At 51.3% G+C, this 115343-nt stretch carries 111 protein-coding genes, 6 tRNA genes, 1 pseudogene and 1 riboswitch (1 of these 119 running past the window's edge); of the genes and pseudogenes, 54 read left to right on the top strand and 64 right to left on the bottom strand.

What is annotated here, in order from left to right; all coding sequences use genetic code 11:
- From potG to ACJHX7_RS00565, 6 genes are all read right to left on the bottom strand, one after another.
- Window positions 1-164, bottom strand: partial view of a putrescine ABC transporter ATP-binding subunit PotG gene (potG, locus tag ACJHX7_RS00590; protein ID WP_000996010.1) — the beginning only. It extends 970 nt beyond the left edge of the window; 164 of the gene's 1134 nt are visible here — the first part of the coding sequence; it begins with the start codon at window positions 162-164; the stop codon falls past the left edge of the window.
- A 94-nt stretch (window positions 165-258) separates the two neighbouring features.
- Window positions 259-1371, bottom strand: coding sequence for a spermidine/putrescine ABC transporter substrate-binding protein PotF (potF, locus tag ACJHX7_RS00585; RefSeq protein ID WP_000126098.1), 1113 nt, complete (start codon window positions 1369-1371; stop codon window positions 259-261).
- A gap of 349 nt (window positions 1372-1720) precedes the next feature.
- On the bottom strand, window positions 1721-2197 hold the full coding sequence (locus ACJHX7_RS00580; protein WP_000203025.1) for a YbjN domain-containing protein: 477 nt from the start codon (window positions 2195-2197) through the stop codon (window positions 1721-1723).
- 87 nt (window positions 2198-2284) lie between these two features.
- Window positions 2285-3187: a 30S ribosomal protein S6--L-glutamate ligase gene (gene rimK, locus ACJHX7_RS00575; RefSeq protein ID WP_000684321.1), complete on the bottom strand. Its 903-nt coding sequence runs from the start codon at window positions 3185-3187 to the stop codon at window positions 2285-2287.
- Window positions 3188-3247: 60 nt separating this feature from the next.
- The gene (gene nfsA, locus ACJHX7_RS00570; protein ID WP_000189139.1) at window positions 3248-3970 is read right to left on the bottom strand and encodes a nitroreductase NfsA; all 723 of its coding nucleotides are present in this window, start codon (window positions 3968-3970) and stop codon (window positions 3248-3250) included.
- On the bottom strand, window positions 3954-4241 hold the full coding sequence (locus ACJHX7_RS00565) for a DUF1418 family protein (RefSeq protein ID WP_001201585.1): 288 nt from the start codon (window positions 4239-4241) through the stop codon (window positions 3954-3956). Before ACJHX7_RS00565 ends, nfsA begins: the two co-directional genes overlap by 17 nt.
- Window positions 4242-4400: 159 nt before the next feature.
- On the opposite strand from ACJHX7_RS00565, the gene grxA reads away from it, so the two are divergent.
- Window positions 4401-4658 (top strand): glutaredoxin 1, encoded by a 258-nt coding sequence (grxA, locus tag ACJHX7_RS00560; RefSeq protein ID WP_001195231.1) that lies wholly within the window; start codon window positions 4401-4403, stop codon window positions 4656-4658.
- Between the two features lie 29 nt (window positions 4659-4687).
- Here grxA and ACJHX7_RS00555 read toward each other — a convergent pair whose 3' ends face one another.
- The gene (locus tag ACJHX7_RS00555; RefSeq protein WP_000681108.1) at window positions 4688-5065 is read right to left on the bottom strand and encodes an inner membrane protein YbjM; all 378 of its coding nucleotides are present in this window, start codon (window positions 5063-5065) and stop codon (window positions 4688-4690) included.
- Window positions 5066-5334: 269 nt separating this feature from the next.
- Here ACJHX7_RS00555 and ACJHX7_RS00550 point away from each other — a divergent pair, with 269 nt between their 5' ends.
- Window positions 5335-7020 carry an aspartate:alanine antiporter gene (locus ACJHX7_RS00550; RefSeq protein WP_001024876.1) on the top strand — a complete coding sequence of 562 codons (1686 nt, stop codon included), beginning with the start codon at window positions 5335-5337 and terminating at the stop codon, window positions 7018-7020.
- A 174-nt stretch (window positions 7021-7194) separates the two neighbouring features.
- Here ACJHX7_RS00550 and rcdA read toward each other — a convergent pair whose 3' ends face one another.
- Window positions 7195-7731: a DNA-binding transcriptional regulator RcdA gene (gene rcdA, locus ACJHX7_RS00545; RefSeq protein WP_001361715.1), complete on the bottom strand. Its 537-nt coding sequence runs from the start codon at window positions 7729-7731 to the stop codon at window positions 7195-7197.
- Between the two features lie 83 nt (window positions 7732-7814).
- Here rcdA and ACJHX7_RS00540 point away from each other — a divergent pair, with 83 nt between their 5' ends.
- The 3 genes from ACJHX7_RS00540 to ybjH all read left to right on the top strand — a co-directional run bounded on the left by ACJHX7_RS00540 (window position 7815) and on the right by ybjH (window position 10207).
- A complete protein-coding gene (locus ACJHX7_RS00540) occupies window positions 7815-9023 on the top strand; it encodes an MFS transporter (RefSeq protein ID WP_000217862.1) in 1209 nt (402 codons plus the stop codon).
- Window positions 9023-9838, top strand: a complete 816-nt coding sequence (ybjI, locus tag ACJHX7_RS00535; RefSeq protein WP_016235937.1) for a 5-amino-6-(5-phospho-D-ribitylamino)uracil phosphatase — start codon at window positions 9023-9025, stop codon at window positions 9836-9838. Before ACJHX7_RS00540 ends, ybjI begins: the two co-directional genes overlap by 1 nt.
- Before the next feature lie 84 nt (window positions 9839-9922).
- On the top strand, window positions 9923-10207 hold the full coding sequence (gene ybjH / locus ACJHX7_RS00530) for a protein YbjH (RefSeq protein ID WP_000605480.1): 285 nt from the start codon (window positions 9923-9925) through the stop codon (window positions 10205-10207).
- A 40-nt stretch (window positions 10208-10247) separates the two neighbouring features.
- Here the strand turns inward: ybjH and mdfA are convergent, their stop codons facing one another.
- The gene (mdfA, locus tag ACJHX7_RS00525; protein ID WP_001602067.1) at window positions 10248-11480 is read right to left on the bottom strand and encodes a multidrug efflux MFS transporter MdfA; all 1233 of its coding nucleotides are present in this window, start codon (window positions 11478-11480) and stop codon (window positions 10248-10250) included.
- 284 nt (window positions 11481-11764) lie between these two features.
- On the opposite strand from mdfA, the gene ybjG reads away from it, so the two are divergent.
- Both ybjG and deoR read left to right on the top strand, forming a co-directional pair.
- Window positions 11765-12361, top strand: coding sequence for an undecaprenyl-diphosphate phosphatase (gene ybjG, locus ACJHX7_RS00520; RefSeq protein ID WP_000892317.1), 597 nt, complete (start codon window positions 11765-11767; stop codon window positions 12359-12361).
- 57 nt (window positions 12362-12418) lie between these two features.
- Window positions 12419-13177, top strand: a complete 759-nt coding sequence (deoR, locus tag ACJHX7_RS00515) for a DNA-binding transcriptional repressor DeoR (RefSeq protein ID WP_000450130.1) — start codon at window positions 12419-12421, stop codon at window positions 13175-13177.
- 46 nt (window positions 13178-13223) lie between these two features.
- Here the strand turns inward: deoR and dacC are convergent, their stop codons facing one another.
- The gene (gene dacC / locus ACJHX7_RS00510; RefSeq protein WP_000195961.1) at window positions 13224-14426 is read right to left on the bottom strand and encodes a serine-type D-Ala-D-Ala carboxypeptidase; all 1203 of its coding nucleotides are present in this window, start codon (window positions 14424-14426) and stop codon (window positions 13224-13226) included.
- Between the two features lie 246 nt (window positions 14427-14672).
- Here dacC and gstB point away from each other — a divergent pair, with 246 nt between their 5' ends.
- On the top strand, window positions 14673-15299 hold the full coding sequence (gene gstB, locus ACJHX7_RS00505; RefSeq protein ID WP_001295292.1) for a glutathione S-transferase GstB: 627 nt from the start codon (window positions 14673-14675) through the stop codon (window positions 15297-15299).
- Here gstB and yliI read toward each other — a convergent pair.
- The gene (gene yliI, locus ACJHX7_RS00500; protein WP_000555031.1) at window positions 15296-16411 is read right to left on the bottom strand and encodes an aldose sugar dehydrogenase YliI; all 1116 of its coding nucleotides are present in this window, start codon (window positions 16409-16411) and stop codon (window positions 15296-15298) included. The genes gstB and yliI overlap by 4 nt on opposite strands.
- A gap of 110 nt (window positions 16412-16521) precedes the next feature.
- Window positions 16522-16905 (bottom strand): biofilm formation regulator BssR, encoded by a 384-nt coding sequence (gene bssR, locus ACJHX7_RS00495; RefSeq protein ID WP_000497137.1) that lies wholly within the window; start codon window positions 16903-16905, stop codon window positions 16522-16524.
- A 212-nt stretch (window positions 16906-17117) separates the two neighbouring features.
- On the opposite strand from bssR, the gene rimO reads away from it, so the two are divergent.
- The 3 genes from rimO to ACJHX7_RS00480 all read left to right on the top strand — a co-directional run bounded on the left by rimO (window position 17118) and on the right by ACJHX7_RS00480 (window position 19374).
- A complete protein-coding gene (gene rimO, locus ACJHX7_RS00490; protein ID WP_000049367.1) occupies window positions 17118-18443 on the top strand; it encodes a 30S ribosomal protein S12 methylthiotransferase RimO in 1326 nt (441 codons plus the stop codon).
- A gap of 225 nt (window positions 18444-18668) precedes the next feature.
- Window positions 18669-19055, top strand: coding sequence for a type II toxin-antitoxin system RelE/ParE family toxin (locus ACJHX7_RS00485; protein WP_000539521.1), 387 nt, complete (start codon window positions 18669-18671; stop codon window positions 19053-19055).
- Complete coding sequence (locus ACJHX7_RS00480) at window positions 19045-19374, top strand: helix-turn-helix domain-containing protein (RefSeq protein WP_001280945.1); 330 nt, start codon at window positions 19045-19047, stop codon at window positions 19372-19374. Before ACJHX7_RS00485 ends, ACJHX7_RS00480 begins: the two co-directional genes overlap by 11 nt.
- 69 nt (window positions 19375-19443) lie before the next feature.
- On the opposite strand, the gene ACJHX7_RS00475 is transcribed toward ACJHX7_RS00480, so the two are convergent.
- The 7 genes and pseudogenes from ACJHX7_RS00475 to iaaA form a co-directional block, all read right to left on the bottom strand.
- Entirely contained in the window at window positions 19444-20772 is a 1329-nt protein-coding gene (locus ACJHX7_RS00475) for a GGDEF domain-containing protein (protein WP_094030290.1), read from the bottom strand.
- Between the two features lie 7 nt (window positions 20773-20779).
- Window positions 20780-23128 (bottom strand): annotated as a pseudogene (locus ACJHX7_RS00470) (EAL domain-containing protein).
- 176 nt (window positions 23129-23304) lie between these two features.
- Complete coding sequence (gene gsiD / locus ACJHX7_RS00465; RefSeq protein WP_094030291.1) at window positions 23305-24216, bottom strand: glutathione ABC transporter permease GsiD; 912 nt, start codon at window positions 24214-24216, stop codon at window positions 23305-23307.
- A gap of 2 nt (window positions 24217-24218) precedes the next feature.
- Complete coding sequence (gsiC, locus tag ACJHX7_RS00460) at window positions 24219-25139, bottom strand: glutathione ABC transporter permease GsiC (RefSeq protein ID WP_000936043.1); 921 nt, start codon at window positions 25137-25139, stop codon at window positions 24219-24221.
- 17 nt (window positions 25140-25156) lie between these two features.
- Window positions 25157-26695: a glutathione ABC transporter substrate-binding protein GsiB gene (gene gsiB, locus ACJHX7_RS00455; protein ID WP_094030292.1), complete on the bottom strand. Its 1539-nt coding sequence runs from the start codon at window positions 26693-26695 to the stop codon at window positions 25157-25159.
- A gap of 19 nt (window positions 26696-26714) precedes the next feature.
- The gene (gsiA, locus tag ACJHX7_RS00450) at window positions 26715-28586 is read right to left on the bottom strand and encodes a glutathione ABC transporter ATP-binding protein GsiA (RefSeq protein WP_015674614.1); all 1872 of its coding nucleotides are present in this window, start codon (window positions 28584-28586) and stop codon (window positions 26715-26717) included.
- Window positions 28573-29538 carry a beta-aspartyl-peptidase gene (iaaA, locus tag ACJHX7_RS00445; RefSeq protein ID WP_000513801.1) on the bottom strand — a complete coding sequence of 322 codons (966 nt, stop codon included), beginning with the start codon at window positions 29536-29538 and terminating at the stop codon, window positions 28573-28575. Before iaaA ends, gsiA begins: the two co-directional genes overlap by 14 nt.
- Before the next feature lie 203 nt (window positions 29539-29741).
- Here iaaA and moeA point away from each other — a divergent pair, with 203 nt between their 5' ends.
- Window positions 29742-30977, top strand: coding sequence for a molybdopterin molybdotransferase MoeA (moeA, locus tag ACJHX7_RS00440; RefSeq protein WP_000397358.1), 1236 nt, complete (start codon window positions 29742-29744; stop codon window positions 30975-30977).
- Window positions 30977-31726, top strand: coding sequence for a molybdopterin-synthase adenylyltransferase MoeB (gene moeB / locus ACJHX7_RS00435; protein WP_000829255.1), 750 nt, complete (start codon window positions 30977-30979; stop codon window positions 31724-31726). Before moeA ends, moeB begins: the two co-directional genes overlap by 1 nt.
- A 75-nt stretch (window positions 31727-31801) precedes the next feature.
- Here moeB and fsa read toward each other — a convergent pair whose 3' ends face one another.
- Window positions 31802-32464 (bottom strand): fructose-6-phosphate aldolase, encoded by a 663-nt coding sequence (fsa, locus tag ACJHX7_RS00430; protein WP_032171006.1) that lies wholly within the window; start codon window positions 32462-32464, stop codon window positions 31802-31804.
- Between the two features lie 130 nt (window positions 32465-32594).
- On the opposite strand from fsa, the gene ACJHX7_RS00425 reads away from it, so the two are divergent.
- The 4 genes from ACJHX7_RS00425 (at window position 32595) to ACJHX7_RS00410 (ending at window position 38304) form a co-directional block, all read left to right on the top strand.
- Window positions 32595-33494: a glycyl-radical enzyme activating protein gene (locus ACJHX7_RS00425; RefSeq protein WP_094030293.1), complete on the top strand. Its 900-nt coding sequence runs from the start codon at window positions 32595-32597 to the stop codon at window positions 33492-33494.
- A 5-nt stretch (window positions 33495-33499) separates the two neighbouring features.
- On the top strand, window positions 33500-35932 hold the full coding sequence (locus ACJHX7_RS00420) for a glycyl radical protein (protein ID WP_032171004.1): 2433 nt from the start codon (window positions 33500-33502) through the stop codon (window positions 35930-35932).
- Between the two features lie 145 nt (window positions 35933-36077).
- On the top strand, window positions 36078-36893 hold the full coding sequence (gene ybiV, locus ACJHX7_RS00415) for a sugar-phosphatase YbiV (protein WP_000114247.1): 816 nt from the start codon (window positions 36078-36080) through the stop codon (window positions 36891-36893).
- 151 nt (window positions 36894-37044) lie between these two features.
- Window positions 37045-38304 (top strand): DUF1479 domain-containing protein, encoded by a 1260-nt coding sequence (locus ACJHX7_RS00410; RefSeq protein ID WP_000144241.1) that lies wholly within the window; start codon window positions 37045-37047, stop codon window positions 38302-38304.
- 240 nt (window positions 38305-38544) lie between these two features.
- Here the strand turns inward: ACJHX7_RS00410 and ACJHX7_RS00405 are convergent, their stop codons facing one another.
- Window positions 38545-40137: an ABC-F family ATPase gene (locus ACJHX7_RS00405; RefSeq protein ID WP_000961458.1), complete on the bottom strand. Its 1593-nt coding sequence runs from the start codon at window positions 40135-40137 to the stop codon at window positions 38545-38547.
- Window positions 40138-40355: 218 nt separating this feature from the next.
- Between ACJHX7_RS00405 and ldtB the strand changes: the two genes are divergently transcribed.
- The gene (gene ldtB, locus ACJHX7_RS00400) at window positions 40356-41276 is read left to right on the top strand and encodes a L,D-transpeptidase (protein ID WP_094030294.1); all 921 of its coding nucleotides are present in this window, start codon (window positions 40356-40358) and stop codon (window positions 41274-41276) included.
- A gap of 57 nt (window positions 41277-41333) precedes the next feature.
- Here ldtB and ACJHX7_RS00395 read toward each other — a convergent pair whose 3' ends face one another.
- Window positions 41334-42452: an anion transporter gene (locus ACJHX7_RS00395; RefSeq protein WP_410231504.1), complete on the bottom strand. Its 1119-nt coding sequence runs from the start codon at window positions 42450-42452 to the stop codon at window positions 41334-41336.
- Entirely contained in the window at window positions 42449-42916 is a 468-nt protein-coding gene (gene mntR, locus ACJHX7_RS00390; RefSeq protein WP_094030296.1) for a manganese-binding transcriptional regulator MntR, read from the bottom strand. The genes ACJHX7_RS00395 and mntR overlap by 4 nt, the downstream gene beginning before the upstream one ends.
- Window positions 42917-43101: 185 nt before the next feature.
- On the opposite strand from mntR, the gene mntS reads away from it, so the two are divergent.
- Together mntS and opgE are read left to right on the top strand one after the other, a co-directional pair.
- On the top strand, window positions 43102-43230 hold the full coding sequence (gene mntS / locus ACJHX7_RS00385) for a manganase accumulation protein MntS (RefSeq protein WP_001001761.1): 129 nt from the start codon (window positions 43102-43104) through the stop codon (window positions 43228-43230).
- Between the two features lie 271 nt (window positions 43231-43501).
- Window positions 43502-45085: a phosphoethanolamine transferase gene (opgE, locus tag ACJHX7_RS00380; protein WP_001054678.1), complete on the top strand. Its 1584-nt coding sequence runs from the start codon at window positions 43502-43504 to the stop codon at window positions 45083-45085.
- A gap of 48 nt (window positions 45086-45133) precedes the next feature.
- On the opposite strand, the gene ompX is transcribed toward opgE, so the two are convergent.
- The gene (gene ompX / locus ACJHX7_RS00375) at window positions 45134-45649 is read right to left on the bottom strand and encodes an outer membrane protein OmpX (RefSeq protein ID WP_001295296.1); all 516 of its coding nucleotides are present in this window, start codon (window positions 45647-45649) and stop codon (window positions 45134-45136) included.
- A gap of 52 nt (window positions 45650-45701) precedes the next feature.
- Window positions 45702-45767, bottom strand: coding sequence for a protein YliM (locus tag ACJHX7_RS00370; protein WP_120795379.1), 66 nt, complete (start codon window positions 45765-45767; stop codon window positions 45702-45704).
- Between the two features lie 234 nt (window positions 45768-46001).
- Between ACJHX7_RS00370 and rhtA the strand changes: the two genes are divergently transcribed.
- The 6 genes from rhtA (at window position 46002) to ybiO (ending at window position 52701) form a co-directional block, all read left to right on the top strand.
- A complete protein-coding gene (gene rhtA / locus ACJHX7_RS00365) occupies window positions 46002-46889 on the top strand; it encodes a threonine/homoserine exporter RhtA (RefSeq protein ID WP_001361720.1) in 888 nt (295 codons plus the stop codon).
- A gap of 299 nt (window positions 46890-47188) precedes the next feature.
- On the top strand, window positions 47189-47692 hold the full coding sequence (dps, locus tag ACJHX7_RS00360) for a DNA starvation/stationary phase protection protein Dps (protein ID WP_000100800.1): 504 nt from the start codon (window positions 47189-47191) through the stop codon (window positions 47690-47692).
- A 403-nt stretch (window positions 47693-48095) separates the two neighbouring features.
- Entirely contained in the window at window positions 48096-48842 is a 747-nt protein-coding gene (gene glnH / locus ACJHX7_RS00355) for a glutamine ABC transporter substrate-binding protein GlnH (protein ID WP_000843866.1), read from the top strand.
- A gap of 138 nt (window positions 48843-48980) precedes the next feature.
- A complete protein-coding gene (gene glnP / locus ACJHX7_RS00350) occupies window positions 48981-49640 on the top strand; it encodes a glutamine ABC transporter permease GlnP (RefSeq protein ID WP_001159065.1) in 660 nt (219 codons plus the stop codon).
- On the top strand, window positions 49637-50359 hold the full coding sequence (gene glnQ / locus ACJHX7_RS00345; RefSeq protein ID WP_000569080.1) for a glutamine ABC transporter ATP-binding protein GlnQ: 723 nt from the start codon (window positions 49637-49639) through the stop codon (window positions 50357-50359). The genes glnP and glnQ overlap by 4 nt, the downstream gene beginning before the upstream one ends.
- Before the next feature lie 116 nt (window positions 50360-50475).
- A complete protein-coding gene (gene ybiO / locus ACJHX7_RS00340) occupies window positions 50476-52701 on the top strand; it encodes a mechanosensitive channel protein (protein WP_094030297.1) in 2226 nt (741 codons plus the stop codon).
- Here ybiO and rlmF read toward each other — a convergent pair.
- Window positions 52698-53624: a 23S rRNA (adenine(1618)-N(6))-methyltransferase RlmF gene (gene rlmF, locus ACJHX7_RS00335; protein WP_032170994.1), complete on the bottom strand. Its 927-nt coding sequence runs from the start codon at window positions 53622-53624 to the stop codon at window positions 52698-52700. The two genes, ybiO and rlmF, sit on opposite strands and share 4 nt — an antisense overlap.
- Window positions 53625-53899: 275 nt before the next feature.
- On the opposite strand from rlmF, the gene mcbA reads away from it, so the two are divergent.
- The 5 genes from mcbA (at window position 53900) to ybiJ (ending at window position 58291) form a co-directional block, all read left to right on the top strand.
- Window positions 53900-54160: a DUF1471 family periplasmic protein McbA gene (mcbA, locus tag ACJHX7_RS00330; RefSeq protein WP_000710618.1), complete on the top strand. Its 261-nt coding sequence runs from the start codon at window positions 53900-53902 to the stop codon at window positions 54158-54160.
- Window positions 54161-54424: 264 nt separating this feature from the next.
- Window positions 54425-56707: a catecholate siderophore receptor Fiu gene (locus ACJHX7_RS00325; RefSeq protein ID WP_097465950.1), complete on the top strand. Its 2283-nt coding sequence runs from the start codon at window positions 54425-54427 to the stop codon at window positions 56705-56707.
- A gap of 41 nt (window positions 56708-56748) precedes the next feature.
- Complete coding sequence (gene ybiX, locus ACJHX7_RS00320) at window positions 56749-57426, top strand: PKHD-type hydroxylase YbiX (RefSeq protein WP_094030356.1); 678 nt, start codon at window positions 56749-56751, stop codon at window positions 57424-57426.
- A gap of 73 nt (window positions 57427-57499) precedes the next feature.
- A complete protein-coding gene (ybiI, locus tag ACJHX7_RS00315; protein WP_000146357.1) occupies window positions 57500-57766 on the top strand; it encodes a C4-type zinc finger protein YbiI in 267 nt (88 codons plus the stop codon).
- Window positions 57767-58030: 264 nt separating this feature from the next.
- Window positions 58031-58291: a DUF1471 family protein YbiJ gene (gene ybiJ, locus ACJHX7_RS00310; protein ID WP_000849301.1), complete on the top strand. Its 261-nt coding sequence runs from the start codon at window positions 58031-58033 to the stop codon at window positions 58289-58291.
- Window positions 58292-58304: 13 nt separating this feature from the next.
- On the opposite strand, the gene ybiE is transcribed toward ybiJ, so the two are convergent.
- The 7 genes from ybiE to rhlE form a co-directional block, all read right to left on the bottom strand.
- Entirely contained in the window at window positions 58305-58364 is a 60-nt protein-coding gene (gene ybiE / locus ACJHX7_RS00305; protein ID WP_211180490.1) for a protein YbiE, read from the bottom strand.
- Window positions 58365-58431: 67 nt separating this feature from the next.
- Window positions 58432-59517 carry a hydroxycarboxylate dehydrogenase HcXB gene (hcxB, locus tag ACJHX7_RS00300; protein ID WP_001571150.1) on the bottom strand — a complete coding sequence of 362 codons (1086 nt, stop codon included), beginning with the start codon at window positions 59515-59517 and terminating at the stop codon, window positions 58432-58434.
- 140 nt (window positions 59518-59657) lie between these two features.
- The gene (gene ybiB / locus ACJHX7_RS00295; RefSeq protein WP_000386516.1) at window positions 59658-60620 is read right to left on the bottom strand and encodes a DNA-binding protein YbiB; all 963 of its coding nucleotides are present in this window, start codon (window positions 60618-60620) and stop codon (window positions 59658-59660) included.
- A gap of 27 nt (window positions 60621-60647) precedes the next feature.
- Entirely contained in the window at window positions 60648-62798 is a 2151-nt protein-coding gene (gene dinG, locus ACJHX7_RS00290) for an ATP-dependent DNA helicase DinG (RefSeq protein ID WP_001218654.1), read from the bottom strand.
- A gap of 170 nt (window positions 62799-62968) precedes the next feature.
- Window positions 62969-63250, bottom strand: a complete 282-nt coding sequence (locus ACJHX7_RS00285; protein ID WP_001235510.1) for a type II toxin-antitoxin system mRNA interferase toxin, RelE/StbE family — start codon at window positions 63248-63250, stop codon at window positions 62969-62971.
- Window positions 63250-63690, bottom strand: coding sequence for a hypothetical protein (locus ACJHX7_RS00280; RefSeq protein WP_000035214.1), 441 nt, complete (start codon window positions 63688-63690; stop codon window positions 63250-63252). Before ACJHX7_RS00280 ends, ACJHX7_RS00285 begins: the two co-directional genes overlap by 1 nt.
- 156 nt (window positions 63691-63846) lie before the next feature.
- A complete protein-coding gene (rhlE, locus tag ACJHX7_RS00275) occupies window positions 63847-65211 on the bottom strand; it encodes an ATP-dependent RNA helicase RhlE (protein WP_075862266.1) in 1365 nt (454 codons plus the stop codon).
- Window positions 65212-65439: 228 nt separating this feature from the next.
- Between rhlE and cecR the strand changes: the two genes are divergently transcribed.
- Genes cecR through ACJHX7_RS00250 form a run of 5 tightly spaced genes read left to right on the top strand, consistent with a single transcriptional unit; the run spans window position 65440 to window position 71081 of the window.
- Window positions 65440-66111: a DNA-binding transcriptional regulator CecR gene (gene cecR / locus ACJHX7_RS00270; RefSeq protein WP_001526782.1), complete on the top strand. Its 672-nt coding sequence runs from the start codon at window positions 65440-65442 to the stop codon at window positions 66109-66111.
- 2 nt (window positions 66112-66113) lie between these two features.
- Window positions 66114-67109: a secretion protein HlyD gene (gene hlyD / locus ACJHX7_RS00265; protein WP_001361294.1), complete on the top strand. Its 996-nt coding sequence runs from the start codon at window positions 66114-66116 to the stop codon at window positions 67107-67109.
- Window positions 67102-68838: an ATP-binding cassette domain-containing protein gene (locus ACJHX7_RS00260; RefSeq protein ID WP_001361293.1), complete on the top strand. Its 1737-nt coding sequence runs from the start codon at window positions 67102-67104 to the stop codon at window positions 68836-68838. Before hlyD ends, ACJHX7_RS00260 begins: the two co-directional genes overlap by 8 nt.
- Complete coding sequence (locus ACJHX7_RS00255; RefSeq protein WP_000070117.1) at window positions 68831-69964, top strand: ABC transporter permease; 1134 nt, start codon at window positions 68831-68833, stop codon at window positions 69962-69964. The genes ACJHX7_RS00260 and ACJHX7_RS00255 overlap by 8 nt, the downstream gene beginning before the upstream one ends.
- 10 nt (window positions 69965-69974) lie before the next feature.
- Window positions 69975-71081 carry an ABC transporter permease gene (locus tag ACJHX7_RS00250; protein ID WP_000469026.1) on the top strand — a complete coding sequence of 369 codons (1107 nt, stop codon included), beginning with the start codon at window positions 69975-69977 and terminating at the stop codon, window positions 71079-71081.
- On the opposite strand, the gene ACJHX7_RS00245 is transcribed toward ACJHX7_RS00250, so the two are convergent.
- On the bottom strand, window positions 71043-71453 hold the full coding sequence (locus ACJHX7_RS00245; protein WP_000871982.1) for a YbhQ family protein: 411 nt from the start codon (window positions 71451-71453) through the stop codon (window positions 71043-71045). The genes ACJHX7_RS00250 and ACJHX7_RS00245 overlap by 39 nt on opposite strands.
- Before the next feature lie 132 nt (window positions 71454-71585).
- Between ACJHX7_RS00245 and ACJHX7_RS00240 the strand changes: the two genes are divergently transcribed.
- The 3 genes from ACJHX7_RS00240 to ACJHX7_RS00230 are packed head-to-tail and all read left to right on the top strand — an operon-like array spanning window position 71586 to window position 74541.
- Window positions 71586-72347, top strand: coding sequence for an endonuclease/exonuclease/phosphatase family protein (locus tag ACJHX7_RS00240; RefSeq protein ID WP_094030355.1), 762 nt, complete (start codon window positions 71586-71588; stop codon window positions 72345-72347).
- Window positions 72344-73585, top strand: a complete 1242-nt coding sequence (gene clsB / locus ACJHX7_RS00235) for a cardiolipin synthase ClsB (protein ID WP_000650324.1) — start codon at window positions 72344-72346, stop codon at window positions 73583-73585. Before ACJHX7_RS00240 ends, clsB begins: the two co-directional genes overlap by 4 nt.
- Complete coding sequence (locus ACJHX7_RS00230; RefSeq protein WP_094030354.1) at window positions 73585-74541, top strand: YbhN family protein; 957 nt, start codon at window positions 73585-73587, stop codon at window positions 74539-74541. The genes clsB and ACJHX7_RS00230 overlap by 1 nt, the downstream gene beginning before the upstream one ends.
- A gap of 35 nt (window positions 74542-74576) precedes the next feature.
- Here the strand turns inward: ACJHX7_RS00230 and ACJHX7_RS00225 are convergent, their stop codons facing one another.
- The 8 genes from ACJHX7_RS00225 to moaA all read right to left on the bottom strand — a co-directional run bounded on the left by ACJHX7_RS00225 (window position 74577) and on the right by moaA (window position 79752).
- On the bottom strand, window positions 74577-75290 hold the full coding sequence (locus ACJHX7_RS00225; RefSeq protein WP_094030353.1) for a Bax inhibitor-1/YccA family protein: 714 nt from the start codon (window positions 75288-75290) through the stop codon (window positions 74577-74579).
- 68 nt (window positions 75291-75358) lie between these two features.
- Entirely contained in the window at window positions 75359-76063 is a 705-nt protein-coding gene (locus ACJHX7_RS00220; RefSeq protein WP_240090919.1) for a Bax inhibitor-1 family protein, read from the bottom strand.
- 144 nt (window positions 76064-76207) lie between these two features.
- On the bottom strand, window positions 76208-76912 hold the full coding sequence (locus ACJHX7_RS00215; RefSeq protein WP_001361291.1) for a Bax inhibitor-1/YccA family protein: 705 nt from the start codon (window positions 76910-76912) through the stop codon (window positions 76208-76210).
- 136 nt (window positions 76913-77048) lie between these two features.
- Window positions 77049-77501, bottom strand: a complete 453-nt coding sequence (moaE, locus tag ACJHX7_RS00210) for a molybdopterin synthase catalytic subunit MoaE (RefSeq protein ID WP_000852273.1) — start codon at window positions 77499-77501, stop codon at window positions 77049-77051.
- Window position 77502: 1 nt separating this feature from the next.
- The gene (moaD, locus tag ACJHX7_RS00205; RefSeq protein ID WP_000598612.1) at window positions 77503-77748 is read right to left on the bottom strand and encodes a molybdopterin synthase sulfur carrier subunit; all 246 of its coding nucleotides are present in this window, start codon (window positions 77746-77748) and stop codon (window positions 77503-77505) included.
- The gene (gene moaC / locus ACJHX7_RS00200) at window positions 77741-78226 is read right to left on the bottom strand and encodes a cyclic pyranopterin monophosphate synthase MoaC (protein ID WP_000080885.1); all 486 of its coding nucleotides are present in this window, start codon (window positions 78224-78226) and stop codon (window positions 77741-77743) included. Before moaC ends, moaD begins: the two co-directional genes overlap by 8 nt.
- Before the next feature lie 2 nt (window positions 78227-78228).
- Entirely contained in the window at window positions 78229-78741 is a 513-nt protein-coding gene (gene moaB / locus ACJHX7_RS00195) for a molybdenum cofactor biosynthesis protein B (protein WP_094030351.1), read from the bottom strand.
- 21 nt (window positions 78742-78762) lie between these two features.
- Window positions 78763-79752 (bottom strand): GTP 3',8-cyclase MoaA, encoded by a 990-nt coding sequence (gene moaA, locus ACJHX7_RS00190; protein ID WP_001295301.1) that lies wholly within the window; start codon window positions 79750-79752, stop codon window positions 78763-78765.
- Window positions 79740-79884, bottom strand: a riboswitch (molybdenum cofactor riboswitch). Its footprint overlaps the gene before it by 13 nt.
- A gap of 264 nt (window positions 79885-80148) precedes the next feature.
- Between moaA and yvcK the strand changes: the two genes are divergently transcribed.
- A complete protein-coding gene (yvcK, locus tag ACJHX7_RS00185) occupies window positions 80149-81057 on the top strand; it encodes a uridine diphosphate-N-acetylglucosamine-binding protein YvcK (protein ID WP_032170980.1) in 909 nt (302 codons plus the stop codon).
- 37 nt (window positions 81058-81094) lie between these two features.
- Here the strand turns inward: yvcK and uvrB are convergent, their stop codons facing one another.
- The 5 genes from uvrB to bioB all read right to left on the bottom strand — a co-directional run bounded on the left by uvrB (window position 81095) and on the right by bioB (window position 87298).
- Window positions 81095-83116, bottom strand: coding sequence for an excinuclease ABC subunit UvrB (gene uvrB, locus ACJHX7_RS00180; protein WP_000042533.1), 2022 nt, complete (start codon window positions 83114-83116; stop codon window positions 81095-81097).
- 578 nt (window positions 83117-83694) lie between these two features.
- A complete protein-coding gene (bioD, locus tag ACJHX7_RS00175) occupies window positions 83695-84372 on the bottom strand; it encodes a dethiobiotin synthase (RefSeq protein WP_000030920.1) in 678 nt (225 codons plus the stop codon).
- The gene (gene bioC, locus ACJHX7_RS00170; protein ID WP_094030350.1) at window positions 84365-85120 is read right to left on the bottom strand and encodes a malonyl-ACP O-methyltransferase BioC; all 756 of its coding nucleotides are present in this window, start codon (window positions 85118-85120) and stop codon (window positions 84365-84367) included. The genes bioD and bioC overlap by 8 nt, the downstream gene beginning before the upstream one ends.
- Window positions 85104-86261 carry an 8-amino-7-oxononanoate synthase gene (gene bioF, locus ACJHX7_RS00165; RefSeq protein WP_094030349.1) on the bottom strand — a complete coding sequence of 386 codons (1158 nt, stop codon included), beginning with the start codon at window positions 86259-86261 and terminating at the stop codon, window positions 85104-85106. Before bioF ends, bioC begins: the two co-directional genes overlap by 17 nt.
- Entirely contained in the window at window positions 86258-87298 is a 1041-nt protein-coding gene (bioB, locus tag ACJHX7_RS00160) for a biotin synthase BioB (RefSeq protein WP_000951213.1), read from the bottom strand. Before bioB ends, bioF begins: the two co-directional genes overlap by 4 nt.
- Before the next feature lie 85 nt (window positions 87299-87383).
- Here bioB and bioA point away from each other — a divergent pair, with 85 nt between their 5' ends.
- The 3 genes from bioA to ACJHX7_RS00145 all read left to right on the top strand — a co-directional run bounded on the left by bioA (window position 87384) and on the right by ACJHX7_RS00145 (window position 90643).
- Window positions 87384-88673, top strand: a complete 1290-nt coding sequence (bioA, locus tag ACJHX7_RS00155) for an adenosylmethionine--8-amino-7-oxononanoate transaminase (protein ID WP_094030348.1) — start codon at window positions 87384-87386, stop codon at window positions 88671-88673.
- Between the two features lie 58 nt (window positions 88674-88731).
- Window positions 88732-89208: a kinase inhibitor gene (locus ACJHX7_RS00150; RefSeq protein WP_000767411.1), complete on the top strand. Its 477-nt coding sequence runs from the start codon at window positions 88732-88734 to the stop codon at window positions 89206-89208.
- Window positions 89209-89359: 151 nt separating this feature from the next.
- A complete protein-coding gene (locus ACJHX7_RS00145; protein WP_001091559.1) occupies window positions 89360-90643 on the top strand; it encodes a putative acyl-CoA thioester hydrolase in 1284 nt (427 codons plus the stop codon).
- Between the two features lie 69 nt (window positions 90644-90712).
- Here the strand turns inward: ACJHX7_RS00145 and ACJHX7_RS00140 are convergent, their stop codons facing one another.
- The 3 genes from ACJHX7_RS00140 to ACJHX7_RS00130 all read right to left on the bottom strand — a co-directional run bounded on the left by ACJHX7_RS00140 (window position 90713) and on the right by ACJHX7_RS00130 (window position 95718).
- The gene (locus ACJHX7_RS00140; protein WP_000593905.1) at window positions 90713-92974 is read right to left on the bottom strand and encodes a hydratase; all 2262 of its coding nucleotides are present in this window, start codon (window positions 92972-92974) and stop codon (window positions 90713-90715) included.
- Between the two features lie 182 nt (window positions 92975-93156).
- Window positions 93157-94590 (bottom strand): anion permease, encoded by a 1434-nt coding sequence (locus ACJHX7_RS00135; RefSeq protein WP_001036475.1) that lies wholly within the window; start codon window positions 94588-94590, stop codon window positions 93157-93159.
- A gap of 75 nt (window positions 94591-94665) precedes the next feature.
- Entirely contained in the window at window positions 94666-95718 is a 1053-nt protein-coding gene (locus ACJHX7_RS00130) for a 4-oxalomesaconate tautomerase (RefSeq protein WP_088170177.1), read from the bottom strand.
- 183 nt (window positions 95719-95901) lie between these two features.
- Here ACJHX7_RS00130 and ACJHX7_RS00125 point away from each other — a divergent pair, with 183 nt between their 5' ends.
- Complete coding sequence (locus ACJHX7_RS00125; RefSeq protein WP_047672665.1) at window positions 95902-96855, top strand: LysR family transcriptional regulator; 954 nt, start codon at window positions 95902-95904, stop codon at window positions 96853-96855.
- Between the two features lie 40 nt (window positions 96856-96895).
- Here ACJHX7_RS00125 and pgl read toward each other — a convergent pair whose 3' ends face one another.
- Entirely contained in the window at window positions 96896-97891 is a 996-nt protein-coding gene (gene pgl, locus ACJHX7_RS00120) for a 6-phosphogluconolactonase (protein ID WP_000815435.1), read from the bottom strand.
- 154 nt (window positions 97892-98045) lie between these two features.
- On the opposite strand from pgl, the gene ybhA reads away from it, so the two are divergent.
- On the top strand, window positions 98046-98864 hold the full coding sequence (ybhA, locus tag ACJHX7_RS00115; protein ID WP_000213425.1) for a bifunctional pyridoxal phosphate/fructose-1,6-bisphosphate phosphatase: 819 nt from the start codon (window positions 98046-98048) through the stop codon (window positions 98862-98864).
- Here ybhA and modC read toward each other — a convergent pair whose 3' ends face one another.
- From modC to acrZ, 4 genes are all read right to left on the bottom strand, one after another.
- A complete protein-coding gene (gene modC / locus ACJHX7_RS00110; RefSeq protein ID WP_000891664.1) occupies window positions 98865-99923 on the bottom strand; it encodes a molybdenum ABC transporter ATP-binding protein ModC in 1059 nt (352 codons plus the stop codon). It abuts the gene before it with no gap.
- A 2-nt stretch (window positions 99924-99925) separates the two neighbouring features.
- Entirely contained in the window at window positions 99926-100615 is a 690-nt protein-coding gene (gene modB, locus ACJHX7_RS00105) for a molybdate ABC transporter permease subunit (protein ID WP_000604037.1), read from the bottom strand.
- Complete coding sequence (gene modA / locus ACJHX7_RS00100) at window positions 100615-101388, bottom strand: molybdate ABC transporter substrate-binding protein (protein ID WP_000113014.1); 774 nt, start codon at window positions 101386-101388, stop codon at window positions 100615-100617. The genes modB and modA overlap by 1 nt, the downstream gene beginning before the upstream one ends.
- Window positions 101389-101554: 166 nt before the next feature.
- Window positions 101555-101704: a multidrug efflux pump accessory protein AcrZ gene (acrZ, locus tag ACJHX7_RS00095; protein ID WP_000891515.1), complete on the bottom strand. Its 150-nt coding sequence runs from the start codon at window positions 101702-101704 to the stop codon at window positions 101555-101557.
- 128 nt (window positions 101705-101832) lie between these two features.
- Between acrZ and modE the strand changes: the two genes are divergently transcribed.
- The 7 genes from modE to gpmA all read left to right on the top strand — a co-directional run bounded on the left by modE (window position 101833) and on the right by gpmA (window position 109636).
- Window positions 101833-102621, top strand: coding sequence for a molybdenum-dependent transcriptional regulator (gene modE / locus ACJHX7_RS00090; RefSeq protein ID WP_001147439.1), 789 nt, complete (start codon window positions 101833-101835; stop codon window positions 102619-102621).
- Window positions 102622-102688: 67 nt separating this feature from the next.
- Window positions 102689-104161 carry a molybdate ABC transporter ATP-binding protein ModF gene (modF, locus tag ACJHX7_RS00085; RefSeq protein WP_094030538.1) on the top strand — a complete coding sequence of 491 codons (1473 nt, stop codon included), beginning with the start codon at window positions 102689-102691 and terminating at the stop codon, window positions 104159-104161.
- 261 nt (window positions 104162-104422) lie between these two features.
- The gene (gene galE, locus ACJHX7_RS00080; protein WP_001265443.1) at window positions 104423-105439 is read left to right on the top strand and encodes a UDP-glucose 4-epimerase GalE; all 1017 of its coding nucleotides are present in this window, start codon (window positions 104423-104425) and stop codon (window positions 105437-105439) included.
- Window positions 105440-105448: 9 nt separating this feature from the next.
- Window positions 105449-106495: a galactose-1-phosphate uridylyltransferase gene (gene galT / locus ACJHX7_RS00075; protein ID WP_000191499.1), complete on the top strand. Its 1047-nt coding sequence runs from the start codon at window positions 105449-105451 to the stop codon at window positions 106493-106495.
- Window positions 106496-106498: 3 nt separating this feature from the next.
- Window positions 106499-107647 carry a galactokinase gene (gene galK / locus ACJHX7_RS00070; RefSeq protein ID WP_410231499.1) on the top strand — a complete coding sequence of 383 codons (1149 nt, stop codon included), beginning with the start codon at window positions 106499-106501 and terminating at the stop codon, window positions 107645-107647.
- Window positions 107641-108681, top strand: a complete 1041-nt coding sequence (galM, locus tag ACJHX7_RS00065) for a galactose-1-epimerase (protein WP_032170966.1) — start codon at window positions 107641-107643, stop codon at window positions 108679-108681. Before galK ends, galM begins: the two co-directional genes overlap by 7 nt.
- A 202-nt stretch (window positions 108682-108883) precedes the next feature.
- Window positions 108884-109636: a 2,3-diphosphoglycerate-dependent phosphoglycerate mutase gene (gpmA, locus tag ACJHX7_RS00060; RefSeq protein ID WP_001295305.1), complete on the top strand. Its 753-nt coding sequence runs from the start codon at window positions 108884-108886 to the stop codon at window positions 109634-109636.
- 147 nt (window positions 109637-109783) lie between these two features.
- On the opposite strand, the gene aroG is transcribed toward gpmA, so the two are convergent.
- On the bottom strand, window positions 109784-110836 hold the full coding sequence (gene aroG, locus ACJHX7_RS00055; RefSeq protein WP_021540843.1) for a 3-deoxy-7-phosphoheptulonate synthase AroG: 1053 nt from the start codon (window positions 110834-110836) through the stop codon (window positions 109784-109786).
- Window positions 110837-111151: 315 nt separating this feature from the next.
- Here aroG and ACJHX7_RS00050 point away from each other — a divergent pair, with 315 nt between their 5' ends.
- Window positions 111152-111532, top strand: coding sequence for a YbgS-like family protein (locus ACJHX7_RS00050; protein ID WP_000784351.1), 381 nt, complete (start codon window positions 111152-111154; stop codon window positions 111530-111532).
- Between the two features lie 113 nt (window positions 111533-111645).
- Window positions 111646-112587 (top strand): CDF family zinc transporter ZitB, encoded by a 942-nt coding sequence (gene zitB, locus ACJHX7_RS00045; RefSeq protein WP_000951276.1) that lies wholly within the window; start codon window positions 111646-111648, stop codon window positions 112585-112587.
- On the opposite strand, the gene pnuC is transcribed toward zitB, so the two are convergent.
- From pnuC to ACJHX7_RS00005, 8 genes are all read right to left on the bottom strand, one after another.
- Window positions 112584-113303 carry a nicotinamide riboside transporter PnuC gene (pnuC, locus tag ACJHX7_RS00040; protein ID WP_000345392.1) on the bottom strand — a complete coding sequence of 240 codons (720 nt, stop codon included), beginning with the start codon at window positions 113301-113303 and terminating at the stop codon, window positions 112584-112586. The two genes, zitB and pnuC, sit on opposite strands and share 4 nt — an antisense overlap.
- A 37-nt stretch (window positions 113304-113340) precedes the next feature.
- On the bottom strand, window positions 113341-114384 hold the full coding sequence (gene nadA / locus ACJHX7_RS00035) for a quinolinate synthase NadA (protein WP_094030539.1): 1044 nt from the start codon (window positions 114382-114384) through the stop codon (window positions 113341-113343).
- Window positions 114385-114632: 248 nt separating this feature from the next.
- Window positions 114633-114708: transfer RNA gene (locus tag ACJHX7_RS00030), tRNA-Lys, on the bottom strand.
- 33 nt (window positions 114709-114741) lie between these two features.
- Window positions 114742-114817: transfer RNA gene (locus ACJHX7_RS00025), tRNA-Lys, on the bottom strand.
- Window positions 114818-114865: 48 nt separating this feature from the next.
- A tRNA-Lys gene (locus ACJHX7_RS00020) sits at window positions 114866-114941 on the bottom strand.
- Between the two features lie 3 nt (window positions 114942-114944).
- Window positions 114945-115020: transfer RNA gene (locus tag ACJHX7_RS00015), tRNA-Val, on the bottom strand.
- Window positions 115021-115071: 51 nt separating this feature from the next.
- Window positions 115072-115147, bottom strand: a tRNA-Lys gene (locus tag ACJHX7_RS00010).
- 2 nt (window positions 115148-115149) lie between these two features.
- Window positions 115150-115225, bottom strand: a tRNA-Val gene (locus tag ACJHX7_RS00005).
- Window positions 115226-115343 lie beyond the last annotated feature (118 nt).

Here is a 115343-nt window from a genome sequence, read left to right as displayed (position 1 = left end):
CCGGATGCGCCCAGCAGCGCGAAGATTTCGCCTTTATAGATGGTCAGGCTGACATCATCGACCGCATGCTGACCATCGTAAGATTTAGTCAGATTACGGATTTCTAATAGCGGCGTCAGCGCCTTACGGGTTTTCGCCTGCGGGCGAGGGATAGCGTCATTCACGGCTGCTCTCCGGCATTGAATGTGTGCAAGCGCACCATAATGGTGCGAATTGCCGGCGGGTGTGGTGCTCCCGTCCGGCATCTACGACTGCGGATTATTTTCCGCTCTTCACTTTGGTCCACGCGCGGGTGCGCACACGGTCTATTTTTGGATCCTGCACTTTCAGAGTGAACAACTTCGCACGAACGTCCGCCGGAGGATAAATCCCTGGATTATCACGCACTTCCGCGCTTACCAGCGGCGTAGCTTCTTTGTTCGCGTTGGCATAGAACACATGGTCGGAAATATGCGCCACCACATCCGGGCGCAGCAGGTAATTCAGGAACTGATAGGCTTCGTCTTTATTTTTGGCATCCGCAGGCATGGCGAAGACATCAAAGAACGCCATCGCCCCTTCTTTCGGAATCGAGAACGAGACATTAACGCCATTCTTCGCTTCCTTCGCGCGGTTTGACGCCTGCCAGACATCGCCCGCCCAGCCAATAGCGACGCAGATATCGCCGTTTGCCAGGTCGTTAATGTATTGAGATGAATGGAAATAACGAATGTTCGGGCGCAGCTTTAACAGCAGATCGGTTGCCGGTCCGGTGTAATCATCTGCTTTAGTGCTGTTGGGATCTTTACCGAGATAATTCAGCACGGTAGCAAACACTTCTTCCGGTGCATCAAGGAAAGAGACGCCGCAGCTTTTCAGTTTTTCCAGATTTTCAGGTTTGAGGATCAAGTCCCAGCTATCGACGGGCGCGTTTTCGCCCAGCACCGCTTTAACTTTATCGACGTTATAACCAATCCCGGTCGTCGCCCACATATAGGGCATAGCAAATTTATTGTCGGGATCGTGTTTGGCGACCAGCTTCAGCAGTTCCGGGTCGAGATTCTTCCACTCCGGCAATTTGCTTTTATCCAGCGGCTGGAAAACTCCCGCAGTCAACTGGCGTTCAAGAAAGCTTGCTGACGGCACCACCAGGTCAAAGCCGGTGCTACCCGCCATTAATTTGCCTTCCAGTACTTCGTTAGAGTCGAAAACATCGTAGACGACTTTAATACCGGTTTCTTTTTCAAAATTGGCCACCGTGTCCGGGGCGATATAATCAGACCAGTTATAAATGTGGAGTGTTTTTTGTTCAGCCGCGAGCGTGCTGACAGAGACGGCCATCAGAGCACCCGCAACCAGACCCGATAGCCATTTTTTATTTAAGGCGGTCATATCTCTTTCCTTCTGAAAGTTCGTTAACAAACGAACAAAAGTTGTCACACTGAAAGATATGCAATAAACGTGCATATTTTTATCGGCGCGGTGTAAGAAAAGAGAACTCTCTCCCGGCCAGCACTGCTCGCTATATAAAAGCATCGCAAGAATAACTTTAGCCAGGGTTTGAGACTATAGCTCGGATTAAAAAACGGTATTTAACAAATTTTTATGCGTATTTGCTCTATGTGATAAAGCCAAATCGACACAAGAGAAGTGAAACAATCTTTAAGAAAAGGTTAAAAACAGCAGATAATTTTGCAGCGCGCAGTCACTGCACCAGCGACTGCGTGCTCGAAAGGAGTTATCAGTGGAGGAAATAGTTTTCAGTAACGTTGTTTTGCCCTTCATCGTCAGTCGGTAACAGCAGTTGATGGGCATTAGCTTCAAGAATGACCATCGAAATCTGCTCTTCGCTCTGACGCACGAACCATGCAAACTGCTCATAGGTTACGCCCTGCATAACGGATAAAGACTGGCAAACCACCAGCTTTGGCAGATTATCATCCTGCATATCAAGAAATGCTTTCACGGTCAGCGAACTGGCATTGATGGCAGATAAATCCGCCGCCAGCGGCAATACGGCTGAAGGTCGGACTTCCGCCATGGCAGAAAACAGGATCGTGTTATCGATCAGATCGATTTTAGCATCAAAGACACCGTCGAAATTCTGCATATGGGGCAGATGCAGAGCCTGACAGTTATCACATTCAAAAAAACTCATCCCCAGGTCATCGAGCCATTGACGCAACGTATCCAGACCAGGAACGACCAGCGATGTCATAATTTTGTACAACCTCTTCCGATAAAAAGACCGGCACAGCTTACGCAAAAAGCGCAGGCAAAACCATGATCAGTAATGTGATTGCGACTAACCACCCGTTTTCAGGCAATATTCCGTCGTAGCGTGGCGTTCGATCCAGCGGATCATTTTACCCGCGATGTCGATACCGGTGGTTTTTTCTATTCCTTCCAGCCCCGGCGACGCATTCACTTCCATCACCAATGGCCCGCGATTAGCACGCAAAATATCTACACCAGCAACATCCAGCGCCATCGTTCGCGCGGCTTTTATCGCGATTTCACGCTCCTGTGGTGTGATACTGGCGACGCTTGCCGCGCCGCCACGATGCAAATTGGAACGAAAATCGCCCTCTTTCGCCCGCCGTTCAATCGCAGCGACCACTTCATCGCCAACAACCAGACAGCGGATATCGCACCCTTGCGCCTCTTTGATATATTCCTGCACCAGAATATGCGCGTTCAGACCGCGGAAAGCGTCAATCACGCTTTCGGCCGCCTGACGCGTCTCCGCCAGCACGACGCCAATTCCCTGCGTACCTTCAACCAGCTTAACCACCAGCGGCGCACCACCGACCATGTCGATTAAATCGCTGGTATCATCCGGCGAATGCGCAATGCCCGTGACAGGCAGGTCGATGCCCTGACGCGCCAGCAGTTGCATGGAACGCAATTTGTCACGCGCCCGGGCAATGGCGACCGACTCATTGAGCGGATAGCTCCCCAGCATCTCGAACTGGCGCAGTGCCGCCGTCCCATAAAAGGTAATGGCGGTACCAATACGCGGGATCACAGCGTCAAAATGGGGTAACTTGCGGCCTTTGTAGTGAATAGAAGACGCCGCAGGATTTATGTTCATGTAGCAAGAAAGCGGATCAAGAATTTCAACCAGGTGACCACGCTGTATAGCGGCTTCACGCAGCCGCTTACACGAATAGAGCGTTCCATCCCGGGACAATATGGCAATTTTCACCCTGCACCTCTCTTTCAGACCTGGTCAAAAGCCCGCGTATCATACATCGGCGTGGCGGTTTTAGCGCGTCGCCCAACCCTGTTTGTGCAAATAATCCAGTATAAATGGGCGGCTTTCTTTAATGATTGTTCGGCGGATATGATCGCTCCAGGTATCCCGGCGATTATTGCTGCCACGGGTGAGGTAATATTCCGCCAGTTGTTCGTCATACTGCGCCAGTGCGTCTTTATCCAGCGGTTGATAGTTGTTTTCATGCACCAAAATGGAGGCCGGTAAACGCGGCTTAAGATCCGGATTATCCGCAGGCCAGCCAAGGCACAGCCCAAACAGCGGCAGAACATGCTGCGGTAATTTCAGCAGCTCCGTCACCGCTTCAATATTATTGCGCAGGCCGCCGATATATACCCCGCCCAATCCCAGCGATTCCGCTGCGGTTAATGCATTCTGCGCCATCATTGCCGTATCAACGACACCGAGCAACAGTTGTTCCGCCAGGCCGAGCTGAGCATCCGGACAGATCTGTAAATGGCGGTTAAAGTCGGCACAGAACACCCAGAACTCCGCCGCTTGCGCTACGTGTTTTTGCCCGCCGGTCAGCGTCACCAGTTCATCACGTAACGCTTTGTCGGTAATGCGAATAATGCTACTGCACTGCAAAAAACTGGAACTGGACGTCGCACGGGCGCTGTTAATAATCGCCTCACGCTGCGCTTCGGAAATGGGTTCATCAGTGAAATGGCGAATGGAGCGATGGCCACAAATAAGTTCAATGGTTGGCGTCATTATCTTTTTCTCTTTCTGAACGTGAATATTGCGGTGGACGGTTCATCAGCTGTGGGGCAAGACGTTTTGCCACCTGAAGAATAACCACCACCGCAGCGGGAAGCATGAGCAAAACACCGAGAAAAATCATCAGAATCTGCACTTCTGGCCGAGAAAATGGCTCAGGCAGCGACAGGGAGCCGCTTACCGACAGCAGCGCCACCGCCAGCACCATCATTCCGATAAATTCCAGTATCAACACGCTTTTAGGCAATTTACCGATCGCGCGCATACGCTTCCCTCTGCAAAGTGAGCCTTCAGTCTAAAACTTTTCACTGTATTGTGTTTAACAGTTATAGCTTTTAGCAATTAATGCAACAGGTTAAACCTACTTTCAGCGAATACATTTTAGCGTGATCATTACAGGCATAAATCTTTGAGGAGAGAAATAATGCAAACCGTTATTTTTGGTCGTCCGGGTTGCCCTTACTGTGTGCGTGCAAAAGATCTGGCTGAGAAATTGAGCAATGAACGCGATGATTTTCAGTATCAGTATGTAGATATTCGTGCGGAAGGGATCACTAAAGAAGATCTACAACAAAAGGCAGGTAAACCCGTAGAAACCGTGCCGCAGATTTTTGTCGATCAGCAACATATCGGCGGCTATACCGATTTTGCTGCATGGGTGAAAGAGAATCTGGACGCCTGATCGTCTGACAAGCCCTCGCGTTGAGGGCTTTATTGATTTTTTCTGTGCTGTGGTTTAAACAAACTACTGATAAATAAGAAACACAGTGCCCCCAGCGCACACCAGAACACCGCACTTAATAACCATGCCAGCTCTTGCCAGAATGAGCGCGTCGGTGAAAAAAACAGCCGCATAATAAGCATTGAACAGGGTGCCGCCAGCATTGCGCCAAACAGAGGTTTCAGGACTTCTCTACGCTGTGAAAAGAAGCTGGCAACTGCTCCAGGAAGAATGAAAAACAGCAAGCCGATTTCAGGATGCCCGGCAGCCCGAAAAGCGCCTTTCATGTGCGTCGCCAGAAAAAGGCACACCACAATGAAGAGGACAAAACAGCAGATTGCCCCCGCCCAACGTTGTTTATGTTTCACTCGTTCCTCCTGACACTGCGTCTATCGAACACATTTTTCGCCAGTGTGGCGTTCAGTAAGATAAAGCCGCTTCGCATTCCATGCTAATATAGGCCAACGCAATTCATATAGCCGTTGATACCTAATGTGATTACACTAGTAAAATATATTGTTACTTTACTATCGTTTAGGTGCGCTGAATGAATCTGCGCCCTGAATTCTGGTAAAAAACATTATCGTAAATTACCATTTCTTTCAACAGCTTACTAGTAAACAAGAAGTTAGCCTCCGTGAATATAAACGTCGCCGAATTGTTAAATGGGAATTACATTCTGTTATTATTTGTGGTCCTCGCGCTTGGGCTATGTCTCGGGAAATTACGACTTGGTTCGATCCAACTGGGTAATTCCATTGGCGTTTTAGTCGTATCGCTGTTATTAGGCCAACAACATTTCAGCATTAACACCGACGCGCTTAATCTTGGCTTTATGCTGTTTATTTTCTGCGTCGGGGTCGAAGCCGGACCGAACTTTTTTTCCATTTTTTTTCGCGATGGGAAAAATTACCTAATGTTAGCACTGGTGATGGTTGGCAGTGCGCTGGTCATCGCCTTAGGGTTAGGTAAGCTGTTTGGCTGGGATATTGGCCTGACGGCCGGTATGTTAGCAGGCTCTATGACGTCAACACCGGTTTTGGTCGGTGCTGGCGATACACTGCGTCATTCCGGCATGGAAAGCAGGCAGCTCTCACTGGCACTGGATAATCTGAGCCTCGGGTATGCCTTAACCTATTTAATCGGTCTGGTGAGTTTGATTGTTGGTGCGCGTTACTTGCCGAAATTGCAGCATCAGGACTTACAGACCAGCGCCCAGCAAATCGCCCGCGAACGTGGCCTGGACACAGATGCCAACCGTAAGGTTTATTTGCCGGTGATCCGCGCCTACCGCGTCGGCCCGGAGCTGGTGGCCTGGACCGACGGCAAAAATCTGCGTGAACTGGGTATTTATCGACAAACCGGCTGCTACATTGAACGTATTCGACGTAACGGGATTCTGGCAAATCCAGACGGTGATGCCGTGCTACAAATGGGCGATGAAATAGCGTTGGTAGGCTATCCCGACGCCCACGCCCGACTCGATCCCAGTTTCCGTAATGGCAAAGAAGTTTTCGATCGTGACCTTCTCGACATGCGTATCGTCACTGAAGAAGTGGTCGTTAAAAACCATAACGCTGTAGGCAAACGTCTCGCACAACTGAAGTTGACCGATCACGGTTGCTTCCTTAACCGCGTCATTCGTAGCCAGATTGAGATGCCGATTGATGACAACGTCGTGCTTAACAAAGGTGACGTTTTACAAGTCAGCGGCGATGCCCGTCGCGTAAAAACCATCGCCGATCGCATCGGCTTTATCTCGATTCACAGCCAGGTCACTGACTTGCTGGCATTCTGCGCCTTCTTTGTTATTGGGCTGATGATCGGGATGATCACCTTCCAGTTCAGCACATTCAGTTTCGGCATGGGGAACGCTGCCGGGTTGTTATTCGCCGGAATTATGCTGGGCTTTATGCGTGCTAACCACCCGACCTTCGGTTACATTCCGCAAGGTGCATTAAGCATGGTGAAAGAGTTCGGCTTGATGGTGTTTATGGCAGGCGTTGGTCTGAGCGCCGGTAGCGGTATTAATAACGGCCTGGGCGCGATTGGCGGTCAAATGTTGATTGCCGGATTGATTGTCAGTCTGGTGCCAGTGGTTATCTGCTTCTTGTTCGGTGCTTATGTATTGCGAATGAACCGCGCACTGTTGTTCGGCGCAATGATGGGCGCACGCACCTGCGCGCCGGCAATGGAGATCATCAGTGATACAGCTCGCAGTAATATCCCGGCGCTGGGCTATGCGGGCACTTACGCAATCGCCAACGTCCTGCTGACGCTGGCAGGGACAATCATCGTCATGGTATGGCCAGGATTAGGATAAAACTGAAGTTGCCCTGAAAATGAAATTTTTTTGCACAACCGCAGAACTTTTCCGCAGGGCATCAGTCTTAATTAGTGCCACTGCTTTTCTTTGATGTCCCCATTTTGTGGAGCCCATCAACCCCGCCATTTTGGTTCAAGGTTGGTGGGTTTTTTGTTATCTAAAATTTATCTACTATCCTGCAACCCTCTCAACCATCCTCAAAATCTCCTCGCGCGATAGCGGCTTACGGTCGGTGACAAAATGCAGCGTCATCCCCTCAATAAACGCATCAAGCGCGCGGGCGGTTCCGGGTTCAAACCATTGTTCGAGCGTTTGCTGACTGCGCTGCATCCAGTTTTGCATTACCGTTTTTAATAGCGGTTTTCGGCTAGCCAGCGCGTAGAGCTGGTACATCAGCTCCATGTTATCCGGCGTTGCAACCTGTGAGCTGTAAATCATATCGGTGATAGCCTGGCATGCGCCCGGAGCATCACTAACATCGCTAAAAAATGCCTGATATTGCCGGGACATGATCTCAGTAAAACGGCTGAACGCCTCCAGCAACAACTCATCAATTCCTGAAAAATAGTAAGTCATCGATCCCAACGGTACCCCGGCAAGGGTAGCGATTTTGCGGTGCGTAACAGCATGTATTCCATAAAGTTTCACCGCCTCCAGCGTGGCCTGGATAATTTTTTCTCGCCGTTGCGGATCGTTAGCGCGACGCATGTCATTTCCTCTCTCTGCAATTGTGTACAAATGTACACAACCTTGCTAATGTTGTCTTCCCTCTTCTTATTTTGACGTGGTCTATGACCGTAAATTCTTCACGTAATGCATTGAAACGCCGAACCTGGGCGCTGTTTATGTTCTTCTTTTTGCCAGGCCTGTTAATGGCGTCCTGGGCAACCCGTACGCCTGCTATCCGCGATATTCTCTCTGTCTCGATCGCTGAAATGGGCGGTGTTCTCTTTGGTCTGTCGATCGGTTCGATGAGCGGTATTCTCTGCTCGGCGTGGTTAGTGAAACGCTTTGGGACGCGTAATGTCATCCTTGTGACGATGTCCTGCGCATTGATTGGGATGATGATATTAAGTCTGGCACTCTGGCTGACATCGCCCCTGCTCTTCGCGGTTGGTCTCGGCGTCTTTGGGGCAAGTTTTGGTTCTGCGGAAGTGGCGATAAACGTTGAAGGTGCTGCCGTTGAGCGAGAAATGAATAAGACGGTTTTGCCGATGATGCACGGTTTTTATAGCCTGGGCACGCTGGCAGGCGCTGGTGTCGGGATGGCACTGACGGCCTTTGGCGTTCCGGCAACGGTGCACATTTTATTGGCGGCGCTGGTAGGCATCGCGCCTATTTATATCGCCATTCAGGCAATCCCTGATGGTACGGGCAAAAATGCTGCCGATGGCACCCAGCATGGCGAAAAAGGCGTTCCTTTTTATCGCGATATCCAGTTGCTGTTGATTGGTGTTGTAGTGCTGGCGATGGCCTTTGCCGAAGGTTCTGCCAACGACTGGTTACCCTTATTAATGGTTGATGGTCACGGTTTTAGCCCTACTTCCGGCTCGCTGATTTATGCCGGTTTTACCCTGGGGATGACCGTTGGACGCTTTACCGGCGGTTGGTTCATTGACCGTTACAGTCGCGTTGCCGTGGTTCGGGCCAGTGCACTAATGGGGGCGTTGGGTATTGGGCTGATTATTTTTGTCGATAGCGCCTGGGTCGCTGGGGTGTCTGTTGTACTTTGGGGACTGGGTGCCTCGTTGGGCTTCCCGCTGACCATTTCTGCCGCCAGCGATACCGGCCCCGATGCACCAACCCGCGTCAGCGTGGTAGCTACGACCGGTTATCTGGCTTTCCTCGTCGGGCCGCCGCTGCTGGGCTATCTCGGCGAACATTATGGATTACGTAGTGCAATGATGGTTGTACTGGCGCTGGTTATTCTCGCGGCTATTGTCGCGAAAGCCGTCGCCAAACCCGATACCAAAACGCAGACGGCGATGGAGAATAGTTGATGAGCATTAAATTAATTGCGGTAGACATGGATGGTACTTTCTTAAGCGATCAAAAAACCTATAACCGTGAGCGGTTTATGGCTCAGTATCAGCAAATGAAAGCACAAGGCATTCGCTTTGTGGTCGCCAGCGGGAATCAATATTATCAGTTGATCTCTTTCTTTCCGGAAATTGCTAATGAAATTGCCTTTGTGGCTGAAAACGGCGGCTGGGTAGTGAGCGAAGGCAAAGATGTTTTTAATGGCGAGCTGTCGAAGGATGCGTTTGCTACTGTCGTGGAACATTTGCTGACGCGCCCGGAAGTGGAAATTATTGCCTGCGGAAAAAATAGCGCCTATACCCTCAAAAAATATGACGATGCCATGAAAACGGTGGCGGAAATGTATTATCACCGTCTGGAATACGTCGATAACTTTGACAACTTAGAAGATATCTTCTTTAAGTTTGGTCTGAATCTTTCCGATGAACTGATTCCACAAGTACAAAAAGCATTACATGAGGCCATCGGCGATATTATGGTGCCGGTCCACACCGGCAACGGCAGCATCGATCTGATTATCCCCGGCATACATAAAGCCAATGGCCTTCGCCAACTGCAGAAATTATGGGGAATAGACGACAGCGAAGTGGTGGTCTTTGGCGATGGCGGTAACGATATTGAGATGCTGCGTCAGGCAGGCTTTAGTTTTGCAATGGAAAATGCCGGCAGCGCGGTCGTCGCAGCGGCAAAATACCGGGCAGGCTCCAATAACCGTGAAGGCGTACTGGATGTGATCGATAAAGTGCTTAAACACGAAGCGCCATTTAACCAATAAAACGGCAGCACGCCCGGCAACACAATGCCTGAATGAAGATTGCATAATTCGCGGAAATTAACCCGCTGCATTATTTCAGGCGAAATGATTATGAAAAATTGTCTACTGTTGGGCGCGCTTTTAATGGGCTTTACTGGTGTGGCGATGGCGCAAAGTGTCACCGTCGATGTGCCGAGTGGATACAAAGTGGTTGTGGTTCCTGATTCAGTCAGCGTTCCACAAGCGGTCAGCGTCGCGACTGTGCCGCAAACCGTCTATGTGGCTCCTGCGCCAGCTCCGGCTTACCGCCCGCATCCTTATGTTCGCCATCTTGCCAGCGTAGGTGAAGGGATGGTTATCGAACACCAGATTGACGACCATCACCATTAATTTGAGAATGCCTGATCGCACAAAGCAATCAGGCATTTTTTTACCCTTCGTGCGAATTTCCCATCTGTTTATCTTTTAAAAAGATAACCATCAGCAACAGCCACAAAATGCCGTTGACAAGGTTGAAGAGATTAAACAGTCCGTTGCCCCCGTTCAGCCAGGCATGTTTGCTGATTTCAATACCGACGGTAAAGATCAGCATTTGCAGCATCCCCATCGCCGCAGAAACCGTACCTTTACTCATATCGCTGGCAAACAGGGTTAATCGCACCAGTCCCGCATTCGCCAGACCAATACCGAAAGCATAAATACTTAACCCGGCGGTCATCCATAAATACGCGTGCGATGAGATAACCGTTGCCGCAGCAGCGACCAACAGACCAATCATAATCGGCCAGCCGCCCATAATAATCAGCGAACGTACGGTGCGGCGCGAGGTCAGACGCGCTAACAGCAAGTTACCCGCAATTAACGCCCCAAAAATAGGCACTTGCAGCAAGCCATATTCATAGCTGCTCAACTGCTCACCGGTAATAATGATAATCGGCGACTGGGCGATCCACGCCAACAACGGCAGGCTAACGAATCCCAGCGCCAGCGCCCCCGCCACAAAGCGACCGTTCTTCAGCACCAGCTTATAGTCACGACCGAGTTCTTTCAGCGACAGTTTCTCGCCTATACGCGTGGCGGTTTCAGGCATGGCTCGTTGCAGACCGAAAAAGGAGATCGCTGCCAATGCGGCAAACAAGACAAACATCCCCTCCCAGGGCAGCACATGGATCCACGCCGCGCCCACCAGCGGACCAAGTAGCGGAGCAATCAGCGCCACGTTCGCCATCAGCGCGGTGATCTTGATACAAACCGCCTCTTCGAAGGATTCCTGAATTGCGGCGTATCCCACAGCGCCAATGAAACAGAGGCTTATGCCCTGCAAGAAGCGCAACAGGGTGAATTGTTCAATGTTTTGCGCCAGTAATATTGCCAGACAGGTGACGATAAACCACACCACTCCCGCCAGCATCACCGGACGGCGACCAATACGATCCGACAGCGGCCCCAGGAGCCATTGTAAAAACATCCCGCCCGCCAGATACGCGGTCATCGAAGTAGGAACCCAATCAATGCCCGCCTGATATTGCTCCACCACGGCCAACATACCGGGTTGAATCATATCGTTGCCGATATAGGTTGAAAATTCGTAAAGCACCAGACAGAGAGGGAAAAGTAACGCCTGACGTCCAAGCCTGGCACCGGAAGCTAATTTATTTTGCATGCAATTTCTTCGCCAATAATAATCGCGCAAAGTTTAATAAAAGCGCAGCTAACGAGAAAGCGAATTTTGTAGCTGAAACCACGGTTAAGCACATTCTTACATTATTGCGAGTATAGCTACGCTTTCTTTAAGTTTTATTTAACCTATGCCCGTTACAATCACCCACCGTAAACAGGCCGCTTGAGGGAAATAAGACGATGCCGCTTTACCCAGTTTAACCTGCACTTTATTCTCAACGACTTGCCTGTATTGGCTCCCTTTTAATCACTTTGCGTCGGGAAGTTATGCTGGAAAATTTGAATCTCTCTCTATTCTCTCTTATTAACGCGACGCCAGACTCTGCGCCGTGGATGATCTCGTTGGCGATTTTTATTGCTAAAGATTTGATTACCGTGGTGCCGCTGCTGGCCGCAGTACTTTGGTTGTGGGGGCTTACAGCACAACGGCAACTAGTGATAAAAATCGCTATCGCGCTGGCGGTCAGCCTGTTTGTGTCCTGGACGATGGGGCATCTTTTTCCGCACGACCGACCCTTTGTCGAAAATATCGGCTATAACTTCCTGCATCATGCGGCGGATGACTCATTCCCGAGCGATCACGGTACGGTGATTTTCACCTTTGCACTGGCATTTTTATGCTGGCATCGCCTGTGGTCCGGCTCACTTTTAATGGTGCTGGCCGTCGTCATTGCCTGGTCGCGCGTTTATCTTGGCGTCCACTGGCCGCTGGATATGCTCGGTGGATTGCTGGCAGGTATGATTGGCTGCCTTAGCGCCCAGATTATCTGGCAAGCGATGGGGCATAAACTCTATCAACGTCTGCAATCGTGGTATCGTTTCTGTTTTGCATTACCGATCCGCAAAGGCTGGGTGCGTGACTGATCTCTGCTAAAAAGTGTAGTATTGAGCGGCTCGCTTCAATAACTATTCAGAGGGATTATGGAAACACGTCGCGAAGAGCGTATCGGGCAGCTGCTGCAAGAATTAAAACGCAGCGATAAGTTACATCTTAAAGACGCCGCCGCCCTGCTTGGGGTTTCGGAGATGACGATTCGTCGCGATCTGAACAACCACAGTGCGCCCGTCGTTTTGCTCGGCGGCTATATTGTTCTGGAACCGCGCAGTGCCAGCCATTACCTGTTAAGCGATCAAAAATCCCGCCTGGTGGAAGAAAAACGCCGGGCGGCAAAACTGGCTGCGACGATGGTAGAACCCGATCAGACCCTCTTTTTTGACTGTGGCACCACCACACCGTGGATTATTGAAGCGATTGATAATGAAATCCCTTTTACCGCCGTTTGTTATTCGCTAAATACCTTTCTGGCGCTGAAAGAGAAACCTCATTGCCGCGCGTTTCTGTGTGGTGGTGAATTTCACGCCAGCAACGCCATTTTCAAACCCATCGATTTTCAGCAAACGCTGAATAATTTTTGCCCGGATATCGCTTTTTATTCTGCGGCGGGCGTGCATGTCAGTAAAGGCGCTACCTGTTTTAATCTTGAAGAGTTGCCGGTAAAACACTGGGCCATGTCGATGGCGCAAAAGCATGTGCTGGTTGTCGACCACAGTAAATTTGGCAAGGTGCGTCCGGCGCGCATGGGTGACCTGAAACGCTTTGATATTATGGTGAGTGATTGTTGCCCGGAAGATGAGTATGTGAAGTACGCGCAGACGCAGCGTATTAAGTTGATGTATTAATGAAGTATAACCGGATGACGTTTCGCGCCATCCGGTTATCAGAAGATTAAGAGAACCAGCTGCCGAACCACTGATGGAATTTCATCATCACGAAATCCCACATCCGACCAAAGAATCCGCCCTCTTCCACATTTTCCATCACGATCAGCGGACGCTGCTCAATGGATTTACCGTTAAGCTGGAAATCAATGGTCCCGACAACCTGACCTTTTTTCAGCGGTGCGGTAAGCTGCGGTTCCGTTAACGTATAACTCGCTTTCAGGTTTTTCAGCTGCCCACGCGGTATGGTCACTGAGCCCGCTTCACCTGCCCCGAGATTCACTTCGCTCTTATCACCAAACCAGACGCGCTGAGTCACAAAGGTGGCATCAGGTTTAATTGGCGTCACGGTTTCAAAGAAGCGGAAACCCCAGGTCAATAATTTCTCAGACTCATTAAAACGGATACGGTCAGTTTTCGCCCCCAGCACTACGGAGATTAAACGCATATCACCCTGGGTAGCCGAAGCAACCAGATTATATCCCGCGCCTGCCGTGGTTCCTGTCTTCATGCCATCAACATTCAGATTGCTGCTCCACAGCAGACGGTTACGGTTAGGCTGACGAATTTTGTTGAAGGTGAACTCTTTCTCTTTATGAATGGCGTACTCTTCCGGCACATCGTGGATTAATGCTTTACCCAGCAATGCCATATCGCGCGCGGTACTGAACTGCCCCGGCGCATCCAGACCGTGCACCGTCTGGAAGGTAGTGTTGGTCAGACCCAGTTTTTTGGCATAACCATTCATCAAACCAATAAATGACTCCTGGCTCCCGGCAACGTAATCAGCCAGCGCAATACAGGCGTCATTACCGGACTGGATAATCACACCTTTGTTCAAGTCTGCCACCGAAACCTGATCGCCCGGTTTGAGGAACATTACCGATGAACCACGCAGTGCCGGATTTCCCGTCGCCCAGGCATCTTTACCGACCGTCACCATATCGGTGAGTTTAATCTTATCGGCCTTAAGCGCCTGCCCAACCACATAGCTGGTCATGATTTTAGTCAGGCTCGCGGGATCCAGTTTCTCATCCGCGTTGCCTTCTGCCAGCACTTTACCGCTGGCGTAATCCATTAAAATCCATGCACGCGCATCCACGCTCGGCGCTTCAACGGTTTGTTCCGCCGCGAATGCCGTTGGGGCAAAAAGGAATAAAAATGCAGAACCCGCTGCAAGACCACGAAGGAGAGAGGAGTATTGCGTCATAAATGCCACCCGAGTATCCATTCAAAAAAAATACGTTATATCGCCGTATGATAAGTTCGGTGATTAATAACGCACACACAAACTTAAAGAAACCGTAAGTTGGTAAAGTTTTTAAAGTTTATGCAATATCCTGCCGCTTCGCTGCTTCTGATGTCATTTTTTTGCCAGCTGTTGCTTAAAAGTTAACTTTACTTCACCATCGGAGTCCTGTTCAGCCTGTGGCTGCCTGTCGGAAAAGGGGTGAGTATGATTACGCTGTGGGGTCGGAATAATTCAACCAACGTAAAAAAAGTATTGCTGACGCTCGAAGAACTGGAACTACCTTATGAGCAAATTCTCGCGGGCCGTGAGTTTGGGATAAATCACGATGCTGATTTTCTGGCGATGAACCCTAACGGGCTGGTGCCGTTGTTGCGTGACGACGAAAGTGATCTCATTCTTTGGGAATCAAACGCCATTGTCCGCTATCTGGCGGCACAGTACGGGCAAAAACGCCTGTGGATCGACTCACCGGCACGTCGTGCGGAAGCAGAAAAATGGATGGACTGGGCAAACCAGACGCTCAGTAATGCCCATCGCGGGATCCTGATGGGATTAGTCAGAACACCACCGGAAGAGCGCGATCAGGCCGCCATTGATGCCAGTTGTAAAGAGTGCGACGCCCTGTTTGCCCTGCTCGATGCGGAACTGGCAAAAGTAAAATGGTTCTCCGGCGACGAGTTTGGTGTGGGCGATATCGCTATCGCACCGTTCATCTACAATTTGTTTAACGTTGGCCTGACCTGGACACCGCGTCCAAATCTGCAACGCTGGTATCAGCAACTCACTGAACGCCCCGCAGTGCGCAAAGTGGTGATGATTCCCGTTAGCTAATTGCGTGGGCTAACTTTAAGTAATTCCCCACTGGACTCGTCGGTGAGAACGTATAAATAACCGTCGGGTCCAGTGCGAACATCACGAATTCGCTGCCCTCTGTCCGTTAAAATACGGCCATCTTCTGTCACTTTGTCGCCGTTGACGCTCATCACAATGACATCTTTATCTTTCAGCGCGCCAATAAATAATTTTTGCTGCCACTGGGGGAATTTATCGCTGTTATAGAAGGCCATGCCGCTCACGGCGGGCGAATCTTTCCAGTAAAAAACAGGTTGCTCGGTCCCGGCGACGATCTCCCCTTTCGCTTCCGGTATTTTAAAGCCCGAATAGTTGATTCCCCAGGTTGCCAGCGGCCAGCCGTAGTTTTTGCCTTTTTGCGGGATATTAATTTCATCGCCACCGCGCGGGCCATGTTCATTCAGCCATAGTGCATTACTCCACGGATTCATCGCCATTCCTTGCGGATTACGAATGCCATAAGACCAGATCTCGGCGCGTGCACCGGATTCCTTTATAAAAGGATTATCATCCGGGATTTCGCCCTGGTCGGTCAGACGCACCAGTTTGCCCTGTAATTTATCCAGATCCTGCGCCGTCGGGCGCTGATTGTTTTCGCCCAGAGCAATAAAAAGATAACCTTTACCGTCGAATACCAGCCGCCCGCCAAAATGGTTGCCGGTAGACAGTTTTGGCATCTGGCGAAAGACGGTGCGGAAGTCGGTCACCTTTGAGAGATCATCACTTAAGCGGCCATAACCCACAGCAGTTCCGGCTTTGCCATCATCGCCAACTTCGGAATAACTTAACCAGATGCGGCGAGACTGAGCAAAATCAGGCGCTAAAACCACATCCAGCAGGCCACCCTGCCCGTGCGCCCAAACGTCCGGCACTCCGGAAAGCGGCGCAGATAATCCTTTTCCTGCTTGCCAGTGACGCAACTCGCCGCCGCGCAGAGTGATTAACATACCGTGATTGTCGGGTAAAAAGGCCAGCGCCCAGGGATGGTCGAGTTTGTCTTGCAGTACTTCGACATTTACCGTTGCAGGAGCCGCCCAGAGAGCGGAAGAAAGACAAATAAGGGGCACAAGGAAAAAGGATTGTCGATGCATAACGCCTCCGGATTGACTCTGGCTTAAAGCGTAGTCAGTGGAGGAGATAACAAATTCATTTTTACAAAAACTTAAACATGAAGGGGGAGACGCTTTCTCCCCCTTAGTTTTCAGGCCTTCTCAAGCATGGCGTGCTTCTGCAGGCTCTGGATACTCAGCGTTAAGCTCATCAGACAATTTTCAAGCTTATCGGCGTTGACGGTAATAACAGTCGGGCAATCATGGTGCCCACTCATCAAACATACTGCGGCTGTCGCTAATGCTTCTTCAGCATGATGAAGAGCACTCCACTCTTCCTGATCCAGATGAAGATTCAACCGCAGCGATTTATCGTGCAGTTCGCGATTCAGTTTAAAAAAGTTATCTCGTAGATGATTGCTTTCGCTGACGGACATGTATCCTTTTGCCTTCCTCAGTTGCACGTATGCGGCGAGGTCAACGCGTGCGTCGATCAACCGGTTCAGCAGATCGATTCGCTGTCTGTCAACGAACATACTTCGATCCTCCTCTTTCCAGCCTTGTTGCAATTAAATAGTATGGCTATTTTTTGAGCAAAATGCTGTCCAGGATCAATTCTTCACGCCGAATTAACAAAATTTACATTTCCTTCGCCTCCGCCAGCGTATGAGATTGCGATACAAATTTTATCCAGAACTCTGTAGAATCCCTGCCCTGACCTTTCCTGTAACTGAATATTTTTTAAGCTATGAGCAAAGTAACTCCCCAGCCGAAAATCGGCTTTGTTTCCCTTGGCTGTCCGAAAAACCTTGTCGATTCAGAGCGTATTCTCACCGAACTACGCACTGAAGGTTATGACGTGGTACCGAGCTATGACGATGCGGACATGGTGATCGTCAACACCTGCGGCTTTATTGACAGCGCGGTACAAGAATCACTGGAAGCCATTGGTGAAGCGTTGAATGAAAACGGCAAGGTAATTGTGACCGGTTGTCTGGGGGCAAAAGAAGATCAGATCCGCGAAGTCCACCCGAAAGTGCTGGAAATCACCGGGCCTCATAGCTATGAGCAGGTTCTGGAGCACGTTCATCACTACGTGCCAAAACCGAAACACAACCCATTCCTGAGCCTGGTGCCAGAACAAGGCGTGAAACTGACGCCGCGTCATTATGCCTATCTGAAAATTTCTGAAGGCTGTAATCACCGCTGCACCTTCTGCATTATTCCGTCTATGCGCGGCGACCTGGTGAGCCGTCCGATTGGCGAAGTGTTAAGTGAAGCGAAACGTCTGGTTGATGCGGGCGTTAAAGAGATTCTGGTGATCTCGCAGGATACTTCCGCCTATGGCGTTGATGTTAAACATCGTACTGGCTTCCACAACGGCGAGCCGGTAAAAACCAGCATGGTCAGCCTGTGCGAACAGTTATCGAAACTGGGGATCTGGACACGTCTGCACTACGTTTACCCTTATCCGCATGTGGACGACGTCATCCCACTGATGGCAGAAGGCAAAATCCTGCCCTATCTGGACATTCCGTTGCAGCACGCCAGCCCGCGCATTCTCAAACTGATGAAGCGTCCGGGTTCTGTAGATCGCCAACTGGCGCGCATCAAACAGTGGCGCGAAATCTGCCCGGAACTGACCCTACGCTCAACCTTTATTGTCGGCTTCCCTGGCGAGACGGAAGAAGATTTCCAGATGCTACTCGACTTCCTGAAAGAAGCACGTCTGGATCGCGTTGGCTGCTTTAAATACAGCCCGGTTGAAGGTGCAGACGCCAATGCCCTGCCTGACCAGGTTCCGGAAGAAGTGAAAGAAGAACGCTGGAACCGTTTCATGCAGTTGCAGCAGCAAATTTCCGCCGAGCGCCTGCAAGAGAAAGTGGGCCGTGAAATTCTGGTGATTATCGACGAAGTGGACGAAGAAGGCGCGATTGGTCGCAGCATGGCAGATGCACCGGAAATCGACGGCGCGGTTTATCTCAATGGTGAAACCAACGTTAAGCCGGGTGATATCCTGCGTGTGAAAGTCGAGCACGCCGATGAGTACGATTTGTGGGGTAGCCGGGTTTAATTAATTTAAAGGCAGATCTAACAAGGATATTGTTCTTCGATCTGCCTCTGCTACCCTTCCCGATGTCCTACCCTTACGCACAAAATCCCCTGACGCATAAATCGAGAAAAATGTATCGTACTCGAGGCAACTCTCACTTTTTCACACCAAATTAAAGTTTTGATCGCAATTACTTGAAATAAGCGTAATGGTTACTATAGTAAACATTACCACAAGGATGGATGTATGGGTGTGTATAAGGCAAGACGATTCAGCCAAAGCACGAAAAAACTTGGTATTCACGATAAAGTTCTCATGGCTGCCGCTGAAGAAGTGATGCAGGGCATATGGGAGGCTGATTTAGGTAGCGGTGTCATCAAAAAACGTTTACCCCTCCAACAAGGAAAGAGTGGTGGAGCCAGAACAATTATCTTTTTTAAATCAGCAAATCATGTGTTTTTTTATGATGGTTGGTCCAAGAGTGGTCTAAGCAGTAAAGGAACCAAAGAAATCGAAGATGATGAACTGGCGGCCTACAAAAAAATGGCAAATGCATTTCTGGCCTTTAGCAATAAGCAAATAGAGGATTTGATCGAAACTGGCTTTTTGATTGAGGTGAAAAATGAGCGATAAATTACAAATGATGCTGGAAGATGCAAAGGAACTGAATGCACTGGGCCTGATGTCTGATAGTGAAGTTGATGCCATTGCCGTCATGGTCAAAGCTCGTGAAGTCAGCGCCCGTATAGCCAAAGTCAAATCAATGACGGGTGAAGAGATCAAAGCCATCCGCACCCGATACGGCATGTCACAATCCGTGCTGGCACATACAATGGGAATGTCAAAAGAAAGTGTCTCGAAATGGGAACGTAATGAAATAAAACCGAGCGGCCCGGCATTACGTATTTTGAATACATTGGCAATAAAAGGGCCGGAAGTTTTTGCAAAGTAAAATGTTTGCAAATGATTTACCACATTCATTAGTACCCCTTGATTAAGGGGTACTAACACTATTCTAATTCTACTGCCAGCTAATCTGTGCCCTGCCGTTTTTCTTACTCTTATACAGCCGCTCATCCGCCAGCATTTTCAAGCGTTCGACGGTAGGACATTCATTTGAATGCGCTACACCGATACTGGTACTTAAATTAATGCTTCCCACCTGGAAATGAACGATTTCTTTTAGAATCGATAGCAACTCTTCCAGCGTGCCGCCAGTATAAATCACCGCAAATTCGTCACCGCCGAAGCGGTAGACTTTACCTTTATCTACCGGGATCTGTGATTTAAGGATTTTCACCACTTTCATCAACACTTCATCGCCCAGCAAATGACCGAAGGTGTCGTTAATGTTTTTGAATTTATCGACGTCAAACAGGCACAAATAGCCGCCTTTTTCCGGCAGGGCTTTTAAATCTTCATCAAAGGATTTTCTGCCCATTGCTTTGGTCAGATCGTCCAGGAATGCCGAGTTATACATACTGTAGAGTTTTTTGACATCGGCAGCCGAAAAGAAAAGCCCGCCATCCAGGACGCGTTCAAAATGGTTATTAATAATGGCTTCTTTCTCCACAATACCACGATTAATCACTCTGCGTACCAGATAGAGGCAACTGGCACCCGATATCACTGCCACCAATGCGGCAAAGAAAATAATCAATGTACATACCTGAAAATAAACGTCTTTTTTATACGCAAATACGTACAATCCGGTCGGCAAATAGGCGAAGTGCTCCATCGCTTCCGAAACGGTGAAGATGGCGTTTTTAGCATTATATTCATCACCGGTCACCGGTTTACCGTTCTTAAACAGAGAGAACATCAGGTTCTCGCTGTCCATCGCCAGCGATTTTGACAGTAAAGAAAAACGTTCCAGACCAAGCAAAAATATCAGACTGCGATTGTGAGTTACCGGATAGAGGTAATAGACGAAGGTTTTACCGTCAAAAGAGATAAACCCTGTATTTTTGACATGTCGATACTTCACAACCTGCATAATATCTGCACAATAATTTTTCTCGAACTCCTTTACCTGAATACATTCGTCACTGGAAATCAGATAAGGACCGACATCGTACAAATAAGAGGGTGAAAGCGAGTCGGCGTAAGCTGTGCGTAAGCCAACCAACAGCTGTTCCTCCGTAGGATTTAGCGTGTTGATCAGATCAATTGCCACACTACGCCGATATTCAGCAATATTTGCCACCGCAAAAGCAGTATCAATAACGGACTGTTTCAGGCCATACACCCGTTCCTTTACCATTTGAGTGTAGATCCCGCAGGCAACTGCTGAAATCATGATAAAAATCAGCAGACTGACTGTAAGTACGAATTTATTGATTCTGGACATACGTAAACTACTCTTTTACTAATTTTCCACTTTTATCCCAGGCGGAGAACGGCATGGGTTTCTGGTACAGATACCCCTGAGCCTGAACACATCCTAATTTGATTAATTCGCGCGCAACGTCTTCGCTCTCTACGCCTTCCGCAATCACCGGGATCCGGTTATAGCGTGCCAGATCGAAAATAATGCGCACAATTTTTCCCGCAGTACCGAAAATATCGCCGGTAAATTGTGAGTCCACTTTTATGCTATCTGGATTAATTTCATAAAAACGTTTCAGGTTTGACAAACCGGTGCCAAAGTCATCAATCGATATCCGTACCCCTTGTTTACGCAGTTGTTCAATATTGAGATAAAAATGTTCATTAATTCGCTCAATCACGGTTTCAGTGATCTCAACACAGAGGCTGTTCGCCTTCAGGCCATTTTCTTCCATGATGGTGGTAAAACGCTCATGAAAGTGTGGTTCGTTTAACTGCCAGGGCGAAACATTAATATGCAGTAAGAAACCGTCCTTCAGGACCGCACGCTGACTAAAATGTCTGAATTCACCCATCGCGGTTTTAATAATCTGATAACCCAGCTCATTGATAAACCCGATATCTTCAGCAATGGTAATGAACTTTAGCGGTGAAATGATCCCCCGCTCCGCAGACACCCAACGGCACAACGCCTCCGCGCCCAGAATGGCGCGGGTGTTAATATCAACGATCGGTTGATAGACGAGGAATAGTTCGCCAATTTCCATTGCATGGCGAATATTACGCGCAATCCAGATATTCTCTTCTATTTCGTTGAGTTTCGCATCATCACAGAAAATAAACTCTGAGAACATATGGTTGCGGATACTGGAAATCGCCAGTTTCAGCTTTTCTGCGTAACTCCAGGCGTTTTACCCCCGCAAAGGTTCACAAATAGCAGACTTATGGATGCGCAGATTGCGGTAGCCAAAACTGCTGTCAAAATCGTTTACCGTCGCTATCTTACGGGTAAACGTCTGTACATTTTCCCGGCACAGGAGTAAATAGAGATCGGCATTAAATGTCACGATATCGCAGCATTGCGCATATTTCTCGGCAATTCGCTGACACAATTTCCTGACGATTTTATTGCGTTCATCAACACCAAACACCGCTTCCACAGCTTCCAGACCACACAGTTTGATGATCCCCACAGCCAGATACTGATTATTGTTGGACTCAATAATCGCCATATTTTTAATAAAACCGCTTTCCTGATCGTAAGAGATCAGCGAGAGCAATTTATTTGCCCGTTCAATTTCAGCATCTTTCATTTCCGCGATCGAATTTTTGATACTGATAATCTCTTTCGCATCGCCTTCGCGAATTTTCAGAGCCTCGATCTGATCCGTTGAGTCGGGCAAAAACGCCAGCGTATTAACCAGCTCGGTCATTTCAGAAAATTGCCGACGGAACACACGAGTGGTCATTAAATAAACCACCAACAATACGATAATAATGAACGCAAACGGCAGATAAAAAAGTTTATCTGATGCGTTCAATAAATTACCGCCAGGATAATAAAAATAGATTTCGAATAATGCGTTGTTTGGCACCACTGATGTTTTTTCGATATATTCAGTATCGACAGAATCAATAATATTATAATTACCTTCGCTATTATAAATAATCAGTTTTTCACGCGCGAGTTGATTCTTGGCAATGATCTCATGGCCTTGTTTCAAAAATAGAACTTCATCATTAGCGCTGATGTGATCAAGATACTCGTTCAGATATCGCCAGTTTAAATCGACATGTATTTTATCCACCGCTAACAAATCGTGATCTTTGCCGTTGATGCGTAGCGTAAAAGAGATACATTTTTTACCCGGACGATCAAAGCAATTGTATGCCGGATTCCAGCTGTTGTTAGAGTCATCTGAAGCCACCGACCACGGTCGTTTCGATGGGTTAAAATCGGCAAAAATAACCCGCCCTGACTCGTCGACAAGCGGTCCATTTACTTGTTCCTGATGATAAACAACGATTTTATCATTCGTCCTCCGCGAAAAGAGATAATATTTATTATCATCAAGTACCAGTCCCACCGAGTCTAAAAATGGCATCATTTCCATTTTCAGAATTACGGCGCGTTGAATCTCCTCTGTATTTTTTAATAAATATAGTGAGTCCTTTAATGTCAGGGCCGAACGTTCAATATCTTTAAAGAAATAGCCAACGTTTTTCTGAATAAGTTCAAAGCGGCTATCGGCACGTTTTACCGCGCGTTCCGATACCAGTTGATAGTTAATGATGAAAAAAAGACCAATAAATGACAGTGCTGCCAATAAAAATAAAATTATCAGCCTTATCTTTATCTTTTCGTATAAACTCAGCATGTTAATACATTTAACAAAATAACTGTCTGAACGCTGTGCCGCTGCAAAATAGTCCCTTGCTGCGGCTTTTTAACCAAATTACCCGATTCTACAAAATCAGCAGAAAGTTACAACACTTGCTTAGGGCAATAATTTCCTGTGAGGTGATAACCCTTTCAAGCAATATTCAAACGTAACTATCCTTTAATTTTCGGATCCAGCGCATCGCGTAAACCATCGCCCAACAAATTGAACGCCAGCACGGTCAGAAAAATAGCCAGGGCCGGAAAAACAGCGACATGCGGCGCGATAACCATATCCGCTCGTGCCTCATTGAGCATTGCTCCCCACTCTGGTGTCGGCGGCTGCGCACCGAGGCCGAGAAATGACAGGCTGGCGGCAGAGATAATCGAGGTACCAATGCGCATGGTGAAAAACACCACGATAGAAGAGACGGTCCCAGGCAGGATATGACGCAATAAAATGGTCATATCGCTGGCACCAATACTGCGTGCTGACTCAATAAAGGTTTGCTGTTTCAACACCAGCGTGTTGCCGCGCACCAGTCGGGCAAACGCGGGGATGGAAAAAATGGCGACTGCGATAATCACGTTAGCAATGCCGCTTCCCAACACCGCAACAACAGCGATCGCCAGTAAAATACCCGGGAAGGCAAACAGCACATCGCAAATGCGCATGATCAGCCGATCCCACCAGCCTTCATAATATCCAGCCAGCAAGCCCAGCAACGTCCCGATCGCCGCACCGATAAACACGGCAAACACGCCCGCCGCCAGCGAGATTTGCGCACCAACCAGGACACGGCTGAAAATGTCGCGTCCCAGTGAATCGACGCCAAACCAGTGCTGCAAAGAAGGTCCGTTATTCAGATTGTCATAATCGAAAAAATTTTCGGCGTCATAGGGAGCGATCCAGCGTGCAAAAATGGCCACCACAATCAATAAAATAACGAACAATGCGGCGGTCATCGCCATATGCTGACGGCGAAATCGTCGCCAGAATTCATGCCACGGTGTACGTACCTGGTCAGGTTTGACCAGTGGCATGACGTTTAACACCGCCTGACGTCGCCAGTTAAATAGTCGCATCCTTACTTGTACCTGATAGCCGGGTTAATGGCGGCGTAAAGCACATCCACCACTAAGTTGATAAGAATAAATTCCAGCGAGAAAAGCAGAATTTCCGCCTGAATCACCGGGTAATCGCGCATTTCTACGGAGTCAACGAGTAAGCGTCCAAGTCCGGGCCAGTTGAAAACTTTCTCCACCACGATGGAACCACCGAGCAAAAAGCCAAACTGTAAGCCCATCATGGTCACTACCGGGATCATCGCGTTGCGTAGCCCGTGTTTGAGGACAACCCAGGTTTCGCTCACCCCTTTCGCCCTCGCGGTACGCATATAATCTTCGCTTAAAACGTCGACAAACGACGCGCGGGTAAAGCGCGCCATCACGGCTGCCACTGCCGCGCCGAGCGTCAGGGAGGGTAAAATGTAGTGCTGCCAACTGTCTGCTCCCACGGTAGGCAGCCAGCCCAGTTCAACGGAGAACACCTGAATTAAAAGCATCCCCAGAGCAAATGCCGGAAACGAGATCCCCGACACCGCAATGGTCATACTCAATCGATCCGGCCAACGATTACGCCAGACGGCGGCGATAATTCCCGCCGCCATACCAAATATCACTGCCCAGACCATACTGGTTATGGTCAGCCACAGCGTTGGCATAAAGCGGCTGGCAATCTCATCGGCAACCGGACGACGCGACACCATCGACAGGCCAAAATCCCCCTGCACAGCATTGCTGATATAGTGCCAGAACTGGTGATACAGCGGCTGATCCAACCCCAGCTGCTGACGCACCAGTTCTATAACCTGCGCATCAGCTTCGGGCCCGGCAATCAATCGCGCCGGATCGCCGGGCAGCATATGGACAAATAAAAACACCAGCACCGAGACGATAAACAGCGTCGGAATCAACCCCAGCAAGCGTTTGATAACGTAATTAAGCATTCCACTCCCTGCGTTGCTTATTGCAAATCCGCGTCTTCAAAGCTGAAGCCGGTGTCTGGCATGATCCAAAAACCGGTCAGGTTTTTACTGTGTGCCGACACCAGTTTTTCTACCACCAGCGGGATCCACGGCGACTCTTGCCAGATGATATCCTGCGCCGCCTTATATAAACGGATCTTTTCCGCCGGATCATTAGTTTTCAGTGCCTGAGCCAGGAAGTCATCCACCTGTTTATTGCTGTAAAACGCGGTATTAAACAGCGTCGGTGGCCAGTTTTGCGAGGCAAACAGCGGCGATAGTGCCCAGTCAGCTTCGCCGGTTGAAGCCGACCAGCCAGTGTAGAACATCCGCACGCCGCTCTCTTTTTGCCCTTTACCTTCGACTTCTGCCGCCCGCTGTCCGGCATCCATCGCAGTCACCTGGGCTTTAATCCCGACCTGCGCTAACTGCTGCTGGGTAAATTGCAGCACTTTCTGCGCAGTGCTGTGGTTATGTGACGACCACAGCGTGGTACTGAAACCGTTGGGATATCCCGCCTCTTTCAGTAATTCGCGCGCTTTCGCCGGATCGTAAGGCCACGGTTTATAACTTTGCGCGTAGGCGATACTCGGCGGTACCACACCAGTAGCTGGCGTTGCATAACCCGCGAAGGCCACTTTCACCAGCGCCGGGCGGTTAATGGCGTAATTCAGCGCCTCACGGACCTTCGGGTTATCGAACGGCTTTTGCGTCACGTTCATACTGATATAACGCTGCATAATTGACGGACTGGCCATCAACTCGATATTTTTGTTTTTCTCCAGCAATGCGGCCTGCTCGTAAGGAATGGGGAAAGCAAACTGCGCTTCACCGGTTTGTAGCATGGCCGCGCGGGTGTTGTTATCCGCCACCGGACGCCAGGTTATGCTGTCCAGTTTGGGCAATCCTGGCTGCCAGTAACCCGCGAATTTTTTCACCTTCACAAAATCGGTCTGATTCCAGGTATCCAGTTCATACGGCCCGGTTCCCACCGGATGAAAACCAATCTCCTTGCCATATTTTTCCAGCGCTGCCGGTGAAATCATCGCGGTCGCCGGATGGGCAAGAATATTAATAAACGCTGAGAACGGCTGTTTGAGGGTAATCTTTACCGTTGTCGGATCGATCGCTTCCGTTTTGGCAATATTCTTATACAGGTTGTAGCGTTTAAGATGATTCGCCGGATCGCTGGCCCGGTCCAGATTCGCTTTTACCGCCGCTGCGTTGAAATCGGTGCCATCCTGGAATTTAATGCCTTCCCGCAATTTCACGGTGTAAGTAAGGCCGTCATCGGAAACGGTGTAACTCTCCGCCAGCACGTTTTTCAGTTTCATCTCTTTATCGAGACCGAACAGCCCCTGGTAAAACGATTTCGCTACGGCCTGAGATAACGTGTCATTCGCGTCATATGGATCGAGCGTGGTGAAGTTCGATCCTACCGCCACCACCACATCTTTGGCAGCGAATGCACAAGATGCCATCAACGCTGTCGCAATGCCCAGCGCCACTAACCCACTACGGTGTACAGCTCTTGCCATTTTATTCTCCGCCTGAATGTTATCTACGCATGAATGCGTATTCTGATTGTGGTTGTGCGACGTAATGCCCCGGCCCGACGCATTGCAACGAGACGGCTACAACCTCTTCACCACGCAGATGAATATTGCTGGGAAGATCGTCCGACAGCAGTACACGCTGCGGTCGTTGTCGGGACGGTTCAGCGACCGGAACTGCCGCCAGTAATTTACGCGTATAAGGATGCTGCGGGTTTTCGAAGACCGCGCGCCGTGGACCAATTTCAACAATTTGTCCGAGATACATCACCGCCACACGATGACTAATCCGCTCTACCACGGCCATATCGTGGGAGATAAACAGATACGCAATGCCGAAATCACGCTGGAGATCGAGCAACAAGTTGATAATCTGCCCGCGAATAGAAACATCCAGCGCCGAGACGGCTTCGTCGGCAATGATCACTTTTGGATTCAATGCCAACGCGCGAGCAATGCAGATGCGCTGGCGCTGACCGCCGGAAAACTCATGCGGGTAACGCCAGGCATGTTCCGGTAACAGGCCTACGCGCTCCAGCAACCACGCAACGCGTGCAGCCGCTTCTTTACCTGGCAATAAACCGTGTACGCGCAGCGGTTCGATAATCGAATCACCGATGGTCTGACGTGGGTCCAGCGAAGCGTAAGGGTCCTGAAAAATAAACTGAATATCGCGGCGCAATGCCTGAAGTTTACCGGATGACAAGGTATCGATTCGCTGACCGTTAAAGATAATTTCGCCGCCCTGCGATTCGACCAGGCGCAGCAACGCCCGCCCGGTAGTGGATTTACCGCTGCCAGACTCGCCCACCAGCGATAGCGTTTCGCCAGGCCAGAGATCAAAACTCACTTTCTCAACGGCATGCACTTCCCGCGTTACGCGATTCAACAAACCGCTGCGCAAAGGGAAACGGGTGACCAGATTACGCACCCGTAAAACAGGTTCGCCATCCACCACCGTTTTCTGCTCGATGGGTGGTTCCTGTTTCGCTGGATGTTCAAGCGATATCAATGGGAAACGTCGGGGATAATCTAACCCTTTCATCGCACCAAGTTGCGGAACAGCAGCTAACAGCGCACGGGTATAAGGATGTTGCGGTGCATGAAAAATCTGTTCGACGCTACCCGTTTCCACCGCCTCGCCCTGATACATCACCAGAACCCGATCGGCAATCTCTGCCACCACGCCCATATCGTGCGTGATAAAGATAACGCCCATCGACATCTCTTTTTGCAATACTTTGATTAATTGCAGGATCTGCGCCTGAATAGTGACATCCAGCGCGGTGGTTGGCTCATCGGCAATCAGCACCGCCGGGCGGCATGACAGCGCCATCGCAATCATCACTCGCTGGCGCATCCCGCCAGAGAGTTGATGCGGATAACGTGAAAGAATGGTTTGTGCCTCCGGAATGCGTACCTGATCCAGCATCCGCTTCGCCTCGACCATTGCTTCTTCACGACTGGCGTTTTGATGCAGACGAATAGATTCAGCAATCTGTTCACCCACAGTAAATACCGGGTTCAGCGATGTCATCGGTTCCTGAAATATCATCGCCATATCCGCACCGCGCACATGGCGCATTTGTGCAGCGCTCTGCTCGCTAAGTTCAATCACTTCGCGACTGCGCCGCCGCAACAGCATTTTATCGCACTGTACTAAACCGCCCGCCTGTTCCAACAGACGCATCAATGCCAGCGCAGTCACTGACTTACCGGAGCCGGATTCGCCAACAATTGCCAGCGTCTCACCGCGTTGCAGGCTAAAAGAGAGATTGCGGACCGCAGCTATTTTCTGCTGGTCCTGCATAAAGGCAATATTCAGATTTTCAACCGCCAGCACATCACCGGCATCAAGTTCATCACTGTGTGGCAACGGTGTCCCCTTTTTCACGGTAGATACCGGTGGTTGGCGTATCGCCTGCGTAGCCCCAGGCGCGATACATTCCTTCGGTGTTAAACGGTAGCGCGACATTCCCTTCATGGTCGATAGCGATTAAGCCACCGCTACCGCCAAGCGCAGGGAGTTTTTCCATTACTACCCGCTCGCAGGCTTCCGCGAGACTTAATCCGCCGTAATCCATTAACGCGGCGATGTCATATGCCGCCAGCGCGCGGATGAAGACTTCGCCCGTGCCGGTACAAGAAACTGCCACACTGGCGTTATTGGCGTAGCATCCGGCACCCACTAAGGGACTATCGCCAACTCGTCCGGGTAATTTATTGGTCATTCCGCCCGTGGACGTGGCTGCCGCCAGATTGCCGTCTAAATCCAACGCCACGGCCCCCACGGTGCCCATTTTCTGTTTTTCATCCAGTGGCGCACCGCTATGGTCGAGGACTGTTGCCCCTTCCTCGCGCGCTGCCAGTAGTTGTTCATAACGCAAAGGCGTGGAGAAAATCTCCGGCGAGACGCGCTCCATGCCATGAGCAAATGCAAAATTTTCTGCCCCTTCGCCAATCATCATCACATGCGGGCTTTGCTCCATCACCAGCCGGGCGGCAAGAACCGGATTACGCAGATGACTAACGCCCGCCACCGCACCGGCTTTCAGGGTGTTACCATCCATCACACAGGCGTCCAGTTCATGGGTTTCATCACGCGTAAAGACAGCGCCAATTCCGGCGTTAAACAGTGGACACTCTTCCAGCAGACGCACCGCTTCCGTCACCACATCCAGCGCACTTTCGCCCGCTACCAGCATTTTCTGCCCGGTTTCAACAATGGCAGACAACGCCTCGATGTAGCGTAATTCCTGTTGCAGACTCATCTGCGCGCGGCTAATTGCACCTGCGCCACCATGAATTGCAATGACTGCTTTGCCCATAGTATTCGTCCATTAAGGGTGGCTCGCCACTTTTGCTATAAATATCAGAATTTTTATGAATTACTCATTCAATTTTTGAATATAGAAAGATGGATATGGCATGTAAAGGCAGGACCCAGCGCTACGCCCGAGGTGGCATACAGTCTGTGGCGTTTTTCTGACATAATAGGCAAATTCGATTTTGCCTCCGCAGGAGTGTTTTCATGGAATTTACCACCGGATTGATGTCGCTCGACACCGCGCTTAATGAGATGCTTTCTCGCGTTACCCCACTGACCGCCCAGGAAACGCTGCCACTGGTTCAGTGTTTTGGTCGTATTCTGGCGAGCGATGTCGTTTCGCCACTGGATGTCCCGGGGTTTGATAACTCCGCTATGGACGGCTACGCGGTGCGTTTAGCCGATATTGCCTCCGGGCAACCGCTGCCCGTTGCCGGTAAATCCTTTGCCGGTCAGCCGTACCATGGTGAATGGCCTGCGGGTACCTGCATTCGTATTATGACCGGTGCGCCGGTGCCGGAAGGCTGCGAAGCGGTGGTGATGCAGGAGCAGACTGAACAAACGGACAATGGCGTGCGTTTTACTGCTGAAGTGCGTAGCGGGCAAAATATTCGCCGTCGCGGTGAAGATATCTCTGCAGGTGCGGTTGTTTTCCCGGCGGGGACTCGCCTGACTACCGCTGAACTGCCAGTGATTGCTTCGCTAGGGATTGCCGAAGTTCCGGTGATCCGTAAAGTGCGTGTAGCGCTTTTTTCTACCGGTGATGAACTCCAGTTGCCCGGTCAGCCGCTGGGCGATGGCCAAATCTACGATACCAACCGTCTCGCCGTACACCTGATGTTAGAACAGCTGGGTTGCGAGGTAATTAACTTAGGGATTATCCGCGACGATCCCCATGCCCTGCGCGCCGCATTTATTGAAGCCGACAGCCAGGCGGATGTGGTGATCAGTTCCGGCGGTGTTTCAGTGGGTGAAGCGGATTACACCAAAACGATTCTTGAAGAGCTGGGGGAGATCGCCTTCTGGAAGCTGGCGATTAAACCAGGTAAACCGTTCGCGTTCGGTAAACTCAGCAATAGCTGGTTCTGCGGCCTGCCGGGCAACCCGGTTTCAGCAACGCTGACCTTCTATCAACTGGTACAGCCTTTGCTGGCAAAACTAAGCGGCAATACCGCCAGCGGCCTGCCCGCGCGCCAGCGTGTGCGCACGGCATCGCCTCTGAAGAAATCGCCAGGACGCCTTGATTTCCAGCGCGGCGTGCTGCAACGCAACGCCGATGGCGAACTGGAAGTGACGACCACCGGACATCAGGGTTCACATATATTTAGCTCCTTTAGCCTCGGCAACTGCTTTATCGTGCTGGAACGCGATCGCGGCAATGTGGAAGTGGGCGAATGGGTGGAAGTAGAACCGTTTAACGCGTTGTTCGGAGGCCTGTAATGGCGGAACTCAGCGATCAGGAGATGCTGCGCTACAACCGGCAAATCATTCTGCGCGGTTTTGATTTTGACGGTCAGGAAGCATTGAAAGATTCCCGCGTGCTGGTCGTCGGCCTTGGTGGACTCGGCTGCGCAGCTTCGCAGTATCTGGCAAGCGCCGGTGTCGGCAACCTGACGCTGCTCGACTTCGACACGGTTTCGCTCTCCAATCTGCAACGCCAGACGCTGCACAGTGATGCCACGGTCGGGCAACCGAAGGTGGAATCCGCCCGTGACGCCCTGACGCGGATCAACCCACATATCGCGATTACGCCAGTCAATGCGCTGCTTGATGACGCTGAACTTGCTGCGATGATTGCAAAACACGATCTGGTGCTCGACTGTACGGATAACGTTGCAGTACGTAATCAACTGAACGCAGGCTGTTTTGCCGCGAAGGTGCCGCTGGTTTCCGGCGCGGCAATTCGTATGGAAGGGCAAATCACGGTCTTCACTTATCAGGACGGCGAACCGTGCTATCGCTGCCTTAGCCGTTTGTTTGGCGAGAACGCGTTAACCTGCGTAGAAGCAGGCGTGATGGCACCGTTAATCGGCGTAATTGGTTCGTTGCAGGCAATGGAAGCAATCAAACTGCTGGCAGGTTATGGCAAACCAGCCAGCGGGAAAATCGTGATGTACGATGCGATGACCTGTCAGTTTCGCGAAATGAAACTGATGCGCAATCCGGGGTGTGAGGTGTGCGGGCAGTAACTGCCACCTCCAGGCCAGATAAGACGCGGCACTCCGCCACGTCATCAGCAATTTATGAGGATGCAGAACGTCCGGTTAAATCGACGTTCTGCCAAACGCTCCCTGCCAGTCCTGCTCAAACTTCGCCACAGCGGCATCAACCGCCGGATAGCTAATCATCTGTTGTGCCACATCCAGTGGCAGAGTAATTGATTCACACCCTGCCAGTAAGCAGTCCAGCGCCTGACGCGGGGTTTTGAAACTCGCGGCTAACACTTTCGCCTGCGGCGCATGCATTTTCAATAACTGGTGTAAGTCGGTCACAGTCTGAATACCGCTACCGCCCTGAGCATCAATACGATTAACGTAAGGCGCAACATATTCCGCACCTGCCAGCGCCGACAGTAGCCCTTGTGCTGAGCCATATACCGCGGTTCCCAGCGTCGGAATCCCTTCCGCTTTTAACATCTTAATCGCTGCCAGCCCCTCGGCGGTCACCGGAACTTTCACCACGATATCCGCAATAATAGAACGCAGCTTAAGCGCGTCATTCACCATCCCTTCGGCAGTGGTAGCCATTACCTGGGCAAACAGACGCCCCTGACCGCCCATCGCCTCGTGAAGTTGCGGAAGCACAACCTCCAGCGGTTTTTTACCCGCGGCGATAATGCTTGGGTTAGTGGTCACACCCGCCAGCGGAAAAATACGTGACAACGCTTTCACCGCAACAACGTCTGAAGTATCCAGATACAGTTCCATAACCATCCTCAAAATGTACTTTTTGTCTGAATGTAGACTATCACGGGAAAACTCTCTGAACAGTTGACGCACATCAATCTAACTTTCATTCGAAAGTATTTTAATGTTTGAACGAAAAAGAGAGGCAACTATGATTTTCAATATTCAGCGCTACTCGACCCATGATGGCCCCGGTATCCGCACGGTCGTATTTCTTAAAGGCTGTTCGCTGGGCTGCCGCTGGTGTCAGAACCCGGAAAGCCGCGCCCGCACGCAGGATCTGTTGTATGACGCACGACTGTGTCTGGAAGGCTGCGAGCTGTGCGCTAAGGCCGCGCCGGACGTGATTGAGCGCGCGCTGAATGGTTTGCTTATTCATCGGGAAAAGTTAACCCCGGAGCATTTTACGGCGCTAACCGACTGCTGCCCGACACAGGCGTTAACCGTGTGTGGTGAAGTGAAAAGCGTTGAGGAGATCATGGCGACCGTTCTGCGCGATAAACCGTTTTACGATCGCAGCGGCGGCGGCTTAACACTTTCTGGCGGTGAACCGTTTATGCAGCCGGAAATGGCGACGGCGCTACTGCAAGCCAGCCACGAGGCCGGCATTCATACTGCGGTAGAAACCTGTCTGCATGTGCCGTGGAAATATATCTCCCCTTCTCTGCCCTATATCGATCTGTTTCTTGCCGATTTAAAACACGTCGCCGACGCGCCGTTTAAACAGTGGACCGACGGTAACGCCGCCAGGGTGCTGGATAATCTGAAAAAACTCGCTGCGGCGGGGAAAAAAATCATCATCCGCGTACCGCTGATTCAGGGCTTTAATGCCGACGAAACCGCTGTAAAAGCCATTACCGATTTTGCCGCCGACGAGCTGCACGTTGGCGAAATCCATTTCCTGCCCTACCACACGCTGGGCATCAACAAATATCACTTACTTAATCTGCCCTATGACGCCCCGGAAAAACCGCTTGATGCGCCAGAACTGCTCGACTTTGCCCAGCAGTATGCCTGCCAGAAAGGGTTAACCGCGACCTTACGAGGATAACAACCATGACCACACTGAAACTGGACACGCTCAGCGACCGCATTAAAGCGCACAAAAATGCGCTGGTGCATATTGTGAAACCACCAGTCTGTACCGAGCGCGCGCAGCACTATACCGGGATGTATCAACAACATCTCGACAAGCCCATTCCGGTACGTCGCGCGCTGGCACTGGCGCATCACCTGGCGAATCGCACCATCTGGATCAAGCACGATGAGTTGATCATTGGCAACCAGGCAAGCGAAGTTCGCGCCGCGCCGATCTTCCCGGAATATACCGTCTCCTGGATCGAAAAAGAGATTGATGATCTGGCGGATCGTCCGGGGGCTGGTTTTGCGGTGAGCGAAGAGAACAAACGCATTCTGCATGAAGTGTGTCCGTGGTGGCGCGGTCAGACGGTACAGGATCGCTGCTACGGCATGTTTACCGATGAGCAAAAAGGTCTGCTGGCGACCGGAATCATTAAAGCGGAAGGCAATATGACCTCCGGCGATGCGCACCTGGCGGTGAATTTCCCGCTACTGCTGGAAAAAGGTCTTGATGGTCTGCGCGAGAAAGTAGCGGAACGTCGCTCGCGCATCAACCTGACGGTGCTGGAAGATTTGCACGGCGAGCAGTTCCTGAAAGCGATTGATATCGTGCTGGTGGCAGTCAGTGAACACATTGAGCGTTTCGCTGCCCTGGCGCGTGAAATGGCAGCCACTGAAACCCGCGAAAGCCGTCGCGATGAACTGCTGGCGATAGCAGAAAACTGCGATCTTATCGCCCACCAGCCGCCGCAGACTTTCTGGCAGGCGCTGCAACTGTGTTACTTCATCCAGTTGATATTGCAGATCGAATCTAACGGCCACTCAGTATCGTTTGGTCGTATGGACCAGTATCTCTATCCATACTATCGCCGTGACGTTGAACTGAACCAGACACTGGATCGCGAACACGCCATCGAGATGCTGCATAGCTGCTGGTTGAAATTGCTGGAAGTGAACAAAATCCGCTCCGGCTCACACTCAAAAGCCTCTGCGGGAAGTCCGCTGTATCAGAACGTCACCATTGGCGGGCAAAATCTGGTTGATGGTCAACCGATGGACGCGGTAAATCCACTCTCTTATGCGATCCTCGAATCTTGCGGTCGCCTGCGTTCGACTCAGCCTAACCTCAGCGTGCGTTACCATGCGGGTATGAGTAACGATTTCCTCGACGCCTGTGTTCAGGTGATCCGCTGCGGCTTCGGGATGCCGGCGTTCAACAACGACGAAATCGTCATCCCGGAATTTATTAAACTCGGTATTGAACCGCAGGACGCTTACGACTACGCAGCGATTGGTTGTATCGAAACCGCCGTCGGTGGCAAATGGGGCTATCGCTGTACCGGCATGAGCTTTATCAACTTCGCCCGCGTGATGCTGGCGGCGCTGGAAGGCGGTCGTGATGCCACCAGCGGCAAAGTGTTCCTGCCACAAGAAAAAGCGTTGTCAGCGGGTAACTTCAACAACTTCGATGAAGTAATGGACGCGTGGGATACGCAAATCCGTTACTACACGCGTAAATCAATCGAAATCGAATATGTCGTCGACACCATGCTGGAAGAGAACGTACACGATATTCTCTGCTCGGCGCTGGTAGATGACTGTATTGAGCGAGCGAAAAGTATCAAGCAAGGCGGCGCGAAATATGACTGGGTTTCTGGCCTGCAGGTCGGCATTGCTAACCTCGGCAACAGCCTGGCGGCAGTGAAGAAACTGGTATTTGAACAGGGCGCGATTGGTCAGCAACAGCTGGCTGCCGCACTGGCGGATGACTTCGACGGCCTGACTCACGAGCAGCTGCGTCAGCGGCTGATTAACGGTGCGCCTAAGTACGGCAACGACGATGATACTGTCGATACGCTGCTGGCTCGCGCTTATCAGACCTATATCGACGAACTGAAGCAGTATCATAATCCGCGCTACGGTCGTGGTCCGGTTGGCGGCAACTATTACGCGGGTACGTCGTCTATCTCCGCTAACGTACCGTTTGGCGCGCAAACTATGGCAACGCCGGACGGGCGTAAAGCCCACACCCCGCTGGCAGAAGGCGCAAGCCCGGCTTCCGGTACTGATCATCTTGGCCCTACTGCGGTCATTGGCTCGGTGGGTAAACTGCCTACGGCAGCGATTCTCGGCGGCGTGTTGCTCAACCAGAAACTGAATCCGGCAACGCTGGAGAACGAATCTGACAAGCAGAAACTGATGATCCTGCTACGTACCTTCTTTGAGGTGCATAAAGGCTGGCATATTCAGTACAACATCGTTTCCCGCGAAACGCTGCTGGAAGCGAAAAAACATCCGGATCAGTACCGCGATCTGGTGGTGCGCGTAGCGGGTTATTCCGCCTTCTTCACCGCGCTCTCTCCAGACGCACAGGACGATATCATCGCCCGTACCGAACACATGCTGTAATCCCCTCAGCCCGGCGGCGTCGTCGCCGGGCCAAATCATTCACATCATCAATTCCGCTCTCACTTTCATTCGAAATATAATTTGTGCTCTGCGTCACATTGTTATTACACTGTTACGGTTTCATTTTCGAGCCAGGAGCACACCTATGAGCGTAAAAGTTATCGTCACAGACATGGACGGTACTTTTCTTAACGACGCCAAAACGTACAACCAACCACGTTTTATGGCGCAATATCAGGAACTGAAAAAGCGCGGCATTGAGTTCGTTGTCGCTAGCGGTAATCAGTATTACCAGCTTATTTCGTTCTTTCCTGAGCTAAAGGATGAGATCTCTTTTGTCGCGGAAAACGGCGCACTGGTTTACGAACATGGCAAGCAGTTGTTCCACGGCGAACTGACCCGACATGAATCGCGGATTGTGATTGGCGAGTTGCTAAAAGATAAGCAACTCAATTTTGTCGCCTGCGGTCTGCAAAGTGCATATGTCAGCGAAAACGCCCCCGAAGCATTCGTCGCACTGATGGCAAAACACTACCATCGCCTGAAACCTGTAAAAGATTATCAGGAGATTGACGACGTACTGTTCAAGTTTTCGCTCAACCTGCCGGATGAACAAATCCCGTTAGTGATCGACAAACTGCACATAGCGCTCGATGGCATTATGAAACCCGTCACCAGTGGTTTTGGCTTTATCGACCTGATTATTCCCGGTCTACATAAAGCAAACGGTATTTCGCGGTTACTGAAACGCTGGGATCTGTCACCGCAAAATGTGGTAGCGATTGGCGACAGCGGTAACGATGCGGAGATGCTGAAAATGGCGCGTTATTCCTTTGCGATGGGCAATGCTGCGGAAAACATTAAACAAATCGCCCGTTACGCTACCGATGATAATAATCATGAAGGCGCGCTGAATGTGATTCAGGCGGTGCTGGATAATATCGCTCCTTTCAATAGTTGATCTTCCCCCTGGCCGAAGTGACCACTTCGGCCTCTCTCCTTTTTGCTCGCTTTGTGCACTGACTCAAGATTTTTATCTTGCGTTAACTTATTTTTAACTTAATGTATCAATCGTAATCATTTTACTTTCGAATGAAAGAAGCGAGGTTGATATGACTTTTTCCTGTGAGACGCTGCCCACAGATGCGAAAGCGGCTATCCGAGAGATGAAAGCTGCGCTGCGAGGACAGCTCGGTGATGTGCAACAGGTTTTCGATACACTCTCTGCAAAAATCGAAACGCGTGTTGCTGAAATCGATGCCCTAAAAGCGCAAGGGCTGCCGGTTTGGCCGGAAGTTTCTTATAGTGATATTGCCGCAGGTACAGTAAGCGATGCCACTCGCAATGAAATTAAACGTCGCGGCTGTGCAGTCATAAAAGGCCATTTCCCTCGCGAGCAGGCGATGGCGTGGGATCGTGCCATGCTCGATTATCTTGATATCAATCATTTTGATGATGTTTATAAAGGCCCTGGCGACAGTTTTTTCGGCTCGCTGGAGGCTTCTCGTCCCGAAATCTATCCCATTTACTGGTCGCAAGCACAGATGCAGGCGCGGCAGAGCGAAAACATGGCTGCTGTGCAATCTTTTCTAAACCGACTGTGGACGTCTGAAAGCAACGGCAAACAGTGGTTTAATCCTGATATCAGTGTGATTTATCCAGACAGGATCCGCCGCCGCCCTCCAGGTACTACATCTAAAGGCCTGGGCGCGCATACCGATTCTGGTGCGCTGGAACGGTGGTTATTACCCGCTTATCAGCGCGTTTTTGCCAATGTGTTTAATGGTAATTTCGATGATTACGATCCCTGGGATGCAGCACACCGGACCGATGTCGAAGAGTACACGGTAGATAACACTACAAAATGTTCGGTGTTCCGCACGTTTCAAGGCTGGACGGCGCTCTCTGATATGTTATCGGGTCAGGGATTGTTACATGTGGTGCCTATCCCGGAAGCGATGGCGTATGTTTTATTGCGCCCGCTGCTGGATGACGTACCGGACGATGAACTGTGCGGGGTTGCACCTGGCAAAGTTCTGCCCATTTCAGAGAAATGGCATCCACTACTGCTTAAAGCGCTGACTTCCATTCCCGCGATAACAGCAGGGGATTCCGTCTGGTGGCACTGCGATGTGATTCACTCCGTCGCGCCAGTAGACAATCAACAGGGTTGGGGCAACGTGATGTATATCCCTGCTGCGCCAATGTGCGAGAAAAATCGGGCTTATGCACACAAAGTCAAAATGGCGCTGGAAAAAGGCGCATCACCTGGCGACTTCCCGCGGGAAGATTATGAAGCAAACTGGGAAGGCCGCTTTACGCTGGAGGATCTGAACATTCACGGTAAGCGCGCACTGGGCATGGATGTTTGAGAGTTAATGGAAGTGAATTGATGTGGGATTAAGAAAATCGATTCGACGTTACTCAGATTGCTGACAAATGCGCTTTGTTAATGCCTGATGCGGCGTTAACGCCTTATCCGGCCTACAAAGTCCTGCAGATTCAATATATTGCAGGTACTGCGTAGGCCTGATAAGCATAGCGCATCAGGCAATCTTGCGTTTGTCATCAGCCGCCGTCACCCCGACAGTATCGGGCTGACGGATAATAACTTACTCGATCCCTTTACTACGCAGGTAATCTTCGTAATTACCGCTAAAGTCGATCACGCGTTCCGGGGTGATTTCCAGAATACGGGTCGCCAGGGAGCTTACGAACTCACGGTCGTGTGAAACAAAGATCAGCGTGCCCTGATACAGTTCCAGCGCCATGTTCAGCGACTCAATGGATTCCATATCCAGGTGGTTGGTCGGTTCGTCCATGATCAGAATGTTCGGCTTCTGCATCATTAACTTACCAAACAGCATCCGCCCTTTTTCCCCACCGGAAAGCACTTTAGCTGGCTTTTTGATGTCGTCCTGGCTGAACAGCAAACGACCGAGAATGCTGCGTACCGCCTGCTCGTCATCGCCTTCCTGCTTCCACTGGCTCATCCATTCGAACACGGTCAGATCATTTTCAAACTCATATTCGTGGTCCTGAGCATAGTAACCAATGCGCGCGTTTTCAGACCATTTTACGGTGCCGCTGTCCGGTTGCAGATCGCCCACCAGCGTTTTCAACAGCGTTGATTTACCGACGCCGTTGGTACCCAGTACCGCCAGTTTTTCACCGACCTCCAGCAGCAGGTTGAGATTTTTAAACAGCGGACCGTTATCAAACCCTTTGGTCAGACCTTCCACTTCCAGCGCATTACGGAACAGTTTCTTATCCTGTTCAAAACGGATGAACGGGTTCTGACGGCTGGAGGCTTTCACCTCTTCCAGTTTGATTTTATCAATCTGGCGCGCGCGCGAAGTTGCCTGGCGAGATTTCGAGGCGTTGGCGCTAAAGCGGCTAACGAAAGATTGCAGCTCAGCAATCTGCGCCTTCTTCTTGGCGTTATCAGCCAGCAGACGTTCACGCGCCTGGGTCGCCGCCGTCATGTACTCATCGTAGTTGCCCGGATAAACGCGCAGCTCGCCGTAATCCAGATCCGCCATGTGGGTACAAACCATGTTAAGGAAGTGACGGTCGTGCGAGATGATGATCATGGTGCTGTCACGCTCGTTCAGCACCTGTTCCAGCCAACGAATGGTGTCGATGTCGAGGTTGTTGGTCGGTTCGTCGAGCAGGAGAATGTCCGGATCAGCAAACAGCGCCTGCGCCAGCAGCACACGCAGCTTCCAGCCAGGAGCAACTTCACTCATCGGGCCGTAGTGTTGTTCCACTGGAATTCCCACGCCAAGCAACAGTTCACCGGCGCGAGCTTCCGCAGAGTAACCGTCCATTTCGCCGTATTTCACTTCCAGATCGGCCACTTTATAACCGTCTTCTTCGCTCATTTCCGGCAAAGCATAGATACGGTCGCGCTCCTGCTTCACTTCCCACAACTCTTTATGCCCCATGATCACCGTATCCAGCACGGTGAACTCTTCAAAGGCAAACTGATCCTGACGCAATTTACCAATGCGCTCGTTGGGATCGAGGGAAACGTTACCCAGCGTCGGCTCTAAGTCGCCGCCGAGGATCTTCATAAAGGTGGATTTACCACTACCGTTCGCGCCAATCAGGCCGTAACGGTTGCCGCCGCCAAACTTGACGGAAATGTTTTCAAACAACGGCTTACTGCCGAACTGCATGGTGACGTTACTGGAAACTAACACAGGCGTATCCTGAAAAGAGATATGACAAACCGCGCATTATGCCATAAGTCTGAAAGAAGATCCCGTCCCCCGCTTAAGGTCTACACTCTTCCCAAAGGCAAAAAATGTGATTTCGTACACATCTGATTTCACTGTGAGCTGGAATGAACTTATAATGCGCTTCCAATACTCTAATATTCTCAACCCAATGGCCTGCCAGGCACAAAATCTCGCTTAACATGAATATGAAATTGAAAACATTATTCGCAGCGGCCTTCGCTGTTGTCGGCTTTTGCAGTACCGCCTCTGCGGTAACTTATCCTCTGCCAACCGACGGGAGTCGCCTGGTTGGTCAGAATCAGGTGATCACCATTCCTGAAGGTAACACTCAGCCGCTGGAGTATTTTGCCGCCGAGTACCAGATGGGTCTTTCCAACATGATGGAAGCTAACCCGGGTGTGGATACCTTCCTGCCGAAAGGCGGTACTGTACTGAACATTCCGCAGCAGCTGATCCTGCCGGATACCGTTCATGAAGGCATTGTCATTAACAGCGCAGAGATGCGTCTCTATTACTATCCGAAAGGCAGCAACACCGTTATCGTGCTGCCCATCGGCATTGGTCAGTTAGGCAAAGACACGCCTATCAACTGGACCACCAAAGTTGAGCGTAAAAAAGCAGGCCCTACCTGGACGCCGACCGCCAAAATGCACGCAGAGTACCGCGCTGCGGGCGAACCGCTTCCGGCTGTCGTTCCGGCAGGTCCGGATAACCCGATGGGTCTGTATGCACTCTACATCGGTCGCCTGTACGCTATCCATGGCACCAACGCCAACTTCGGTATCGGCCTGCGTGTAAGTCATGGTTGTGTGCGTCTGCGTAACGAAGACATCAAATTCCTGTTCGAGAAAGTACCGGTCGGTACTCGTGTACAGTTTATTGATGAGCCGGTAAAAGCGACCACCGAGCCAGACGGCAGCCGTTATATTGAAGTCCATAATCCGCTGTCTACCACCGAAGCCCAGTTTGAAGGTCAGGAAATTGTGCCAATTACCCTGACCAAGAGCGTGCAGACAGTAACTGGTCAGCCTGATGTGGATCAGGTCGTGCTGGATGAAGCGATCAAAAATCGTTCCGGGATACCGGTTCGTCTGAATTAATCGTCAAAACGTAAAACAGAGGCGGACTCATAATCCGCCTTTTTTATTTGCCAGACCCTACCAGGCCGGGAGCATAACGAATAAAACGTATCCCACCAGCGCCGCCCACAACAGCATCGGTATTGAATAGAGATGGAAACGCCACCAGATACGGCGATCGTTTGCCATCCGTAACGCAATCAAATTTGCCAGCGATCCGGGTAATAAACCAAAGCCACCCACGTTTACCGCCCATGCCAGTAATAAAGACGGTGGCACATAATTGAGCAGCAAAATCGTGCTCGGCACATTACTGATCACCTGCGATAAACCAATTGCCGTTAACCATAATCCGGGTTCGGATAAATGGCTCACATTGCTCAACACGCCCTGCAAAGCTGGCAGTTGGGTCAGCAAATGGACGTCGATAAACATCGCCATAAATACCAGCAGCAGAGTCCAGTCCACGCTGATCACCACGCGACGAGCCAGCAGCGCAAAGCCCGCCGCCACAATCACCAGTCCCCACAGCTCTTGTTTGAACTCCAGCGCCGTCAGAAAGACGATATACAGCCCCAGACAACTCCACACCAGCCGCGGTTTCCACTCCGGCGTTTGCGCCCCCGTATGGTATTGGAGTGCCTTTCCAGGGAAACAACACCAGCACAACAGCAGGAGTGTCAGCATCATTGCGCCAGCCAGCGGTGCCATTTGGGCAATAAATCCGGCAAACGAAAGACCAGAACGTCCCCAGATAAGAATATTTTGCGGGTTGCCAATTGGCGTCAGTAGCGAACCAGCGTTGACTGCCAGCGCCTCAAAAATAATCAGCCGATTAACCGGGATCTCACACAGTCTTTTTAGCGTGATAGTCAGCGGAACAACAATAAACAGCGCGACATCGTTGGTCAGAAAGGTAGAAAGCAGCGCCGCCGCCAGCACCATAAACATCGCCAGCCGACGCTCCGTAGCAAAGCGGCGCACCATTTTGCGCCCCAGCACATCAAAATAACCGCTTAACTCCACACCTTTGGTCAGCAGCATCAGGCCGCTTAATGTGATGAGGGTGTGCCAGTCGATAGCAGCAGGCCAGGATTTCGGTGCAAAGGGCAAGAAAAAGCTTAATCCGATACCAACAAGAATTAATAACTGAAAAAAACGATCCCCTTGCAGCGTGCGTAAAAAAGGCAGGCTCATTTGGCACCGTGTTTCTGGGTAAACAAACGAAAAGCGTCGAGCGTTTCTTCACTGACATGGTGCTCCATGCCTTCCGCGTCGCGACGGGCGATTTCCGGACTGACGCCCAACACCAACAAGAAATTTTCGACTATCTGATGTCGCTCGCGGCTTTCCTGCGCCAGCTTCTCTCCTTCTGCCGTTAAAAACACGCCACGCCAGGGGATCATTTCAATCAGCCCCATAGTTGCCAGTCGCTTAAGCATTTTAGCCACCGTCGGTTGCGAAACCCCCAGACGAGCAGCCATGTCTACCTGACGAGCTTCCCCCACTTCCCTGATCAAGTCAGAAATCAGCTCAACGTAATCATCAATAAGCTCGCGCCGATGCGCCTCTCTGACCTGGCGGAACCCTTCAACGTGCTCTTCCACGTTCACTAACTGCGTCACTTTTTTTGCTGTTGGCGTACCTGCGCAACGACTCATTGTGCTTCCTCATTATGGTGACGCATACCTAGCGTTCTCATTTCGTGCGCACATTGTAAACCAGAGTTGCGAAGGTACAAAAAATTAACGTTTTAGCAATAGCTATATAATATAGCCTGTGCTATATCTGTATGTAATGCAATCATCCCTCAAGGATCGACGGGATTAGCAAGTCAGGAGGTCTTATGAATGAGTTCAAGAGGTGTATGCGCGTGTTTAGTCATTCTCCCTTTAAAGTACGGTTAATGCTGCTCTCTATGTTGTGCGATATGGTCAACAACAAACCGCAGCAAGATAAACCTTCCGATAAATAGCGGCGTCGCGGTACGCCGCTTCACTCCTGCTTTTATGCAGGCACAACGCGTTTTGGTCTGAAAAACCCCACTTTTTGTCGGATTTGCAATCCCCTTCGCAAAAGATTTGTTCGTCAGTAGTTGACCTGAACGGCGGCTCGCTCTATCTTCTTGCAGCCCTGCGTATATTGCGGCTCGCGGATGCGGACCCCTTTCCCCTCTCCACGCACTCTTGCAGGTATTGACCCTTGACGCCAGGGTAAGCACATGGCGTTTGTTACGATAGTGGCATATGAATTTAACCCTCAAAGAATCGCTTGTTACCCGTAGCCGGGTATTTAGCCCGTGGACTGCGTTCTACTTTTTACAGTCGCTATTAATTAACCTCGGCTTAGGTTATCCCTTCAGTTTGCTCTACACCGCTGCGTTTACGGCTATTTTGCTTTTGCTATGGCGAACATTGCCTCGCGTACAAAAAGTTCTGGTCGGTGTCAGTTCGCTGGTGGCGGCTTGTTATTTCCCTTTTGCTCAGGCCTACGGCGCGCCTAATTTCAATACATTGCTGGCATTGCACTCCACCAATATGGAAGAGTCGACCGAAATCCTGACGATTTTTCCGTGGTACAGCTACCTGGTCGGCTTATTTATTTTTGCGCTCGGCGTAATAGCAATCAGGCGAAAAAAAGAGAATGAAAAAGCGCGCTGGAATACCTTCGACAGCCTGTGTCTGGTATTCAGTGTGGCGACATTTTTTGTTGCTCCCGTGCAAAACCTGGCCTGGGGCGGCGTATTTAAACTGAAAGATACTGGCTATCCGGTATTTCGTTTTGCTAAGGATGTCATCGTCAATAATAACGAGGTGATTGAAGAGCAAGAACGGATGGCAAAACTTTCCGGAATGAAAGATACCTGGACGGTCACTGCCGTTAAGCCGAAGTATCAGACCTATGTGGTGGTGATCGGTGAAAGCGCGCGTCGCGATGCCCTCGGTGCCTTTGGCGGTCACTGGGACAATACCCCGTTTGCCAGCAGCGTTAACGGTTTGATATTTGCTGACTACATTGCCGCCAGTGGCTCCACGCAGAAATCGCTTGGCTTAACGCTCAATCGCGTTGTCGATGGCAAACCACAGTTTCAGGATAACTTTGTCACCCTGGCAAATCGCGCGGGCTTCCAGACCTGGTGGTTTTCCAACCAGGGGCAAATCGGCGAATACGATACCGCTATCGCCAGCATCGCCAAACGTGCAGATGAAGTGTACTTCCTGAAAGAAGGTAATTTTGAAGCAGATAAAAACACGAAAGACGAAGCGTTACTGGATATGACCGCTCAAGTGCTGGCGCAAGAGCACTCGCAACCGCAGCTGATTGTTTTACATCTGATGGGCTCACATCCGCAGGCCTGCGACCGGACACAAGGCAAATACGAAACCTTTGTGCAATCGAAAGAAACGTCGTGCTATCTCTATACCATGACGCAAACGGACGATTTACTGCGTAAGCTGTACGATCAGTTACGCAACAGCGGCAGCAGCTTCTCGCTGGTTTACTTTTCTGACCACGGTCTGGCCTTTAAAGAGCGCGGCAAAGACGTGCAATACCTTGCCCATGATGATAAATATCAGCAGAATTTCCAGGTGCCTTTTATGGTCATTTCGAGCGACGATAAAGCGCATCGGGTGATTAAAGCCCGCCGCTCAGCCAATGACTTCTTAGGTTTTTTCTCCCAGTGGACGGGAATTAAAGCGAAGGAAATTAACATCAAATACCCGTTTATATCTGAGAAGAAAGCCGGGCCGATATACATCACCAACTTCCAGTTACAGAAGGTAGATTACAACCATCTCGGAACCGATATTTTCGACCCGAAACCTTAAAAACAAAAATCCGCCCCGAGAGGCGGATTTTTTATATCACCGAAGTGATTAGAAGCGGTAACCAACACCGGCAATCCAGGTGCCTACGTCAACGCTACGAATACGGCTCTGCTCGTAAGAGAAGTCCAGAGCAACGTTTTCCATCGGGTTGAACTGCAGACCAGCACCGTAGGAGAAACCGTAGTCGCTGGTGTCGTGTTTGTAGGTCGGGTATTCAGTGGTCTGGAATTTACCATAACCCACACCCACTACACCGTAGATGCTTGCCCAGTCGTTAATGCGGTAAGCCGGACCAGCAGTGATGCCGTAGTACTGGTTTTTGTTGTAGTCACCAGAGCTTGCAGTACGGCTTTTCTCGGTGTAAGTGAAAGAACCGATCACACCCAGCGGGCTGTTGTCTTCTTCATAGCGGTATTTCAGGTTGAAACCGCCCATTTTGTTCATTTGGCCCTGAGCGTCGCTCTGTGCGTAACCGCCAGTTACAGTAGAAGTCGCAGCTACGGAAGTACCTGCGGTGAAAGCCAGAACTGCGGCCAGTGCTGAAAGACATGCAATTTTTTTCATAACCACCTCAAATGTGATTCAAATAAGTCCTAAGTTTTAAATATATCAAAAATTAATGGGAAACTCTTCGCGATTTGTGATGTCTAACGGGCCATTTCATGTAACAGAACGTTTCCATACACCGCTATCCATCTAAATTTAAATCACTTTTTCAGAGAACTGCGTAAGTATTACGCATGTTTTCCCTGTCATTCATCCAGATTATTCCTAATCACCAGACTAATGATTCCATCAATCCTGGCGCATTTTAGTCAAAACGGGGGAAAATTTTTTCAACAAATGCTCAACCAGCATTGGGTATATCCAGTACACTCCACGCTTTACTTAGGTTTAGATATTTGTGGGAGAAAGGATGCCTGGTTCATTACGTAAAATGCCGGTCTGGTTACCAATAGTCATATTGCTCGTTGCCATGGCGTCTATTCAGAGTGGAGCCTCGTTAGCTAAGTCACTTTTTCCTCTGGTGGGCGCACCGGGGGTCACTGCGCTGCGTCTGGCATTAGGCACGCTGATCCTCATCGCGTTCTTTAAGCCATGGCGACTGCGCTTTGCCAAAGAGCAGCGGTTACCGCTGTTGTTTTACGGCGTTTCGCTGGGGGGGATGAATTATCTTTTTTATCTTTCTATTCAGACGGTACCGCTGGGTATTGCGGTGGCGCTGGAGTTCACCGGACCACTGGCGGTGGCGCTGTTCTCTTCTCGTCGCCCGGTAGATTTCGTCTGGGTTGTTCTGGCGGTTCTTGGTCTGTGGTTCCTGCTACCGCTGGGGCAAGACGTTTCCCATGTCGATTTAACCGGCTGTGCGCTGGCTCTGGGCGCCGGGGCTTGTTGGGCTATTTACATTTTAAGTGGGCAACGCGCAGGAGCGGAACATGGCCCTGCGACGGTGGCAATTGGTTCGTTGATTGCAGCGTTAATTTTCGTGCCAATTGGAGCGCTTCAGGCTGGTGAAGCACTCTGGCACTGGTCGGTTATTCCATTGGGTCTGGCGGTCGCTATTCTCTCGACCGCTCTGCCTTATTCGCTGGAAATGATTGCCCTCACCCGTTTGCCAACACGCACATTTGGTACGCTAATGAGCATGGAACCTGCGCTGGCTGCCGTTTCCGGGATGATTTTCCTCGGAGAAACACTGACACCCATACAGCTGCTGGCGCTCGGCGCTATCATCGCCGCTTCAATGGGTTCTACGCTGACAGTACGCAAAGAGAGCAAAATAAAAGAATTAGATATAAATTAAATTTACATTTCTGCATGGTTATGCATAACCATGCAGATTTTCTCGCTACTTTTCCTCTACACCGTCTTTATATATCGAATTATGCAAAAGCATATTTATTCCGAAAATTCCTGGCGAGCAAATAAATAAGAATTGTTCTTATTAATATATCTAACTCATTGAGTTTTTATTGGTTTTGTTTTTTCACGCTTGTTACCACTATTAGTGTGATAGGAACAGCCAGAATAGCGGAACACATAGCTGGTGCTATACTTAGTCTCGTTAATTACTGGGACATAACATCAAGAGGATATGAAATTATGAGTACCGCTAAATTAGTTAAATCAAAAGCGACCAATCTGCTTTATACCCGCAACGATGTCTCTGACAGCGAGAAAAAAGCAACAGTAGAGTTGCTGAATCGCCAGGTTATCCAGTTTATTGATCTTTCTTTGATTACCAAACAAGCGCACTGGAACATGCGCGGCGCTAACTTCATTGCCGTACATGAAATGCTGGATGGCTTCCGCACTGCACTGATCGATCATCTGGATACCATGGCAGAACGTGCAGTGCAGCTGGGCGGTGTAGCTCTGGGGACCACTCAAGTTATTAACAGCAAAACTCCGCTGAAAAGTTACCCGCTGGACATCCACAACGTTCAGGATCACCTGAAAGAGCTGGCTGACCGTTACGCAATCGTCGCTAATGACGTACGCAAAGCGATTGGCGAAGCGAAAGATGACGACACCGCAGATATCCTGACCGCCGCGTCTCGCGACCTGGATAAATTCCTGTGGTTTATCGAGTCTAACATCGAATAAATCCATCGCTGATGGTGCAGAACTTTAGTACACGATAAAAGCGGCTTCCTGACAGGAGGCCGTTTTGTTTTGCAGCCCACCTCAACGCACTTATTTAGTGCATCCATCTGCTATCTCCAGCTGATTAAGTAAATTTTTTGTATCCACATCATCACACAATCGTTACATAAAGATTGTTTTTTCATCAGGTTTTACGCTAAATAATCACTGTGTTGAGTGCACAATTTTAGCGCACCAGTTTGGTGCCCCAGAATGGTGCATCTTCAGGGTATTGCCCTATAAATCGTGCATCACGTTTTTACCGCATCTCGATAAATCAATGAGTTGCAAAACTGGCACGATTTTTTCATATATGTGAATGTCACGCAGGGGATCGTCCCGTGGATAGAAAAAAGGAAATGCTATGAAGTCTGTATTAAAAGTTTCACTGGCTGCACTGACCCTGGCTTTTGCGGTTTCTTCTCATGCCGCGGATAAAAAATTAGTTGTCGCGACGGATACCGCCTTCGTTCCGTTTGAATTTAAACAGGGCGATAAATACGTGGGCTTTGACGTTGATCTGTGGGCTGCCATCGCTAAAGAACTGAAGCTGGATTACGAACTGAAGCCGATGGATTTCAGTGGGATCATTCCGGCACTGCAAACCAAAAACGTCGATCTGGCGCTGGCGGGCATTACCATCACCGACGAGCGTAAAAAAGCGATCGATTTCTCTGACGGCTACTACAAAAGCGGCCTGTTAGTGATGGTGAAAGCCAACAATAACGATGTGAAAAGCGTGAAAGATCTCGACGGGAAAGTGGTTGCTGTGAAGAGCGGCACTGGCTCCGTTGATTACGCGAAAGCAAACATCAAAACTAAAGATCTGCGTCAGTTCCCGAACATCGATAACGCCTATATGGAACTGGGCACCAACCGCGCAGACGCCGTTCTGCACGATACGCCAAACATTCTGTACTTCATCAAAACCGCCGGTAACGGTCAGTTCAAAGCGGTAGGTGACTCTCTGGAAGCACAGCAATACGGTATTGCGTTCCCGAAAGGTAGCGACGAGCTGCGTGACAAAGTCAACGGCGCGTTGAAAACCCTGCGCGAGAACGGAACTTACAACGAAATCTACAAAAAATGGTTCGGTACTGAACCGAAATAATAACGCTACGCCTGTAAGGCGCACTGGCAGTTCCCTCTCCCCTCTGGGGAGAGGATTAGGGTGAGGGGCGCAAACCCGCTCCGGGGCCATTAATTACCCTGAATTTGATTATTTACACCACGGTAACAGGAACAACATATGCAGTTTGACTGGAGTGCCATCTGGCCTGCCATTCCGCTTCTGATTGAAGGTGCCAAAATGACCCTGTGGATCTCGGTCCTCGGTCTGGCTGGCGGCCTGGTGATCGGATTGCTGGCAGGTTTTGCACGCACCTTCGGTGGTTGGATAGCCAACCACGTCGCGCTGGTCTTTATTGAAGTGATCCGCGGCACACCTATCGTCGTCCAGGTGATGTTTATCTATTTCGCCCTGCCGATGGCGTTTAACGACTTACGCATCGACCCGTTTACTGCGGCGGTGGTCACCATCATGATCAACTCCGGCGCGTACATTGCGGAAATCACGCGTGGTGCGGTGCTGTCTATTCACAAAGGTTTTCGTGAAGCAGGACTGGCGCTCGGTCTTTCACGTTGGGAAACCATTCGCTACGTCATTTTACCGCTGGCACTGCGTCGTATGCTGCCACCGCTGGGTAACCAGTGGATCATCAGCATTAAAGACACCTCGCTGTTTATTGTTATCGGCGTGGCGGAACTGACCCGTCAGGGGCAAGAAATTATTGCCGGTAACTTCCGCGCCCTTGAGATCTGGAGCGCCGTGGCGGTGTTCTATCTGATTATTACCCTGGTGCTGAGCTTTATTCTGCGTCGTCTGGAAAGAAGGATGAAAATCCTGTGATTGAATTTAAAAACGTCTCCAAGCATTTTGGTCCAACCCAGGTGCTGCACAATATCGATTTGAACATTGCTCAGGGCGAAGTCGTGGTGATTATCGGGCCGTCCGGTTCCGGTAAATCGACCCTGCTGCGCTGCATCAACAAACTGGAAGAAATCACTTCCGGCGATCTGATTGTCGATGGCCTGAAGGTTAACGATCCGAAAGTTGACGAGCGCCTGATTCGCCAGGAAGCAGGTATGGTGTTCCAGCAGTTTTACCTCTTCCCGCATCTGACGGCGCTGGAAAACGTCATGTTTGGTCCGCTACGCGTGCGTGGCGCGAACAAAGAAGAGGCGGAAAAACTGGCGCGTGAGCTGCTGGCGAAAGTCGGTCTGGCAGAACGTGCACATCACTACCCTTCCGAACTTTCTGGTGGTCAACAGCAGCGTGTGGCGATCGCACGCGCGCTGGCGGTGAAGCCGAAAATGATGCTGTTTGATGAACCGACTTCCGCTCTTGACCCGGAACTGCGCCATGAAGTGCTGAAGGTTATGCAGGATCTGGCTGAAGAAGGGATGACGATGGTGATCGTGACACACGAAATCGGTTTTGCCGAGAAAGTAGCTTCGCGCCTGATCTTTATCGACAAAGGCCGGATTGCGGAAGATGGCGATCCGCAGGTGTTGATCAAGAACCCACCGAGCCAGCGCTTGCAGGAATTTTTGCAGCACGTCTCTTAACTTCTCAGCCTCCCTTTCCCCCGAAAGGGAGGCACACCAGATTCCTCTCATTTAAAATCGCCCCTCCTCCAGCATCTATACTTATCTTTTTGCTCTGTTTTCTCACTGGAGGAGTCATGCGGTGGATCCTGTTCATCCTCTTCTGCCTGCTGGGCGCACCTGCCCACGCGGTATCCATACCCGGCGTTACAACCACAACGACAACGGACTCAACGACTGAACCGGCCCCGGAACCGGATATCGAACAAAAAAAAGCGGCCTATGGCGCACTGGCGGATGTGCTGGATAATGACACCTCACGTAAAGAGTTGATCGACCAGTTGCGCACCGTCGCCGCGACGCCCCCTGCGGAACCCGTACCGAAGATCGTGCCGCCGACGCTGGTTGAAGAGCAAACCGTGCTGCAAAAAGTCACCGAAGTCAGCCGCCATTATGGTGAAGCCCTTTCCGCCCGCTTCGGACAACTTTATCGCAATATCACCGGCTCCCCGCATAAGCCGTTTAATCCACAAACCTTCAGCAATGCGTTGACCCATTTTTCAATGTTAGCGGTATTAGTGTTTGGTTTTTACTGGCTGATTCGCCTGTGCGCACTTCCGCTGTATCGCAAAATGGGCCAGTGGGCGCGGCAAAAAAATCGTGAGCGCAGTAACTGGTTGCAGCTTCCGGCGATGATTATCGGGGCGTTTATTATCGACCTGCTGTTACTGGCGCTGACATTGTTTGTCGGCCAGGTATTAAGCGACAACCTGAATGCGGGCAGTCGCACCATCGCTTTCCAACAAAGTTTGTTTCTCAACGCCTTTGCCCTGATTGAGTTTTTCAAAGCTGTACTACGCCTGATTTTTTGCCCAAATGTGGCGGAGCTGCGCCCGTTCACGATTCATGACGAGACCGCCCGTTACTGGAGCCGTCGCCTGAGCTGGTTAAGCAGCCTGATTGGCTATGGCCTGATTGTGGCCGTGCCGATTATCTCTAATCAGGTGAATGTACAAATTGGCGCGCTGGCGAACGTCATCATTATGCTGTGCATGACCATCTGGGCGTTGTACCTGATCTTTCGTAATAAAAAAGAGATTACCCAACATTTGCTCAACTTTGCGGAGCATTCGCTGGCCTTTTTCAGCTTGTTTATCCGCGCCTTTGCGCTGGTGTGGCACTGGCTGGCAAGCGCCTATTTTATCGTGCTGTTTTTCTTTTCGTTGTTCGATCCGGGCAACAGCCTGAAATTTATGATGGGTGCAACGGTGCGCAGCCTGGCGATTATTGGTATCGCAGCATTTGTTTCCGGTATGTTTTCCCGCTGGCTGGCGAAAACCATCACCCTCTCGCCACATACTCAGCGTAACTATCCCGAGCTGCAAAAACGGCTGAATGGCTGGCTGTCGGCGGCACTGAAAACAGCGCGTATTCTGACCGTCTGCGTGGCGGTAATGCTGCTGTTGAGCGCATGGGGATTGTTCGATTTCTGGAACTGGCTGCAAAACGGTGCGGGGCAGAAAACCGTAGATATCCTGATCCGTATCGCACTCATTCTTTTCTTCTCGGCGGTTGGCTGGACGGTGCTCGCCAGTTTGATCGAAAACCGGCTGGCTTCGGATATTCATGGCCGCCCGCTACCCAGCGCCCGCACGCGTACCCTGCTTACGCTGTTTCGTAACGCGCTGGCGGTGATTATCAGTACCATCACCATCATGATTGTGTTGTCGGAAATCGGCGTCAATATCGCGCCATTGCTGGCAGGTGCCGGGGCATTAGGTCTGGCTATCTCGTTTGGTTCGCAAACGCTGGTGAAAGATATTATCACCGGGGTATTTATTCAGTTTGAAAACGGCATGAACACTGGAGATTTGGTGACTATCGGGCCGTTGACCGGCACTGTGGAACGGATGTCGATTCGCTCCGTGGGCGTGCGTCAGGATACCGGGGCGTATCACATCATTCCGTGGTCTTCGATAACTACCTTTGCTAACTTCGTCCGCGGCATTGGTTCGGTGGTGGCAAATTACGATGTTGATCGCCATGAAGATGCTGATAAAGCCAATCAGGCACTGAAAGATGCGGTAGCGGAATTGATGGAAAACGAAGAAATTCGCGGGCTGATTATTGGTGAACCGAATTTTGCCGGGATTGTCGGCTTAAGCAATACCGCGTTTACACTGCGTGTTTCGTTCACCACGCTGCCACTCAAACAGTGGACGGTACGCTTTGCCCTCGACAGCCAGGTGAAAAAACATTTCGACCTGGCGGGCGTTCGCGCGCCAGTGCAGACTTATCAGGTGCTGCCTGCTCCGGGCGCGACCCCGGCTGAACCGTTGCCGCCGGGGGAACCAACGCTTTAACGCTGGCGATTGACAAAACGGCGGCGCTGCTCGTCGTTCATAAAGGTCCAGGCAATAAAGCGACTCTGCTTTTGCCCCTGGGCCATCTCTTTTTTAACCACCTTCACCGCGCCCACGTCCGTCAGGGCACGATACAACGGCGGTAAGTTTTCACCACGAGATACCAGCGAGGTAAACCACATCACCTGCTTCGCGAAGCCTTTGCTCTCTTCAATCATCTTTTTGATAAAAGCGACTTCACCGCCTTCACACCACAACTCCTGTTGCTGACCACCAAAATTCAGTGCATCGTCTTTGTTTAGCCCCAGGTTACGGCGTTTACGTTCACTACCTGCCCGTGCCGCAGCGGCGGAATCGTGGAATGGCGGGTTACACAAGGTCGCGTCGTATTGCTCGTTTTTATGGATGATGCCGTTAAAAATCGCCCCACTCTCTTTTTGCCGACGCAGACGAATGGCGCGGTTAAGCCCCGGATTAGCACTGATGATCGCCTGCGCACTGCTTAACGCCTGGCTGCTGGTTTCACTACCAGTAAAACGCCAGCCATATTCATGTACGCCAATCAGCGGATAAATACAGTTCGCACCAACGCCGATATCCAGAATGCTGGCATTAGCTGGAATTGATCCTGTTGCTTCTGCCAGTAAATCGGCAAGGTGATGAATATAATCCGCCCGGCCCGGTACTGGTGGGCAGAGAAAACCGTCGGGGATATCCCAGTTCGCTACGGCGTAAAAATGGGTCAGCAACGCCTTATTGAGCGCCTTCACCGCCAGCGGATTGGCAAAGTCTACGCTTTGCTCCCCGGCGGGTGTAAGCGTGAGGAATTGCCTGAGTTCAGGATTGACCTGACAAAGCGTGGCGAGATCGTAGCGGCTGTGATGACGGTTGCGCGGATGCAACCCCGGTTTCTGGGCGGACATAGCATTCTCCTTTAAGCAGCGGCGTAAGATACCCGCATAACGCGACAGGGTAAATATCTGGCTGCGTTTATCATTTCTATAAACCTTCACATGGCTATGGTTTATGGCAATTCATCATAAAAATCAGCATTATGCATATCATTGATTTGTCTTGTTTTGTAAAAATATATCGTTCAAAAAACAAGCACATCTCTGTCAATTTTTTGCGTCATTTTCATCGCCCAGGCGACCTACACTTATCAGGCACTACCCGTTGTATTTATGAGGATGTCATTATGAAAAAGTGCCTCACACTACTGATTGCCACCGTCCTGAGCGGAATCTCTCTCACGGCTTATGCCGCGCAACCGATGAGTAACCTGGACAGCGGTCAGCTACGGCCCGCCGGTACCGTTTCGGCAACTGGCGCATCAAACCTAAGCGATCTGGAGGATAAACTGGCAGAAAAAGCGCGCGAACAAGGCGCGAAAGGTTATGTCATTAATTCCGCAGGCGGAAATGACCAGATGTTCGGTACTGCAATCATCTACAAATAACCCCACCAACGTAACTGCATTCGCCTCTGGATGCAGTTTTCGTCCGATTTGTAAGCAAAAAACATCAAATATGAACGCAATGTAAATAAATGTATTTCTTTTTCGCGCAATGGGTGATAGAAAAACGCGCCAAGTGATAATGCTTATCAAAATTATTATCACTTGCACGAACGCTACCACGAGATTAACAGTGGCATCGCATCCGCAGAGATGCTTTCTCGTGGCAGTGAAAATTTCAACATATAAGAAAAAGTCACCTGCAAAATGGAAAACAATCGCAATTTCCCTGCCAGACAATTTCATTCGCTCACGTTCTTTGCTGGTCTTTGTATTGGCATCACGCCTGTGGCTCAGGCTCTCGCCGCCGAAGGGCAAACTAACGCGGATGACACGCTGGTTGTCGAAGCATCAACGCCTTCGCTTTATGCGCCACAACAATCTGCCGATCCGAAATTCTCGCGTCCGGTAGCGGATACTACCCGCACGATGACGGTGATTTCTGAACAAGTGATTAAAGATCAGGGCGCAACCAACCTTACCGACGCGCTCAAAAACGTCCCCGGCGTGGGTGCGTTTTTTGCGGGTGAGAACGGTAACTCCACCACTGGCGACGCCATTTATATGCGTGGTGCCGATACCTCTAACAGTATTTATATTGATGGCATTCGCGATATCGGCAGCGTCTCGCGCGACACCTTCAATACCGAGCAGGTCGAAGTAATTAAAGGGCCGTCCGGCACCGACTACGGGCGCAGCGCGCCGACGGGCTCGATCAATATGATCAGCAAGCAGCCGCGCAATGATTCGGGCATTGACGCCTCCGCGAGTATTGGCAGCGCCTGGTTCCGCCGCGGCACGCTGGACGTCAATCAGGTCATTGGTGATACCACTGCGGTGCGCCTGAACGTGATGGGCGAAAAAACGCACGATGCCGGACGCGACAAAGTCAAAAATGAGCGTTACGGCGTCGCCCCTTCTGTCGCTTTTGGCCTTGGTACAGCGAATCGTTTGTATCTTAATTATCTGCATGTCACCCAGCACAACACGCCAGACGGCGGCATTCCGACCATCGGTTTACCGGGTTATTCTGCCCCATCTGCGGGAACGGCGGCCCTGAATCATTCCGGAAAAGTTGATACGCATAACTTTTACGGCACGGATTCCGATTACGACGATTCGACCACCGACACCGCTACCATGCGTTTTGAGCACGACATCAACGATAACACCACCATTCGCAATACTACCCGTTGGTCGCGCGTGAAGCAGGATTACCTGATGACGGCGATTATGGGCGGGGCGTCGAATATTACCCAGCCCACCAGCGATGTGAATAGCTGGACCTGGTCACGCACGGCGAATACTAAAGATGTGAGTAATAAAATTCTCACCAACCAGACCAACCTGACCTCGACGTTCTATACCGGTTCTATCGGTCATGATGTCAGTACCGGCGTGGAATTTACCCGTGAAACGCAGACTAACTACGGCGTTAATCCGGTGACGTTACCTGCGGTAAATATTTATCATCCTGACAGCAGCATTCATCCCGGCGGCCTGACGCGCAACGGCGCAAACGCCAATGGTCAGACGGATACCTTCGCAATTTACGCCTTCGATACGCTGCAAATCACCCGTGATTTTGAGCTGAACGGCGGGATCCGTCTGGATAATTATCATACTGAATATGACAGTGCCACCGCCTGCGGCGGCAGCGGACGCGGTGCCATCACCTGCCCTGCTGGCGTGGCAAAAGGTTCTCCGGTCACCACCGTCGATACCGCCAAGTCGGGCAATCTGGTGAACTGGAAAGCCGGGGCGCTGTATCACCTGACGGAAAACGGCAATGTCTATATTAACTATGCCGTTTCCCAGCAGCCTCCGGGCGGCAACAACTTCGCCCTTGCGCAGTCTGGCAGCGGTAACAGTGCCAACCGCACCGATTTTAAACCGCAAAAAGCCAACACCAGCGAGATTGGCACCAAATGGCAGGTTCTGGATAAACGCCTGTTGCTCACCGCCGCGCTGTTCCGTACTGATATCGAAAATGAAGTTGAGCAAAATGATGACGGAACTTACTCGCAATACGGTAAGAAACGCGTCGAAGGCTATGAGATATCCGTGGCCGGGAATATCACTCCCGCGTGGCAGGTGATTGGCGGCTATACCCAGCAAAAAGCAACCATCAAAAACGGCAAAGATGTTGCCCAGGATGGTTCCTCATCGCTGCCGTATACCCCGGAGCACGCCTTTACCTTATGGAGCCAGTATCAGGCAACCGATGATATTTCCGTTGGTGCGGGCGCACGCTATATCGGCAGTATGCATAAAGGTTCTGACGGCGCGGTGGGAACGCCAGCGTTTACCGAAGGTTATTGGGTCGCCGACGCTAAACTGGGGTATCGGGTTAATCGCAATCTCGACTTCCAGCTAAACATCTACAACCTGTTTGATACCGATTACGTCGCCTCAATCAACAAGAGCGGCTACCGTTATCACCCGGGCGAGCCAAGAACCTTCTTGCTCACGGCCAATATGCATTTCTGATTCAGATGTGGGGCGCAGGCCCCACTTTTTGGAGAACTTGTATGATGTACCACATTCCCGGCGTGTTATCGCCACAGGACGTCGCCCGTTTTCGCGAACAACTGGAACAAGCCGAATGGGTGGATGGACGCGTCACCACCGGCGCACAAGGTGCGCAAGTTAAGAACAATCAACAAGTAGACACCCGCAGCGCCCTGTACGCCGCCCTGCAAAATGAGGTGCTGAACGCGGTTAACCAACATGCTTTGTTCTTTGCCGCGGCCTTGCCGCGTACCCTTTCCACGCCGCTGTTTAATCGCTATCAGAACAATGAAACCTATGGTTTTCATGTGGATGGCGCAGTACGCAGCCATCCACAAAACGGCTGGATGCGCACTGACCTTTCTGCCACGCTGTTTTTAAGCGATCCACAAAGCTACGACGGCGGCGAACTGGTCGTTAATGACACCTTCGGGCAACATCGGGTAAAACTCCCGGCAGGCGATCTGGTGTTGTATCCCTCCAGCAGCCTGCATTGCGTGACACCCGTAACCCGCGGCGTACGAGTGGCATCATTTATGTGGATCCAGTCGATGATCCGTGATGATAAAAAGCGCGCCATGCTGTTTGAACTGGACAACAATATTCAGTCGCTGAAAAGCCACTACGGCGAAAGTGAAGAGATCCTGTCGCTGCTCAATCTTTATCATAATCTGCTGCGGGAATGGTCGGAGATCTGACGCTTGAACTGCCCGAGTTCGTCCCTATATTAGCTACACTTAACTGTACAAGCATTGATATGGGGAGGACGATATGGCATCCGGTTGGGCTAATGATGACGCCGTCAACGAACAGATCAACAGTACAATTGAAGATGCGATTGCGCGCGCTCGGGGTGAAATTCCGCGTGGCGAAAGCCTGTATGAATGTGAAGAGTGCGGTGCCCCTATCCCGCAGGCCCGTCGGGAAGCCATTCCTGGCGTGCGCTTATGCATTCATTGTCAGCAGGAGAAAGATTTACAAAAACCAGCTTATACAGGATATAATCGCAGAGGTTCGAAAGACAGCCAGTTACGTTAACTACAACTGGCGGGATGTATAGCGAGTATAATTTGTATTTTGCGTGGCATTCCGTGCCTTTAACGCTACCGTGACTGCCACGCGGTATAAAACAAGTCCATAAGTACAACAAATAAATGGTTTATCAGTATGTTAGATATCAATCAATTTATTTGAACAAGGCGGTCAATTCTCTTCGATTTTATCTCTCGTAAAAAAACGTGATACTCATCACATCGACGAAACAACGTCACTTATACAAAAATCACCTGCGAGAGATTAATTATGAAAACTATCAATACTGTTGTTGCTGCTATGGCTCTTTCAACTTTGTCATTTGGCGTGTTCGCGGCGGAACCGGTAACGGCATCCCAGGCACAGAACATGAATAAAATCGGCGTGGTTTCTGCCGATGGCGCATCCACCCTCGATGCCCTGGAAGCGAAACTGGCTGAGAAAGCTGCGGCAGCCGGTGCTAGTGGATACAGCATCACTTCTGCCACCAACAACAATAAATTAAGCGGTACCGCGGTTATCTATAAGTAATTCGTAGGCTGGATCAGGCGTTTACGCTACGTCCAGCACAAGTATTTCCCTGTCTGTTTGCCGACAGACGCATATGCTCTAACCCTCATTGATCCTATGTTACCCTTGTTTGCCCGTCCGCCACTGGACGGGCTTTTTTTTTAGCTGGCTAACTGCTGACAGAAAGCCTGCAACGTCTCTTCCGGCATACCAATCTGCCGCGCCGCATCACAAATGGCCTGCCAGCTTCCCGCATCCAGTGGAATCCCCTGCTCCTGCCGTTCGCGACGCGTGTTCACTTCCCACTCGCCCGGTAGCAAAATCGGCTTATCGTCATCATGCGGCGAGGCTTTCACCCACTCGGCAAAGGCTTCGGTCTGCGCGCTACAATCCGGCGCGCCGAACAGTTCCGGGTTGATGATGATAGTGGTCATGCAGTTGAGAATGGCATCGGGACTGGTTTGTAACGTTTCCTGATGCGTCGTTTTACCGCCAGAAAGCGCCCCACCAAGAATTTCACACATTGCTGCAAGGGCGTAGCCTTTATGTTCGGCAAAGGTCAACAGCGAACCCAACGGCGACTCCTGCATTACCGCCGGATTGGTCGTCGGCACGCCGTTAACGTCAATCAGGCAACCTGGCGGCACGGGGACGCCTTTATGCCAGGCGACGCGGGTTTTGCCAAATGCAATGGCGCTGGTGGCGTAATCAAGCAACAGCGGGAACTTATCTTTACGAGGGAAAACCACACAGAAGGGATTGGTGCCAAAGCGGCTGTCGCGACCGTGGAACGGCGCGACCATTGGAATGCCGACCACGCTAACAAAGTGGATAGAGACAAACCCCGCCGCTGCGCACTGTTCTGCCCAGTAACCGATACGGCCGATATGATGCGAGTTATGTAGCGCCACGGCAGCAATACCGTGCTGATGCGCTTTCTCAATCCCCAGCGCCATCGCTTCGTGTGCTGCGACCTGACCAAATGCGCGATCGCCATCGAGCGTGACCGCCGCCCCCGCCTCTTTAACGATTTTGGCATGATGGTTAATTTGCAGATGCCCCTGACTCCAGGAGCGCACATAGCTTGGGATCATGCCAATACCATGTGAATCATGCCCTGCCAGGTTTGCCGCGATTAAATGATCGGCAACTAATTTCGCTTCTTGTTCCTCGCTACCCATCTGACGAAATACAGCCTGAATAAAACTGTGCAACGTCTGAGCATCAAAGCGATGACCACTTTCCATGGTTAACTCCTGTTTATGTTATGTGTTTGTTGTTTTTTTATGCTGCACGCCGGGCGCGGGAAGGTCAATAAAGATGCAGGAATTTCATATTGCGGTGGGGTAAAAGCCGGATGACATGGCTCATCCGGCTGAGAAAAGATTTAGAATGCCTGATTAACGCGCGCCAGGCCGTCGCTGATAGTTGCCGCTTCACCCGTAGCCACCAGGCAGCAAGCCATCTGGATTTTCAGCGATTCGGGAATCGGTTCGCTGCCAGCCAGGCAACGCTCAATCCACTGCGCCGTGGTTTCCGGATCTTTTGCTTGTGGCAGTAACTCGCTACCAGCAGTGTCCTGTTTTTCATACAGCACCCGCATCCCTTCACGGTCAATGAGATTGATCTGCGGGCAGCGCTGCGGATTAGCATACACTTCACCTTCAGTACCATGCATTAGTAGCGCCCGCCCGCCGATATCGCTAAAGAACTTCGCGACGCGTCCAATGTATTCCGGATGCGAAACGCTGGAAAGACGCAGTGCCTCACCTTCGGCAAATGGCGTCGCCAGTTTCGCCAGGGTATGTGCACTGTTACGCACGCCCATCCGCCAGCGCATCGCCAGTTGTTTTTCCAGCGGCGGGCAAAACGCGCCGACAGGCATAAACACCGGTTGATGTTCGTCGAGCTTCGCCTGCGCCTGCCCGCCGTGCAACGTTGGCGTAATACCCATCAGTTCGAAAATGGTTTCGGTTAGCACGCGGGTTGGATCTTCGCTAACCCCGTGAACCACCACAGGAAAACCGAGTTTGTGCAGGAGAATCGCCAACAACGGCGTCAGGTTGGCCTGTTTACGCGCGCCGTTGTAACTGGGGATGACAATCGGCATCGGCTTGTCTGCAGGCGGCGTCAGCTTGATGGTGTGATTTTGCATGGCTTCGTAAAAGCCGAGCATCTCTGCTTCCCCTTCCCCTTTGATACGCAGCGCAATCAATACGCCGCCCAACTCAAGGTCAGGGACTTCACCATTGAGCATATGGGCATACAGACCGCGCGCAGTATCCCGGTCTAAATCGCGCGCGTGGTTTTTCCCGCGCCCGATCTCTTTAATGATTTTGCGATAGTCCATTTACGACTCCTTACCTGACTCACATCATTAACGCCGCCGACGGCGTGGGGATTTCGTTTTTTCTTTCTTTTTAACTATACCTTCAGGGACTTCCGGTTGCTCTATCGGAAATACCGGTAATGCATCCAGTAGCCGCTTGCCGTAGTTTTTGGTGAGCAAGCGTTTATCGTAAATCACCACTTCGCCCCAGCAACCGTGGCTTCGAATCAGTCGACCAACCTGTTGAATCAGGTTAAACGAGGCGCTCGGCAGGCTTTGTACTTCAAACGGATAGCGGTTGAGGCTTTTCAGCCATTCCCCTTCGGTGATCACCACCGGGCTATCAATGGGCGGGAAGGCAATTTTATGGATATGCACCTGACTTAGCAGATCACCTTTCAGATCCAGCCCTTCGGCAAAAGACTGTAAGCCCACCAGCACGCTGCGCTCACCGTTGGCAACGCGTTTGCGATGCAGTTCAACTAAGCGATAGCGCGGCTGATCGCCCTGCACCAGCAACATCAACCGTAAATCCGTCACATAGTCGAGAAACCGCTGCATCGCACGCCCGCTGGCAAACAGTACCAACATACCGAGATGTTTTTTGCTCTCCACCTGCTCACGGAAGAACGCCGCCATTTCAGCAATGTGCTGTTCTTCGTTGTCAATGGAAGGCTCAAAGCGCATCCGGGGAATAACAATTTTACCCTGTTCGCAGTGGTTAAAGGGAGAATCCAGCGCCACAAAGCGGTCGCCTGCTTTCTCTTTCAGCCCGCTCATCTCCTGCAATCGCGAAAAACTGTTCAGCGAACGCAAGGTTGCGGAAGTGACAATAATGTGCGGAATACTGCGCCACAGTAGCCTTTCCAGTTGATCGCTAACGCGGATCCCCACGCAGTGAAACCAGAGATGCAGCTGCCCTTCGCGCTCTTCCCGCGTCGCCCATTTAGTCACCGGCGCACCGGAAGATTGCGCCAGAGACGCCAGCCGCCAGAGTTTGCTTTGCGCCTCGAACATCCCCAACGCGCGATTCATCTGCAAAATCAACCGATGCAGACGTACAATGTCATGGCTGCCGGTTTTCTCACTTAAATCGTTAAGAAATAACTCCGCCAGGCCACGCAGCATCTCGGTGAGTTTTGCCAGACGCTGGCAGATCTCCAGCACTTCATCAGGCAGTTCGCCCATCGCAAAACGGTGCTCTGCCTCCTGCCCGGCAGGCATGTAGAGGTTGAGAATGTTGTTTAACGAGGCGATAAGTTCATACAACTCTTCACAATGGGCATTCAAACGCTCGGGGATCGCCAGCGGGGGGATGGTCTTCGGGCGAAACTGCTCCATGCAGGTAGCGACCAGTTTCGTGAACAAGTCCAACTGTAGTCGATACCAGGGCGCGGTGATTTCGGCGCTCATCTCCAGCGCATCCCGCGCCACGTCCGGCAGGTGATGACCTTCGTCCAGCACCAGCAGCAGATTTTTCGGGTCAGGCAATACGGCTTCGCTTTCCATCGCCGCCATCACCAGCGCATGGTTTGCCACCACCACTTCCGCTTCCTGAATCTCCCGACGAGCAACAAAAAACGGGCATTCACGATAGTAGTAACAGTTGCGGTTGAGGCAGCTGGCTTTGTCGGTACTTAAACGACGCCAGAGATCGTCATCTATAGCGATATCCGTATGATCGCGCAGACCATCCCATTTATAAGTGTCGAGATCGCCCTTCAACTTTGCACAACGCTTTTGCTCTTCCTGATTGTTCGGCGTCAGCTCGTCGTCAAGAAACGCCAGCAGATCCTGTTGCGTGGGCTCAGTGCTGGCGAGCGCCGTCAGATTACGCGGGCAAACGTAGCGCCCACGCCCAAAAGCGGCAGTGAATTTAAGATCGGGAATGATCTTTTTCAGCAGCGGTAAATCTTTGCTGTAGATCTGATCCTGCAATGCCACGTTGGCGGTACTTACCACCAGCGTTTTTTGCTCTTCGCGGGCAATGGCAATGCCGGGGATCAAATAGGAGAGCGTTTTCCCAACGCCGGTGGGTGCTTCAATCGCCAGATGCCGCCCTTCTTCTCCGGCCAGCGTTTTGGCGACGTCCGCAATCATCTGCCGCTGCGGCGCACGGGGAATAAAGTCGGGGATCTGTTCCTGAAGCGCCTTATACCAGGCGGCAATTTGCGCTTTAAGCGCGGCGGTTAATGCCATGAGAAAACCTGAAATACTGTATAAACAGCCAATATTGTGGCATTTTTCGGTTTTCAGGGGTAATGGTTTTTCTGTTTCTGGAAAGCGGCTCGCAATAACGTTTTCCGGAGGTGAGATTTTCCCGCAGCAGAAGAAACATCATTGCGCAGAAAAAGACAATGCACGCAGGCTTATTGCGCTGGTGGCCATTGCAGGGCGGTATGTAAAACACGCAGTACCGAGAGCGTATCGCCCTCCACTTGGTAGATCAGCACATAATGCGGCCTGACAACGGCTTCATGTGTACCAGCGACTCGTCCGGCCCGGTACATCTCCGGGCGTTCACAGGCCTGTTCCGCAATGGCTTCAAATTGATTATCAAGGGCTATTGCCGCTAGCGGATTATCTTTACTGATGTATTCCATGATTTGCTCCCTGTCAGACAGGGACATTGGCTTCCATTCCAGACGCATTAATCCCCCTTCAGCAAGGCTTTTTTACGGGCAGCAAATAGACTTTTGGCCTCTTCATGAGAGAGCGCCGGGCGTGGATCGTCAATGGCGGCCTGCACCTGCTCTCGAAACCAGGCATCATACGCGGCAGCTTCATGAGCTCGTTTTAATGCCTCAGCCCTGTCTGGTCGGGTCGTTTTCTTCTGACCGTCCGGGTCGTAATGAGAGGCGTCGACTTCAAACCGGGCAATACCAACATCTTTCAGGTAGTTGACAACCGTTTCCAGCCGTTTGAACAGGCGGATTTGCCGACTGCGTTGTGCTGCAAGAGGCCGTTCAGTGTGGCCGTATTTCACGGTCAACGACCAGCCTCCCTGGGTGCCAATAACGTGTGCTGCATCCACTACGCCAGACTCAACCAGTTTATGTAAGGTTGAGTGATCGATCGTTTCTGGTGCCATAATGCGCTAACCTCTTTGTATACAGCATGCAATTTATAATTAAATATAGCGCAATTAATAATAAATTGCAGCATCTTGATCGTAAATTGCCCAGGATAAAATTGCGGTAGATAGAGATTTGTTGCGAATATGCCGGGCATAGCCCGGCATAAAAGATTACTGCGCAGCGGAAGGTTTACGCGGACGGCGACGACGTTGTTGTTCGCCTGCCGGTTTGGCATCGCCGAGGCGACGAGATGGTTTTTCTGCGGGCTTTGCGTTACCAGACTTCGCACCACCTTCCGCACGGCGTGGTTGCTGTTGACTGCGACCACCACCTTGCCCACGACCGCCGCCGCCACGTTGCTGGCGACCATTCTGGATTGGTTCCGCTTTGATTGACGGGTCCGGCTCATAGCCAGGAATCGCAATGCGCGGGATCTCTTTTTTCAGCAGTTTTTCGATATCACGCAGCAGTTTGTGTTCATCAACACACACCAGCGACAACGCTTCACCGGTAGCAGCCGCACGACCGGTACGCCCGATACGGTGGACATAATCTTCCGGTACGTTTGGCAGTTCATAGTTGACGACGTGCGGCAACTCTTCGATATCCAGACCGCGCGCAGCGATGTCAGTTGCCACCAGTACACGAATATCGCCCGATTTAAAATCGGCCAGCGCACGAGTACGCGCACCTTGCGATTTATTACCGTGGATCGCCGCACTACGGATGCCATCTTTATTGAGCTGTTCAGCCAGATGGTTAGCGCCATGTTTGGTACGGGTAAACACCAGCACCTGCTGCCAGTTCCCTTTCCCAATCATGTGCGACAGCAATTCGCGTTTGCGTTTCTTATCGACAAAGTGAACGTGCTGGGTCACCTGATCAGACGCGGTATTGCGGCGTGCCACTTCGATTTCCAGCGGGTTGTGCAGCAGTTTTTCCGCCAGGGCTTTAATATCGTCAGAGAAAGTGGCGGAGAACAACAGGTTCTGGCGCTTCGCTGGCAGCTTAGTCAACACACGACGGATATCGTGGATAAAGCCCATGTCGAGCATGCGGTCAGCTTCATCAAGGACGAGGATTTCAACCTGATCCAGCTTCACTGCATTTTGATGTTCCAGGTCCAGCAGACGTCCCGGCGTTGCCACCAGCACATCAACGCCGCCGCGCAACTTCATCATTTGTGGGTTAATGCTGACACCGCCAAACACCACCAGCGAACGAATGTTCAGATATTTGCTGTAATCACGGACGTTTTCGCCAATCTGCGCCGCCAGTTCACGGGTCGGGGTAAGAATGAGCGCACGTACCGGACGACGCCCTTTGGCGTGCGGCTGGCGAGTGATCAGGTGTTGCAACAGCGGCAGCGTAAAGCCCGCTGTTTTGCCGGTACCGGTCTGGGCACTGGCCATCAGGTCGCGGCCTTCCAGCACCGCAGGGATCGCCTGCTGCTGAATAGGGGTGGGTTCACGGTAACCCTGCTCGGCAACGGCGCGCAGGATATCAGGGCTTAAACCCAAAGAATCGAAAGACATAACTACTCCGAACCGCCCCGACCGTTACCGGTGTAGTTTTCAGGGAGATACTGAAAAGGAAAATGACAAAAACCACAATGTCATGAGGGAGCGGAGTGTAGCAGTTTTTGTGACGCAGCGCATAAATTATCCCTGTGACTGGCGTTGCTAAAATTCCTGGTCATACTGGACAACTCCCCTATGGAGTCATAATCTTAATCAATCATTTGATTAAGAATGGACTGTGCGATGAATAATCCTGCCATGACAATCAAGGGTGAACAGGCGAAAAAACAGCTGATTGCTGCCGCACTGGCGCAGTTTGGTGAATATGGAATGAACGCCACCACCCGCGAGATAGCCGCCCAGGCCGGGCAGAATATCGCTGCCATCACCTACTACTTCGGTTCGAAAGAAGATTTGTATCTCGCCTGCGCCCAGTGGATTGCCGATTTTATTGGCGAGCAGTTCCGTCCGCACGCTGAAGAAGCCGAACGCTTGTTCGCACAACCACAGCCGGATCGGGCTGCCATCCGCGAACTGATCCTTCGCGCCTGCAAGAACATGATTAAGCTGCTCACCCAGGATGACACCGTCAACCTCAGCAAATTTATCTCCCGTGAGCAGCTCTCTCCCACGGCAGCCTATCACCTGGTGCACGAACAGGTAATTAGTCCGCTACACAGCCACCTTACACGCCTGATTGCCGCCTGGACCGGCTGCGACGCTAGCGATACCCGCATGATCCTTCATACCCATGCGTTGATTGGTGAGATTCTGGCGTTTCGTCTTGGCAAAGAAACCATTTTGTTACGTACCGGCTGGACCGCGTTCGATGAAGAAAAGACCGAACTGATTAACCAGACGGTGACCTGTCATATCGACCTGATTTTGCAAGGATTATCGCAAAGGAGTTTGTAGTGATGAAAAAACCTGTCGTGATCGGACTGGCGGTAGTGGTACTTGCCGCCGTGGTTGCCGGAGGCTACTGGTGGTATCAAAGCCGCCAGGATAACGGCCTGACGCTGTATGGCAACGTGGATATTCGTACGGTGAATCTTAGTTTCCGTGTTGGGGGGCGCGTTGAGTCGCTGGCGGTGGACGAAGGTGATGCGGTCAAAGCGGGCCAGGTGCTGGGCGAACTGGATCACAAGCCGTATGAGATTGCCCTGATGCAGGCGAAAGCGGGCGTTTCGGTGGCTCAGGCGCAGTATGACCTGATGCTTGCCGGGTATCGAGATGAAGAAATCGCTCAGGCCGCCGCAGCGGTGAAACAGGCGCAAGCTGCCTATGACTATGCGCAGAACTTCTATAACCGCCAGCAAGGACTGTGGAAAAGCCGCACCATTTCGGCAAATGACCTGGAAAATGCCCGCTCCTCGCGCGACCAGGCGCAGGCCACGCTGAAATCAGCGCAGGATAAATTGCGTCAGTACCGTTCCGGTAACCGCGAACAGGACATCGCCCAGGCGAAAGCCAGCCTCGAACAAGCACAGGCGCAACTGGCGCAGGCGGAGCTGAATTTGCAGGACTCAACGTTGATAGCACCGTCTGATGGCACGCTGTTAACGCGCGCGGTAGAGCCCGGCACGGTGCTTAATGAAGGTGGCACGGTATTTACCGTCTCGCTGACGCGTCCGGTGTGGGTACGCGCCTATGTTGATGAACGTAATCTTGACCAGGCCCAGCCGGGGCGCAAAGTGTTGCTTTATACCGATGGTCGCCCGGACAAGCCGTATCACGGGCAGATTGGTTTCGTTTCGCCGACTGCTGAATTTACCCCGAAAACCGTCGAAACACCGGATCTGCGTACCGATCTCGTCTATCGTCTGCGTATTGTGGTGACCGACGCCGATGATGCGTTACGCCAGGGAATGCCGGTAACGGTGCAATTCGGTGACGAGGCAGGACATGAATGATGCCGTTATCACGCTGAACGGCCTGGAAAAACGCTTTCCGGGCATGGACAAGCCCGCCGTCGCACCGCTCGACTGCACCATTCACGCCGGTTATGTGACGGGGCTGGTTGGGCCGGACGGTGCGGGCAAAACCACGCTGATGCGGATGCTGGCGGGATTACTGAAACCCGACAGCGGCAGTGCCACGGTGATTGGCTTTGATCCGATCAAAAATGACGCTGCGCTGCACGCCGTGCTCGGCTATATGCCGCAGAAATTCGGCCTGTATGAAGATCTGACGGTGATGGAGAACCTCAATCTGTACGCGGATTTGCGCAGCGTCACCGGTGAAGCACGGAAGCAGACTTTTGCTCGCCTGCTGGAGTTTACGTCTCTTGGCCCGTTTACCGGACGCCTGGCGGGCAAGCTCTCCGGTGGGATGAAACAAAAACTCGGCCTGGCCTGTACCCTGGTGGGCGAACCGAAAGTGTTGCTGCTCGATGAACCCGGCGTCGGCGTTGACCCTATCTCACGGCGCGAACTGTGGCAGATGGTGCATGAGCTGGCGGGCGAAGGGATGTTAATCCTCTGGAGTACCTCGTATCTCGACGAAGCCGAGCAGTGCCGTGACGTGTTACTGATGAACGAAGGCGAGTTGCTGTATCAGGGGGAACCAAAAGCCCTGACTCAAACTATGGCCGGACGCAGCTTTCTGATGACCAGCCCGCACGAGGGCAACCGCAAACTGTTGCAACGGGCATTGAAACTGCCGCAGGTCAGCGACGGCATGATTCAGGGGAAATCGGTACGCCTGATCCTCAAAAAAGAGGCCACACCAGACGATATTCGCCATGCCGACGGGATGCCGGAAATCAACATCAACGAAACTACGCCGCGTTTTGAAGATGCGTTTATTGATTTGCTGGGCGGTGCCGGAACCTCGGAATCGCCGCTGGGTGCAATATTGCATACGGTAGAAGGCACACCCGGTGAGACGGTGATCGAAGCGAAAGAACTGACCAAAAAATTTGGCGATTTTGCCGCCACCGATCACGTCAACTTTGCCGTCAAACGCGGTGAAATCTTTGGTTTGCTGGGGCCAAACGGCGCGGGTAAATCGACCACCTTTAAGATGATGTGCGGTTTGCTGGTACCGACCTCTGGTCAGGCGCTGGTGCTGGGCATGGATCTGAAAGAGAGTTCCGGTAAAGCGCGCCAGCATCTCGGCTATATGGCGCAAAAATTTTCGCTCTACGGCAACCTGACGGTCGAACAGAATTTACGCTTTTTCTCTGGTGTGTATGGCTTACGCGGTCGGGCGCAGAACGAAAAAATCTCCCGTATGAGCGAGGCATTTGGCCTGAAAAGTATTGCCTCACACGCCACCGATGAACTGCCATTAGGTTTTAAACAGCGGCTGGCACTGGCCTGCTCGCTGATGCATGAACCGGACATTCTGTTTCTCGACGAACCGACGTCCGGCGTTGATCCCCTCACCCGCCGCGAATTCTGGCTGCACATCAATAGCATGGTAGAGAAAGGCGTCACGGTGATGGTTACCACCCACTTTATGGATGAAGCGGAATATTGCGACCGCATTGGCCTGGTGTATCGCGGGAAGCTGATTGCCAGCGGCACGCCGGACGATTTGAAAGCACAGTCGGCTAACGATGAGCAACCCGATCCCACCATGGAGCAAGCCTTTATTCAGTTGATCCACGACTGGGATAAGGAGCATGGCAATGAGTAATCCGATCCTGTCCTGGCGTCGCGTGCGGGCGCTGTGCGTCAAAGAGACGCGGCAGATCGTTCGCGATCCGAGTAGCTGGCTGATTGCGGTAGTGATCCCTCTGCTGCTGCTGTTTATTTTTGGCTACGGCATTAACCTCGACTCCAGCAAGCTGCGCGTCGGGATTTTACTGGAACAGCGTAGCGAAGCGGCGCTGGATTTCACCCACACCATGACCGGTTCGCCCTACATCGACGCCACCATCAGCGATAACCGTCAGGAACTGATCGCCAAAATGCAGGCGGGGAAAATTCGCGGTCTGGTGGTTATTCCGGTGGATTTCGCCGAACAGATGGAGCGCGCCAACGCCATTGCACCGATTCAGGTGATCACCGACGGCAGTGAGCCGAATACCGCTAACTTTGTGCAGGGGTATGTCGAAGGGATCTGGCAGATCTGGCAAATGCAGCGCGCGGAGGATAACGGGCAGACTTTTGAACCGCTTATTGATGTACAAACCCGCTACTGGTTTAACCCGGCGGCGATAAGCCAGCACTTTATTATCCCCGGTGCGGTGACCATTATCATGACGGTCATCGGCGCGATCCTCACCTCGCTGGTGGTGGCGCGAGAATGGGAACGCGGCACCATGGAGGCGTTACTCTCTACAGAGATTACCCGCACGGAACTGCTGCTGTGTAAGCTGATCCCTTATTACTTTCTCGGGATGCTGGCGATGTTGCTGTGTATGCTGGTGTCGGTGTTTATTCTCGGCGTGCCGTATCGCGGGTCGCTGCTGATTCTGTTTTTTATCTCCAGCCTGTTTTTACTCAGTACCCTGGGGATGGGGCTACTGATTTCGACGATTACCCGCAACCAGTTCAATGCCGCTCAGGTCGCTCTGAACGCGGCTTTTCTGCCGTCGATTATGCTTTCCGGCTTTATATTTCAGATAGACAGTATGCCCGCGGTGATCCGCGCGGTGACGTACATTATTCCCGCACGTTATTTCGTCAGCACCCTGCAAAGCCTGTTCCTCGCCGGAAATATTCCGGTGGTACTGGTGGTGAACGTGCTGTTTTTGATCGCTTCGGCGGTGATGTTTATCGGCCTGACGTGGCTGAAAACCAAACGTCGGCTGGATTAGGGAGAAGAGCATGTTTCATCGCTTATGGACGTTAATCCGCAAAGAGTTGCAGTCGCTGCTGCGCGAACCGCAAACCCGCGCAATTCTGATTTTACCCGTGCTGATTCAGGTGATCCTGTTCCCGTTCGCCGCCACGCTGGAAGTGACCAACGCCACCATCGCCATCTACGATGAAGATAACGGCGAACACTCGGTAGAACTTACTCAACGTTTTGCCCGCGCCAGCGCCTTTACCCATGTGCTGCTGCTGAAAAGCCCGCAGGAGATCCGCCCAACCATCGACACACAAAAGGCATTACTCCTGGTGCGTTTCCCGGCTGACTTCTCGCGCAAACTGGATACCTTCCAGACCGCGCCGTTGCAGTTGATCCTCGACGGGCGCAACTCCAACAGTGCGCAAATTGCCGCCAACTACCTGCAACAGATCGTCAAAAATTATCAGCTGGAGCTGCTGGAAGGAAAACCGAAACCCAACAACAGCGAGCTGGTGGTACGCAACTGGTATAACCCGAATCTCGACTACAAATGGTTTGTGGTGCCGTCGCTGATCGCCATGATCACCACTATCGGCGTAATGATCGTCACTTCACTTTCCGTCGCCCGCGAACGTGAACAAGGTACGCTCGATCAGTTACTGGTTTCGCCGCTCACCACCTGGCAGATATTCATCGGCAAGGCCGTACCGGCATTAATTGTCGCCACCTTCCAGGCCACCATTGTGCTGGCGATTGGTATCTGGGCGTATCAAATCCCCTTCGCCGGATCGCTGGCGCTGTTCTACTTTACGATGGTGATTTACGGTTTATCGCTGGTAGGCTTCGGTCTGTTGATTTCATCACTCTGCTCGACACAACAGCAGGCGTTTATCGGCGTGTTTGTCTTTATGATGCCCGCCATTCTCCTTTCCGGTTACGTTTCGCCGGTGGAAAACATGCCAGTGTGGCTGCAAAATCTGACGTGGATTAACCCTATTCGCCACTTTACGGACATTACCAAGCAGATTTATTTGAAGGATGCGAGTCTGGATATTGTGTGGAATAGTTTGTGGCCGCTACTGGTGATAACGGCCACGACAGGGTCAGCGGCGTACGCGATGTTTAGACGTAAGGTGATGTAACTTCTTATCTTTCGCCAGCAAAGACACTACCGCCGGGCCGGCAAGGATTGCCAGCCCTGCAATTGCCAGCAAAAAGTTGTTTTCCAGTACGCGGGACAACAGCCACAGCACAATCAGCGCTGCGCCAAAATACCAGGTCGTGGTCAGCTCTTCCAGCACGTCTGCCACCTCACGCCAGCGTTGCTCGGGGTGGCGCTGAAACACCAGCATCATCACTACCGTGACACAATACAGTGCGCATAATCCCACGCCGACGTGAACCAGAGTCTTACTCATCCAGCCCACCACCAGCAGCGCCACTACCAGTAAATGCAACATAATCTGCCAGCAACTTAGGCCAGTTGCGACACGAACACGTTGTTGCCACTTCATGGCTTCTCTCCTGAAGAATTTATCTCTACTTATTCAGAGTACCGAACTTTACGGAAAATTCCGTAAGACCGCACCTTTTTGTGACGCCGACTACACTATTTCAATGAGATAAGAGGCAAAGACAGGAAAATTATGCCCGATCAAACACAACAATTTTCGTTCAAGGTGCTCACCATCAATATTCACAAAGGCTTTACCGCGTTTAACCGACGCTTCATTTTGCCGGAACTTCGCGACGCCGTGCGTACCGTCAGTGCCGATATTGTTTGCCTGCAGGAAGTGATGGGCGCGCACGAAGTTCATCCGCTGCATGTGGAAAACTGGCCCGATACCTCGCACTACGAGTTTCTCGCCGACACCATGTGGAGCGATTTCGCCTACGGTCGCAATGCCGTATACCCGGAAGGACATCACGGTAATGCGGTTCTTTCACGTTATCCCATTGAACATTATGAGAATTGTGATGTTTCGGTCGATGGTGCGGAAAAGCGCGGCGTGCTCTACTGCCGCATTGTGCCGCCGATGACCGGAAAAGCGATTCATGTAATGTGCGTACATTTGGGCCTGCGTGAGGCGCACCGTCAGGCGCAGCTTGCGATGCTCGCCGAATGGGTGAATGAGCTACCGGACGGCGAACCGGTATTGGTGGCGGGTGATTTCAATGACTGGCGGCAAAAAGCTAATCATCCGTTAAAAGTGCAGGCCGGACTGGATGAGATTTTTACCCGCGCCCACGGACACCCGGCGCGCACGTTTCCGGTGCAATTTCCTCTGCTACGACTGGACAGGATCTACGTCAAAAATGCCAGCACCAGCGCGCCAACCGCGTTGCCGCTGCGGACATGGCGACACCTTTCTGATCATGCCCCTTTAAGTGCGGAGATTCATTTATGAAATGTAGCTGGCGCGAAGGTAATAAGATCCAGTTGCTGGAAAACGGCGAGCAATATTATCCCGCGGTGTTTAAGGCGATTGGCGAGGCACAAGAACGCATCATTCTTGAAACGTTTATCTGGTTTGAGGATGATGTCGGCAAACAGCTGCATGCGGCACTACTGGCAGCAGCGCAACGCGGGGTAAAAGCGGAAGTCTTGCTGGATGGCTACGGTTCGCCGGATCTCAGCGATGAGTTTGTCAATGAACTGACGGCAGCTGGCGTGGTATTTCGCTACTACGATCCCCGCCCGCGCCTTTTTGGTATGCGCACCAATGTGTTTCGCCGGATGCATCGCAAAATTGTGGTGATCGACGCGCTTATCGCCTTTATTGGCGGGCTGAATTACTCCGCCGAGCATATGTCCAGCTACGGTCCAGAGGCCAAACAGGATTACGCGGTGCGCCTTGAAGGGCCGATTGTTGAAGATATCCTCCAGTTTGAACTGGAAAATCTGCCAGGACAGAGCGCGGCGCGACGCTGGTGGCGACGTCATCATAAAGCGGAAGAGAACCGCCAGCCGGGAGAAGCGCAGGTATTGCTGGTCTGGCGCGATAACGAAGAACATCGCGATGATATCGAACGTCACTATCTGAAAATGCTCACTCAGGCGCGGCGAGAAGTGATTATCGCCAACGCCTACTTCTTCCCCGGCTATCGATTTTTACACGCCTTGCGTAAAGCGGCACGGCGCGGGGTGCGGATCAAACTGATCATTCAGGGCGAACCGGATATGCCGATTGTCAGAGTCGGCGCGCGTTTGCTGTATAACTATCTGGTTAAAGGCGGCGTTCAGGTGTTTGAGTACCGCCGCCGCCCGCTCCACGGCAAAGTGGCATTGATGGACGATCACTGGGCGACAGTAGGGTCCAGTAATCTCGATCCGCTCAGTTTGTCACTGAATCTCGAAGCAAATGTCATCATCCACGATCGTCATTTTAACCAGACGCTGCGCGATAATCTGAACGGCATTATCGCCGCAGATTGTCAGCAGGTCGATGAGACCATGCTGCCGAAACGCACCTGGTGGAACCTGACTAAAAGCGTGCTGGCGTTCCACTTTCTACGCCACTTCCCGGCGCTGGTGGGCTGGCTTCCGGCGCACACGCCACGTCTGGCGCAGGTTGATCCCCCCGCACAACCGACAATGGAAACGCAGGATCGGGTAGAAACTGAAAACACGGGGGTAAAACCCTGATGAGTAAATCACACCCACGCTGGCGCTTAGCAAAGAAACTCCTCACCTGGCTGTTTTTTATCGCGGTGATTGTGTTGCTGGTGGTCTACGCCAAAAAAGTGGACTGGGAAGAGGTCTGGAAGGTCATCCGCGACTACAATCGCGTTGCGCTGCTTAGTGCGGTCGGGCTGGTGGTCGTCAGTTATCTGATTTACGGTTGCTACGACCTGCTCGCCCGTTTCTACTGCGGTCACAAACTGGCGAAGCGCCAGGTGATGCTGGTGTCGTTTATCTGCTACGCCTTCAACCTGACACTCAGTACCTGGGTCGGCGGCATTGGTATGCGCTATCGTTTGTACTCCCGACTGGGGTTACCGGGCAGCACTATTACGCGGATTTTTTCGCTCAGTATTACCACCAACTGGCTAGGCTATATTTTGCTGGCCGGGGTTATCTTTACCGCAGGCGTGGTGGAGTTGCCGGATCACTGGTATGTCGATCAAACTACGCTGCGTATTCTCGGTATTGGCTTACTGATGATTATCGCGGTTTATTTGTGGTTTTGCGCTTTCGCGAAGCACCGCCATATAACCATCAAAGGGCAAAAGCTGGTGCTGCCTTCGTGGAAATTCGCCCTCGCCCAGATGCTGATTTCCAGCGTTAACTGGATGGTAATGGGGGCGATTATCTGGCTGTTACTTGGTCAAAGCGTGAACTATTTCTTTGTACTGGGCGTGTTACTGGTTAGTAGTATTGCTGGCGTCATCGTGCATATTCCAGCGGGGATTGGTGTGCTGGAAGCGGTGTTTATCGCACTACTGGCTGGGGAGCATACATCCAAGGGCACAATTATCGCCGCCCTACTCGCTTACCGTGTGCTGTATTACTTTATCCCGCTGCTGCTGGCGCTGGTTTGCTATCTGGTACTGGAAAGCCAGGCGAAGAAGCTGCGGGCGAAAAATGAAGCGGCGATGTGAAGTTTAGTTAAGTTCTTTAGTATGTGCATTTACGGCTAATGAAAAAACCGCGTATGCCTTTGCCAGACAAGCGTTATCGCTATTGCTGCAAGAATCCCAAAGAAGCCGATAAAATAGTAATAGAGTGTTAATGCACCTATAAAAGCACAACGAACCGGACTCCATAATTCTTCACTATGGCATTTTCCTGCCAGTTCAAGGAGCTTATTTCGTCCATGCGAGATAATGCCTGACCATAAGACAATCATTAAGCAACTTATTACCCAAATGGGTCGTTCACTCATTAATGTGGCATTCACGATGATTACCAGGGCCAACCCTGTCAACGTCATCATAATGATAAAACGGTGAGAACCAGGATCAAATTTAAACAATAGACCTGCCAGCATACTGATTAAAAACATCGATCCCGCAGTGCTGAACACGACGATAATGGCAGGCACAGGAACTAAACTTGCAACGACAATCGCCACCAAAGAGAGTAAAAACAGATATATTAGGCCTGCGATGGCGGCATTTATCTTGTTGATATCCTTACTTAAACCATACATACAAAGTAATAATAATCCTATGGCGACATACATTTGCGGTGAATCATATTTTGTTGCCGTGATATCGAGATACTTAGCTATCCATGCCAGGCCTGCGGTTGCTGTCACCCCCAAAGCGGTAATGAGCCATATGGCGTTTAATATTCTGGCTTCGTGCTGGAACTTATTAGTTATGTTATTTAACGACCGCGACTTCATTATTGTTCTATCCTTAAGTCAAATATCGACATCTATTTCCATTAGCGCAAAAAATTCATCAATATGCACTACCACACTAACCCATTAATAAAATCAAGAAGCGTTACAGCAATCCTAAAAAGCACAGTTAGAATACTGAAATAGAGAGTTATTGCTCCAGGAATGGTACAGCGAAGAAAACCCGTAATGTCAGAAAAGTCGGCAACACGAATCAAATCTTCCAGTGTTGTTGCTTCACAGGCAGCCGTAACGCCCCAGATAACGACAGTCAAAATACTCGCTAACCACACGGAAAAACTGCTGGTGAGAATCAGGTTAACAACAAAAGCAATACTCAAACCACAGAAGATATATAAACATAACTGTCTGACTGGCGGGATAGCCCTATTAATACAACAGCAAATCAGCGCCATTGTGGCAAACATCCCTCCCGTAATTCCCATTACCGTCGCTATGCTCGAAAAGGTAAAAAGGCTGGCGAAGAGAAAGCCAATAAGCAAGATTAATAGCAGATAGACCAGACATGCGCCTAATGCCTTGAGCCTTTTCAGCGCATTGTTTAACCAGAAACCAATTATTATCAGCGCAGACAAAGCGAAGACAAACGCGCCTGGAGACTCTAGTGAAGCAACCCAATGCATGTGCTGCAGTATCCAGGCTGTGCCTGCCGTAGCCCATACTCCAGCAGCTGTTAACCACCAAATGAGGGGCAACATTTTGCTGAGCAAAGCGCTTTTTTGCTGTAATTGAGTAGCAGAGGATCGTCTGTTCAAATGCGTTATCTGTCCCTGAAATTATGCAGTGGACATAGTCTGGCATTTGCGGCAATTCAGTTCTCATGTAAATGAGCGAAACAGCCTTTATATAATCCGAAAAAATCCCGGCACCAGGCCGGGATATTGATGGTGAAAAAAGAATTAACGGCGGTTGCCGAAGATCCGCAGCAACATCAGGAACAGGTTGATGAAGTCCAGATACAAGGTCAACGCGCCAAGAATGGAATATTTGCGCAGGTTCGACGTGTCGCGGGTATCAATCTGCTCACCCATATTTTTCAGTTTCTGGGTGTCATACGCTGTCAATCCGACAAAGACAATCACGCCGATGTAGGTGACTGCCCACATCAACGCTTCGCTTTTCAGCCAGAAGTTGACCAGCGATGCCAGCACAATGCCGATCAACGCCATAAACAGCATATTGCCGAAACCACTTAGATCGCGCTTCGTGGTGTAACCGTACAGGCTCATTGCGCCGAACATCCCGGCAGTAACGACGAAAGTACTGGCGATAGAAGCAGCGGTATAGACAATGAAAATACTGGAAAGCGTAAGACCCGTCAGCGCCGAATAAAGCATAAAGAGCATCGTCGTTACACCTGCGCTCAGCTTTTGAATCATCGCTGATAACACAATAACCAGAGCTAATTGTGCTATTACCAGACCAATTAAAAAGATGCGGTTGGTGAATAATAGCTCCATAACGGCCGCGGAATTAGCCGCATACCAGGCAACAAACGCAGTAAGCAGCAAGCCTACTGTCATCCAGCCATAGACCTGTGCCATATAGGTTTGCAGGCCAGTTCGGGTTTGTACGATTGAATCAGAACGTGGGAATCTGTCCATGACGATCTCCTGAAGATATAAGGAATATCTTAAGAATACTGCAAAATGATGAGGCTGTGCATCGACGCAGCGTAAACGCATATACTGAGCGGTGAAATTGCCGGACGCAGCGGTGCCTTATCCGGCTAACAAAAAACTACCAGCGTTTTGCCGCCTGCTGATCGCTCTCCCGAGCTTCGACCCAGCGGTCGCCTTCCGGCGTGGCTTCGCGCTTCCAGAACGGTGCGCGGGTTTTGAGATAATCCATAATAAACTGCCCGGCTTCAAACGCACTGCTGCGATGCGCACTGGTGACACCGACAAAAACGATTTCATCGCCCGGCCATAATTCCCCGATGCGGTGAATCACCGTGACGCGCCCCAGCGGCCAGCGGTTACGCGCTTCATCGACAATTTCTGCCAGTGCTTTTTCAGTCATCCCCGGATAGTGTTCGAGGGTTAATGCTTTGACGCTGTCGCCAAGGTTATGGTTGCGCACCTTACCGGTAAAGGTGACTACCGCACCGTCTTCATCACGCTCCGCCAGCCACGGATACTCTTCTCCTACGCTGAACGGCTGCGGGCCGATAACAATTTTGGTTTCTGCCATCTTAACCTCCGGTTACCGGCGGGAAGAAAGCCACTTCGTCGCCGTCAGTCAGCGGATGGTCAAAACTCACCAGCGTCTGGTTGACAGCAGCCAGCAATTTGCCATCTTCCAGCGCCAGCGCCCAGCGATCGCTCTGCGCAGCCAGATGTTGGCGTAACGCTTCAACGGTTGGGAAATCCGCAGCTACTTCGGTTGCATCTGTTCCTACCAACTCGCGCACCTGGGCGAAAAAAAGAACTTTAATCATCCGCTTCCACCTTAAAGTCACCTGATTTGCCGCCGCTCTTTGCCAGCAAACGTACCGGACCAATCACCATATCTTTTTGCACCGCTTTGCACATGTCATAAATGGTCAGCGCCGCCACGGAGGCCGCGGTTAATGCTTCCATTTCGACACCGGTTTTCCCGGTCAGGCGGCATAAGGTTTCTATACGTACCCGATTGTGCTCCGGCTCAGCCTGTAAATTGACTTCAACTTTGCTGAGCATCAGCGGGTGACACAGCGGGATCAGATCCCAGGTGCGTTTTGCCGCCTGAATACCGGCAATACGCGCAGTGGCAAATACGTCGCCTTTGTGGTGGCGACCATCAATAATCATCGCCAGCGTCTCGCTGCGCATGGTGACAAAGGCTTCGGCGCGCGCTTCACGCACGGTTTCCGCTTTGGCGGAGACATCCACCATGTGCGCTTCGCCAGCGGCGTTGATATGGGTCAGTTGCGACATACTTATTTCTTCAAATGTGGATGGAAATTACACGGACGCGTACGGGCATCCAGCTGCGGCGCAATGATATTTTCCCATGCGGTACGGCACGCTTTGGTCGAACCCGGCATGGCGAAAATCAGCGTTTTGTTAGCGACGCCCGCTACCGCACGAGATTGCAACGTGGAAGTGCCAATCTCTTCGAACGACAACATCCGGAACACTTCACCAAAACCTTCAACTTCACGGTCGAACAACGGCAGCAACGCTTCGGGAGCCTGATCTCCTTCCGTCAGGCCAGTACCACCCGTAATCAACACCACTTGTACATCGTCGCTGGCGATCCACGCAGATACCTGAGCGCGAATAGCGTAGCGGTTTTCTTTCACAATGGCTTTATCGACAACGTGATGGCCCGCTTCTTGCGCCGAGTCGCGCAGATAGTGACCGGAGGTATCGTCTTCTTCACCGCGATGATTAGAAACCGTAAGAATAGCAATACGGGTCGGGATAAATTCAGTGCTTACCTGACTCATCTGATCTCTCCTTTTGACGTTTTAGCCACCAATGTACGATAAGTTTTGCGTAATACCGGTGTTGTTTTGATGCAGGAAATGGGTCTGTTTTTTCTCCCGCAGCGCCGCTGAAATACGCGCTTCCAGCGCCTGTTGCTGGGTATCGTCTTCCAGCAGATCGCGCAGGTTAACGCCGCCTTCACCAAACAGGCAGAGATGGAGTTTACCAATGGAGGAAACGCGCAGGCGGTTGCAAGTGGCGCAGAAGTCTTTTTCATACGGCATGATAAGGCCAATCTCTCCGGCGTAATCCGGATGACAAAAGACTTGCGCGGGACCGTCGCTGCGTTGACGTAATTGGTGGATCCAGCCGCGACGCAGTAGCTCGTCACGCAGAACCTGACCAGAGATGTGATGCTTACGGAAGAGCTCGCTGCCCTCGCCCGTTTCCATCAATTCGATGAAACGCAGCTGGATAGGGCGATGCTGGATCCAGTTCAGAAAGGTGTCGAGCTGATGATGATTAACATCACGCATCAGCACGGTATTGACTTTGACCTTCTCAAAACCGGCCTCAAATGCAGCATCGATTCCTGCCATGACCTGGTTGAATTTATCCTGCCCGGTAATGGCATGAAACTGGCGGGCGTCCAGACTATCAACGCTGACGTTGATGCCAGTAAGTCCAGCATCGCGCCAGTTCGCCACATCGCGTTCCAGACGGTAACCATTGGTGGTGACCGCAATCTGGCGGATAGCGTCGTTTTCCCGCACAGCGGCGATGATATCGGTAAAGTCGCGGCGTAAAGATGGCTCACCGCCCGTCAGACGGACTTTTTCGGTGCCAAGACTGGCGAAGGCGCGCGTAACCCGGCGAATTTCATCGACGGTAAGAAAGCCTTTATTGGTGACGCCGCTCGGTTTGTAGCCATCCGGCAGGCAGTAGGTGCAACGAAAGTTACACACATCGGTAATCGACAGGCGCAAGTAGTAAAACTTACGCGCAAATGCATCAGTCAGTTGTGAAGCCATGTACACCTTTCCAGATACGGGAGGCGAAGTCATTTCTTCCTTCGCCCTGGTGGCAATCTTTACGAGCATTGTCACGGCCAAAGCACCGTATCAGTTGACCCAGGTGCAGAGGCTAGAGTGTTTAGTGGTTAAGCCGATACTAGCGTGTAAATGAGATTTTTACCATCCACACTTTCGCTATGTAATCATGTATATAGCGTCATGATCGTGCTATTTCGCTACAGAATAAGGGAAAATGGCGGTTTTACTTTGATATACATCATCAGGAAGGCATAGCGTACATCGTCCTTTAGAGGTAGAAGAAAATAGTTTGTATCCTCAATATTGGCAGGTTAATTGCTGTTTCCCCGCAATTTGCGCTACTGTAGCGCGGATAATCTGACTCCAGGAAACTATATGCGCAATCGTACGCTGGCTGACCTTGATCGTGTCGTTGCTCTCGGCGGAGGGCATGGACTGGGACGCGTTCTCTCATCACTTTCGTCTTTGGGTTCTCGTTTAACGGGTATCGTCACCACCACGGATAATGGTGGCTCGACGGGGCGTATTCGCCGCTCAGAAGGCGGTATTGCCTGGGGCGATATGCGTAACTGCCTCAACCAGCTGATAACTGAACCCAGCGTCGCTTCCGCAATGTTTGAATATCGTTTCGGCGGTAATGGCGAACTTTCCGGGCACAACCTTGGAAACCTGATGCTGAAGGCACTGGATCACCTTAGCGTGCGACCTCTTGAAGCGATCAATCTGATTCGCAATCTGCTGAAAGTGGACGCACATTTGATTCCGATGTCGGAGCATCCTGTTGATCTGATGGCGATTGACGATCAGGGGCATGAAGTTTACGGCGAGGTCAATATCGACCAGTTAACTACGCCGATTCAAGAGTTATTGTTAACGCCTAATGTACCCGCAACCCGTGAGGCGGTTCACGCTATCAATGAAGCGGATCTCATCATTATTGGGCCTGGCAGTTTTTATACCAGCCTGATGCCAATTCTGCTGCTGAAGGAAATCGCACAGGCATTACGCCGCACGCCAGCGCCGATGGTCTATATCGGCAATCTGGGGCGTGAGTTAAGTTTACCTGCGGCTAATCTGAAGCTGGAAAGCAAGCTGGCAATTATGGAGCAGTATGTCGGTAAAAAAGTGATTGATGCGGTAGTTGTTGGGCCGAAAGCTGATGTATCCGCAGTTAACAACAGAATTGTGATTCAGGAAGTACTGGAGGCCAGCGATATCCCCTATCGTCATGACCGCCAGTTGTTACATAACGCGCTGGAAAAGGCATTACAGGCTTTAGGTTAACACGAAGCCGGAAGAATATTCCGGCTTCGTCATCTTGTCACGACGCGGCAATAAACAGCTCACGCAGCTGATGCAACTGGTCACGAATTTGCGCCGCTTCTTCGAACTCCAGATTCTGCGCGTGTTGCATCATCAACCCTTCCAGTTCATGGATCTTCTGCTGCAACGCTTTAGGCGACATATCCATCGGCACATTATCCGGCTCAACAATCGGGCGCGATTTTCCTCTGCCCTTCGCTTTGGTTTTGGCAATGTTCTGCCCCAGCGCCAGGATATCGACCACTTTCTTGTTCAAGCCTTGCGGCGTAATGCCGTGTTCCTCGTTGTACTTCTGCTGTTTCTCGCGGCGACGTTCGGTTTCGCCAATCGCTTTCGCCATTGATGGGGTGATCTTATCGCCGTAGAGAATCGCTTTACCGTTAACGTTACGTGCCGCACGACCAATGGTCTGGATCAACGAACGTTCGGAACGCAGGAAGCCTTCTTTGTCAGCGTCGAGGATCGCCACCAGCGACACTTCTGGCATATCCAGACCTTCGCGCAGTAAGTTGATCCCTACCAATACGTCGAACTCACCCAGACGCAAGTCGCGGATAATCTCCATACGTTCGACGGTGTCGATATCTGAGTGAAGATAACGCACGCGCTCACCGTGTTCTTCGAGATATTCAGTGAGATCTTCCGCCATCCGCTTGGTCAGAGTTGTAACCAGTACGCGTTCGTTAATTGCCGCTCGCTGACGAATCTCCGATAGAAGATCATCCACCTGTGTCGCTACCGGACGCACTTCAATAATCGGGTCAAGTAAGCCTGTTGGACGCACCACCTGATCCACCACATCGCCGCCGGATTTTTCCAGCTCGTAATTACCCGGCGTCGCCGAAACATAGATGGTTTGCGGCGCTAATGCTTCGAACTCTTCAAACTTAAGCGGACGGTTATCCAGCGCTGATGGCAGGCGGAAGCCATACTCCACCAGTGTCTCTTTACGCGCCCGGTCACCGCGATACATGCCACCAATTTGTGGAATGGTGACGTGAGATTCGTCGACGACCAGCAGCCCATCGGCAGGCAGGTAATCAAACAGCGTCGGCGGTGGCTCACCCGGTCCACGACCGGAGAGGAAGCGCGAGTAGTTTTCAATCCCCGAACAGTAGCCCAGCTCGTTCATCATCTCCAGATCAAACTGGGTACGCTGGGTCAGCCGCTGCTCTTCCAGCAGTTTGTTGTTTTCCAACAGCACTTTGCGTCTGGCGGCCAGTTCTTCTTTGATCTCCTCCATCGCCTGTACGATGCGCTCACGTGGCGTGACGTAGTGCGTTTTCGGGTAGATGGTAAAACGTGGAATAGTGGAAACAATCTGCCCGGTTAGCGGGTCAAATAACGACAATCGTTCCACTTCCTCGTCAAACAGTTCCACGCGAAGTGCAATGTCATCCGATTCTGCCGGGAAGATATCTATCACCTCACCACGAACGCGGAAAGTACCGCGCTGGAATGCCTGATCATTACGAGCGTATTGCAGCTCCGCCAGTCGGCGCAGGATCGCGCGCTGATCGATAATCATGCCGACCGTGAGATGGAGCATCATCTTGAGATATAAATCAGGATCGCCCAGACCATAAATCGCGGAAACAGACGCCACCACAACCACATCACGCCGCTCCAGCATCGCTTTGGTAGCGGACAAACGCATCTGCTCAATATGTTCGTTTACCGAGGCATCTTTCTCAATGAAGGTGTCGGAACTCGGTACATAGGCTTCCGGCTGATAGTAGTCGTAGTAGGAGACGAAATATTCCACCGCGTTTTCCGGGAAGAACTCTTTCATTTCGCCGTACAGTTGGGCCGCCAGCGTTTTGTTGGGCGCCAGTACCATGGTTGGGCGCTGAAGGTCAGCAATGACATTGGCGATGGTGAAGGTTTTCCCGGAGCCAGTTACACCGAGTAACGTCTGGTGCGCCAGGCCATCTTCCAGCCCCTCTTCGAGACGTCGAATCGCCTCTGGCTGATCGCCAGAAGGTTTAAAAGCGGAATTCAGTTTGAACGGTTTACTCATGAGTCGCTACCTGAAGGAGTTGGGCGGGCAGGTATGTAATTTTACTCGTCGTACTTAATTATGCCAACAAATTATACTGGATAAAAAAACAGTTTCTCACCATAATATTTCTGTTACAGCGTAAACTCCGCTGTCAATCATGAGCAAAATTTACTCTGTGGCGAGATAAAACTCCGGCCTTACCGGGTTATCCCCAAAGCAACGGCTTTTTTAACATTTGTCAAGATGAGTGATGACAGTTTTATGGCAAGAGATGCCTCTTCAGTGACTGCCATTGCAATTATCTAACCAGTTAAAAAATAAAAGATATTTCTTTGAGCCGTCTTTAACGCCAATTCGCGTGCAAGCCGCGTATTCTCTCGCTTGCCTCGTGTTTTCTAACTCTAATACACATGGTTATCCACAGGAATAGTGGATAACTGTCTGCAGCCCCTATCCCCCGCCGCCTGGGCAATTCCCACATTCACCGCATGATGCGGAGGTAAAATTTTTTTCGTGATTTTTTTAGAATTTAATTGGTTAAATTGCAGTCAATCGAAGACGCGATCTCGCTCGCAATTTAACCAAGTACAGGATGACTACATTAAGGCAAGATTGATGTACTTTCCGGTTGCCGCATTTTCTGGATTTTCTGCAAGCCAGGGAATTTCGCCCAGCAGCGGCGCGGGAATCATGCGGGTGAGCGTGGTCATATATTCAGCGTGACGTTTTCCCGGAGGCGTGACATCGTTCGCCACCCAACCCGCCAGAGTCAGTCCGGCGTGTAGTATTGCCTGCGCAGTCAACATCGCGTGATTAATACAGCCGAGTTTCACACCAACTACCAGTATCACCGGCAGTTGTTCCTGTGTTACCCAATCCGCAAAAGTGAAAGTGTCAGAAAGCGGCGTAAACCAGCCGCCAGCACCTTCCACTAGCACCCAGTCAGCCTGTTGTTCAAGCGCGCGTAATCCGGCGCTCATTACCGATGATTCTATCGGCCTGCCCTCTTGCGCGCTGATGATGTGCGGCGAGGTGGGTTCTGCGAAGGTATAAGGATTTACCGTTGCGTAATCCAGCTGCAGGCTACTGATGCGCTGTAACGCCAGTGCGTCACTATTACGTAAGCCTTTCGGGGTCTTTTCGCTGCCAGAGGCCACCGGTTTATAACCTGCCGTCCGGTAGCCTGCTGCCTTTGCGGCTTGTAAAAGCGCACAGCTGGCGACAGTTTTCCCCACTTCGGTATCCGTTCCGGTGACAAAATAACATTTACTCACGAGCAATCACTCCCAAAAAAAGATGATACGTCAGAGGATATCGCCCCTGTTGTTGCGGCCAGGCCAGTTGCAATCGCTGCAACTGCGAACGCGTTAATATTCGCGGGTCGCGCCCTTCATGAAGATGCGTGGCACCGATGCCTTTCAGCGAACGCATGGCACTGAGCGCATCATCAAACCACAGCGTGATGGGCTGAATATGATGTTGATAATGCACGCCGTTCAGTGACTGTTCGATTTCATCTGGCGGTAAAAAGCGATTAGCATGCGGACGCTCGTCCACCGCCTGCCACGCCTGATGCAGTTCGGGTAACGATCCCTGCACCAGCGTGGTAAACGCGACCACGCCTCCGGGGCGCACCACCCGATACAGCTCGCGGAGTGCCGTGGATAAATTACCGCACCACTGCACCGCGAGATTGCTCCATGCAAGATCGAAGGTTGCAGTCGCTAACGGCAGGGATTCGATATCTCCCGCCAGATAATGGTCTGCGGCATCCTTCTGGCGTGCCTGAACAAGCATTGGCGGAGAGAGATCTAACGCCGTCACCTGCGCGTGACGTTCCCGCCAGTGGCGGCTCATCCAGCCTGGCCCACACCCCGCGTCCAGTACGTGGGTGTATTTACGCTGTGGGAGCATTGCCAGTAAGACGTCAGCACTCTGACGCTGTAACTCTGCGTGTTGCTCATAGTGCGCGGCTGCCCGGCCAAATGCCGCCGCAATGGCTTGTTTATTGACCGTTGCCATGCAGCACCTCCAGCAGACGGTCGATATCCTGCATTTCATGCGCTGCGGTTAGCGTTAAGCGCAGTCGCGCAGTACCAGCGGGTACGGTTGGCGGGCGAATCGCCGTGACCCAGCAGCCTTGCTCGCGCAGTTTTTCTGCCAGTTGTAACGCACGGCTGTTATCACCGACGATCAATGGCTGGATGGCGCTCCATGAATCAGCAAGCGTAAACGGCAAATCCTGCACTCCGGCACGAAAACGCGTTATGAGTGCCGCCAGTTTTTCGCGCCGTGCATCACCCTCATCACTGCGAATGACCGCCAGCGACGCACGTAATGCCTGCGCCTGAGCGGGCGGCATACTGGTGCTGTAGATAAGATGGCGGGCGAATTGCAGCAGATAATCCGCCACCGTATTGGAGCAAAGCACCGCTGCCCCGCTGACGCCAAATCCTTTGCCAAAAGTCACCACCAGCAATTCTGGTTTTACCTTTTGCAGCCAGCAGCTGCCACGCCCCTGCTCCCCGATAACGCCCGTGCCGTGGGCGTCATCGACCATCAACCAGCCATCGTGCTGTTGCGTTACCTGCTGGATTTCCTCCAGTGGCGCACTATCGCCGTCCATGCTGAACACGCCTTCTGTCACTACCAGTTGCTGCCCTGGACAGGGGGAAGCAAGCAGTCGCGCCAGATGAGTGACATCGTTATGAGCAAAACGGCGAAGCGGCGACGGGCTTAAACTTGCAGCCTCCAGCAATGAGGCATGGCTAAGCCGGTCGGCAACAATACGGTCCTCTTTCGCCATCATCGCGGTAATAACTGCCTGGTTAGCGGCAAAACCAGAGATAAACAGCAGTGCCCGCGAATAGCCCAGCCACTCGGCCAGTTCTTCTTCCAGCGCCTGATGCGCCACGCTATAACCGCTGACGTGACCGGAGCCGCCGCTACCGACGCCAAATTGCTCCGCACTCTGCTTCCAGGCACGGATAATTTGCGGATGATGGCTTAAACCTAAATAATCGTTACTGGAAAAGTTCAGATACTGGCGATCGTCCGCCACCAGCCAGCGTCCGGCTCCTTGCGCCACTGGATAACGGCGACGCAGGGCATCGGCAGCACGCCGCGCATCGAGCGCCGCGTTGATTTTCTCCTGCCAGCTCATAGTGCTGCCGCGTTGTAATATTCGTCAGTGTCCGGGGTCATCAGCGCCTGCTCCAGACGCTGCTGTTGTTCGTTATCGCCCGCCAGCACGGCAGTTTGCTGCGGATTTAGCCCCAGTTTGCGGAACAGTTGCAGGTCTTTATCTTCTTCCGGATTCGGCGTGGTCAGCAGTTTGCAACCGTAGAAAATCGAGTTTGCGCCAGCCATAAAGCACATCGCCTGAGTCTGTTCGTTCATCTGCTCGCGTCCGGCAGAAAGGCGTACGTAAGAGGTCGGCATCATGATCCGCGCTACGGCAATGGTGCGAATAAAATCAAAGGCATCGACATCATCGTTATCCGCCAGCGGTGTGCCTTTCACCTTCACCAGCATGTTGATTGGCACGCTTTCCGGCGGCGTCGGCAGGTTTGCCAGTTGCAGTAATAATCCGGCGCGATCTTTCACCGTTTCGCCTAAGCCCACAATACCACCTGAGCAGACTTTGATCCCGGCATCGCGCACTTTTTCCAGCGTATCGAGGCGTTCCTGATAAGTGCGTGTGGTGATGATATTGCCGTAAAACTCCGGCGAGGTGTCGAGGTTGTGGTTGTAGTAATCCAGCCCGGCGTTCGCAAGGCGCTGCGCCTGAGATTCACTCAACGTACCCAGCGTCATACACGCCTCCAGCCCCATCGCTTTTACTCCCTGCACCATTTGTTCCAGGTACGGCATATCGCGTTCGTGGGGATTCTTCCACGCCGCGCCCATGCAGAAGCGCGTCGATCCTGCCGCTTTCGCTTTGCGCGCCGACTCCAGCACCTGTTCAACTTCCATCAACCGCTCGGCTTCCAGCCCGGTTTTGTAGCGCGAGCTTTGCGGGCAGTATTTGCAATCTTCCGGACAAGCTCCGGTCTTAATTGACAGCAAAGTGCTGACCTGCACCTGACGTGGATCGAAATGCTGACGATGCACCTGCTGCGCTTCAAACAGCAGATCCAGCAACGGTTTTTCAAATAATTCTGTGACTTGCGACAATGTCCAGCGTGGGCGGTGAGCCATGGGGCTTCTCCAAAACGTGTTTTTGTTGTTAATTCGGTGTAGACTCGTAAACCTAAATCTTTTCAATTTGGTTTACAAGTCAATTATGACAACGGACGATCTTGCCTTTGACCAACGCCATATCTGGCACCCATACACATCCATGACCTCCCCGCTACCGGTTTATCCGGTGGCGAGCGCCGAAGGTTGCGAGCTAATTTTGTCTGACGGCAGACGCCTTGTTGACGGTATGTCGTCCTGGTGGGCGGCGATCCACGGTTACAATCACCCGCAGCTTAATGCGGCGATGAAATCGCAAATTGATGCTATGTCGCATGTGATGTTTGGCGGTATCACCCATGCGCCCGCCATTGAGCTGTGCCGCAAATTGGTGGCAATGACGCCGCAACCGCTGGAGTGCGTTTTTCTCGCGGACTCCGGCTCCGTAGCGGTAGAAGTGGCGATGAAAATGGCGTTGCAGTACTGGCAGGCCAAAGGCGAAGCGCGCCAGCGTTTTCTGACCTTCCGCAATGGTTATCATGGCGATACCTTTGGCGCGATGTCGGTGTGCGATCCGGACAACTCAATGCACAGCCTGTGGAAAGGCTATCTGCCAGAAAACTTGTTTGCTCCCGCTCCACAAAGCCGCATGGATGGCGAATGGGATGAGCGCGATATGGTGGGCTTTGCCCGCCTGATGGCGGCGCATCGTCATGAAATCGCGGCGGTGATCATTGAACCGATTGTCCAGGGCGCAGGCGGGATGCGCATGTACCATCCGGAATGGTTAAAACGAATCCGCAAAATGTGCGATCGCGAAGGTATCTTGCTGATTGCCGACGAGATCGCCACCGGATTTGGTCGTACCGGCAAACTGTTTGCCTGTGAACATGCAGATATCGCGCCGGACATTTTGTGCCTCGGTAAAGCCTTAACCGGCGGCACAATGACCCTTTCCGCCACACTCACCACGCGCGAGGTTGCAGAAACCATCAGTAACGGCGAAGCCGGCTGCTTTATGCATGGGCCAACTTTTATGGGCAATCCGCTGGCCTGCGCAGCAGCAAACGCCAGCCTGGCGATTCTCGAATCTGGCGACTGGCAGCATCAGGTGGCGGCTATTGAAGTACAGCTACGCGAGCAACTTGCCCCCGCCGGTGACGCCGAAATGGTTGCCGATGTGCGCGTACTGGGGGCAATCGGCGTGGTCGAAACCACTCGTCCGGTGAATATGGCAGCGCTGCAAAAATTCTTTGTCGAACAGGGTGTCTGGATCCGGCCTTTTGGCAAACTGATTTACCTGATGCCGCCCTATATTATTCTCCCGCAACAGTTGCAGCGTCTGACCGCAGCGGTTAATCGTGCGGTGCAGGATGAAACATTTTTTTGCCAATAACGGGAAGTCAGCATGAGGGTTTCTGGCTACACTTTCTGCAAACAAGAAAGGAGGGCTCATGAAACTCATCAGTAATGATTTACGCGATGGCGATAAGCTGCCGCATCGTCATGTCTTTAACGGCATGGGTTACGATGGCGATAATATTTCACCGCATCTGGCGTGGGATGATGTTCCTGTGGGAACGAAAAGTTTTGTCGTCACCTGCTACGACCCGGATGCGCCAACCGGCTCCGGCTGGTGGCACTGGGTAGTTGTTAATTTACCCGCTGATACCCGCGTATTACCGCAAGGGTTTGGCTCTGGTCTGGTAGCAATGCCAGACGGCGTTTTGCAGACGCGTACCGACTTTGGTAAAACCGGGTACGATGGCGCAGCGCCGCCGAAAGGCGAAACCCATCGCTACATTTTTACCGTTCACGCGCTGGATGTAGAACGTATTGATGTCGATGAAGGTGCCAGCGGCGCGATGGTCGGGTTTAACGTTCATTTTCACTCTCTGGCGAGTGCCTCGATTACTGCGATGTTTAGTTAATCACTCTGCCAGATGGCGCAATGCCATCTGGTATCACTTAAAGGTATTAAAAACAACTTTTTGTCTTTTTACCTTCCCGTTTCGCTCAAGTTAGTATAAAAAAGCAGGCTTCAACGGATTCATTTTTCTATTTCATAGCCCGGAGCAACCTGTGAACACATTTTCAGTTTCCCGTCTGGCGCTGGCATTGGCTTTTGGCGTGACGCTGACCGCCTGTAGCTCAACACCGCCCGATCAACGTCCTTCTGATCAAACCGCGCCTGGTACCTCTTCTCGCCCGATTCTGTCGGCAAAAGAAGCGCAGAATTTCGATGCTCAACACTATTTTGCATCCCTGACACCAGGTGCTGCAGCGTGGAATCCTTCCCCGATTACCCTGCCTGCACAACCTGACTTTGTTGTCGGCCCGGCGGGTACTCAAGGTGTAACGCATACCACGATTCAGGCGGCGGTAGATGCGGCAATTATCAAGCGTACCAACAAGCGCCAGTATATTGCCGTGATGCCTGGTGAGTATCAGGGAACGGTGTATGTCCCTGCCGCTCCGGGTGGAATTACTCTGTACGGTACAGGTGAAAAACCGATTGATGTGAAGATTGGGCTTTCCCTTGATGGTGGCATGAGCCCTGCCGACTGGCGTCACGACGTCAACCCGCGCGGCAAATATATGCCAGGTAAACCGGCGTGGTATATGTACGATAGCTGCCAGAGTAAACGCAGCGACAGTATCGGTGTTCTCTGCTCTGCGGTCTTCTGGTCACAAAACAATGGCCTGCAACTGCAAAACCTGACCATCGAAAACACGCTGGGCGATAGCGTAGATGCGGGTAACCATCCGGCGGTGGCACTGCGTACTGATGGCGACAAAGTGCAGATCAATAACGTCAACATTCTCGGTCGTCAGAACACCTTCTTTGTCACCAACAGCGGTGTGCAGAACCGTCTGGAAACGAATCGTCAGCCGCGTACGCTGGTGACCAACAGCTATATTGAAGGGGATGTGGATATCGTTTCTGGTCGCGGCGCAGTGGTGTTCGATAATACCGAATTCCGCGTGGTGAACTCACGTACTCAGCAAGAAGCGTATGTGTTTGCACCGGCTACGCTGTCTAACATCTATTACGGTTTCCTCGCCGTAAACAGCCGTTTCAATGCTTCCGGTGATGGCGTGGCGCAACTGGGCCGCTCGCTGGATGTTGATGCCAATACCAACGGTCAGGTAGTGATCCGTGATAGCGCCATCAACGAAGGTTTTAACACGGCGAAACCGTGGGCCGATGCGGTGATTTCCAATCGTCCGTTTGCGGGTAATACTGGCAACGTTGATGATAACGACGAAGTACAGCGCAATCTGAATGACACTAACTACAACCGCATGTGGGAATACAATAACCGCGGCGTGGGTAGCAAAGTGGTTGCAGAGGCGAAGAAGTAAAAAAGAAAACCCGATAGTCTGAACCATCGGGTTAATGAAACAGGGCGCTATATTTCATAGCGCCTTTTTTTACATCTGACGGTTTTTATTGAAGTTAATCAAACTACCCGCCTTGATAATCTCGCGCTCTTCAGCAGTCAGACTTTCCATATAGAGCGTAATCTCTGTTACCGGCGCATCTTCATGGATCACATAACCTTTAAACGTCGTACCCGGATTATCCAGCGCAGCTTTAATGCCAGGGATGTAAATGTAATCCCCCACTTCAAACGTTGGTGCTTCCGCCATTTGCAGCGGTAACATCCCCCAGTTGATGACGTTAGAACGATAGCGTTTAGTCGCGTACTCCTCGGCAATATTCGCCAGACCGCCAATCACACGCTGACAACTCGCCGCCTGTTCACGCGCAGAACCATCGCCTGGTTTCACCGCATAGACCATACTGCCAATTTCAGTTTGCAGCGGATCAATATGCTCCTGACCAGCAATCTGCTTAATGCGCGCAAACACCTCTGTCAGCTCGCTGACATTTCCCGCCAGACGCTGATTTTCCAGCTCGGCAGTCGCTTTACTTCTGCCAACATAACCTGGATCGCGGCGTGACAGAGTAAACTCCGCCAGACCAATCGGATTTGAACGATATGAAGAGGTTTCACCGGAAGGAATCAGTTCGTCGGTGGTGGTCACTTCGTCGAGGATCTTCGAGCACACTTTGAGGACGATATTGTCAGTCAGCGCACCCAATTCTGGCCAGTCTTTAATGTTCGGTCCGTAAATCAGCGGTTGCTGGGTCGCCCCTTTCACAAAGCCCTGATAAACACGGTTTTTATACGGCGTTACATCGAAGGCGTACTCCGGCACGTTGTCCCAGCAATCGAGTTCGCTGGCAGAGGTTAAATAGCCACCGTTTGCCGCAGTCGCAGCGATAGAACGAGCGTCCATCAACGCCACCGCTGACATCTGCCCATTAGCTGGCTTAGAGCCTTCGCGGTTCGGGAAGTTACGCGTGGTGTGGCGAATACTCAAACCGTTATTGATTGGTGTATCGCCCGCGCCAAAGCATGGGCCGCAGAACGCGGTTCTGATGATTGCGCCTGCGCCAATCAAATCTGCTACCACACCTTTTTTGGCGAGATCCATAAACACGGGCTGTGATGACGGGTAAACCGCTAACGAGAAGGTGTCATTGCCACAGGATTGACCGCGCAGTGCATTCGCCGCCGCGATGACGTTTTCGTAGTTACCGCCAGAACAGCCCGCGATAATCCCCTGCTGCACTTTCAGGCGACCATTTTCCACTTTATCCAGCAGCGAGAGTTTGGCTTTACCGTGCGCCACGCGTTCGGACTCAATTTCAATCTCACGCAGAATGTCGGTCAGGTTCTGGTTCAGCGTGTCGATTTCATACACGTTGCTCGGGTGGAATGGCAGCGCAATCATTGGTTTGATGGCGCTTAAATCAACGCTGATGCAGCCATCGTAGTACGCCATTGGTTGAGGGTTAAGTTGGCAGTAATCCTGGCCGCGACCGTGCAGCGCCAGCCAGTTATGGACTTCTTCATCGGTTTGCCAGACAGAACTTAAACAGGTCGTTTCAGTGGTCATAACGTCAACGCTGTTACGGAAATCGGTAGAGAGCGCAGCAACACCGGGACCTACGAATTCCATCACTTTGTTTTTGACGTATCCGTTTTTGAACACGGCACCGATGATAGCCAGCGCCACATCCTGCGGCCCCACATACGGCGCTGGTTTTCCGGTCAGATGCACCGCAACCACGCCCGGATAGTCGATATCCCAGGTGTCATTAAGCAGTTGTTTTACCAGCTCGCCGCCGCCCTCACCGACTGCCATTGTCCCTAATGCACCGTAACGGGTATGGCTGTCTGACCCGAGGATCATTTTGCCGCCGCCTGCCATCATCTCACGCATATATTGATGGATGACCGCAATGTGCGGAGGCACAAAAATACCGCCATAACGCTGGGCCGCCGATAAACCAAAAACATGGTCATCACCGTTAATGGTGCCGCCGACGGCGCAGAGTGAGTTATGGCAGTTGGTCAGCACATACGGCAGCGGGAAACGTTCCATACCGGACGCTTTAGCGGTCTGTACAATACCAACAAAGGTAATATCGTGAGAGGCTAATGAATCAAACTTAATTTTAAGTTTATCCATATTTCCGGACGTATTATGAGAAGAGAGAATAGACCAGGCAATAGTGCCTTTTTTGGCTTCTTCTTTTTTAATTTCGCCGGTGAAATGTTCTTCGGCAATTATTTCGTTATTACTGGCGAGAAACACGCCTTTTTCAGATAACTTGATCATCAAATGCTCCAGATATCTGCGCACCGTGAAGTGCGCAGAAAGATAATAAATGGATATACTCTAAATAATTCGAGTTGCAGGAAGGCGACAAGCGAGTGAATCCCCAGGAGCTTACATAAGTAAGTGACTGGGGTGAGCGAACGCAGACGCAACACATGCAACTTGAAGTATGACGAGTATATTTACAGCATGTTCCAGCCGATCAGCATATTCCACCACCACACGCCGAGGGTGATATGCACCAGGAAGGTTAATATCGTCAGTACCGCACCGACCAACCACCAGGATTTAATATCGTTGTAACCCACGCCAAAGATGACCGGACCTGCCGCGCCGCCATAGTGAGTAACCATGCCGCCATAGGAGTTAGAGAACAACAGTGCCAGCGCGGTTAACATTAACGGTGCGCCGGAGACATTCGCCAGCATGGCAAATACCGGTAACATGGCAACGATATAGGCACTACCGGAAGCGAAGAAATAACGCACGATGATGCTGAGGAAAATAATAACGAAGAAAGCAACGTTACCGTGACCATCAAATGCCAGGTTATTTTTAAAGACTTCAGCTAACCATTCGAAGAATTTAACTTTCGATAATAAGGAGCTTAAGCCGATAATACCGCCGTACCAGATTAAGGTATTCCAGCCGCCTTTATTTTTAACCACGTCTTCCCAGGTAACGATACCCAGCAGCAGCATAGTCGCCATAACAACGATTGCCACGGTGGATTCATCAACCCCCAGTGACTTACTGAAAATCCAGCCCAGCAGCGCCAGCACGAAGACACCGAGCAGCATTTTTTCGCGGATTTTCATCGGTCCCAGTTCGGCAAGGCCCGCTTTGGCGATGGTTTTGTTATCCACCTTCTTAATTTCTGGCGGATACATGGTGTAAATCACCAGCGGGGTGACCAGCAGCATAATGATGCCAGGCAATCCGGCGGCTAGCGCCCATCCACCCCAGCTAATTTGCAGGTGCAGAATGTCGTTGATCATTTTCAGCGCCAGAATGTTCCCCGCCATTGCGGTAAAGAACATATAGCTGGTGGTTTTGGTGACCATGTAAATGGACATCATCAGGTAATGTCCAACACGACGCGGACTTTTTTCCGGTTCTGATCCCAAAGCCACTGCCACGCTGTTGATGATCGGTAACACGATGCCGCCCGCACGCGCGGTGTTAGACGGTGTTGCCGGAGCCAGTACCAGATCGAGAAATACCGTAACGTAACCCAGACCCAGCGTGGTGTTACCGATTTTACCAATCAGCAGATAGGCAATACGTTTACCTAAACCGGTGGTCACAAATGCGGCGCTTAAGGTAAACGCCGAGAACACCAGCCAGGTGGTACCTGAAGAGTAACCGCTTAATACGGCGGTGGTCTTAAACGCACCGTCGGATAAGTTACCGACCACCACCATTGAGGCAGCAACGGCAATTAACAGTACGACAGGTTCCGGGAAAGGCTTGATAACCAGCCCCACAATGGCCGCCAGGTAAATACCAAAAAGAACCCACGCCAGTTCGCTTAATCCTGCCGGAGCTGGCATAAAGCCAATAATACATGGGATCGCTAATATCAGAATTAGCTTCCATAACGATTTTTTATTCATTTAAAATCCTGTTCTTTCTGTATGACTCATACAGAAGTCCTTTATTGATTGCCATTATCACGACAACAAAATTTTTCAGGGAAGATAAACTTCACCGGAAAATATTTTTCTGGTCGTCCGAATAACAGATGCGCGTAACGTCGTGGCATCCTGACCTTCATTACTTAAATGAACGTCGAGCGCACCACTGGGGTGTTCAATATTGATATTGCCGTATCCTACAGAAGGGACGATTTGTCGGGTGACGGTGCCTTCCAATGCACAACTACTGGAAATGGCAATAGCACCGGTTATCGCCAGCGCGCGATGGCAAGAATGCGGCATAAAATAACGCACATTAATTGCTCCGCCTTTCTGCGCTGGAGAAATAAGCACAGGTTTAGGGATAACCATATTACTGACATCGCCTAAGCCCATTGCTTTACCCGCTTGTAGACGGATAGATTCAACTCGAGCTAATAATGCTTTGTCGGCATCCAACTCCGTCGGTAATTCATAGCCTGTTTTTCCCAGATATTCAGCAGGAATAATGACAACTGGCATCGCCATATCGATACAGGTCACCGGGACATCGTCAAAATAATCAATCTGATTATCAGTCGGGAAGACTTTTCCGGTTTTGGTTCCGGCGGCATTCAGGAAAGTGAGCGCAACCGGTGCGGCAGTACCCGGTACGCCGTCAATTCTGGCGCTACCCTCGTACTCGACAACACCATTTGGCGTTTGCACATCAGCTTCGATGAACGTACCCGTATTGACGTTGCGGATACGTACGCGGGTAACTGGCGAAGTCGCTGCAATCAAACCATTTTCAATGGCGAATGCCCCAACGCCAGACAGCATATTGCCGCAGTTAGGCGTGGTATCGACACGTTGCTCATGGACGATAACTTGAGCAAACAGATAATCGACATCTGCATGCGGATCGCTGGAGCGGCTAATAATGGCGACTTTACTGGTCAGCGGATTACCGCCGCCAATACCGTCAATTTCCAGATCGTTACCGGAACCCATAATTGCCATCAATATTTTATCGCGCTGCGTTTGATCTTCGGGTAGATGTTCCGCTAACAGGAACGCGCCCCTCGAGGTTCCACCTCGCATCATCACGCAGGGTATTTTTTTCATAATAATGCCCTCAATTTAAAAACATAACTTATTGCGATATGGTTACATTAAGGGCAAAGCATCTCTAATGACTTTAGCTCAACGATTAATAACATTTTTTCATTAATTTAAGTTGGCTAAATGCAATTAAAATTTTTAACGGTCAGCCACCCAAAATCGACGCTTCCATTTTCCGGAGTAATAATGAAGCATGAATTATCAAGTATGAAGGCATTTGTCATACTGGCAGAGTCCAGTTCATTTAACAATGCCGCTAAATTACTCAATATTACGCAACCTGCATTAACGCGAAGAATAAAAAAGATGGAGGAAGATTTACATATCCAACTATTTGAGCGTACAACTCGCAAGGTTACGTTAACAAAAGCAGGAAAAAGGTTGCTCCCGGAGGCGCGGGAATTAATAAAAAAATTCGATGAAACACTTTTTAATATTCGTGATATGAATGCTTATCATCGTGGTATGGTGACGTTAGCGTGTATTCCGACCGCAGTATTTTATTTTTTACCGCTGGCAATCGGTAAATTTAATGAGCTGTATCCCAATATTAAAGTGCGGATTCTGGAACAAGGCACGAATAATTGCATGGAATCGGTGCTGTGTAACGAATCAGACTTTGGCATAAACATGAACAACGTCACAAATTCATCCATCGATTTTACCCCACTGGTCAACGAGCCGTTCGTGCTGGCCTGTCGGCGTGACCATCCATTGGCCAAAAAGCAGCTTGTAGAATGGCAGGAGTTAGTGGGTTACAAAATGATTGGCGTACGCTCCTCCAGCGGCAACCGACTGTTGATAGAACAACAGCTAGCCGACAAGCCCTGGAATCTGGACTGGTTTTACGAAGTGCGTCATCTTTCGACGTCATTAGGACTGGTGGAGGCAGGACTGGGGATTTCGGCGCTTCCAGGCCTGGCAATGCCCCATGCGCCCTATTCTTCGATTATTGGTATCCCACTGGTGGAACCCGTTATACGTCGGACATTGGGGATTATTCGCCGCAAAGATGCCGTGCTTTCTCCGGCAGCTGAACGCTTTTTTGCCTTGCTGATTAATTTGTGGACTGACGATAAAGACAATTTGTGGACCAATATCGTCGAACGCCAGAGACATGCGTTACAGGAGATAGGTTAATACACCGGCGCAGGAGAGACTGCGCCGGGTAAATCAGCGGTTAGTGTGCGTTAACCACCACCCACATTGGTCCCTGCCCGACCGCATAGCGGCCTTTTTCATGCAGTAGCCCCTGCTCGCCAACAATTTCGTATACCGAGATGTGGTGAGATTTTTGCCCGGCGGCAATCAGATACTTGCCGCTGTGATCAACATTGAAGCCGCGCGGCTGGGTTTCCGTTGGCTGGAAGCCTTCTTTACTCAACACGCTGCCATCTTCCGAAACGCTGAAAACGGTAATCAGGCTGGCGGTACGGTCGCAGGCGTATAAATGACGACCATCCGGGGTGATATGAATATCAGCCGCCCAACGGGTGTCGGAGAAGTTTTCCGGCATCATATCCAGCGTCTGGACGCATTCGATATTGCCGTGCGGATCTTTCAGTTCCCAGACATCCACTGAGCTGTTTAACTCATTGACGCAATACGCATATTGTTCGTTTGGATGGAATACCATATGACGCGGGCCGGCCCCTTCAACGGTAGTCACTTCCGCAGGGTCCTGCGCCACCAGATGACCATCATCGCTGACCGTAAACAGGCAAATGCGATCCTGCTTTAATGCCGGAACCCACAGCGTACGGTTGTCCGGTGAGATATTGGCGGAATGGCAACCGTCCAGCCCCTCGACCACATCGACGACGCCCACTGGCAGGCCATCTTCCAGACGCGTTACGCTCACGTTACCCGCATTGTAAGAACCGACAAAGACAAACTGCCCCTGGTGATCGGTGGAAATATGCGTCGGACTACCCGGCAGCGCAGACTCTGCGGCAAAGGTCAGCGCGCCATCGTCCGGGGCGATACGATACGCCAGGACGCGAAACTCAGGGCGAACACCAACATAGAGATAACGTTTGTCCGGGCTGACCACCATCGGCTGCACCTGCCCCGGCACATCGACAACCTGTGTCAGCGTCAGTGCGCCTTCATGATTCAGGTTCCAGACGTGAATTTGCTGGCTCTCAGGGCTGGCGATATAAACTGTTTGCTTCATGAATGCTCCTTTGCATTTAGCAACTGACTGTAACAGCTAAAATTAGTCGCTTTTGGCGGTGAATGCTGAATTAAAACGCAGAATTTTGTCCGATAGTGGTATCGGTGTACCATTCGCGCAGACGAAAATTCTTAACCTTAATCTGGAATACGCCATGACCACACGCGTGATTGCTCTCGACTTAGACGGCACCTTATTGACCCCGAAAAAGACCTTGCTTCCATCATCGATAGAAGCCCTGGCCCGCGCTCGCGAAGCAGGCTATCAATTAATCATCGTCACAGGTCGCCATCACGTCGCTATTCATCCTTTTTATCAGGCGCTGGCGCTGGATACACCTGCTATTTGCTGTAATGGCACCTATTTGTATGATTATCATGCAAAAACTGTGCTGGAAGCGGACCCAATGCCCGTTAATAAAGCCCTGCAACTCATTGAGATGCTGAATGAACACCACATTCACGGTCTGATGTATGTCGATGATGCAATGGTCTATGAGCACCCGACCGGGCATGTCATTCGCACGTCTAACTGGGCGCAAACCCTGCCGCCGGAACAGCGTCCGACTTTCACACAAGTCGCTTCTCTGGCTGAAACGGCGCAACAAGTTAACGCCGTATGGAAGTTCGCCCTGACGCACGATGACCTGCCGCAATTGCAGCATTTTGGTAAGCATGTCGAACATGAACTGGGACTGGAGTGTGAATGGTCCTGGCACGATCAGGTTGATATTGCACGCGGCGGCAACAGCAAAGGTAAACGTTTGACGAAATGGGTTGAGGCGCAAGGTTGGTCGATGGAAAACGTCGTGGCATTCGGCGATAACTTTAATGATATCAGTATGCTGGAAGCCGCTGGTACAGGCGTGGCGATGGGCAACGCCGATGACGCGGTAAAAGCGCGCGCCAACATTGTGATTGGTGATAACACCACCGACAGCATTGCCCAGTTCATTTATAGCCACCTGATTTAATCAGGCGGTTATCGACACACTTTTAATTTGCGCGTACAGCCACAGGCCTGGTTTGATCGCCAGTTCATCCCTGGCCCACGGGCTGATACGCGCCCACAGCGTTTTACCGCCGACTTCCAGCTCCACTTCCACCTGGCCGTTGTCGTCATAACTATTAACAACTTTTGCCCGCAATACGTTACGAATGCTGGTTTGCTGCGGCGGTTGTAAAACCAGAGAAACATCGGAAGCCTGAATGCGGATACGTAGCGCAGCTTGCAGCGGTTCGTCCAGCTTATTGACCCACAAATGCTGATCGCCCAGCGCCAGCGCGGTCATCGCGTAATGCGGATGATGCTCAAGCACCGTCACTTTCAGAATGCTACTTTGTTGCTCTTTCGGTAGCCACGGATTCATCACGCTACTACCCCAGACTTCTTCCAGCGCGCCAAAGGCTTTCACCTGACCGTTTTCCAGTACCATCACTCTGTCTGCCAGATGGAGGATCTCATCCAGCGAATGGCTGACATACAACATCGGAATGTTGATTTCCCGCGTCAGACGTTGCAGATAAGGCAACAGTTCGCGTTTACGCGGAATATCCAGTGACGCCAGCGGTTCATCCAGCAACAGCAATTCCGGTGCTGTCAGCAAAGCCCGACCAATCGCCACGCGCTGTTTTTCGCCTCCGGACAGGCTGCCTGGTAAACGATCAAGCAACGGTTCAATGCCTAAAAGCGCCACCAGCTTATCGAACTGATTGACCATGCTTTTTGCCATGCCGTAGCGCAAATTGCCACGCACTTTATAATGCGGAAACAGCCGTGCATCCTGAAACACATAGCCAACGCGACGCTTTTCTGGCGTCAGGCAGATACCTTTATCGGCGTCATTTAGTACCCGACCATTGAGGACAATCCGCCCTTTTTGCGGACGTGTCAGCCCACTGATGGCGTTAATCAGCGAGGTTTTTCCGGCACCAGAGACACCAAAAATAGCGGTGATGCCATTGGCGGGCAGCGTTTCATTAATCGTCAGGCAATGGTTGCCCAACGTCTGGGAAAAATTCAGTTCCAGCATGATTAGCGCCCCGCCCGTTCACGGCTGATTCTGGCCAGCCATTCTGAAATCAACAGGGAGATCATCGCCAGCGCAATAGAAATAATACACAGTCTCGCCGCGCCACTTTCCCCGCCTGGGGTCTGGATCAGGGTATACATAGCAGAAGGAATGGTTCGCGTTTCACCAGGAATGTTCGACACAAAGGTGATGGTTGCGCCAAATTCACCGAGCGAACGAGCGAATGCCAGTACCGTACCAACAATAATTCCCGGCAACGTCAGCGGTAAGGTAATAGTGAAGAAGACACGCCAGCGCCCGGCACCCAACGTTCTTGCGGCCTGCTCCAGTTTGATATCAACACCTTCCAGCGCCAGACGAATCGCCCGCACCATCAGCGGAAAAGACATGACAGCGGCAGCGAGAACCGCACCACGCCAGCTAAACGCGAAAGAAAGACCAAACCAGTCATACAGACGTTCACCGATAAATCCGCGCCGTCCCATCGAAACTAATAATAGGTAACCGACGACCACGGGCGGTAACACCAGCGGTAGATGCAGTACGCTGTCGAGCAGAGCTTTGCCCGGAAACGTGCAACGCACCAGTAACCAGGCAAAAAAGATCCCAAACGGCAGGCTAAACAGCACAGCCAGGGAAGAAACTTTCAGGCTTAGTAAAACCGCCTGCCATTCTGGATCGGTCAGTATCATTACTTGGTTGTAAATCCGTAACGTTTAAAGATTTCCGCTGCCTGCGGTCCCTTCAGATAATCATAAAATGCTTTCACTGTCGCATTGTTATGCCCTTCCACAACAGCAACCGGATATTCCACTTTTTTATGTGAATCTTCCGGGAAGGTGGCAACCACTTTTACCCCTTTGCTGGCAACTGCGTCAGAACCGTAAACAATACCCAGCGGCGCTTCATTGCGTTCGACCAACGCCAGCGCGCCACGAACATCTTCCGCCGGAGCCAGTTTCGGGGAGAGCGTATCCCATGCGCCCAGTTTTTGCAGTGCTTCTTTCGCATAAATGCCAGCAGGGACATGTTCCGGATCACCAACCGCGAGGCGACCGCCATTCAGCAGCGAAGTCCAGTTGGTTTTGCTGTCGATGGTGAAATCTTTCTGCTCGCTGGCTTTCGGTGCTACAACGACCAGGCTATTGCCGAGCAGTGTCTGGCGCGAAGCCGTATCGATCGCTTTTTTATCAACCGCATAATCCATCCATTTCTGATCGGCAGAAATAAACAGATCCGCAGGCGCACCCGCTTCAATCTGACGGGCCAAAGTAGATGACGAAGCGAAAGAAGAAACCACATCCACGCCTTTCTCTTTTTTATACTGCGTAGCAATGTCCTGCATTGCGTTAGTCAGTGATGCGGCGGCGAACACCGTGATTTTCCCTTCATCTGCCAGTGCATTGCCAGCAACAGCGAAAGAGAGTGCCGCCCCGGTAAACAAGTTCAACCATTTACGAGCCATTGGTAACCCCTTAATCTAACGTTATGTAGGCGTCAATATAACGGCAAGTTCGGAATTTTCCCAGCAGTTATTGCTAACCTTTGTGAGGTAGATGAGAAAAAATATCGGCAGGAAAAGCAGGAAGTTGAGAAAAAGAAAATGCCCGACTAAGCGGGCATTCAGGGAATCAATGATTTTGTCCGGGCTGGTCTTTTTTACCAACACCAGAAAAGATGTTGAATACTTCACCAAGACCGTAAATCAGACCCAGGATGATGGCCATCACGACAGGTACCATGATTACGGCGAATACCAGACTTTTTAATAACTCTAACATGGTCAACTCCAGATATAGTCATGAGACTATTCTAACCGCTAAGCACAGAAAAGCACTCCCCTTTTGTGCGGTCAGCTTTGCGTGGCGTTCGTTTTCCGTCACAATAAGACTTTTGCCAGGACATTGTTATGCAGGCCGAAATCCTTCTCACCCTTAAGCTCCAACAAAAATTATTCGCCGACCCGCGCCGCATTTCGCTACTAAAACACATTGCGCTTTCCGGTTCCATTAGCCAGGGAGCGAAAGATGCCGGTATCAGCTATAAAAGCGCCTGGGATGCCATTAACGAGATGAATCAGTTAAGTGAGCATATTCTGGTTGAGCGCGCAACAGGCGGTAAAGGTGGAGGCGGCGCAGTACTGACCCGCTATGGTCAGCGACTGATTCAGCTCTATGACTTACTGGCGCAAATCCAGCAAAAAGCCTTTGATGTGTTAAGTGACGATGACGCCCTGCCGCTGAACAGCCTGCTGGCCGCGATCTCACGTTTTTCACTGCAAACCAGCGCCCGTAACCAGTGGTTCGGTACCATCACCGCCCGCGATCATGATGACGTTCAACAGCATGTTGATGTCTTACTGGCTGATGGAAAAACACGCCTGAAAGTCGCAATTACCGCACAAAGCGGCGCACGTCTGGGGCTGGATGAAGGCAAAGAAGTGTTGATATTGCTAAAAGCGCCGTGGGTAGGGATTACTCAGGACGAGGCGGTCGCGCAAAACGCTGACAACCAATTACCGGGTATTATTAGTCATATTGAGCGCGGCGCAGAGCAGTGCGAAGTATTAATGGCGCTACCCGACGGGCAAACACTGTGCGCCACAGTGCCGGTAAATGAAGCGACTTCTCTTCAGCAAGGACAGAATGTCACGGCCTACTTTAATGCCGACAGCGTGATTATCGCCACGCTGTGCTAAGCGTGTTGACAATTTGTTATGAAACACGTATCCCTGTCAGTAATCGCTGCACAAAATGGGATATAAAATGTCATCGTTGCAAATTTTGCAAGGCACGTTTCGTCTTGGCGACACAAAAACGCTGCAATTGCCTCGGCTAACGTTAAACGCGGGTGATAGTTGGGCGTTTGTCGGTTCGAATGGAAGCGGGAAATCGGCGCTGGCCCGCGCGCTGTCGGGGGAACTTCCGCTTTTGAAAGGTGAACGGCAAAGCCAGTTTTCCCACATCACTCGTCTCTCCTTCGAGCAATTGCAAAAGCTCGTCAGCGACGAATGGCAGCGGAATAACACCGATATGCTCGGCCCTGGCGAAGATGACACCGGACGAACTACGGCTGAGATTATTCAGGATGAAGTAAAGGATGCACCGCGCTGCATGCAACTGGCACAGCAGTTCGGTATTACCGCCCTCCTCGACCGACGCTTTAAATACCTTTCCACTGGCGAGACGCGAAAAACCCTGCTGTGTCAGGCGCTGATGTCGGAGCCTGACTTGTTGATTCTTGATGAGCCGTTCGATGGCTTGGATGTTGCCTCACGTCAGCAACTGGCTGAGCTACTCGCCTCGTTACATCAGTCCGGTATTACTCTGGTACTGGTGCTCAATCGCTTCGATGAGATCCCGGAATTTGTCCAGTTTGCTGGCGTGCTGGCGGATTGTACGTTAGCGGAAACGGGCGCTAAAGAGGAACTGCTCCAACAAGCACTCGTCGCGCAACTGGCGCATAGCGAACAGCTTGAAGGTGTGCAACTGCCGGAGCCGGATGAACCTTCAGCACGTCACGCCTTACCCGCCAACGAACCGCGCATTGTGCTGAACAATGGCGTGGTTTCTTATAACGAACGCCCCATTCTTAATAACCTTAGCTGGCAGGTGAATCCTGGCGAGCACTGGCAAATTGTTGGGCCAAATGGCGCGGGAAAATCGACGTTATTAAGCCTGATTACTGGCGATCATCCGCAAGGTTACAGCAACGATTTGACGCTTTTCGGCCGACGTCGCGGCAGCGGCGAAACCATCTGGGATATCAAAAAGCATATCGGTTACGTCAGCAGTAGTTTGCATCTGGATTACCGGGTCAGTACTACTGTGCGTAATGTGATTCTTTCTGGCTATTTTGATTCGATTGGCATTTATCAGGCCGTTTCGGATCGCCAGCAAAAACTGGTGCAGCAGTGGCTGGATATTCTCGGCATTGATAAACGCACGGCTGACGCTCCTTTCCATAGTCTTTCCTGGGGACAGCAGCGTCTGGCGCTGATCGTCCGCGCGCTGGTGAAACATCCGACGTTGCTTATTCTCGATGAACCACTACAGGGGCTTGATCCGCTCAATCGCCAGCTTATCCGCCGGTTTGTTGATGTGCTGATTAGCGAAGGTGAAACGCAATTGTTGTTTGTTTCGCACCATGCTGAAGATGCGCCTGCCTGTATTACCCATCGTCTTGAGTTCGTGCCGGACGGTGAACTCTATCGCTATGTGCTGACAAAAATAAACTGAGTCGGTAATGCTGACCGTGCCGGAGGCGGCCTAAGCGCCCTCTCCGGCCTACAGTTCGACGCATGCAGGCATGAAACCGCGTCTTTTTTTCAGATAAAAAGCGCAATCATTCATAAACCCTCTGTTTTATAATCACTTAATCGCACATTAAAAACGGCTAAATTCTTGTGTAAACGATTCCACTAATTTATTCCATGTCACACTTTTCGCATCTTTGTTATGCTATGGTTATTTCATACCATAAGCCTAATGGAGCGAATTATGAGAGTTCTGGTTACCGGTGGTAGCGGTTACATTGGAAGTCATACCTGTGTGCAATTACTGCAAAACGGTCATGATGTCATCATTCTTGATAACCTCTGTAACAGTAAGCGCAGCGTACTGCCTGTTATCGAGCGTTTAGGCGGCAAACATCCAACGTTTGTTGAAGGCGATATTCGTAACGAAGCGTTGATGACCGAGATCCTGCACGATCACGCTATCGACACCGTGATCCACTTCGCCGGGCTGAAAGCCGTTGGCGAATCGGTACAAAAACCGCTGGAATATTACGACAACAATGTCAACGGCACTCTGCGCCTGATTAGCGCCATGCGCGCCGCTAACGTCAAAAACTTTATTTTTAGCTCCTCCGCCACCGTTTATGGCGATCAGCCCAAAATTCCATACGTTGAAAGCTTCCCGACCGGCACACCGCAAAGCCCTTACGGCAAAAGCAAGCTGATGGTGGAACAGATCCTCACCGATCTGCAAAAAGCCCAGCCGGACTGGAGCATTGCCCTGCTGCGCTACTTCAACCCGGTTGGCGCGCATCCGTCGGGCGATATGGGCGAAGATCCGCAAGGCATTCCAAATAACCTGATGCCATACATCGCCCAGGTTGCTGTAGGCCGTCGCGACTCGCTGGCGATTTTTGGTAACGATTATCCGACCGAAGACGGTACTGGCGTGCGCGATTACATCCACGTAATGGATCTGGCGGACGGTCACGTCGTGGCGATGGAGAAACTGGCGAACAAGCCAGGCGTACACATCTACAACCTCGGCGCTGGCGTAGGCAGCAGCGTGCTGGACGTGGTTAATGCCTTCAGCAAAGCCTGCGGCAAACCAGTTAACTATCATTTTGCACCGCGTCGCGAGGGCGACCTTCCGGCCTACTGGGCGGACGCCAGCAAAGCCGACCGTGAACTGAACTGGCGCGTGACGCGCACACTCGATGAAATGGCGCAGGACACCTGGCACTGGCAGTCACGCCATCCACAGGGATATCCCGATTAAGGAACGACCATGACGCAATTTAATCCCGTTGATCATCCACATCGCCGCTACAACCCGCTCACCGGGCAATGGATTCTGGTTTCACCGCACCGCGCTAAGCGCCCCTGGCAGGGGGCGCAGGAAACGCCAGCCAAACAGGTGTTACCTGCGCACGATCCAGATTGCTTCCTCTGCGCAGGTAATGTGCGGGTGACAGGCGATAAAAACCCCGATTACACCGGGACTTACGTTTTCACTAATGACTTTGCGGCCTTGATGTCTGACACGCCTGATGCGCCAGAAAGCAAAGATCCGCTGATGCGTTGCCAGAGCGCGCGCGGTACCAGCCGGGTGATCTGCTTTTCACCGGATCACAGTAAAACGCTGCCAGAACTGAGCGTTGCGGCATTGACGGAAATCGTCAAAACCTGGCAGGAGCAAACCGCAGAACTGGGGAAAACATACCCGTGGGTGCAGGTCTTTGAAAACAAAGGCGCGGCGATGGGCTGCTCTAACCCGCATCCGCACGGACAGATTTGGGCAAATAGCTTCCTGCCTAACGAAGCTGAGCGCGAAGACCGCCTGCAAAAAGAATATTTTGCCGAACAGAAATCACCAATGCTGGTGGATTATGTTCAGCGCGAGCTGGCAGACGGTAGCCGTACCGTTGTCGAAACCGAACACTGGTTAGCCGTCGTGCCTTACTGGGCTGCCTGGCCGTTCGAAACGCTACTGCTGCCCAAAGCCCACGTTTTACGGATCACCGATTTGACCGACGCCCAGCGCAGCGATTTGGCACTGGCGTTGAAAAAGCTGACCAGTCGTTATGACAACCTCTTCCAGTGCTCCTTCCCCTACTCTATGGGCTGGCACGGCGCGCCATTTAATGGCGAAGAGAATCAACACTGGCAGCTGCACGCGCACTTTTATCCGCCTCTGTTGCGCTCCGCCACCGTACGTAAATTTATGGTTGGTTATGAAATGCTGGCAGAAACCCAGCGAGACCTGACCGCAGAACAGGCAGCAGAGCGTTTGCGCGCAGTCAGCGATATCCATTTTCGCGAATCCGGAGTGTAAGAAATGAGTCTGAAAGAAAAAACACAATCTCTGTTTGCCAACGCATTTGGCTACCCTGCCACTCACACCATTCAGGCGCCTGGCCGCGTGAATTTGATTGGTGAACACACCGACTACAACGACGGTTTCGTTCTGCCCTGCGCGATTGATTATCAAACCGTGATCAGTTGTGCACCACGCGATGACCGTAAAGTTCGCGTGATGGCAGCCGATTATGAAAATCAGCTCGACGAGTTTTCCCTTGATACGCCCATTATCGCGCATGAAAACTATCAATGGGCGAACTACGTTCGTGGCGTGGTGAAACATCTGCAACTGCGTAACAACAGCTTCGGCGGTGTGGACATGGTGATCAGCGGCAATGTGCCGCAGGGAGCCGGGTTAAGTTCTTCCGCTTCACTGGAAGTCGCGGTCGGAACCGTATTGCAGCAGCTTTATCATCTGCCGCTGGACGGCGCACAAATCGCGCTTAACGGTCAGGAAGCAGAAAACCAATTTGTTGGCTGTAACTGCGGGATCATGGATCAGCTAATTTCCGCACTCGGCAAGAAAGATCATGCCTTGCTGATTGACTGCCGCTCACTGGGGACCAAAGCAGTTTCCATGCCCAAAGGTGTGGCTGTCGTCATCATCAACAGTAACTTCAAACGTACCCTGGTTGGCAGCGAATACAACACCCGTCGTGAACAGTGCGAAACCGGTGCGCGTTTCTTCCAGCAGCCAGCGCTGCGCGATGTCACCATTGAAGAGTTCAACGCTGTTGCGCATGAACTGGACCCAATCGTGGCGAAACGCGTGCGTCATATCCTGACTGAAAACGCCCGCACCGTTGAAGCTGCCAGCGCGCTGGAGCAAGGCGACCTGAAACGTATGGGCGAGTTGATGGCGGAGTCTCATGCCTCTATGCGCGATAATTTCGAAATCACCGTGCCGCAAATTGACACTCTGGTAGAAATCGTCAAAGCTGTGATTGGCGACAAAGGTGGCGTACGCATGACCGGCGGCGGATTTGGCGGCTGTATCGTCGCGCTGATCCCGGAAGAGCTGGTGCCTGCAGTACAGCAAGCTGTCGCTGAACAATATGAAGCAAAAACAGGTATTAAAGAGACTTTTTACGTTTGTAAACCATCACAAGGAGCAGGACAGTGCTGAACGAAACTCCCGCACTGGCACCCGATGGTCAGCCGTACCGACTGTTAACTTTGCGTAACAACGCAGGGATGGTAGTCACGCTGATGGACTGGGGTGCGACTTTACTTTCAGCCCGTATTCCGCTTTCCGATGGCAGCGTCCGCGAGGCGCTGCTCGGCTGTGCCAGCCCGGAATGCTATCAGGATCAGGCCGCGTTTCTGGGGGCCTCTATTGGTCGTTATGCCAACCGCATCGCCAATAGCCGTTATACCTTTGACGGTGAAACCGTGACGCTTTCGCCAAGTCAGGGCGTTAACCAGCTGCACGGCGGCCCGGAAGGGTTCGACAAACGTCGCTGGCAGATTGTGAATCAGAATGATCGTCAGGTGCTGTTTGCCCTGAGTTCAGATGATGGCGATCAGGGCTTCCCGGGTAATCTCGGAGCGACGGTACAATATCGTCTGACCGACGATAACCGTATCTCTATTACTTATCGCGCCACAGTTGATAAACCTTGCCCGGTGAATATGACTAATCACGTCTATTTCAATCTTGACGGCGAGCAGTCTGACGTGCGCAATCACAAGTTGCAGATTCTGGCGGACGAATATCTGCCGGTTGATGAAGGCGGCATTCCGCACGACGGCCTGAAATCTGTCGCCGGAACGTCTTTTGATTTCCGCAGCGCCAAAATCATCGCCAGTGAGTTTCTTGCCGACGACGATCAGCGCAAAGTGAAAGGTTACGATCACGCGTTCTTGTTACAGGCCAAAGGCGATGGCAAGAAAGTGGTGGCGCATGTCTGGTCAGCAGATGAAAAATTGCAGCTGAAGGTCTACACCACCGCTCCGGCTCTGCAATTCTACTCCGGCAACTTCCTCGGCGGCACACCGTCGCGGGGAACCGAACCTTACGCCGACTGGCAAGGGCTGGCTCTGGAAAGCGAATTTCTGCCGGACAGTCCGAACCACCCTGAATGGCCGCAACCGGACTGCTTCCTGCGTCCTGGCGAAGAGTATTCCAGCCTGACGGAATATCAGTTTATTGCTGAGTAATGTTAAGCCCTCGTCATGAGGGCTTTATCTTCATATTGTTCAAATCACCAGCAAACACCGACATATTTGCAACTCAATATTCACAACAACCTTACACTGCGACACTATTTTCGCTATGGTTATGCGTAAGCATTGCTGTTGCTTCGTCACGGCAATATAATGAGAATTATTATCATTAAAAGATGATTTGAGGAGTAAGTATATGGCTGTAACTAAGCTGGTTCTGGTTCGTCATGGCGAAAGTCAGTGGAACAAAGAAAACCGTTTCACCGGTTGGTACGACGTGGATCTGTCTGAGAAAGGCGTAAGCGAAGCAAAAGCAGCAGGTAAGCTGCTGAAAGAGGAAGGTTACAGCTTTGACTTTGCTTACACCTCTGTGCTGAAACGCGCTATTCATACCCTGTGGAATGTGCTGGACGAACTGGATCAGGCATGGCTGCCCGTTGAGAAATCCTGGAAACTGAACGAACGTCACTACGGTGCGTTGCAGGGTCTGAACAAAGCGGAAACTGCAGAAAAGTATGGCGACGAGCAGGTTAAACAGTGGCGTCGTGGTTTTGCGGTGACTCCGCCGGAACTGACTAAAGATGATGAGCGTTATCCGGGTCACGATCCGCGTTACGCGAAACTGAGCGAGAAAGAGCTGCCGCTGACGGAAAGCCTGGCGCTGACCATTGACCGCGTGATCCCTTACTGGAATGAAACTATTCTGCCACGTATGAAGAGCGGTGAGCGCGTCATCATCGCCGCACACGGTAACTCGTTACGTGCGCTGGTGAAATATCTCGATAACATGAGCGAAGAAGAGATTCTTGAGCTGAATATCCCGACCGGCGTGCCGCTGGTTTATGAGTTTGACGAGAACTTCAAACCGCTGAAACGCTATTATCTGGGTAATGCTGATGAGATCGCGGCGAAAGCAGCAGCCGTTGCGAACCAGGGTAAAGCGAAGTAAACGTCATTCGCTTAAAAATGAGAAAGCCGACTGCAAGTGAGTCGGCTTTTTTGTTTGTCGTTGCTAACAATGGAGCACATTGCCTGATGCGACGCTGCGCGTCTTATCAGGGCTGCAAACGTACAGTCATGGCGATTCGACTATAAATTACCCGCGACGCGCTTTTACTGCATTCGCCAGTTGACGTAACAGAGCATCGGTATCATCCCAGCCAATGCAGGCATCGGTGATGCTCTTGCCATAGGCCAGCGGTTCCCCACTCTCGAGGCTCTGATTGCCTTCCACCAGATGGCTTTCCACCATCACGCCAATAATAGCCTTTTCGCCACCGGCAATCTGCTGGCAAACGTCAGTACAAACATCCATCTGCTTTTTGAATTGTTTTGACGAGTTGGCGTGGCTGAAATCGATCATCACCTGCGCTGGCAGACCTGCTTTGTTCAGCCCTTCTTTCACTTCAGCAACGTGCTTCGCGCTGTAGTTAGGCTCTTTACCGCCGCGCAGAATGATATGGCAATCGCCGTTACCGCTGGTATTCACAATCGCCGAATGCCCCCATTTCGTTACGGACAGGAAGCAGTGCGGCGCACCGGCGGCATTAATAGCATCGATAGCCACTTTAATCGTACCATCAGTGCCATTTTTGAAGCCTACCGGGCAAGAAAGACCAGACGCCAGTTCGCGGTGCACCTGCGATTCCGTAGTACGTGCGCCAATTGCGCCCCAGCTCATCAGGTCAGCGAGATATTGTGGGGTGATCATATCCAGGAATTCACCCGCCGCTGGCAGACCGCTGTCGTTAATATCGAGCAGCAATTTGCGGGCAATACGCAGACCGTCGTTGATCTGGAAGCTGTTATCCATATGCGGATCGTTAATCAGCCCTTTCCAGCCCACCGTAGTACGCGGCTTTTCAAAATAGACGCGCATCACGATTTCCAGCTCATCTTGCAGCTCTTCACGCAGCGTCAGCAAGCGAGTGGCATACTCTTTAGCCGCGACAGGATCATGAATTGAGCATGGGCCAATCACCACCAACAGGCGATCATCATTACCTTTCAGGATCTTATGGATCGCTTTTCGGGCATGGGCGACCGTATTCGCGGCATTTTCAGTAGCGGGGAATTTTTCCAGCAATGCGACAGGAGGAAGTAACTCTTTGATTTCTTTGATGCGTAAATCGTCGTTCTGATAATTCATGTCTGTTCCAGTGTTGCCATACTTATCTTAGTGAATGCAATACTTCCAATCTATATCTTCCGTCAGAATGTGTAAACGGGGTTTTACACTATGAACGGATTAATCCTGGAATTAGCAAGAAAAACGCCAGATTGTCGCGAAAAACGAGATCTCTCCTACAATTTCTAACTGTAACTCCTTTGTTTGTTAATTATTTCAAGATTCTCTGCTGGGTATCTTTGCCTGGCTGAAATCTTAAACCATTGCCTTATATTCACCTGCAAATGCACTGTTGGAAGAGGTTATCCGACATAACGACCATAACAGGAGCATCCTATGAAAATGACAAAACTGGCCACACTATTTTTGACTGCCACTCTAAGCCTTGCCAGCGGTGCCGCACTGGCTGCCGATAGCGGAGCGCAAACTAATAACGGCCAGGCAAACGCCGCAGCTGATGCGGGCCAGGTAGCCCCTGACGCCCGTGAAAATGTCGCGCCAAATAACGTCGACAATAACGGGGTAAATACCGGTTCTGGTGGCACAATGCTGCATTCGGATGGTTCTTCAATGAACAATGACGGAATGACCAAAGATGAAGAGCACAAGAACACCATGTGCAAAGATGGTCGCTGTCCGGATATCAATAAAAAAGTCCAAACCGGTGATGGCATCAACAATGATGTCGATACCAAAACCGACGGTACCACGCAGTAACCCTGCGAAATAGCCAATAATGGGAGAGCGGAGTCTCTCCCTTTTAATTTTTCCCTTCTAAAAGCAGTATGATGTCATAAAGTTAAGTGAGAATAATTAAGGGATGACTCGTCATGGCGCACTCACACTCACACACTTCCTCACACCTGCCAGAAGATAATAATGCTCGTCGCTTGTTGTATGCTTTCGGCGTGACTGCCGGGTTTATGCTCGTAGAAGTCATTGGTGGTTTTCTTTCCGGTTCTCTGGCATTGCTGGCCGATGCGGGTCATATGTTGACCGATACTGCCGCCCTGCTTTTCGCCCTACTCGCAGTGCAATTTTCCCGTCGTCCTCCCACCATTCGCCACACTTTCGGTTGGCTAAGATTGACCACGCTCGCGGCGTTTGTGAATGCCATCGCCCTGGTGGTGATTACTATTTTGATTGTCTGGGAGGCGATAGAACGCTTCCGCACTCCGCGTCCGGTCGAGGGCGGCATGATGATGGCAATTGCCGTGGCTGGGCTGCTGGCAAATATACTTTCTTTCTGGTTACTTCATCACGGCAGCGAAGAGAAAAACCTCAACGTGCGAGCAGCGGCACTGCATGTGCTCGGGGACCTGCTGGGTTCGGTTGGGGCTATTATTGCCGCGTTGATTATTATCTGGACCGGCTGGACACCTGCTGACCCCATTCTCTCAATACTGGTGTCGCTTCTGGTTCTGCGTAGCGCGTGGCGACTGTTGAAAGATAGCGTGAATGAATTACTTGAAGGTGCACCGGTATCGCTGGATATCGCCGAACTGAAGCGTCGTATGTGCCGGGAAATCCCGGAAGTCCGCAATGTGCACCATGTACATGTATGGATGGTAGGCGAGAAGCCGGTGATGACGCTGCATGTGCAGGTGATCCCGCCACACGATCACGATGCCTTGTTAGATCAGATCCAACACTACCTGATGGATCACTATCAGATTGAGCACGCCACTATTCAGATGGAATATCAACCTTGTCATGGGCCAGACTGCCACCTGAATGAAGGGGTGTCTGGCCATTCACATCATCACCATTAATGGGACAGCGCGCGTGAACCTCTTTCGCGTGCGCTGTTGATCCACATCCGGCTGCCGTTGAGGGCAATAAAGGTCAGGATGATGTACTCCAGAGACATGGCGTAAACGCCCTGAAGTGCAAAAATAACGACGCTAATCACGTTAATAATCACCCACAACAGCCAGTTTTCCACATACTTACGCGTCATCAGAATCATTGCCACGATAGATAACACCATCATGCATGAATCCCAGAACGGGAAAGCGTCCGGTTGCAGTTCAGGCATCACAACCTGTAATCCTAATGCTTGCATGATCATGACTGCCACGCGGGTCAAAAATGCAAACACCGGATTGATAAATACCGTCATCAGACCAATCGAAACAACGCAAACCGCCAACCAGCTTAGCGCCTTCGGCAATGGCAACCAGCGAATTTTCAACTCCGCCTCGTTCTGACTGGTTTGTCGCGACCACGCATACCAGCCGTAAATATTCGCGGCAAAGAAAAACATCTGTAATAGCAGGCTGGCATACAGCTGAATCTGAAAGAAAATAATGCCAAACAAGGTGACGTTGATCAGGCCAAAAAAGTAGTTGCTGATCTTCTCCAGACTGGCAAGGCCAATACACAGCAACCCGGCGATTGTGCCTACCGCTTCGATCCATGAGAGATCATAACCGCCTGCCCCTATTGGTATATGTACCAGGATATTCTGCACACTAAAAAAATCCATCTTTCCCCCAAAGCGTAACGTTACGCCTTATTATTCGTTATCCACGTAGTGTAGCCGTAAATTCCAGCATACGATTGAGCGGCACCAGCGCCCTCTCTCGCAGCCTTTCATCAACATGAACCTCGTGATTGCTTCCTTCCTGTTCTAATGCCTCTGCGATAGCCTGAAGGCCATTCATGGCCATCCACGGACAATGCGCGCAACTGCGGCAGGTTGCGCCCTCACCCGCGGTTGGTGCTTCCAGTAACTCTTTATCTGGCACCGCCTGCTGCATTTTGTAGAAAATGCCCCGATCGGTTGCCACGATAAGCCGCTGATGTGGCAATGTTTTCGCAGCAGCGATCAGTTGACTGGTGGAACCGACCGCATCCGCCATATCGACAATAGCTTGTGGTGATTCTGGATGCACCAGTATGGCAGCATCCGGGTATTCTTCTTGCAAGCGGGTTAACGCCTGAGTCTTAAATTCATCATGCACAATGCAGGCACCCTGCCAGCATAAAATGTCTGCGCCCGTCTGTTTTTGCACGTAACGCCCCAGATGTTTGTCGGGTGCCCAGATGATTTTTTCACCCAAACTATCCAGATGATCAATAAGTTCGACGGCAATGCTTGAAGTTACCACCCAATCTGCGCGCGCTTTTACCGCAGCAGAAGTGTTGGCGTAGACGACGACAGTACGATCGGGATGGGCATCGCAAAATGCGTTAAATTCTTCAACAGGGCAGCCGAGATCCAGTGAACATTCAGCCTGAAGTGTCGGCATCAGAATTGTTTTTTCCGGACTGAGAATTTTGGCGGTTTCTCCCATAAATCTCACCCCAGCGACTAATAACGTAGAAGCGGGATGCTTTGCACCGAAGCGCGCCATTTCCAGAGAATCAGAAATACAGCCACCGGTTTCTTCTGCCAGTTGTTGAATTTCGGGATCGGTATAGTAGTGGGCAACCATCACCGCATTACGTTCTTTTAGCAGACGTTTTATCTTCTCGCGGTAATACGCTTTTTCATCAATGCTTAACGGCGTCGGCTTCGGGGGGAAAGGATAAATCGCCGTGTCTGGATCAAACATCACGCTCATCTTACCATCTCGTTTTACAGGCTTAACGTTAAAACCGACATGAGCGTAATATTCGCTGTTATCGGTGAAATTTGTTTTATATGCTAAACAAGATAGTCGAATGGTGGGGAAAAGTCACTCGAATTACGCCTAATTCCACCGACGTAGAGCTGCTTGCACAGTAAGCTCTGACGATGTCATCAGGTTTACAAAGTGAAATTGAGGATACCTGAATAGCAAAAAAGCGCCTTTAGGGCGCTTTTTTACATTGGTGGGTCGTGCAGGATTCGAACCTGCGACCAATTGATTAAAAGTCAACTGCTCTACCAACTGAGCTAACGACCCCTTGCGGGATTATGCTGCTTTAATCATTCAGGATGGTGGGTCGTGCAGGATTCGAACCTGCGACCAATTGATTAAAAGTCAACTGCTCTACCAACTGAGCTAACGACCCATACGGGTGTTACCTGAAAGATTTCTACTCGGAACCAATCTTTAAAATTGGTGGGTCGTGCAGGATTCGAACCTGCGACCAATTGATTAAAAGTCAACTGCTCTACCAACTGAGCTAACGACCCGAGTGGTGGGTGATGACGGGATCGAACCGCCGACCCCCTCCTTGTAAGGGAGGTGCTCTCCCAGCTGAGCTAATCACCCGATACTGCGCTGGATACTACAAACTACTTCCACCGAACCCACCGTCATTAGTGGTGGGTCGTGCAGGATTCGAACCTGCGACCAATTGATTAAAAGTCAACTGCTCTACCAACTGAGCTAACGACCCGGTGGTGGGTGATGACGGGATCGAACCGCCGACCCCCTCCTTGTAAGGGAGGTGCTCTCCCAGCTGAGCTAATCACCCGATACTACGCTGGATACTACAAACTACTTCCACCGAACCCACCGTCATTAGTGGTGGGTCGTGCAGGATTCGAACCTGCGACCAATTGATTAAAAGTCAACTGCTCTACCAACTGAGC

Source organism: Escherichia sp. WS1451 (genome assembly GCF_046487365.1).
In the GTDB taxonomy this organism is placed as follows: Bacteria; Pseudomonadota; Gammaproteobacteria; order Enterobacterales; family Enterobacteriaceae; genus Escherichia; species Escherichia coli.
Note: the sequence above shows the minus strand (reverse complement) of the source record. Positions and strands in the feature narration are given on the sequence as shown.

Bases quoted from the DNA above. Each gene is read 5' to 3' on its own strand.
- bioC (WP_094030350.1), bottom strand. From the start codon at position 85,120: ATGGCAACGGTCAATAAACAAGCCATTGCGGCGGCATTTGGCCGGGCA.
- ybiB (WP_000386516.1), bottom strand. From the start codon at position 60,620: ATGGACTATCGCAAAATCATTAAAGAGATCGGGCGCGGGAAAAACCAC.
- ACJHX7_RS00050 (WP_000784351.1), top strand. From the start codon at position 111,152: ATGAAAATGACAAAACTGGCCACACTATTTTTGACTGCCACTCTAAGC.
- bioA (WP_094030348.1), top strand. From the start codon at position 87,384: ATGACAACGGACGATCTTGCCTTTGACCAACGCCATATCTGGCACCCA.
- ybiX (WP_094030356.1), top strand. From the start codon at position 56,749: ATGATGTACCACATTCCCGGCGTGTTATCGCCACAGGACGTCGCCCGT.
- bioB (WP_000951213.1), bottom strand. From the start codon at position 87,298: ATGGCTCACCGCCCACGCTGGACATTGTCGCAAGTCACAGAATTATTT.
- fsa (WP_032171006.1), bottom strand. From the start codon at position 32,464: ATGGAACTGTATCTGGATACTTCAGACGTTGTTGCGGTGAAAGCGTTG.
- dinG (WP_001218654.1), bottom strand. From the start codon at position 62,798: ATGGCATTAACCGCCGCGCTTAAAGCGCAAATTGCCGCCTGGTATAAG.
- clsB (WP_000650324.1), top strand. From the start codon at position 72,344: ATGAAATGTAGCTGGCGCGAAGGTAATAAGATCCAGTTGCTGGAAAAC.
- ACJHX7_RS00280 (WP_000035214.1), bottom strand. From the start codon at position 63,690: ATGGCACCAGAAACGATCGATCACTCAACCTTACATAAACTGGTTGAG.
- ybiO (WP_094030297.1), top strand. From the start codon at position 50,476: ATGCGGTGGATCCTGTTCATCCTCTTCTGCCTGCTGGGCGCACCTGCC.
- moaB (WP_094030351.1), bottom strand. From the start codon at position 78,741: ATGAGTCAGGTAAGCACTGAATTTATCCCGACCCGTATTGCTATTCTT.
- potF (WP_000126098.1), bottom strand. From the start codon at position 1,371: ATGACCGCCTTAAATAAAAAATGGCTATCGGGTCTGGTTGCGGGTGCT.
- ACJHX7_RS00140 (WP_000593905.1), bottom strand. From the start codon at position 92,974: ATGATCAAGTTATCTGAAAAAGGCGTGTTTCTCGCCAGTAATAACGAA.
- aroG (WP_021540843.1), bottom strand. From the start codon at position 110,836: ATGAATTATCAGAACGACGATTTACGCATCAAAGAAATCAAAGAGTTA.
- ACJHX7_RS00260 (WP_001361293.1), top strand. From the start codon at position 67,102: ATGAATGATGCCGTTATCACGCTGAACGGCCTGGAAAAACGCTTTCCG.
- ACJHX7_RS00410 (WP_000144241.1), top strand. From the start codon at position 37,045: ATGACTTTTTCCTGTGAGACGCTGCCCACAGATGCGAAAGCGGCTATC.
- ACJHX7_RS00215 (WP_001361291.1), bottom strand. From the start codon at position 76,912: ATGGACAGATTCCCACGTTCTGATTCAATCGTACAAACCCGAACTGGC.
- glnH (WP_000843866.1), top strand. From the start codon at position 48,096: ATGAAGTCTGTATTAAAAGTTTCACTGGCTGCACTGACCCTGGCTTTT.
- modF (WP_094030538.1), top strand. From the start codon at position 102,689: ATGTCATCGTTGCAAATTTTGCAAGGCACGTTTCGTCTTGGCGACACA.
- ACJHX7_RS00135 (WP_001036475.1), bottom strand. From the start codon at position 94,590: ATGAATAAAAAATCGTTATGGAAGCTAATTCTGATATTAGCGATCCCA.
- galK (WP_410231499.1), top strand. From the start codon at position 106,499: ATGAGTCTGAAAGAAAAAACACAATCTCTGTTTGCCAACGCATTTGGC.
- moeA (WP_000397358.1), top strand. From the start codon at position 29,742: ATGGAATTTACCACCGGATTGATGTCGCTCGACACCGCGCTTAATGAG.
- iaaA (WP_000513801.1), bottom strand. From the start codon at position 29,538: ATGGGCAAAGCAGTCATTGCAATTCATGGTGGCGCAGGTGCAATTAGC.
- galE (WP_001265443.1), top strand. From the start codon at position 104,423: ATGAGAGTTCTGGTTACCGGTGGTAGCGGTTACATTGGAAGTCATACC.
- ACJHX7_RS00240 (WP_094030355.1), top strand. From the start codon at position 71,586: ATGCCCGATCAAACACAACAATTTTCGTTCAAGGTGCTCACCATCAAT.
- zitB (WP_000951276.1), top strand. From the start codon at position 111,646: ATGGCGCACTCACACTCACACACTTCCTCACACCTGCCAGAAGATAAT.
- ldtB (WP_094030294.1), top strand. From the start codon at position 40,356: ATGAATATGAAATTGAAAACATTATTCGCAGCGGCCTTCGCTGTTGTC.
- modB (WP_000604037.1), bottom strand. From the start codon at position 100,615: ATGATACTGACCGATCCAGAATGGCAGGCGGTTTTACTAAGCCTGAAA.
- yliI (WP_000555031.1), bottom strand. From the start codon at position 16,411: ATGCATCGACAATCCTTTTTCCTTGTGCCCCTTATTTGTCTTTCTTCC.
- ACJHX7_RS00475 (WP_094030290.1), bottom strand. From the start codon at position 20,772: ATGTCCAGAATCAATAAATTCGTACTTACAGTCAGTCTGCTGATTTTT.
- ACJHX7_RS00580 (WP_000203025.1), bottom strand. From the start codon at position 2,197: ATGACATCGCTGGTCGTTCCTGGTCTGGATACGTTGCGTCAATGGCTC.
- dacC (WP_000195961.1), bottom strand. From the start codon at position 14,426: ATGACGCAATACTCCTCTCTCCTTCGTGGTCTTGCAGCGGGTTCTGCA.
- mdfA (WP_001602067.1), bottom strand. From the start codon at position 11,480: ATGCAAAATAAATTAGCTTCCGGTGCCAGGCTTGGACGTCAGGCGTTA.
- galT (WP_000191499.1), top strand. From the start codon at position 105,449: ATGACGCAATTTAATCCCGTTGATCATCCACATCGCCGCTACAACCCG.
- ACJHX7_RS00125 (WP_047672665.1), top strand. From the start codon at position 95,902: ATGAAGCATGAATTATCAAGTATGAAGGCATTTGTCATACTGGCAGAG.
- moaC (WP_000080885.1), bottom strand. From the start codon at position 78,226: ATGTCGCAACTGACCCATATCAACGCCGCTGGCGAAGCGCACATGGTG.
- opgE (WP_001054678.1), top strand. From the start codon at position 43,502: ATGAATTTAACCCTCAAAGAATCGCTTGTTACCCGTAGCCGGGTATTT.
- moaA (WP_001295301.1), bottom strand. From the start codon at position 79,752: ATGGCTTCACAACTGACTGATGCATTTGCGCGTAAGTTTTACTACTTG.
- ACJHX7_RS00540 (WP_000217862.1), top strand. From the start codon at position 7,815: ATGACCGTAAATTCTTCACGTAATGCATTGAAACGCCGAACCTGGGCG.
- ybjG (WP_000892317.1), top strand. From the start codon at position 11,765: ATGCTGGAAAATTTGAATCTCTCTCTATTCTCTCTTATTAACGCGACG.
- dps (WP_000100800.1), top strand. From the start codon at position 47,189: ATGAGTACCGCTAAATTAGTTAAATCAAAAGCGACCAATCTGCTTTAT.
- rlmF (WP_032170994.1), bottom strand. From the start codon at position 53,624: ATGTCCGCCCAGAAACCGGGGTTGCATCCGCGCAACCGTCATCACAGC.
- ACJHX7_RS00130 (WP_088170177.1), bottom strand. From the start codon at position 95,718: ATGAAAAAAATACCCTGCGTGATGATGCGAGGTGGAACCTCGAGGGGC.
- rcdA (WP_001361715.1), bottom strand. From the start codon at position 7,731: ATGCGTCGCGCTAACGATCCGCAACGGCGAGAAAAAATTATCCAGGCC.
- hlyD (WP_001361294.1), top strand. From the start codon at position 66,114: ATGAAAAAACCTGTCGTGATCGGACTGGCGGTAGTGGTACTTGCCGCC.
- ACJHX7_RS00425 (WP_094030293.1), top strand. From the start codon at position 32,595: ATGATTTTCAATATTCAGCGCTACTCGACCCATGATGGCCCCGGTATC.
- gsiD (WP_094030291.1), bottom strand. From the start codon at position 24,216: ATGCGACTATTTAACTGGCGACGTCAGGCGGTGTTAAACGTCATGCCA.
- bioF (WP_094030349.1), bottom strand. From the start codon at position 86,261: ATGAGCTGGCAGGAGAAAATCAACGCGGCGCTCGATGCGCGGCGTGCT.
- modE (WP_001147439.1), top strand. From the start codon at position 101,833: ATGCAGGCCGAAATCCTTCTCACCCTTAAGCTCCAACAAAAATTATTC.
- nfsA (WP_000189139.1), bottom strand. From the start codon at position 3,970: ATGACGCCAACCATTGAACTTATTTGTGGCCATCGCTCCATTCGCCAT.
- ybjI (WP_016235937.1), top strand. From the start codon at position 9,023: ATGAGCATTAAATTAATTGCGGTAGACATGGATGGTACTTTCTTAAGC.
- ACJHX7_RS00245 (WP_000871982.1), bottom strand. From the start codon at position 71,453: ATGAAGTGGCAACAACGTGTTCGTGTCGCAACTGGCCTAAGTTGCTGG.
- mntS (WP_001001761.1), top strand. From the start codon at position 43,102: ATGAATGAGTTCAAGAGGTGTATGCGCGTGTTTAGTCATTCTCCCTTT.
- bssR (WP_000497137.1), bottom strand. From the start codon at position 16,905: ATGTTCGTTGACAGACAGCGAATCGATCTGCTGAACCGGTTGATCGAC.
- mntR (WP_094030296.1), bottom strand. From the start codon at position 42,916: ATGAGTCGTTGCGCAGGTACGCCAACAGCAAAAAAAGTGACGCAGTTA.
- ACJHX7_RS00325 (WP_097465950.1), top strand. From the start codon at position 54,425: ATGGAAAACAATCGCAATTTCCCTGCCAGACAATTTCATTCGCTCACG.
- ACJHX7_RS00285 (WP_001235510.1), bottom strand. From the start codon at position 63,250: ATGCGTCTGGAATGGAAGCCAATGTCCCTGTCTGACAGGGAGCAAATC.
- moaD (WP_000598612.1), bottom strand. From the start codon at position 77,748: ATGATTAAAGTTCTTTTTTTCGCCCAGGTGCGCGAGTTGGTAGGAACA.
- moaE (WP_000852273.1), bottom strand. From the start codon at position 77,501: ATGGCAGAAACCAAAATTGTTATCGGCCCGCAGCCGTTCAGCGTAGGA.
- moeB (WP_000829255.1), top strand. From the start codon at position 30,977: ATGGCGGAACTCAGCGATCAGGAGATGCTGCGCTACAACCGGCAAATC.
- ACJHX7_RS00255 (WP_000070117.1), top strand. From the start codon at position 68,831: ATGAGTAATCCGATCCTGTCCTGGCGTCGCGTGCGGGCGCTGTGCGTC.
- rhlE (WP_075862266.1), bottom strand. From the start codon at position 65,211: ATGTCTTTCGATTCTTTGGGTTTAAGCCCTGATATCCTGCGCGCCGTT.
- ACJHX7_RS00225 (WP_094030353.1), bottom strand. From the start codon at position 75,290: ATGAAGTCGCGGTCGTTAAATAACATAACTAATAAGTTCCAGCACGAA.
- ybiV (WP_000114247.1), top strand. From the start codon at position 36,078: ATGAGCGTAAAAGTTATCGTCACAGACATGGACGGTACTTTTCTTAAC.
- ACJHX7_RS00420 (WP_032171004.1), top strand. From the start codon at position 33,500: ATGACCACACTGAAACTGGACACGCTCAGCGACCGCATTAAAGCGCAC.
- cecR (WP_001526782.1), top strand. From the start codon at position 65,440: ATGAATAATCCTGCCATGACAATCAAGGGTGAACAGGCGAAAAAACAG.
- grxA (WP_001195231.1), top strand. From the start codon at position 4,401: ATGCAAACCGTTATTTTTGGTCGTCCGGGTTGCCCTTACTGTGTGCGT.
- uvrB (WP_000042533.1), bottom strand. From the start codon at position 83,116: ATGAGTAAACCGTTCAAACTGAATTCCGCTTTTAAACCTTCTGGCGAT.
- ACJHX7_RS00250 (WP_000469026.1), top strand. From the start codon at position 69,975: ATGTTTCATCGCTTATGGACGTTAATCCGCAAAGAGTTGCAGTCGCTG.
- ACJHX7_RS00480 (WP_001280945.1), top strand. From the start codon at position 19,045: ATGAGCGATAAATTACAAATGATGCTGGAAGATGCAAAGGAACTGAAT.
- yvcK (WP_032170980.1), top strand. From the start codon at position 80,149: ATGCGCAATCGTACGCTGGCTGACCTTGATCGTGTCGTTGCTCTCGGC.
- nadA (WP_094030539.1), bottom strand. From the start codon at position 114,384: ATGAGCGTGATGTTTGATCCAGACACGGCGATTTATCCTTTCCCCCCG.
- gpmA (WP_001295305.1), top strand. From the start codon at position 108,884: ATGGCTGTAACTAAGCTGGTTCTGGTTCGTCATGGCGAAAGTCAGTGG.
- ybiJ (WP_000849301.1), top strand. From the start codon at position 58,031: ATGAAAACTATCAATACTGTTGTTGCTGCTATGGCTCTTTCAACTTTG.
- ACJHX7_RS00485 (WP_000539521.1), top strand. From the start codon at position 18,669: ATGGGTGTGTATAAGGCAAGACGATTCAGCCAAAGCACGAAAAAACTT.
- ACJHX7_RS00150 (WP_000767411.1), top strand. From the start codon at position 88,732: ATGAAACTCATCAGTAATGATTTACGCGATGGCGATAAGCTGCCGCAT.
- glnP (WP_001159065.1), top strand. From the start codon at position 48,981: ATGCAGTTTGACTGGAGTGCCATCTGGCCTGCCATTCCGCTTCTGATT.
- ybhA (WP_000213425.1), top strand. From the start codon at position 98,046: ATGACCACACGCGTGATTGCTCTCGACTTAGACGGCACCTTATTGACC.
- acrZ (WP_000891515.1), bottom strand. From the start codon at position 101,704: ATGTTAGAGTTATTAAAAAGTCTGGTATTCGCCGTAATCATGGTACCT.
- gsiB (WP_094030292.1), bottom strand. From the start codon at position 26,695: ATGGCAAGAGCTGTACACCGTAGTGGGTTAGTGGCGCTGGGCATTGCG.
- rimO (WP_000049367.1), top strand. From the start codon at position 17,118: ATGAGCAAAGTAACTCCCCAGCCGAAAATCGGCTTTGTTTCCCTTGGC.
- gsiC (WP_000936043.1), bottom strand. From the start codon at position 25,139: ATGCTTAATTACGTTATCAAACGCTTGCTGGGGTTGATTCCGACGCTG.
- ybjH (WP_000605480.1), top strand. From the start codon at position 9,923: ATGATTATGAAAAATTGTCTACTGTTGGGCGCGCTTTTAATGGGCTTT.
- pnuC (WP_000345392.1), bottom strand. From the start codon at position 113,303: ATGGATTTTTTTAGTGTGCAGAATATCCTGGTACATATACCAATAGGG.
- mcbA (WP_000710618.1), top strand. From the start codon at position 53,900: ATGAAAAAGTGCCTCACACTACTGATTGCCACCGTCCTGAGCGGAATC.
- rhtA (WP_001361720.1), top strand. From the start codon at position 46,002: ATGCCTGGTTCATTACGTAAAATGCCGGTCTGGTTACCAATAGTCATA.
- ybiI (WP_000146357.1), top strand. From the start codon at position 57,500: ATGGCATCCGGTTGGGCTAATGATGACGCCGTCAACGAACAGATCAAC.
- ompX (WP_001295296.1), bottom strand. From the start codon at position 45,649: ATGAAAAAAATTGCATGTCTTTCAGCACTGGCCGCAGTTCTGGCTTTC.
- deoR (WP_000450130.1), top strand. From the start codon at position 12,419: ATGGAAACACGTCGCGAAGAGCGTATCGGGCAGCTGCTGCAAGAATTA.
- ACJHX7_RS00565 (WP_001201585.1), bottom strand. From the start codon at position 4,241: ATGCGCGCGATCGGTAAATTGCCTAAAAGCGTGTTGATACTGGAATTT.
- modA (WP_000113014.1), bottom strand. From the start codon at position 101,388: ATGGCTCGTAAATGGTTGAACTTGTTTACCGGGGCGGCACTCTCTTTC.
- ACJHX7_RS00230 (WP_094030354.1), top strand. From the start codon at position 73,585: ATGAGTAAATCACACCCACGCTGGCGCTTAGCAAAGAAACTCCTCACC.
- pgl (WP_000815435.1), bottom strand. From the start codon at position 97,891: ATGAAGCAAACAGTTTATATCGCCAGCCCTGAGAGCCAGCAAATTCAC.
- ACJHX7_RS00395 (WP_410231504.1), bottom strand. From the start codon at position 42,452: ATGAGCCTGCCTTTTTTACGCACGCTGCAAGGGGATCGTTTTTTTCAG.
- hcxB (WP_001571150.1), bottom strand. From the start codon at position 59,517: ATGGAAAGTGGTCATCGCTTTGATGCTCAGACGTTGCACAGTTTTATT.
- modC (WP_000891664.1), bottom strand. From the start codon at position 99,923: ATGCTGGAACTGAATTTTTCCCAGACGTTGGGCAACCATTGCCTGACG.
- gstB (WP_001295292.1), top strand. From the start codon at position 14,673: ATGATTACGCTGTGGGGTCGGAATAATTCAACCAACGTAAAAAAAGTA.